The sequence below is a fragment of the Nonomuraea sp. NPDC023979 genome (genome assembly GCF_040639085.1).
GTDB lineage: Bacteria > Actinomycetota > Actinomycetes > Streptosporangiales > Streptosporangiaceae > Nonomuraea > Nonomuraea ceibae.
Genome location: NZ_JBEZZG010000002.1, coordinates 338,438 through 452,866, shown reverse-complemented (window position 1 = coordinate 452,866; position 114,429 = coordinate 338,438). Strand labels below are relative to the sequence as shown.

105 protein-coding genes and 1 pseudogene (2 of these 106 only partly in view) are annotated in these 114,429 nt (G+C 72.4%); 67 read left to right on the top strand and 39 right to left on the bottom strand.

Annotated elements, in window-relative coordinates; all coding sequences use genetic code 11:
* Positions 1–106, top strand: partial view of a hypothetical protein gene (locus AB0G11_RS05425; RefSeq protein ID WP_219499809.1) — the final stretch only. The gene continues 821 nt to the left of window position 1, outside the view; only the last 106 of its 927 coding nucleotides appear in the window; its start codon lies off the left edge, out of view; it ends in the stop codon at positions 104–106.
* On the opposite strand, the gene AB0G11_RS05420 is transcribed toward AB0G11_RS05425, so the two are convergent.
* Positions 103–534, bottom strand: coding sequence for a MarR family transcriptional regulator (locus AB0G11_RS05420; protein WP_219499807.1), 432 nt, complete (start codon positions 532–534; stop codon positions 103–105). The genes AB0G11_RS05425 and AB0G11_RS05420 overlap by 4 nt on opposite strands.
* A 90-nt stretch (positions 535–624) precedes the next feature.
* Here AB0G11_RS05420 and AB0G11_RS05415 point away from each other — a divergent pair, with 90 nt between their 5' ends.
* A complete protein-coding gene (locus AB0G11_RS05415) occupies positions 625–1,812 on the top strand; it encodes an MFS transporter (RefSeq protein WP_357584110.1) in 1,188 nt (395 codons plus the stop codon).
* Here AB0G11_RS05415 and AB0G11_RS05410 read toward each other — a convergent pair.
* The 5 genes from AB0G11_RS05410 to AB0G11_RS05390 form a co-directional block, all read right to left on the bottom strand.
* Complete coding sequence (locus AB0G11_RS05410; RefSeq protein ID WP_219499803.1) at positions 1,758–2,258, bottom strand: methylated-DNA--[protein]-cysteine S-methyltransferase; 501 nt, start codon at positions 2,256–2,258, stop codon at positions 1,758–1,760. The two genes, AB0G11_RS05415 and AB0G11_RS05410, sit on opposite strands and share 55 nt — an antisense overlap.
* Positions 2,255–3,643 (bottom strand): AlkA N-terminal domain-containing protein, encoded by a 1,389-nt coding sequence (locus tag AB0G11_RS05405; protein WP_357584109.1) that lies wholly within the window; start codon positions 3,641–3,643, stop codon positions 2,255–2,257. Before AB0G11_RS05405 ends, AB0G11_RS05410 begins: the two co-directional genes overlap by 4 nt.
* A gap of 140 nt (positions 3,644–3,783) precedes the next feature.
* The gene (locus AB0G11_RS05400; protein WP_049568418.1) at positions 3,784–4,725 is read right to left on the bottom strand and encodes an NYN domain-containing protein; all 942 of its coding nucleotides are present in this window, start codon (positions 4,723–4,725) and stop codon (positions 3,784–3,786) included.
* A 107-nt stretch (positions 4,726–4,832) separates the two neighbouring features.
* Complete coding sequence (locus AB0G11_RS05395; protein ID WP_219499799.1) at positions 4,833–5,033, bottom strand: acyl-CoA carboxylase subunit epsilon; 201 nt, start codon at positions 5,031–5,033, stop codon at positions 4,833–4,835.
* Positions 5,030–6,616 carry an acyl-CoA carboxylase subunit beta gene (locus tag AB0G11_RS05390; RefSeq protein ID WP_357584107.1) on the bottom strand — a complete coding sequence of 529 codons (1,587 nt, stop codon included), beginning with the start codon at positions 6,614–6,616 and terminating at the stop codon, positions 5,030–5,032. Before AB0G11_RS05390 ends, AB0G11_RS05395 begins: the two co-directional genes overlap by 4 nt.
* A gap of 36 nt (positions 6,617–6,652) precedes the next feature.
* Here AB0G11_RS05390 and AB0G11_RS05385 point away from each other — a divergent pair, with 36 nt between their 5' ends.
* The 3 genes from AB0G11_RS05385 to AB0G11_RS05375 all read left to right on the top strand — a co-directional run bounded on the left by AB0G11_RS05385 (position 6,653) and on the right by AB0G11_RS05375 (position 11,678).
* The gene (locus tag AB0G11_RS05385) at positions 6,653–7,423 is read left to right on the top strand and encodes an ABC transporter ATP-binding protein (protein ID WP_357584105.1); all 771 of its coding nucleotides are present in this window, start codon (positions 6,653–6,655) and stop codon (positions 7,421–7,423) included.
* The gene (locus AB0G11_RS05380) at positions 7,420–8,988 is read left to right on the top strand and encodes a hypothetical protein (protein WP_357584103.1); all 1,569 of its coding nucleotides are present in this window, start codon (positions 7,420–7,422) and stop codon (positions 8,986–8,988) included. Before AB0G11_RS05385 ends, AB0G11_RS05380 begins: the two co-directional genes overlap by 4 nt.
* 68 nt (positions 8,989–9,056) lie before the next feature.
* On the top strand, positions 9,057–11,678 hold the full coding sequence (locus AB0G11_RS05375) for a phosphoenolpyruvate carboxylase (protein ID WP_357584101.1): 2,622 nt from the start codon (positions 9,057–9,059) through the stop codon (positions 11,676–11,678).
* Here AB0G11_RS05375 and AB0G11_RS05370 read toward each other — a convergent pair.
* Together AB0G11_RS05370 and AB0G11_RS05365 are read right to left on the bottom strand one after the other, a co-directional pair.
* Positions 11,619–12,257: a lysoplasmalogenase gene (locus tag AB0G11_RS05370; RefSeq protein ID WP_357584099.1), complete on the bottom strand. Its 639-nt coding sequence runs from the start codon at positions 12,255–12,257 to the stop codon at positions 11,619–11,621. The two genes, AB0G11_RS05375 and AB0G11_RS05370, sit on opposite strands and share 60 nt — an antisense overlap.
* Positions 12,258–12,288: 31 nt before the next feature.
* Positions 12,289–12,753, bottom strand: coding sequence for a hypothetical protein (locus AB0G11_RS05365; protein WP_219499784.1), 465 nt, complete (start codon positions 12,751–12,753; stop codon positions 12,289–12,291).
* Positions 12,754–12,874: 121 nt separating this feature from the next.
* Between AB0G11_RS05365 and AB0G11_RS05360 the strand changes: the two genes are divergently transcribed.
* The gene (locus tag AB0G11_RS05360) at positions 12,875–14,776 is read left to right on the top strand and encodes an N-6 DNA methylase (RefSeq protein ID WP_357584097.1); all 1,902 of its coding nucleotides are present in this window, start codon (positions 12,875–12,877) and stop codon (positions 14,774–14,776) included.
* Here the strand turns inward: AB0G11_RS05360 and AB0G11_RS05355 are convergent, their stop codons facing one another.
* Genes AB0G11_RS05355 through AB0G11_RS05345 form a run of 3 tightly spaced genes read right to left on the bottom strand, consistent with a single transcriptional unit; the run spans position 14,777 to position 18,942 of the window.
* Positions 14,777–15,850: an epoxide hydrolase family protein gene (locus AB0G11_RS05355; protein WP_357584095.1), complete on the bottom strand. Its 1,074-nt coding sequence runs from the start codon at positions 15,848–15,850 to the stop codon at positions 14,777–14,779.
* A 60-nt stretch (positions 15,851–15,910) separates the two neighbouring features.
* Positions 15,911–16,744 (bottom strand): formate dehydrogenase accessory sulfurtransferase FdhD, encoded by an 834-nt coding sequence (gene fdhD / locus AB0G11_RS05350; protein ID WP_219499782.1) that lies wholly within the window; start codon positions 16,742–16,744, stop codon positions 15,911–15,913.
* Entirely contained in the window at positions 16,741–18,942 is a 2,202-nt protein-coding gene (locus AB0G11_RS05345; protein ID WP_219499781.1) for an FdhF/YdeP family oxidoreductase, read from the bottom strand. The genes fdhD and AB0G11_RS05345 overlap by 4 nt, the downstream gene beginning before the upstream one ends.
* Positions 18,943–18,996: 54 nt before the next feature.
* Between AB0G11_RS05345 and AB0G11_RS05340 the strand changes: the two genes are divergently transcribed.
* From AB0G11_RS05340 to AB0G11_RS05305, 8 genes are all read left to right on the top strand, one after another.
* Entirely contained in the window at positions 18,997–19,812 is an 816-nt protein-coding gene (locus tag AB0G11_RS05340; RefSeq protein WP_357584093.1) for a biotin--[acetyl-CoA-carboxylase] ligase, read from the top strand.
* Positions 19,813–19,845: 33 nt separating this feature from the next.
* Entirely contained in the window at positions 19,846–20,358 is a 513-nt protein-coding gene (locus AB0G11_RS05335) for a PH domain-containing protein (RefSeq protein ID WP_219499775.1), read from the top strand.
* Between the two features lie 55 nt (positions 20,359–20,413).
* A complete protein-coding gene (locus AB0G11_RS05330) occupies positions 20,414–21,499 on the top strand; it encodes an S-(hydroxymethyl)mycothiol dehydrogenase (RefSeq protein WP_219499773.1) in 1,086 nt (361 codons plus the stop codon).
* Positions 21,500–22,120 carry an MBL fold metallo-hydrolase gene (locus tag AB0G11_RS05325; RefSeq protein WP_219499771.1) on the top strand — a complete coding sequence of 207 codons (621 nt, stop codon included), beginning with the start codon at positions 21,500–21,502 and terminating at the stop codon, positions 22,118–22,120. It abuts the gene before it with no gap.
* Between the two features lie 90 nt (positions 22,121–22,210).
* The gene (locus tag AB0G11_RS05320) at positions 22,211–22,387 is read left to right on the top strand and encodes a (2Fe-2S)-binding protein (protein ID WP_082310492.1); all 177 of its coding nucleotides are present in this window, start codon (positions 22,211–22,213) and stop codon (positions 22,385–22,387) included.
* A 16-nt stretch (positions 22,388–22,403) separates the two neighbouring features.
* Positions 22,404–22,889: a bacterioferritin gene (bfr, locus tag AB0G11_RS05315; RefSeq protein ID WP_219499769.1), complete on the top strand. Its 486-nt coding sequence runs from the start codon at positions 22,404–22,406 to the stop codon at positions 22,887–22,889.
* Between the two features lie 234 nt (positions 22,890–23,123).
* Positions 23,124–23,792 (top strand): response regulator transcription factor, encoded by a 669-nt coding sequence (locus tag AB0G11_RS05310; protein ID WP_043620820.1) that lies wholly within the window; start codon positions 23,124–23,126, stop codon positions 23,790–23,792.
* Between the two features lie 2 nt (positions 23,793–23,794).
* Positions 23,795–25,072 carry an ATP-binding protein gene (locus tag AB0G11_RS05305; protein ID WP_219499767.1) on the top strand — a complete coding sequence of 426 codons (1,278 nt, stop codon included), beginning with the start codon at positions 23,795–23,797 and terminating at the stop codon, positions 25,070–25,072.
* Here the strand turns inward: AB0G11_RS05305 and AB0G11_RS05300 are convergent.
* Together AB0G11_RS05300 and AB0G11_RS05295 are read right to left on the bottom strand one after the other, a co-directional pair.
* Positions 25,056–25,541, bottom strand: a complete 486-nt coding sequence (locus tag AB0G11_RS05300; protein WP_357584091.1) for a GtrA family protein — start codon at positions 25,539–25,541, stop codon at positions 25,056–25,058. The genes AB0G11_RS05305 and AB0G11_RS05300 overlap by 17 nt on opposite strands.
* Positions 25,542–25,595: 54 nt before the next feature.
* Complete coding sequence (locus tag AB0G11_RS05295) at positions 25,596–26,942, bottom strand: helix-turn-helix domain-containing protein (RefSeq protein WP_357584089.1); 1,347 nt, start codon at positions 26,940–26,942, stop codon at positions 25,596–25,598.
* Between the two features lie 71 nt (positions 26,943–27,013).
* Between AB0G11_RS05295 and AB0G11_RS05290 the strand changes: the two genes are divergently transcribed.
* Genes AB0G11_RS05290 through purE form a run of 7 tightly spaced genes read left to right on the top strand, consistent with a single transcriptional unit; the run spans position 27,014 to position 34,912 of the window.
* Positions 27,014–28,000, top strand: coding sequence for a DUF917 domain-containing protein (locus tag AB0G11_RS05290; protein ID WP_219499763.1), 987 nt, complete (start codon positions 27,014–27,016; stop codon positions 27,998–28,000).
* Positions 27,997–29,331, top strand: coding sequence for a hydantoinase/oxoprolinase N-terminal domain-containing protein (locus AB0G11_RS05285; RefSeq protein ID WP_357584087.1), 1,335 nt, complete (start codon positions 27,997–27,999; stop codon positions 29,329–29,331). Before AB0G11_RS05290 ends, AB0G11_RS05285 begins: the two co-directional genes overlap by 4 nt.
* Positions 29,332–29,354: 23 nt before the next feature.
* Positions 29,355–30,662, top strand: a complete 1,308-nt coding sequence (locus tag AB0G11_RS05280) for a cytosine permease (RefSeq protein WP_357584085.1) — start codon at positions 29,355–29,357, stop codon at positions 30,660–30,662.
* Positions 30,663–30,674: 12 nt separating this feature from the next.
* The gene (locus AB0G11_RS05275) at positions 30,675–32,192 is read left to right on the top strand and encodes a hydantoinase/oxoprolinase family protein (RefSeq protein WP_357584083.1); all 1,518 of its coding nucleotides are present in this window, start codon (positions 30,675–30,677) and stop codon (positions 32,190–32,192) included.
* The gene (locus AB0G11_RS05270; RefSeq protein WP_219499750.1) at positions 32,185–33,258 is read left to right on the top strand and encodes a DUF917 domain-containing protein; all 1,074 of its coding nucleotides are present in this window, start codon (positions 32,185–32,187) and stop codon (positions 33,256–33,258) included. The genes AB0G11_RS05275 and AB0G11_RS05270 overlap by 8 nt, the downstream gene beginning before the upstream one ends.
* A complete protein-coding gene (locus AB0G11_RS05265) occupies positions 33,255–34,403 on the top strand; it encodes a 5-(carboxyamino)imidazole ribonucleotide synthase (RefSeq protein ID WP_219499748.1) in 1,149 nt (382 codons plus the stop codon). The genes AB0G11_RS05270 and AB0G11_RS05265 overlap by 4 nt, the downstream gene beginning before the upstream one ends.
* On the top strand, positions 34,400–34,912 hold the full coding sequence (purE, locus tag AB0G11_RS05260; RefSeq protein WP_357584081.1) for a 5-(carboxyamino)imidazole ribonucleotide mutase: 513 nt from the start codon (positions 34,400–34,402) through the stop codon (positions 34,910–34,912). Before AB0G11_RS05265 ends, purE begins: the two co-directional genes overlap by 4 nt.
* Positions 34,913–34,966: 54 nt before the next feature.
* Here purE and AB0G11_RS05255 read toward each other — a convergent pair whose 3' ends face one another.
* Positions 34,967–36,280 (bottom strand): UDP-glucose/GDP-mannose dehydrogenase family protein, encoded by a 1,314-nt coding sequence (locus AB0G11_RS05255; protein WP_219499744.1) that lies wholly within the window; start codon positions 36,278–36,280, stop codon positions 34,967–34,969.
* 126 nt (positions 36,281–36,406) lie between these two features.
* Between AB0G11_RS05255 and AB0G11_RS05250 the strand changes: the two genes are divergently transcribed.
* The 4 genes from AB0G11_RS05250 (at position 36,407) to AB0G11_RS05235 (ending at position 39,801) form a co-directional block, all read left to right on the top strand.
* Positions 36,407–37,570, top strand: a complete 1,164-nt coding sequence (locus tag AB0G11_RS05250) for an acyl-CoA dehydrogenase family protein (protein ID WP_219499742.1) — start codon at positions 36,407–36,409, stop codon at positions 37,568–37,570.
* A gap of 196 nt (positions 37,571–37,766) precedes the next feature.
* A complete protein-coding gene (locus tag AB0G11_RS05245; protein ID WP_357584079.1) occupies positions 37,767–38,312 on the top strand; it encodes a GNAT family N-acetyltransferase in 546 nt (181 codons plus the stop codon).
* A 237-nt stretch (positions 38,313–38,549) separates the two neighbouring features.
* On the top strand, positions 38,550–39,107 hold the full coding sequence (locus tag AB0G11_RS05240; RefSeq protein ID WP_308125587.1) for a hypothetical protein: 558 nt from the start codon (positions 38,550–38,552) through the stop codon (positions 39,105–39,107).
* A gap of 43 nt (positions 39,108–39,150) precedes the next feature.
* A complete protein-coding gene (locus AB0G11_RS05235; RefSeq protein WP_219499737.1) occupies positions 39,151–39,801 on the top strand; it encodes an HNH endonuclease family protein in 651 nt (216 codons plus the stop codon).
* Between the two features lie 115 nt (positions 39,802–39,916).
* On the opposite strand, the gene AB0G11_RS05230 is transcribed toward AB0G11_RS05235, so the two are convergent.
* The gene (locus AB0G11_RS05230; protein WP_308125586.1) at positions 39,917–40,582 is read right to left on the bottom strand and encodes an FCD domain-containing protein; all 666 of its coding nucleotides are present in this window, start codon (positions 40,580–40,582) and stop codon (positions 39,917–39,919) included.
* 67 nt (positions 40,583–40,649) lie between these two features.
* Between AB0G11_RS05230 and AB0G11_RS05225 the strand changes: the two genes are divergently transcribed.
* The 5 genes from AB0G11_RS05225 (at position 40,650) to AB0G11_RS05205 (ending at position 45,102) form a co-directional block, all read left to right on the top strand.
* Positions 40,650–41,510 (top strand): dioxygenase, encoded by an 861-nt coding sequence (locus AB0G11_RS05225; RefSeq protein ID WP_219499735.1) that lies wholly within the window; start codon positions 40,650–40,652, stop codon positions 41,508–41,510.
* Positions 41,507–42,361 (top strand): fumarylacetoacetate hydrolase family protein, encoded by an 855-nt coding sequence (locus tag AB0G11_RS05220; protein WP_219499733.1) that lies wholly within the window; start codon positions 41,507–41,509, stop codon positions 42,359–42,361. Before AB0G11_RS05225 ends, AB0G11_RS05220 begins: the two co-directional genes overlap by 4 nt.
* The gene (locus AB0G11_RS05215; RefSeq protein WP_219499731.1) at positions 42,358–43,950 is read left to right on the top strand and encodes an FAD-dependent monooxygenase; all 1,593 of its coding nucleotides are present in this window, start codon (positions 42,358–42,360) and stop codon (positions 43,948–43,950) included. Before AB0G11_RS05220 ends, AB0G11_RS05215 begins: the two co-directional genes overlap by 4 nt.
* 62 nt (positions 43,951–44,012) lie before the next feature.
* On the top strand, positions 44,013–44,174 hold the full coding sequence (locus AB0G11_RS05210) for a hypothetical protein (RefSeq protein ID WP_357584078.1): 162 nt from the start codon (positions 44,013–44,015) through the stop codon (positions 44,172–44,174).
* Positions 44,175–44,286: 112 nt separating this feature from the next.
* A complete protein-coding gene (locus tag AB0G11_RS05205) occupies positions 44,287–45,102 on the top strand; it encodes a hypothetical protein (RefSeq protein ID WP_219499727.1) in 816 nt (271 codons plus the stop codon).
* On the opposite strand, the gene AB0G11_RS05200 is transcribed toward AB0G11_RS05205, so the two are convergent.
* The 4 genes from AB0G11_RS05200 to AB0G11_RS05185 form a co-directional block, all read right to left on the bottom strand.
* Positions 45,092–45,820, bottom strand: coding sequence for a hypothetical protein (locus AB0G11_RS05200; protein WP_357584076.1), 729 nt, complete (start codon positions 45,818–45,820; stop codon positions 45,092–45,094). The two genes, AB0G11_RS05205 and AB0G11_RS05200, sit on opposite strands and share 11 nt — an antisense overlap.
* 93 nt (positions 45,821–45,913) lie before the next feature.
* The gene (locus tag AB0G11_RS05195; RefSeq protein ID WP_357584074.1) at positions 45,914–46,741 is read right to left on the bottom strand and encodes a GNAT family N-acetyltransferase; all 828 of its coding nucleotides are present in this window, start codon (positions 46,739–46,741) and stop codon (positions 45,914–45,916) included.
* 61 nt (positions 46,742–46,802) lie between these two features.
* Positions 46,803–47,150, bottom strand: a complete 348-nt coding sequence (locus tag AB0G11_RS05190; protein WP_219499721.1) for an STAS domain-containing protein — start codon at positions 47,148–47,150, stop codon at positions 46,803–46,805.
* A 34-nt stretch (positions 47,151–47,184) separates the two neighbouring features.
* Positions 47,185–48,627: an LCP family protein gene (locus tag AB0G11_RS05185; RefSeq protein ID WP_219499719.1), complete on the bottom strand. Its 1,443-nt coding sequence runs from the start codon at positions 48,625–48,627 to the stop codon at positions 47,185–47,187.
* Positions 48,628–48,709: 82 nt separating this feature from the next.
* Here AB0G11_RS05185 and AB0G11_RS05180 point away from each other — a divergent pair, with 82 nt between their 5' ends.
* The gene (locus AB0G11_RS05180; protein WP_357584326.1) at positions 48,710–49,726 is read left to right on the top strand and encodes a glycosyltransferase family 2 protein; all 1,017 of its coding nucleotides are present in this window, start codon (positions 48,710–48,712) and stop codon (positions 49,724–49,726) included.
* A 19-nt stretch (positions 49,727–49,745) separates the two neighbouring features.
* Here AB0G11_RS05180 and AB0G11_RS05175 read toward each other — a convergent pair whose 3' ends face one another.
* Positions 49,746–50,939, bottom strand: a complete 1,194-nt coding sequence (locus AB0G11_RS05175; protein WP_357584072.1) for a 2-C-methyl-D-erythritol 4-phosphate cytidylyltransferase — start codon at positions 50,937–50,939, stop codon at positions 49,746–49,748.
* 115 nt (positions 50,940–51,054) lie between these two features.
* On the opposite strand from AB0G11_RS05175, the gene AB0G11_RS05170 reads away from it, so the two are divergent.
* The 6 genes from AB0G11_RS05170 to AB0G11_RS05145 all read left to right on the top strand — a co-directional run bounded on the left by AB0G11_RS05170 (position 51,055) and on the right by AB0G11_RS05145 (position 56,804).
* Positions 51,055–52,488 carry a CDP-alcohol phosphatidyltransferase family protein gene (locus AB0G11_RS05170; protein ID WP_357584070.1) on the top strand — a complete coding sequence of 478 codons (1,434 nt, stop codon included), beginning with the start codon at positions 51,055–51,057 and terminating at the stop codon, positions 52,486–52,488.
* Entirely contained in the window at positions 52,485–53,108 is a 624-nt protein-coding gene (locus tag AB0G11_RS05165; protein WP_219499712.1) for a DUF5941 domain-containing protein, read from the top strand. The genes AB0G11_RS05170 and AB0G11_RS05165 overlap by 4 nt, the downstream gene beginning before the upstream one ends.
* Positions 53,109–53,184: 76 nt before the next feature.
* Complete coding sequence (locus AB0G11_RS05160; protein ID WP_219499710.1) at positions 53,185–53,919, top strand: phosphocholine cytidylyltransferase family protein; 735 nt, start codon at positions 53,185–53,187, stop codon at positions 53,917–53,919.
* 27 nt (positions 53,920–53,946) lie between these two features.
* The gene (locus AB0G11_RS05155; protein ID WP_219499958.1) at positions 53,947–54,987 is read left to right on the top strand and encodes an iron-containing alcohol dehydrogenase family protein; all 1,041 of its coding nucleotides are present in this window, start codon (positions 53,947–53,949) and stop codon (positions 54,985–54,987) included.
* Positions 54,965–55,732, top strand: coding sequence for a CDP-alcohol phosphatidyltransferase family protein (locus AB0G11_RS05150; protein WP_219499708.1), 768 nt, complete (start codon positions 54,965–54,967; stop codon positions 55,730–55,732). Before AB0G11_RS05155 ends, AB0G11_RS05150 begins: the two co-directional genes overlap by 23 nt.
* Positions 55,733–55,919: 187 nt before the next feature.
* On the top strand, positions 55,920–56,804 hold the full coding sequence (locus tag AB0G11_RS05145) for a glycosyltransferase (protein ID WP_219499706.1): 885 nt from the start codon (positions 55,920–55,922) through the stop codon (positions 56,802–56,804).
* A gap of 52 nt (positions 56,805–56,856) precedes the next feature.
* Here AB0G11_RS05145 and AB0G11_RS05140 read toward each other — a convergent pair whose 3' ends face one another.
* From AB0G11_RS05140 to AB0G11_RS05120, 5 genes are all read right to left on the bottom strand, one after another.
* Positions 56,857–57,540: an acetoacetate decarboxylase family protein gene (locus AB0G11_RS05140; protein WP_357584068.1), complete on the bottom strand. Its 684-nt coding sequence runs from the start codon at positions 57,538–57,540 to the stop codon at positions 56,857–56,859.
* Positions 57,541–57,592: 52 nt separating this feature from the next.
* The gene (locus tag AB0G11_RS05135; RefSeq protein ID WP_219499702.1) at positions 57,593–58,588 is read right to left on the bottom strand and encodes a glycosyltransferase; all 996 of its coding nucleotides are present in this window, start codon (positions 58,586–58,588) and stop codon (positions 57,593–57,595) included.
* Positions 58,589–58,644: 56 nt separating this feature from the next.
* The gene (locus tag AB0G11_RS05130; RefSeq protein ID WP_219499693.1) at positions 58,645–59,823 is read right to left on the bottom strand and encodes an acyltransferase family protein; all 1,179 of its coding nucleotides are present in this window, start codon (positions 59,821–59,823) and stop codon (positions 58,645–58,647) included.
* Between the two features lie 162 nt (positions 59,824–59,985).
* Positions 59,986–61,617 (bottom strand): LCP family protein, encoded by a 1,632-nt coding sequence (locus AB0G11_RS05125; RefSeq protein ID WP_219499691.1) that lies wholly within the window; start codon positions 61,615–61,617, stop codon positions 59,986–59,988.
* A gap of 157 nt (positions 61,618–61,774) precedes the next feature.
* Positions 61,775–63,154, bottom strand: coding sequence for a hypothetical protein (locus AB0G11_RS05120; RefSeq protein ID WP_357584324.1), 1,380 nt, complete (start codon positions 63,152–63,154; stop codon positions 61,775–61,777).
* A 99-nt stretch (positions 63,155–63,253) separates the two neighbouring features.
* On the opposite strand from AB0G11_RS05120, the gene AB0G11_RS05115 reads away from it, so the two are divergent.
* The 3 genes from AB0G11_RS05115 (at position 63,254) to AB0G11_RS05105 (ending at position 67,297) form a co-directional block, all read left to right on the top strand.
* Entirely contained in the window at positions 63,254–65,257 is a 2,004-nt protein-coding gene (locus AB0G11_RS05115) for a hypothetical protein (RefSeq protein WP_357584066.1), read from the top strand.
* An 83-nt stretch (positions 65,258–65,340) separates the two neighbouring features.
* Entirely contained in the window at positions 65,341–66,234 is an 894-nt protein-coding gene (locus AB0G11_RS05110) for a glycosyltransferase family 2 protein (RefSeq protein WP_308125584.1), read from the top strand.
* 1 nt (position 66,235) lies between these two features.
* Positions 66,236–67,297: a glycosyltransferase family 4 protein gene (locus AB0G11_RS05105; RefSeq protein WP_357584064.1), complete on the top strand. Its 1,062-nt coding sequence runs from the start codon at positions 66,236–66,238 to the stop codon at positions 67,295–67,297.
* On the opposite strand, the gene AB0G11_RS05100 is transcribed toward AB0G11_RS05105, so the two are convergent.
* The gene (locus AB0G11_RS05100) at positions 67,198–68,157 is read right to left on the bottom strand and encodes a lysylphosphatidylglycerol synthase transmembrane domain-containing protein (RefSeq protein WP_357584062.1); all 960 of its coding nucleotides are present in this window, start codon (positions 68,155–68,157) and stop codon (positions 67,198–67,200) included. The genes AB0G11_RS05105 and AB0G11_RS05100 overlap by 100 nt on opposite strands.
* Positions 68,158–68,316: 159 nt before the next feature.
* On the opposite strand from AB0G11_RS05100, the gene AB0G11_RS05095 reads away from it, so the two are divergent.
* The 7 genes from AB0G11_RS05095 (at position 68,317) to AB0G11_RS05065 (ending at position 78,334) form a co-directional block, all read left to right on the top strand.
* Positions 68,317–69,144, top strand: coding sequence for a class I SAM-dependent methyltransferase (locus AB0G11_RS05095; RefSeq protein ID WP_357584060.1), 828 nt, complete (start codon positions 68,317–68,319; stop codon positions 69,142–69,144).
* A 662-nt stretch (positions 69,145–69,806) separates the two neighbouring features.
* Positions 69,807–70,652, top strand: coding sequence for a lysylphosphatidylglycerol synthase domain-containing protein (locus AB0G11_RS05090; RefSeq protein ID WP_219499680.1), 846 nt, complete (start codon positions 69,807–69,809; stop codon positions 70,650–70,652).
* 94 nt (positions 70,653–70,746) lie between these two features.
* Positions 70,747–71,865 (top strand): glycosyltransferase family 1 protein, encoded by a 1,119-nt coding sequence (locus AB0G11_RS05085; RefSeq protein WP_246643764.1) that lies wholly within the window; start codon positions 70,747–70,749, stop codon positions 71,863–71,865.
* A 20-nt stretch (positions 71,866–71,885) separates the two neighbouring features.
* A complete protein-coding gene (locus AB0G11_RS05080) occupies positions 71,886–72,977 on the top strand; it encodes an NDP-sugar synthase (RefSeq protein WP_219499678.1) in 1,092 nt (363 codons plus the stop codon).
* 30 nt (positions 72,978–73,007) lie between these two features.
* Complete coding sequence (locus AB0G11_RS05075) at positions 73,008–73,904, top strand: DNA-3-methyladenine glycosylase 2 family protein (protein ID WP_357584059.1); 897 nt, start codon at positions 73,008–73,010, stop codon at positions 73,902–73,904.
* Between the two features lie 47 nt (positions 73,905–73,951).
* Entirely contained in the window at positions 73,952–76,510 is a 2,559-nt protein-coding gene (locus AB0G11_RS05070; RefSeq protein WP_357584057.1) for a bifunctional FO biosynthesis protein CofGH, read from the top strand.
* 150 nt (positions 76,511–76,660) lie between these two features.
* A complete protein-coding gene (locus AB0G11_RS05065; RefSeq protein ID WP_357584055.1) occupies positions 76,661–78,334 on the top strand; it encodes a substrate-binding domain-containing protein in 1,674 nt (557 codons plus the stop codon).
* A 62-nt stretch (positions 78,335–78,396) separates the two neighbouring features.
* Here AB0G11_RS05065 and AB0G11_RS05060 read toward each other — a convergent pair whose 3' ends face one another.
* The 3 genes and pseudogenes from AB0G11_RS05060 to cofD form a co-directional block, all read right to left on the bottom strand.
* Entirely contained in the window at positions 78,397–79,128 is a 732-nt protein-coding gene (locus AB0G11_RS05060; RefSeq protein WP_219499670.1) for a lytic polysaccharide monooxygenase, read from the bottom strand.
* 91 nt (positions 79,129–79,219) lie between these two features.
* Positions 79,220–80,473: pseudogene (locus AB0G11_RS05055) on the bottom strand (coenzyme F420-0:L-glutamate ligase); the annotation flags it as partial.
* A 170-nt stretch (positions 80,474–80,643) separates the two neighbouring features.
* Positions 80,644–81,582: a 2-phospho-L-lactate transferase gene (gene cofD / locus AB0G11_RS05050; RefSeq protein ID WP_357584053.1), complete on the bottom strand. Its 939-nt coding sequence runs from the start codon at positions 81,580–81,582 to the stop codon at positions 80,644–80,646.
* Between the two features lie 182 nt (positions 81,583–81,764).
* Here cofD and AB0G11_RS05045 point away from each other — a divergent pair, with 182 nt between their 5' ends.
* From AB0G11_RS05045 to AB0G11_RS05030, 4 genes are all read left to right on the top strand, one after another.
* Positions 81,765–83,696, top strand: coding sequence for a hypothetical protein (locus AB0G11_RS05045; protein ID WP_357584051.1), 1,932 nt, complete (start codon positions 81,765–81,767; stop codon positions 83,694–83,696).
* Positions 83,697–83,995: 299 nt separating this feature from the next.
* A complete protein-coding gene (locus AB0G11_RS05040; RefSeq protein ID WP_049564653.1) occupies positions 83,996–84,256 on the top strand; it encodes a WhiB family transcriptional regulator in 261 nt (86 codons plus the stop codon).
* Between the two features lie 108 nt (positions 84,257–84,364).
* Positions 84,365–87,235, top strand: a complete 2,871-nt coding sequence (locus tag AB0G11_RS05035; protein WP_357584049.1) for a glycosyltransferase — start codon at positions 84,365–84,367, stop codon at positions 87,233–87,235.
* Positions 87,232–88,536, top strand: a complete 1,305-nt coding sequence (locus tag AB0G11_RS05030; protein WP_219499652.1) for a DUF5719 family protein — start codon at positions 87,232–87,234, stop codon at positions 88,534–88,536. The genes AB0G11_RS05035 and AB0G11_RS05030 overlap by 4 nt, the downstream gene beginning before the upstream one ends.
* A 6-nt stretch (positions 88,537–88,542) precedes the next feature.
* Here the strand turns inward: AB0G11_RS05030 and AB0G11_RS05025 are convergent, their stop codons facing one another.
* Positions 88,543–88,980 (bottom strand): metallopeptidase family protein, encoded by a 438-nt coding sequence (locus AB0G11_RS05025; RefSeq protein ID WP_308125583.1) that lies wholly within the window; start codon positions 88,978–88,980, stop codon positions 88,543–88,545.
* Positions 88,981–89,115: 135 nt separating this feature from the next.
* Between AB0G11_RS05025 and AB0G11_RS05020 the strand changes: the two genes are divergently transcribed.
* The 5 genes from AB0G11_RS05020 to AB0G11_RS05000 all read left to right on the top strand — a co-directional run bounded on the left by AB0G11_RS05020 (position 89,116) and on the right by AB0G11_RS05000 (position 92,653).
* On the top strand, positions 89,116–89,484 hold the full coding sequence (locus AB0G11_RS05020; RefSeq protein ID WP_219499649.1) for a DUF3499 domain-containing protein: 369 nt from the start codon (positions 89,116–89,118) through the stop codon (positions 89,482–89,484).
* Between the two features lie 67 nt (positions 89,485–89,551).
* Entirely contained in the window at positions 89,552–90,313 is a 762-nt protein-coding gene (locus tag AB0G11_RS05015; protein WP_308125594.1) for an HAD-IIB family hydrolase, read from the top strand.
* Between the two features lie 92 nt (positions 90,314–90,405).
* A complete protein-coding gene (locus AB0G11_RS05010) occupies positions 90,406–90,573 on the top strand; it encodes a Trm112 family protein (RefSeq protein ID WP_219499647.1) in 168 nt (55 codons plus the stop codon).
* Positions 90,570–91,679 carry an SIS domain-containing protein gene (locus AB0G11_RS05005; protein ID WP_219499644.1) on the top strand — a complete coding sequence of 370 codons (1,110 nt, stop codon included), beginning with the start codon at positions 90,570–90,572 and terminating at the stop codon, positions 91,677–91,679. The genes AB0G11_RS05010 and AB0G11_RS05005 overlap by 4 nt, the downstream gene beginning before the upstream one ends.
* Positions 91,680–91,726: 47 nt before the next feature.
* Complete coding sequence (locus tag AB0G11_RS05000) at positions 91,727–92,653, top strand: cation diffusion facilitator family transporter (RefSeq protein WP_219499642.1); 927 nt, start codon at positions 91,727–91,729, stop codon at positions 92,651–92,653.
* A 6-nt stretch (positions 92,654–92,659) separates the two neighbouring features.
* Here AB0G11_RS05000 and AB0G11_RS04995 read toward each other — a convergent pair whose 3' ends face one another.
* Together AB0G11_RS04995 and AB0G11_RS04990 are read right to left on the bottom strand one after the other, a co-directional pair.
* Positions 92,660–93,133 (bottom strand): hypothetical protein, encoded by a 474-nt coding sequence (locus AB0G11_RS04995; RefSeq protein WP_357584047.1) that lies wholly within the window; start codon positions 93,131–93,133, stop codon positions 92,660–92,662.
* A gap of 5 nt (positions 93,134–93,138) precedes the next feature.
* Positions 93,139–93,489, bottom strand: a complete 351-nt coding sequence (locus tag AB0G11_RS04990) for a MerR family DNA-binding transcriptional regulator (protein ID WP_219499638.1) — start codon at positions 93,487–93,489, stop codon at positions 93,139–93,141.
* A 100-nt stretch (positions 93,490–93,589) separates the two neighbouring features.
* Between AB0G11_RS04990 and ahcY the strand changes: the two genes are divergently transcribed.
* Both ahcY and AB0G11_RS04980 read left to right on the top strand, forming a co-directional pair.
* The gene (gene ahcY / locus AB0G11_RS04985) at positions 93,590–95,017 is read left to right on the top strand and encodes an adenosylhomocysteinase (RefSeq protein WP_357584045.1); all 1,428 of its coding nucleotides are present in this window, start codon (positions 93,590–93,592) and stop codon (positions 95,015–95,017) included.
* Between the two features lie 62 nt (positions 95,018–95,079).
* A complete protein-coding gene (locus AB0G11_RS04980; RefSeq protein ID WP_357584043.1) occupies positions 95,080–96,315 on the top strand; it encodes an adenosylhomocysteinase in 1,236 nt (411 codons plus the stop codon).
* On the opposite strand, the gene AB0G11_RS04975 is transcribed toward AB0G11_RS04980, so the two are convergent.
* The gene (locus tag AB0G11_RS04975) at positions 96,312–96,962 is read right to left on the bottom strand and encodes a DUF305 domain-containing protein (RefSeq protein ID WP_357584041.1); all 651 of its coding nucleotides are present in this window, start codon (positions 96,960–96,962) and stop codon (positions 96,312–96,314) included. The genes AB0G11_RS04980 and AB0G11_RS04975 overlap by 4 nt on opposite strands.
* 163 nt (positions 96,963–97,125) lie before the next feature.
* On the opposite strand from AB0G11_RS04975, the gene AB0G11_RS04970 reads away from it, so the two are divergent.
* The gene (locus tag AB0G11_RS04970; RefSeq protein ID WP_357584039.1) at positions 97,126–98,520 is read left to right on the top strand and encodes a hypothetical protein; all 1,395 of its coding nucleotides are present in this window, start codon (positions 97,126–97,128) and stop codon (positions 98,518–98,520) included.
* 62 nt (positions 98,521–98,582) lie between these two features.
* The gene (locus tag AB0G11_RS04965) at positions 98,583–99,920 is read left to right on the top strand and encodes a hypothetical protein (protein WP_357584037.1); all 1,338 of its coding nucleotides are present in this window, start codon (positions 98,583–98,585) and stop codon (positions 99,918–99,920) included.
* A gap of 6 nt (positions 99,921–99,926) precedes the next feature.
* On the opposite strand, the gene AB0G11_RS04960 is transcribed toward AB0G11_RS04965, so the two are convergent.
* Complete coding sequence (locus AB0G11_RS04960; protein WP_357584035.1) at positions 99,927–100,847, bottom strand: RDD family protein; 921 nt, start codon at positions 100,845–100,847, stop codon at positions 99,927–99,929.
* A 51-nt stretch (positions 100,848–100,898) separates the two neighbouring features.
* On the opposite strand from AB0G11_RS04960, the gene AB0G11_RS04955 reads away from it, so the two are divergent.
* The gene (locus tag AB0G11_RS04955) at positions 100,899–101,891 is read left to right on the top strand and encodes a stage II sporulation protein M (protein WP_357584033.1); all 993 of its coding nucleotides are present in this window, start codon (positions 100,899–100,901) and stop codon (positions 101,889–101,891) included.
* A 7-nt stretch (positions 101,892–101,898) separates the two neighbouring features.
* Here AB0G11_RS04955 and AB0G11_RS04950 read toward each other — a convergent pair whose 3' ends face one another.
* The 5 genes from AB0G11_RS04950 to AB0G11_RS04930 are packed head-to-tail and all read right to left on the bottom strand — an operon-like array spanning position 101,899 to position 107,020.
* Positions 101,899–103,272 carry a DUF58 domain-containing protein gene (locus AB0G11_RS04950; RefSeq protein ID WP_219499625.1) on the bottom strand — a complete coding sequence of 458 codons (1,374 nt, stop codon included), beginning with the start codon at positions 103,270–103,272 and terminating at the stop codon, positions 101,899–101,901.
* Entirely contained in the window at positions 103,272–104,252 is a 981-nt protein-coding gene (locus AB0G11_RS04945; protein WP_357584031.1) for a MoxR family ATPase, read from the bottom strand. Before AB0G11_RS04945 ends, AB0G11_RS04950 begins: the two co-directional genes overlap by 1 nt.
* The gene (locus AB0G11_RS04940; RefSeq protein WP_357584029.1) at positions 104,242–105,393 is read right to left on the bottom strand and encodes a DUF4350 domain-containing protein; all 1,152 of its coding nucleotides are present in this window, start codon (positions 105,391–105,393) and stop codon (positions 104,242–104,244) included. The genes AB0G11_RS04945 and AB0G11_RS04940 overlap by 11 nt, the downstream gene beginning before the upstream one ends.
* The gene (locus AB0G11_RS04935) at positions 105,390–106,007 is read right to left on the bottom strand and encodes a DUF4129 domain-containing protein (protein WP_219499618.1); all 618 of its coding nucleotides are present in this window, start codon (positions 106,005–106,007) and stop codon (positions 105,390–105,392) included. Before AB0G11_RS04935 ends, AB0G11_RS04940 begins: the two co-directional genes overlap by 4 nt.
* Complete coding sequence (locus AB0G11_RS04930; protein ID WP_219499616.1) at positions 106,004–107,020, bottom strand: hypothetical protein; 1,017 nt, start codon at positions 107,018–107,020, stop codon at positions 106,004–106,006. Before AB0G11_RS04930 ends, AB0G11_RS04935 begins: the two co-directional genes overlap by 4 nt.
* A 439-nt stretch (positions 107,021–107,459) precedes the next feature.
* Between AB0G11_RS04930 and mtrA the strand changes: the two genes are divergently transcribed.
* The 6 genes from mtrA to AB0G11_RS04900 form a co-directional block, all read left to right on the top strand.
* Positions 107,460–108,137 carry an MtrAB system response regulator MtrA gene (mtrA, locus tag AB0G11_RS04925; protein ID WP_090763607.1) on the top strand — a complete coding sequence of 226 codons (678 nt, stop codon included), beginning with the start codon at positions 107,460–107,462 and terminating at the stop codon, positions 108,135–108,137.
* A 20-nt stretch (positions 108,138–108,157) separates the two neighbouring features.
* The gene (gene mtrB, locus AB0G11_RS04920) at positions 108,158–109,894 is read left to right on the top strand and encodes an MtrAB system histidine kinase MtrB (RefSeq protein WP_357584027.1); all 1,737 of its coding nucleotides are present in this window, start codon (positions 108,158–108,160) and stop codon (positions 109,892–109,894) included.
* Positions 109,881–111,635 (top strand): LpqB family beta-propeller domain-containing protein, encoded by a 1,755-nt coding sequence (locus AB0G11_RS04915; RefSeq protein WP_219499613.1) that lies wholly within the window; start codon positions 109,881–109,883, stop codon positions 111,633–111,635. The genes mtrB and AB0G11_RS04915 overlap by 14 nt, the downstream gene beginning before the upstream one ends.
* 40 nt (positions 111,636–111,675) lie before the next feature.
* Positions 111,676–112,404, top strand: a complete 729-nt coding sequence (locus AB0G11_RS04910) for a phosphoribosyltransferase family protein (protein ID WP_357584025.1) — start codon at positions 111,676–111,678, stop codon at positions 112,402–112,404.
* A gap of 624 nt (positions 112,405–113,028) precedes the next feature.
* On the top strand, positions 113,029–113,688 hold the full coding sequence (gene raiA / locus AB0G11_RS04905) for a ribosome-associated translation inhibitor RaiA (RefSeq protein ID WP_219499608.1): 660 nt from the start codon (positions 113,029–113,031) through the stop codon (positions 113,686–113,688).
* Positions 113,689–113,859: 171 nt separating this feature from the next.
* Positions 113,860–114,429 carry the 5' portion of a response regulator transcription factor gene (locus tag AB0G11_RS04900; RefSeq protein WP_219499605.1) on the top strand. 129 nt of this gene lie beyond the right edge of the window, so the window shows 570 of its 699 coding nt (coding positions 1–570); it begins with the start codon at positions 113,860–113,862; its stop codon lies off the right edge, out of view.

The following is a 114,429-nucleotide window of genomic DNA, read 5'->3' as shown; positions in this document are numbered from 1 at the left end:
GCCGGTCGAGGTGAGCGGCGGCGTGGCGGTCCAGTTCGACCCGATCGAGGTGTCGGCGAGCAGGGACGTGCCGGTCGGCGAGGTGCAGAGCAACGTCAGGCCCTAGGCGATGACGGCGGCGAGCGGCGCCAGCTCGGGCTGCTCGGCCGCCTCGGCCAGCACCTCCTTGAGCACGGTGTCGTGGGTGGGCCCGGCCGTGGCCAGCAGGTCGCGGCCGGCCTGGGTGACCTCGGTGTAGATGCCCCGGCGGTCGTCCTCGCACAGGTAGCGCGACAGCAGGCCCCGGTTCTCCAGGCGGGTCACCAGGCGGGTGGTGGCGCTCTGGCTGAGCACGACGGCGCGGGCGAGCTGCTGCATGCGCATGTGCCAGCCGTCCTGGCGGGCGAGCACGTCGAGCACCGTGTACTCGCTCACGCTCAGCCCGTGCTCCTTCTGCAGCGCCTTCTCCAGCCGGTCCTCGATCTTGGCGTGCAGCGCGGCCAGGGTGCGCCAGCCCTGGGCGCGTGCCTCCACGGCGTCGTCGGCGATGGGCATGTGACACCCTCCTCAGCATTCTTGTATGGTCAGTTAGTCGGCGTGTGCAAATAATGCCTACGCTCACTAACGTCGTCTGAGGAGAATTCTATGCCTCTCGCCCTGTTCGCCCTCGCGATCAGCGCCTTCGGCATCGGCACCACCGAGTTCATCATCAACGGCCTGCTCCCCGAGCTGGCCGGAGACTTCGGCGTGACGATCCCGGCCGCCGGGCTGCTCGTGTCCGGTTACGCGCTGGGCGTGGCCGTGGGCGGGCCGCCGCTGACCATGCTCGGCGGCCGGTTGTCACGCAAGACCATGCTGCTGGCGCTGATGGTGCTGTTCATCGCCGGCAACCTGCTGTCCGCGCTCGCGCCCTCGTACGGGACGCTCATGGTGGGCCGGTTCCTGGCGGCCTTCGCCCACGGCGCGTACTTCGGGGTCGGGTCCGTGGTGGCCGCCGACCTGGTCGCGCCGCGCAAGCGGGCCAGCGCGATCGCGCTGATGTTCACCGGGCTCACGCTGGCCAACGTGCTCGGGGTGCCGCTAGGCACCTGGATCGGGCAGGCGTTCGGCTGGCGGGCCACGTTCTGGGTCGTGGTCGTGATCGGCGTCGTCGGGCTGGCCGGGGTGCTCGCCCTGGTGCCCGCCCAGCCGAGGCCCACCGGTGGAGTGCTCAGGGAGCTGGCGACCTTCCGCAAGGGCGGAGTGTGGCTGGCGCTGGCGATGACCGTGTTCGGGTTCGCGCCGGTGTTCGCGGTGATCACGTTCATCTCGCCGATCATGACCGGGGTGGGCGGGTTCTCCCCGGGCGCCGTGCCGATCGTGATGGCGCTGTTCGGCGTCGGCCTGGTGATCGGCAACCTCATCGGCGGGCGGCTCGCCGACCGGGCCGTCATGCCCAGCATCTACGGCTCGGTGGCGCTGCTCACGCTGCTGGCCGTGGTCGTGGCGCTGGTGGCGGGTCACCAGGTCGCCTTCGTCGTGGCGATCACGCTGTTCGGCGTGGCGGCCTTCGCCACCGTGCCGCCGCTGCAGACGCGCGTCCTGGACGCGGCGGCGGGCGCGCCGACGCTGGCCTCGGCGGCCAACATCGGCGCGTTCAACCTGGGCAACGCGATCGGCTCGTTCGCGGCCGGGCTCACGATCGACGCCGGTCTCGGCTACACCGCCCCCGCCTGGACCGCGGCGGGGCTCGGTGTCGTGGGGCTCGTCGTGGCCGCGCTGGCCGGGCTGCAGGCGCGTCAGCGGGCGGCGGACTCGTGGGCGAGCAGCCACTCCTTGACGGGCACCCCGTAGTAGTAGCCGCCGAACCCGCCCGTCGACGGCAGCACCCGGTGGCACGGCACGAACGGCGCGATCAGGTTCTGCGCGCACGCCCCGCCCGCCGCGCGGGCCGCCGTCCGCGGCAGCCCGGCCCGCTCGGCCAGCTCCGCGTACGACACCGTGGTGCCCGCCTTGACCTCGCGCAGCGCCCGGTGCAGCTCCTTGCGCCGGGGCGAGCCCGGCTGCTCGACCGGGACGTCGTCCAGCGCGTCGAGGTCGCCGGCGAAGTAGGCGCGCACGGCCTGGGAGATCGGTCCCAGGTCGTCGACCACGTCCAGGCCCTCCGCCTGGAGCTCGGGCTTGAGCCGGACGAACATCTCCTTGGGGTCGGCGGTGAAGCCGGCGGCGACCACGACGCCGTCGCGGGCCAGCACGGACAGCTCGCCGGTCGGAGTGGGCAGGATCTGAGCGTTGATCATGAGTGACTCCAGAGGTGCAGGGCGGCGTAGGCCCGCCAGGGCCGCCACCGTTCGAGATGGTCCTTGGGGATGCCGAGGGCGGCCATGCGCTTGTCGAGCACGAGGTCGCCGGTCGGCCACGCGTCGGGGTCGCGCAGCGCCCGCAGCGCGACGTAGCTGGCGGTCCACGGGCCGATGCCGGGCACGGCGAGCAGTTCCTTGACCGTCTCGGCCGGCTCCTGGCCGCCGTCGAGGTCGATCAGGCCGTCGTCCACGCGGGCGGCGAGCTCGGCCAGCGTGGTGATGCGCCGCCCGGTCAGCCCGAGCCCGGTCAGATCGGCGTCGCGCAGCTCGGCCGGGCCGGGGAAGAGGCGGCCGTCCCCCGCGCGGGCGACGATCCGGCCGAGCAGGGTACGGGCGCCCGCCACGGAGATCTGCTGGCCCACGACCGCGCGCACGGCCAGCTCGAACCCGTCGAACGCGCCCGGCACCCGCAGCCCCGGCCGCGCCGCGACGAGCGGGGCCAGCGACGTCTGGCCGAGCGCCCCGGCGATGGCGTCGGGGTCGGCGTCGAGGTCGAGCAGCCGCCGGCACCGCGCCACCAGCCTGGCGAGCTGCCGGGTGTCGTCCACGGCCACGTCGAGGGCGAAGTGGCCGTCCTCCGGGGTGAGCGTGACCGTGCCCCCGGGCACGTTGCGCGTGTAGGAGGCGGCGTCGGCCACCTCCAGGCCGGGGATCGCCCGGGAGGCCAGGAACGCGAACACCCCGTCCACGTCGTACGGCTCGCGCCGGTGCAGCCGCAGCCGGAGCGAGGCGTCCTTCGGCACGCCCCGGCCCGCCGCCGTGGCGCGCAGCTCGCTCGGCGTGAACCCGTACGTCTCCCGCATCGTCGCGTTGAACTGGCGGACGCTGCCGAACCCGGCGGCGAACGCCACCTCGGTCACCGGCAGCGCCGTCTCGGTGAGCAGCTGCTTGGCCAGCAGCAGCCGCTTGGTCCTGGCGACCGCCAGCGGCCCGGCGCCGAGCTCGGCGACGAACAGCCGGTGCAGGTGCCGCTCGGTGATGTGCAGCCGCCTGGCCAGCCCGGCCACGCCGTCCTCGTCGGCGGCCCCGTCGTCGATCAGCCGCAGAGCCCGCCCGATCAGGTCGCCCCGCAGGTCCCAGCCGGGGTCGCCGGGCGACAGCTCCGGCCGGCACCGCTTGCACGGCCGGAACCCCGCCGCCTCGGCGGACGCGGCGTGCCGGTAGAACCGCACGTTCCGCGACGCGGGCGTGCGGGCCGGGCAGATCGGCCGGCAGTAGACGCCGGTCGTCTTCACCGCCGTGTAGAACCGTCCGTCGAACCGGGCGTCCCTGGCGGAGACGGCCCGGTAGCAGGAGTCGAAGTCGAGCTCTGGTGCTGACATGCCTCCGAGGCTATGCGCTGGTCACAGGTGTCGACTGGCGGAAATCAGACGTTACCGTGAACGCCCAGGTCAGCGCCGGGGCGCGGCATCGCCACGCTGTGGGAGAGCCGCACGCCGGAGCCGCCCGAGGCGCTCCTCGGTCACTTGGACGAGACGCCGACCCCCAGATCGAACTCGCGGTAGACGCGCGCCCAGAAGCCGTCGCGCAGCCACACGCGCGCCTCCGGGTAGGGCCGCAGCGAGTGGCCGAGCTCCTTCTCCGCCTCGATGAGCAGCTCGGTGTCGATCACCGTCGGCAGGATGGGGCCGGGGAGCAGGTCGCGGATGTTGTCGCGGCCCCGGGTGAGGATCCACTTCTGCGCCACGTGCTCGCCCACGTCCTCCACGCGCGGGCGGCTGGGCCCGAGCTTGGCCACCTGGCCGGGTTTGACGTGCGGCTTGACCGGCGCGCGGCCGGCGAACACCTGGGCGGGGGAGGGCGCGGCCGCCGGCGGGGTGACCGCGACGGGCTGGGGAGCACGGCTGAAAAAGGGCCTCAGGAAATCAGCGCTGATCACTTCCACGGTGTCGGACTCCCAGACCAGGCGCTCGGCCTGGTTGGTCCCATAAGGCGGCTCGACCCCCCATAGGTGGATCCGCACCCCGTACGCCTGGGCGGCCTCCACCGCGGGCACCATGTCCTCGTCGCCGGCCAGCAGGATGGTGTCGGTCACCGCGTGGTGCCTGGCCAGCGCCTCCAGGTCGCTCCTGATCTGCGCGTCGACGCCTTTCTGCTGGCCACGGGCGTTCAGGTTGCCAAGCCGCACCTTGACCCAGGGGAGCTGGGCGATGACCCGCTGGTCGACCGTGGGAACCCGGTCGCGGGCCGCGTCATACCAATAGATCCGCAGAAGCTCCCCGGAAATACGTTCCTCTGCATGTTTCTGTAGACTCTGGATGAGCTCATCGGCCGCCACTCGATATTCCTTGCGCTCCTTGGCGCCGAGCAGCACTTCACCTGCGGCAGCGTAGAGATAACCGACATCCACAAGGACGGCGTACTTGGCTGCCACAGGATGCGGCATGAGGTCTGGGATGGCCATGATGTCCTCCAGGCCGCGGCGTTAGTTGATCGGCTGACTATATACGCCTACTTTCTCTAGATAGTCCCAACTCCCGGAGAACTTGACACCCGATTCCCGGGATCTATCTAGGGTTGGGCGCTCATCCGCCAAGCCGACTTCCCCGGCGCCGGGGGGTTACGCATGCTTCTCGCGGGGTTGCGCCAGGATTGTGCTGCGGGGGTCACGGAGGGTGCCGGCCGGGCGTGGCGGGTGGCGAGGACGGCCACGAGCGCGGCGATCTCCTCGGGCGTGGCGTCGCCGCGCACGACGCGCAGGTGGCCGCTCACAGCGGGATGTTCCCGTGCTTCTTGGGCGGCAGGCTGGCGCGCTTGTTGCGCAGCGCCCGCAGCGCCCTGACGATGTGCGCCCGCGTCTCCGACGGCCGGATGACGGCGTCCACGTAGCCGCGCTCGGCGGCGATGTACGGGTTGGCCAGCGTGTCCTCGTACTCGGTGACCCGCCGGGCCCGCTCGGCGTCGGCGTCGTCGGAGGCGGCCAGCTCGCGCCGGTAGAGGATGTTGACGGCGCCCTGCGCGCCCATGACCGCGATCTGCGCGGTGGGCCAGGCCAGATTGACGTCGGCGCCCAGGTGCTTGGACCCCATGACGTCGTACGCGCCGCCGTAGGCCTTGCGGGTGATGACGGTGACCAGGGGGACGGTGGCCTCGGCGTAGGCGAACAGGAGCTTGGCGCCGCGGCGGATGATTCCGTTCCATTCCTGATCGGTTCCGGGGAGGAAACCCGGTACATCAACAAAAGTCAGGATCGGAATATTGAAAGCATCACATGTTCGAATAAATCGTGCAGCCTTCTCGGATGCGTTGATATCCAGGCATCCGGCGAAATGCATGGGCTGGTTGGCCACCACGCCCACCGGCCGCCCGTCGACGCGCCCGTACCCGACCACCACGTTCGGCGCGAACAGCTCGTGGACCTCCAGGAACTCCCCGTCGTCCAGCACGTGCTCGACGACCCGGCGCATGTCGTACGGCTGGTTCGCCGAGTCGGGGATGATGACGTCCAGCTCCGGATCGGGGTCCAGATCCTCGGCCGCCTCGAAGCCCGGCGCCTCGTCGAGGTTGTTGGAGGGCAGGTAGGACAGCAGCGCCCTGACGTAATCGAGCGCGTCGTGCTCGTCCGCCGCCTGGTAGTGGGCCACGCCCGACTTGGTGTTGTGCGCGTGGGCGCCGCCGAGCTCCTCGAACGTGACCTCCTCCCCCGTGACCGTCTTGATGACGTCCGGCCCGGTGATGAACATGTGCGAGGTCTGGTCCACCATGACCACGAAGTCCGTCAGCGCGGGGGAGTAGACGTGGCCCCCGGCCGCGGCGCCCATGATGAGCGAGATCTGCGGGATCACCCCGGAGGCGTGCACGTTGCGCTTGAAGATCTCCGCGTAGAGGCCGAGCGCGACGACGCCCTCCTGGATGCGCGCGCCGCCGCCCTCGTTGATGCCGATGATCGGGCAGCCGATCTTGAGCGCCAGGTCCAGCACCTTGACGATCTTCTCGCCGTACACCTCGCCGAGCGAGCCGCCGAACACGGTCACGTCCTGCGAGAAGACGCACACCTGCCGCCCGTCGATCGTGCCGTGCCCGGTGATGACGCCGTCGCCGTAGGGCCGGCGCTTCTCCAGGCCGAACATCGTCGAGCGGTGCCTGGCGAACTCGTCGAACTCCACGAACGAGCCCTCGTCCAGCAGTGCCAGCACCCGTTCGCGGGCCGTCATCTTGCCCTTGGCGTGCTGCTTGTCGACCGCTGCCGCGGACCCGGCGTGCACGGCCTCGTCCAGCCGTCGCTCCAGGTCGGCGATCTTCCCAGCGGTGGTGTGAATATCCGGCATGTCTGGCAAGGGTTCGGCAGCTGTCATGCGCGCAAGATTAATCCCTGCTCATAGAGTGGATCCATGTCGGACGCGGTACGCACCACGGCCCTGTTCAAGCGCTACGGCCCTCAGGTGGCGGTGGCCGGGGTCGACCTGGTCGTCCCCGCCGGCAGCTTCGCCGGGCTCGTCGGGCCCAACGGCGCGGGCAAGACGACGACGCTCAGCATGATCACCGGGCTGCTCCGCCCCGACGGCGGCGAGGCGCACGTCGACGGCCACCACGTGTGGCGCGACCCGCTCCAGGTCAAGGCCCGCATCGGCGTGCTCCCCGAGGGGCTGCGGCTGTTCGAGCGGCTGTCCGGCCGCGAGCTGCTCCTCTACAACGGCCGCCTGCGCGGCATCCCCAAGGCCGAGGTCGAGCGCCGCGCCAACGAGCTCCTCCAGGTGATGGACCTGACCACCGCCGCGGGCAAGCTCGTCGTCGACTACTCCACCGGCATGCGCAAGAAGATCGGCCTGGCCGCCGCGCTGCTGCACAACCCGTCGGTGCTCTTCCTGGACGAGCCGTTCGAGGGCGTCGACCCGGTCAGCGCCAACACGCTCACCGAGGTGCTGCGCCGCTTCACCGCCTCCGGCTCCACCGTCATCTTCTCCAGCCACGTGATGGACCTGGTCGAGCGGCTGTGCGACTGGGTGTCGGTGATGAGCGGCGGCCACATCGTCGCCCAGGGCCCGATCGGCGACGTGCGCGCCGGGCGCAGCCTCAACCAGGCGTTCCTCGACCTGGTCGGCGGGCCGCAGGCGGCCGCGGGCGAGGGCCTGGGCTGGCTCGGCTCAGGAGAGCGCCGGTGAGCCTCACCCGCACCGTCGCGCTGTTCGCCGGGCTCAAGCTGCGCCTCATTACCGGCAACCTGCGCGGCGACACCGCCCGCCAGGTCGGCTTCGCGTTCACGCTCATCCTCGCCCTGGGCACCGCGGCGGGCGGCTTCGCCCTGGTCAGCCTGCTGCGGCTGGCCCCTCCTGACGTCGCGGTCGCGGTCGTCACGCTGCTCTTCACCGCGCTGCTCTTCGGCTGGATGGTCGTGCCGCTGCTGGCGTTCGGGCTGGACGACACGCTCGACCCGGCGCGGCTGTCGCTGTTCCCGCTGCGCACCCGTGAGCTGGCCGTGGGCATGTTCACCGCCTCGGCGACCGGCGTGTGGCCGGCCGCCACGCTGATCGTGACCGCCGGGGCGCTGGTGGGGCTGGCCGGCGGCGTCGGCGGGGTGCTCGTCGGCCTGCTCGCGGTGCTCGCCCACTTCGCGCTCTGCCTGGTCGCCTCCCGGCTGGTCACCACCGCGCTGTCGGGCGCGCTGCGCTCCCGGCGCGGCCGTGACGCGCTCGCCGTCGCCGCCATCGCCGTCGTCCTGCTCTTCCAGCTCCCCAACCTGCTGATGAACCGCGGCTTCGGCGACCCGCAGGGGATGCTCCTCGACATGGCGGGCGCGCTGCGGTGGACCCCGTCGGGGCTGGCCGCCCACGCCATCGCCGGCGGCGGGCTCGCCGGGCTCGCCGAGGTGGCCGTCCTGGCCGCCCTGACCGTGGCCGCCGGCTGGCTGTGGATCAAGGCGCTGGGCCGCGCGCTCGTCACCGCCGACTCCTCGACCCAGGCCGCCTCGGTGCGCCGCGACAGCGGGCTCGCCGACCGGTTCCTGCCCGACGGGCCGCTCGCCGCCGTCGTGACCAAGGAGCTGAAGTACGTCCGCCGCGACCCGCGCTACCGCATCCTCTGGTTCGCCGCCGTCGCGGTCGTCCTGGTGATGGCGTTCTCCTTCACCGGCCAGGGCATGAGCGGCCCCACGCTGCCCATCGGCATGACCGCGTTCTGCGGCATGATGATCGCCGTCCAGCTCGGCAACGCCTACGGGATCGACGGCCGCTCGCTGTGGATGAACACGGTGGCCTTCGGCGCGCAACGCCAGTTCGACCTCGACCTGGCGGGCCGTCACCTGGCCAACGCGCTGATAGCGGTCCCGGTGCTGGCGCTCGTCGCCGTCGCCTCCGCGCTGTTCGCCGGGGAGCCGGGGACGATCGGCTGGGCGCTGGCGGCAGGCACCGGCGTGCTCGGCGTCGGGTTCGGCGTCGGCTCGGTGACCAGCGTGCTCATCCCCTACACGGTGCCCGAGCGGATGAACGCCTTCACCGGCGCCGCGCCCGGGCAGGGCGGCCAGGCGTTCGGCTGCGCCCTGCTCGCCTTCGCCGGCGTGGGCCTGCTGTCGGCGCCGTTCGCCGTCGCCGTCGCGTTCGCCGGCCCGTGGGTGCTCGCCTTCGCCCCGCCGTACGGGCTCGCGATCGAGACGCTCGGCCGCCGCCTCGGCGCCAAGATCGGGTTCGCCCGGATGCCCGAGCTGCTGGCCGCCGTGTCCCGTCCCACGTGAGCAGTGGTCTAGTCCATTAAGTGAGACCGGTCTGCGCGTGTTCAGAGCGACTCGATAACCTTCGAAGCATGATTGACCAGGGGCTTGAGCACCGCAGCGCCGCCGTGACCGAGATGCCGGACGAGCTGCGCCGCGATGTGCGGCTGCTCGGAAAGCTGCTCGGCCAGGTGATCGCCGAGCAGGGCGGCGAGGACCTGCTGGCCGACGTCGAACGCCTGCGCAAGGCCGTCATCGCCGCCCGCCGCGGCGAGGTGTCCGGCGACGAGATCGCCGCCATGGCGGCCGGATGGGAGATCGACCGCGCGGTCCAGGTCGCCCGCGCCTTCACCTGCTATTTCCACCTGGCCAACCTGGCCGAGGAGCACTACCGCATCCGCATCCTGCGCCAGCGCGACACCGAGGACGCGGTGCAGCGCGAATCGCTGGCCCAGGCCGTGGCCGAGCTCGGCCGCGACCGGGTCGCCGAGCTGGTCGAGGGCCTGGAACTGCATCCTGTCCTGACCGCTCACCCGACCGAGGCGCGCCGCCGCGCCGTCGTCACCGCCATCCAGCGCGTCAGCGGCCAGCTCACCGAGTACAACGCGCCCGGCCGCGGCGCCTCCGAGCGCGCGGAGCTGGAGCGCCGCCTGCTGGAGGAGATCGACCTGCTGTGGCGCACCGCCCAGCTCCGCAACACCAAGCTCGACCCGCTCGACGAGGTGCGCACCGCGATGGCCGCCTTCGACGAGACCCTGTTCCGCATGGTGCCGCAGGTCTACCGCTCGCTCGACGCCGCGCTGAGCGACGCCACCGGCACCGAGCCGCCGCTGGCCAGGCCCTTCATCCGCTACGGGAGCTGGATCGGCGGCGACCGCGACGGCAACCCGAACGTCACCTCCAAGGTCACCCGCGACACCATCCAGATCCAGTCGGAGCACGTGCTCAACGCGCTGGAGACGGCCTGCACCCGCATCGCGCGCACGCTGACCGCCTCCGCCCAGTTCGCCCCGGCCTCGGCCGGCTTGCGCGCCGGGCTGGCCGCCGCCGTCGACGCGCACCCCGAGCTCGTCTCCGAGCTGGCGACCCGGTCGCCGTCGGAGCCGCACCGGCAGTGGCTGCTGTTCGTCGCCGCGCGCATCGCCGCGACCCGCCGCCGTGACCTGGACCTGGCCTACCGCACCCCCGACGAGCTGCTGGCCGACCTCCGGCTGGCGCAGGAGTCGCTGGCCGAGCACGCCGTACGGCAGGCGTACGGGGAGTTGCAGCATCTGATCTGGCAGGTCGAGACGTTCGGCTTCCACCTGGCCGAGCTGGAGGTGCGCCAGCACTCCCAGGTGCACGCGGCCGCGCTGGAGGAGCTGCGCGCGGGCGGCGAGCTGTCGGAGCGCACCGAGGAGGTGCTGGCCACGATCCGGGTCATCGCCTGGATCCAGGAGCGGTTCGGCGTCACGGCGTGCTCGCGCTACGTCGTGTCGTTCACCCGCTCGGCCGACGACATCGCCGCCGTGCACGAGCTCGCCTCCTACGCGCTGGGCGGGCGGTCCGTGGTGCTGGACGTGGTGCCGCTGTTCGAGTCGGGCCAGGACCTGGCCAACTCGCCTGCCGTGCTGGCGGGCATGCTGGAGATCCCGCAGGTCCAGGAGCGGCTGGCGGCCACCGGGCGGCGCATGGAGATCATGCTCGGCTACTCCGACTCGGCCAAGGAGCTCGGCCCGGCCGCCGCGACCCTGCGCCTGTACGAGGCGCAGGAGCAGCTCACCGCGTGGGCGGCGGCCAACGACGTCAAGCTGCGCATGTTCCACGGAAGGGGCGGCGCGCTCGGCCGGGGCGGCGGCCCCGCCAACCGGGCGGTGCTGGCCCAGGCGCCGGGTTCGGTCGCGGGCCGGTTCAAGGTGACGGAGCAGGGCGAGGTCATCTTCGCCCGCTACGGCCACATCGCGATCGCCCGCCGCCACATGGAGCAGGTCGCCAACGCCGTCATCATGGCCTCCTCGCCGTCGGTCGGCTCGCGCACCGCCGCCGCGGCCGACCGGTTCCGGCCGCTCGCCGAGCGGGTCGCCACGGCCTCCGAGCAGGCCTACCGCGCGCTCACCGAGGCGCCGGGCTTCCCCGAGTGGTTCGCGCTGGTCAGCCCGCTGGAGGAGATCGGCTCGCTGCGGCTCGGCTCGCGCCCGGCCCGCCGGGGGCTGGGCGCCCCGCGCTCGCTCGACGACCTGCGGGCCATCCCGTGGGTGTTCGCCTGGGCGCAGACGCGGGTCAACCTGCCCGGCTGGTACGGGCTCGGCACCGGCCTGGCCGCGGCCGACTCCCTGTCCGACCTCCAGGCCGCCTACGCCGAATGGCCGCTGTTCAACGCGATGCTGGACAACGCCGAGATGTCGCTGGCCAAGACCGACAGGTCCATCGCCGCCCGCTACCTGGCCCTGGGCGGGCGCAAGGACTTCGCCGACCAGGTCCTGGAGGAGTACGACCGGACCAGGGAGCTGGTGCTGAAGGTCACCGGCCACACCCGGCTGCTGGAGAACCGCAAGGTGCTCTCCCGGGCCGTGCAGCTCCGCGACCCGTACGTGGACGCCCTGTCGCACCTGCAGTTGCGGGCGCTGACGGCGCTGCGCACCGGCAACCCGACCGACCGCGAGCGCGAGCGGCTGTCAACGCTGCTGCTGCTCTCGGTCAACGGCGTCGCCGCCGGGCTGCAGAACACGGGCTGATCCCAGCACGCCCAGCACGATGAGGAGCTGGCCCAGGATGTAGGTGGTCATCAGCACGGTGCTCCGGCCGGGAAAGCCCATCCCGGCCACGCCGAGCCCGACGAGGAAGTCGGAGAACGCGAACAGCGCCCCACCGAGCCCGGCGACGAGGCCGAGCCCGCCGGCGAAGGCCGCCATCGTCATCAGGGCCAGCCCGTAGCCGAGCACGGGCGCGGCCAGGGCGCCCAGCGGCTCCCACAGCACCATCGCGGCGGCCACCCACACCAGCAGGTAGGCCGCCGCTCCCCAGCGCGGGCGCGACCCCTCGCGGACGAACACCACGATGTAGCAGATCTGCATCACCAGGAACGACGTCATCCCGGCGATGAAGGCGGCCTGCCCCTCGATGAGCAGGGCCACGTCGCCGGCCGCGGCGAACAGCAGCCCGACGGCAAGCAGCCGGCGTCCCGGCGCCCGCCGGATGACGTACGCGGCCAGCACCGGGCAGAGCAGCGGCTTGGTCGCCCACTCCAGCCATTCGATCCCCAGGGCCACGGAGAACACGTTGGCCACGGCCAGCCCGCCGAAGATAATGAGCACGCCTCACCTTAGCGCCCGGCGCAACGCCTGGTCAGGCGGCGATCGGGGCGGGCGGCTCGAAGGCCACGGCGTCGCGCACCGCGGCGTACAGGCGCCAGTTGAGCGATCCCCGGCGGGACACCACGGTGACCCCGACCCCCTGCGTGAGCAGCCAGACCGCCAGCTCGGTGAAGAACCCGTCGCCCGAGCCGATCACCACCCGGTCGAAGCGCTGCCCGAGGCGGTCCACGTACGCGGTCTCGACGAGGGCCCGGTCGGCGCCGTCGGGGCCGGATCTGACGAGCAGTTGCACGCCGCGGAACGCGATCCCGGCCTGGACCAGCGCCTTGTGGTTGACCGCCACGATGAACTGGTCCATCGGCCCGATCGGCACGATCGACCGGTACAGCGCCATCACGGCGGCGACCTCGGCGGTGGTCGGCAGGCTCGTCGCGGTCAGGTTCTCTATGTCCAGCAGGTGCACCGCCCTGCCTCGACACCACGTGGTGGGCTTCACGGCATCTGGCCCTTCCGTTACGTATGTCCAGTGAAGCATGTGTTGATGGAATCGACCAGCATTGGTTCTGTCGTTGTGTGACATGGGTAGGTTTTTGCCACGTCGTCGTTGAGGAGAGCTTGTGGACAGGGACGTCCAGGTGACCGCGGCGGACATCGCCAGGCTGGGCGACGTCGGCCGCGCCGCCGTGAGCAACTGGCGCCGCCGCCACGACGACTTCCCGCAGCCCGTCGGCGGCACCACCGCCAGCCCCACCTTCTCCCTGAAGGAGATCAAGGACTGGCTGCGCGCCCACACCGAGGCCAGGCCGCTGCCCAGGCGCGAGTGGTTCTGGCAGGAGCTGCGCGCCGGCGTCGCCGAGGACGAGCTGCCCGCCCTGATCGCCGACCTCGGCTCGTTCCTGCTGCGCGCCCGCCGGGGCGAGGCCCGCCCCGGGAACGACGCCCAGCGCGGGCTGGCCGAGCTCGCCGCCGTGACCGGCCCCGAGGAGACCTTCCAGTTCCTGTACGAGCGCTACGCCGAGTCGCAGCGCGCCAGCCTCACGCCCAAACCGGTCGCCGATCTGATCGCGGCGCTCCTGCCCGCCTCCGCCCGCCGCGTCCTCGATCCGGCCTGCGGCTGGGGCATGCTGCTGCGCGCCGTGCGCGAGCGGTCCGCCGGGCAGCTTCTCGGCCAGGACCTGAGCGAGGCAACGGCCCGCCTGACGGCGATCTCGCTGGCCTTCGGCCCCGGCGACGCCGACATCCGGGCGGGCGACTCGCTGCGGGCCGACGCGTTCCCCGGCGCCGCCGTCGACGCCGTCGTCTGCAACCCGCCCTTCAACGACCGCAACTGGGGCTACGAGGAGCTCACCGCCGACGCCCGCTGGGAGTACGGCCTGCCGCCGCGCACCGAGCCCGAGCTCGCCTGGGTCCAGCACGCGCTGGCCCACCTGGTGCCGGGCGGGTTCGCGGTGCTGCTCATGCCGCCCGCGGCGGCCGGTCGCCGGTCGGGCCGGCGCATCAGGGCGCAGCTCCTGCGCCGGGGCGCGCTCCGCGCGGTGATCGCCCTGCCCGTGGGCAGCGTGCCGAACATGTCCGTCGGCCTCACGCTCTGGGTGCTGTGCCGGCCCGGCGGATCGGCGCCGCCCGGGGCCGTCCTGATGGTCGACACCTCCGCCCGGCAGGGCGACTTCGCCGCGACGGCGCTGGCCGCCTGGGAACGCTTCCGCCACGGCGACGGCGGCGACGAGCCCGGCGTGAGCCGCGCCGTGCCCGTCATCGACCTGCTCAACGACGAGGTCGACCTGCTGCCCGGCCGCTACCTGCCCGCCACGCCGTCCGGCCTGTCGCCGGAGCGGATCGTGCGCAGCCGCGACCGCCTGCACGAGACGCTCGCCGACACGCTCGCGCTGCTTCCCGGCATCGAGCCGGCCCCCTCAGGCCGCGACCGCCCGCTCGTCCCGGTGGCCGAGCTCGAACGCCGCAACCTGCTCACCGTCCACCAGCAGGCCCCCGCCCGCCCCGGCGAGACCCCCGCCGTCCCCGCCGAGGCCCCCGTCCTCACGGCCGAGGACGTCGTACGCCGCCGCGCCGCCACCGGGCCGCCCGGCTCGGTGCGCAAGGAGCTCCGCACCCGCCCCGGCGACGTGCTCGTGCCGCAGGTCGTCAGGACGCCGGTGGCGGTCGTGGTCTCCGGCGGCGGCGACGTCATCGGCACCCAGCTCCACCTGCTGCGCCCCGACCCGGAGCGGCTGGACCCGCACTTCCTGGCCGGGTTCCTCACCGCCCAGGGCAACCTGCGCCACTACGCCTCGATGTCCTCGACCCACCGGGTGGACGTCCGGCGCGCCGAGATCCCGCTGCTCCCCATCGAGGAGCAGCGGGCGTACGGCAGGGCGTTCCGGCACCTGCAGACGCTGACCGCGTCGCTCAGGCAGCTCGCCGAGCACGGCGCCGACCTCGTGCAGGACACCCTCGACGGGCTGACCGGCGGCCTGGTGCTGCTGTCGGCCGACGACCCGGCCTGGCGCGAGCCGGACTGATCACAGGGCCTCGAAGAAGGCCCGGATGTCGTCCGTCAGGGCCTCGGTCGCGGTGTGAGCCGTGTAGTGGCCGTGCGCGGGGGCGGGCAGCGTCTTCCAGGAGACGATGTTCGCGTGGTCGCGCTCGGCGAAGCGCCGGATCGACTTGAAGTCGCCCTCGGCCATGGCCAGGCCGAGCGGCACGGTGGTGGGCTCCGTGACGGGCTCCATGCGGGCGTTCTCCCAGTACAGGCGCAGGGCGGAGGCCGCGGTGCCGGTGAACCAGTGGATGGCGGCGTTCGTCAGCACGAAGTCGTCGTCCAGGTCCTCGTCGAAGAGCTGGGCGAGCCAGCCGACCAGGCCGGCGGGGGAGTCGGTGACGGCGTGGGCCAGCGTCTGCGGCTGCTGAGACTGCAGGACGTTGAAGGCGCCCTTCTCCTTCCAGAACCAGTCGAGGACGGCCAGCCCGGCCTGGTCCTCCTCCGACAGGTCGGCGAACTCGGCGGGGTCGCCGGAGGGGAAGGAGAAGACCTGCGTGACGTGCACGCCGACGACGTGCTCCGGGTCGACGCGGCCGACCTCGGGGGAGATCATCGAGCCGGCGTCGTTGCCGGCCGCGCCGTAGCGGGTGTAGCCGAGGCGGGCCATCAGCTCGGCCCAGGCGGCGGCGATGCGCCGGTTGTTCCAGCCGAGCTCCTTGGTCGGGCCGGAGAAGCCGTAGCCGGGCAGCGACGGGATGACCAGGTGGAAGTGACGCGACAGCGGCTCGACGGCGTCGAGGTACTCGGCGATCGAGCCCGGCCAGCCGTGGGTGAGGATCAGCGGCAGCGCGTCGGGGTTGCCGGAGCGCACGTGCAGGAAGTGGATGTCCTGGCCGTCGATCTCGGTGACGTACTGGGGGAGGGCGTTGAGCCTGGCCTCGACGGCGCGCCAGTCGAAGCCGTCGCGCCAGCGGGTGACCAGGCGCCGGACGCGCTCGACGGCGACGCCCTGCTCGGCGCCGGGGATCTCGTCGGCGAAGCGGGTCAGCCGCAGCCGGGCGGCCAGGTCGTCGAGGTCGGCCTGGGGGATCTCGACGCGGTAGGGGTGGATCACGGCGACCTCCGATGAGCTGGAACGGTGCGTTCTGTTCCAACTATAGCAGAACGGAACAGTTCATTCCACTCTGTTGGCGTCCGCGTAGACGTTGCACCGCTCGCCGCGCAGGAACCCGACCAGCGTCATGCCGAACTCCCTGGCCAGGTCCACCGCCAGCGACGAGGGCGCCGACACCGCGCACACCGCAGGCAGGCCCGCCGCCAGGGCCTTCTGCATGATCTCGTAGCTGGCCCGGCCGCTCACCATGAGGACGTGGCCGGACAGCGGCAGCCGCCCGTTCATCGCCGCCCAGCCCACCAGCTTGTCCACCGCGTTGTGCCGGCCCACGTCCTCGCGCACCACGACCGTCTCGCCCTCGGCGGTGAACAGCCCGGCCGCGTGCAGGCCGCCCGTCTTGCCGAACACCCCCTGCCCGGCCCGCAACGCGCCCGGCAACCCGTACAGGACCTCGGGGGTGAGCCGCAGGTCGCCGGGCGGGAGCGGGCGGCAACGGCCGCGCAGCGCGTCGAGGCTCGCCGAGCCGCACACGCCGCACGCGCTGGAGGTGAGGAAGTGGCGCTCCAGCGCGGGCAGCTCGGGCATCGGGCCGCGCAGCCGCACGGTGACCGTGTTGTAGCGGGCCTCGGGCGGCAGGTCCTCGTCGGTGCAGTAGGCGATCGAGGCGATGCCGTCGTCGTGCGCCAGCCCCTCGCCGTGCAGGAACCCGGCGGCCAGCTCGAAGTCGTGGCCCGGCGTGCGCATGGTGATGGCGATCGTCCGGCGCACGCCCCCCGCGGCCGTCAGGCGGATCTCCAGCGGCTCCTCGGTCGCCAGGTCGTCGCGCCGCTCCACCGCCGAGCCGCCCGTCAGCTCGCGCACGCGCACCCGCCTGCTCGGGCCCGGCCGGGTCACAGCGGCCGCACCGTGACGAGCGCGTTGTAGTCGGGGATGCGGGCCTGCGGGGAGCGCCGCGCCTCGTCCAGCAGCACGTTGCCCTCCGGCCAGTGGACCTGGAGGTTGCCCGGCATCAGCGGCGCCCGCAGCACCTTGCCCCGGTAGGCGCGCTCGCCCGAGCGCAGCTCGACGGGGGCGCCGTCGGGCAGGCCGAGCCGGTCGGCGTCGTACTCGCTCATCAGCACAGCTTCGCGCATCGCGCCGTTGAAGCCGTCGAGGCGCTCGTGGACCATGCTGTTGAACTGCTTGCCGCGCCGCGTCGCCACCATGAACGCGCCGTCGGGGCGCTCCAGCGCGGGCGGCTCGACGGGGGAGAAGCGGGCCAGGCCGTCGGGCGTGGGGAAGCGGCCGCCGGGGCACAGGTGGGCGCCGCCGTACTGGACGCTGTCGCCGAAGCGCTTGAGGCCGGCGATGCCCTCGTAGAACGGGACGGCCCGCTCGATCTCGGCGCGGATCTGCGGGGTGCCGGTGAAGCGCACGTTCGCCGCGATGCCGGGCCGGGTGCGGGCGGCCAGCTCGGTGAAGATCTTCCACTCCGGCCACGCCTCGCCGATCCGCGGCCCCTCCACCTCCGGCGAGAAGATGATCCGCCGCTCGGTCGAGGTCTCGGTCACGCCGCCGGTCATCTCGTAGCGGGTCTGCGCGGGCAGCAGCAGCACGTCGCCCTCGGCGGGCACCAGCATCTGCGACGACAGCACGATGTCGACGTGCACCCGCAGCTTGAGCCGCGCCAGGGCCTCCCGGCAGTAGGCGGGGTCGGGCAGCACCTCCAGGAAGTTGCCGCCGGAGGAGACGAGTGCGTCGAGCTCGCCCGCGTGGGCCGCGTCGATCATGTCGGTCGCGGTCAGCCCCGGCGTGGCGGGCACCTCGAACCCCCACATGCCGGTGAACTTCGCGGCGTTGGCCTCGGTGATCGGCAGCCCGCCCGGCAGCCCGGTCGCGTACGCCCCCATCTCAGCCCCGCCCTGCACCCCGCTGTGGCCGCGGATCGGCATCAGCCCGCACCCCTCACGCCCGACGAACCCGCGCGCCAGCGCCAGGTTGACGATCGCGCGCACGTTGTCCTCGCCGTAGGAGTGCTGCGTGATGCCCATCGACCACACCAGCACCGCCGACCTGGCCTCGGCCAGCAGCTCAGCCATGCGCCGCATGTCGGCGCGGGTCGAGCCGGACAGCGCCTCCAGCGTCTCCCACGACTGCCCGGCCACCGCCTCGCGCACGGCCTCGAACCCGGTGGTGTGCCGCGCCACGAACTCCTCGTCCACCGCGCCGGCCTCGATCAGATGCTTGAGCACCCCGTTGAGGAACCCGATGTCGCCGCCCACGTTCACGCCGAAGAAGTCATCGGTGATCTTCGTCCCGAACACCGCCGACTCGGCGTTGGACGGCACCCAGTAGCGTTCCATCCCCGGCTCGCGGTAGGCGTTGACCATCGCGATCCGGGTGCCGGCCTTCTTGGCGTGGTAGAGGTACTTCATCGCCACCGGCTGGTTGTTCGACGGGTTGGAGCCGATGAAGACGATCAGGTCGGAGCCGATCCAGTCCGTGTAGGAGCAGGTCGTGGCCGCCGCCCCGATCGCCTCCTTGAGCGCCACGGTCGAGGGCGAGTGGCAGATGCGGGCGGCGTTGTCGATGTTGTTGGTGCCCAGCGCCCGCACCGCCTTCTGGGCCGCGTAGTAGTTCTCGTTCGGCATGCCGCGGCTGGTCAGATAGGCGCCGAAGCGGGTGTCGCGCAGCCCGCCTGCGGCCACGCGCAGCGCCTCGTCCCAGGAGACGCGGGTGAAGCCGGGCTCGCCGGCGCGCCGCAGCATCGGGTAGGGGAGCCGGCCCAGCTCGCGCAGCTCGGCGCTCTTCCTGCCGCTGAGCCCCGAGACGTCGCGCAGGAGCGACACGTCCAGCGCGGGCATCGTGTTGAGCGGCAGCAGCCGCAGCCTGATGTTGCACAGGTGGATCTCCGGCATGGTCCAGTCGCGCATGCCCTTGGTGCCCAGGGCGCAGCCGTCGCAGGTGCCCTGGTTGAGGATCCGCCACGCGTAGCGCCGGTTGCCCTTGACCGCCCGGAACGCCTTGACCAGCTCAAGGTAGTTGTTCGGCTTGCGCAGCCCCAGCCCGAACGGCCGCCACGAGGCCCAGTTGCGCGGATCCAGTCTCCTCATGTCCCCATCTTCTCCCCGGCACGGCCATGCCCCCGACCACGGCAAGATGGACGGGTGTCTCGTTACTCCGACCTCGACCGGCCGCCGCTCTCCGAGCAGGCGCTCAACCGAGCCCTGCTGCGGCCCGGCTCCCTGTGGACCGGCGTCACCGTCGTCGACAGCACCGGCTCCACCAACGCCGACCTGGCCAGGGCCGCCCGGGATGGCGCCGAGGAGGGGCGGGTGCTGGTCGCCGAGGAGCAGACCGCCGGGCGGGGCAGGCTCGGCCGCGCCTGGGGCGCCCCGGCCCGCGCGGGGCTGACCTTCTCCATCCTGCTCAGGCCCACCGTGCCGGTCGCCGCCTTCGGCTGGCTGCCGCTGCTGTTCGGGGTGGCCGCCGCGTCGGCGGTGCGCCGCCTGGCCGAGGTCGACGTACGCCTGAAGTGGCCCAACGACCTGCTCATCGGCGAGCGCAAGCTGGCCGGGGTGCTCGCCGAGCGGTCCGGTGACGCCGTCGTCATCGGCATGGGCCTGAACGTGCTGCTCACGCGGGACGAGCTGCCCGTGGAGACGGGCACGTCGCTGGTCGTCGAGGAGGCCGCCTGCCTCGACCGCGACCCGCTGCTGCGGGCGACGCTCCGGGAGATCGACGTCCACTACCGCGAGTGGACCGAGGCGGGCGGCGACGCCGACGCGTGCGGGCTGCGCGCCGCCTACCAGGCGTCCTGCGCGACGATCGGCCGCCGCGTGCGCGTCGAGCTGCCCGGCGGCGGCGCGCTCACCGGCCTGGCCACCGGCGTCGACACCGCCGGGCAGCTCCAGGTCGACACCGGCGCCGAGACCGCCGCGGCGAGCGCCGGCGACGTCGTGCACGTTCGGCCCGCGGCATAGCCGCCGGGGGCGGGGTGGTGGCAGCATGTCCGCATGACCATCCCCGACCATCACCTGACACAGGGTGAGCGGCGCGTGCGGTCCTTCCACCCTCACTGGAAGCGGCTGATCGTGCCTTTCGTCGCGCTCGTGCTCATCGCCGCGGCCACGGGCGCGGCGCTGTACTTCATCCCGGGCACCTGGGAGTACGCCTTCCACGCCCGCGTCGCGGTCGGCGTCATCGCCCTCCTCCTGCTGGTGATCTGGTCGTTCGTGCCCTACCTGCAGTGGAAGAACACCGGTTACGTGCTCACCACGCACCGCTTCTCGATCAGCACCGGCGTGCTGAACAAGTCGACGGACGAGATCCCCATGGCCAAGGTCAACACGGTCAGCTCCGACCAGACGTTCGCCGAGCGGCTGCTCGGCTGCGGCACGCTGGTCGTCGAGTCGGCCGGCGACCGGGGCCAGATCGTGCTGCGCGACATCCCACGCATCCAGGACGTCCGCATGGATCTGTTCCGCCTGGTGGAGGACGCTTCCGACGGCGAGGTCGACGAGCGCTAGCCTCCTGGGCGCGCATCCCTTGCGGAGATCATCCTCCTGACACAAGATGGCTGGCATGCCGTACGAAGTGCAGGGCGTCATCGCCACAGGCAAGGGCCGGGAAGTGGCCATCGAAACGGTGCTGGTGCCGGACCCGGGGCCCGGCGAGGCGGTGGTGAACGTGCAGGCGTGCGGCGTCTGCCACACCGACCTCCACTACCGGGAGGGCGGCATCAGCGACGACTTCCCGTTCCTGCTGGGCCACGAGGCGGCGGGCGTGGTCGAGGCCGTCGGCGAGGGCGTCACCGGGCTGGAGCCGGGCGACTTCGTGATCCTCAACTGGCGTGCCGTGTGCGGCCAGTGCCGGGCGTGCCTGCGCGGCAGGCCGTGGTACTGCTTCAACACGCACAACGCCGCGCAGAAGATGACGCTCACCGACGGCACCGAGCTGTCCCCCGCGCTGGGCATCGGCGCGTTCCTGGAGAAGACGCTGGTGGCCGCCGGGCAGTGCACCAAGGTCTCCGCCGAGGCGCCCGCGTCGGTGGCCGGGCTGCTGGGCTGCGGCGTGATGGCCGGCATCGGCGCGGCGATCAACACCGGCGGCGTGACCCGCGGCGACAGCGTGGCCGTGATCGGCTGCGGCGGGGTCGGCGACGCGGCCGTGCTCGGCGCCTCGCTGGCCGGCGCCGCCAAGATCATCGCGGTGGACGTGGACGACCGCAAGCTGGAGTGGGCGCGCGGCTTCGGCGCCACCGACACGGTCAACTCGCGCGAGAGCGACCCGGTCGAGGCGATCCGCGACCTGACCGGCGGGTTCGGCGCCGACGTGGTGATCGAGGCGGTCGGCCGCCCCGAGACCTACAAGCAGGCGTTCTACGCCCGCGACCTGGCCGGCACCGTGGTGCTCGTCGGCGTGCCGACGCCGGAGATGACGCTGGAGCTGCCGCTGCTCGACGTGTTCGGCCGGGGCGGGGCGCTGAAGTCCTCCTGGTACGGCGACTGCCTGCCGAGCCGCGACTTCCCGATGCTCATCGACCTGTTCCTGCAGCACCGGCTGCCGCTCGACAGGTTCGTCACCGAGACCATCGGCCTCGACCAGGTCGAGGAGGCGTTCGCCAAGATGCACCGCGGCGACGTGCTGCGCTCGGTGGTGATCCTCTAGATGCTCGACAGGGTCATCACCTCAGGCACGTTCTCGCTCGACGGCGGCACCTGGGACGTCGACAACAACGTCTGGCTGGTCGGCGACGCCCGCGAGGTCGTCGTCATCGACGCCGCCCACGACGCCAGGGCCATCGCCGACCGGGTCGGCGACCGCACGGTCCGGGCCATCGTCTGCACCCACGCGCACAACGACCACGTCAACGCCGCCAAGGAGCTGAGCGACCTCACCGGCGCGCCGATCCGGCTGCACCCGGCCGACCAGGTCCTGTGGTCGCAGGTCTACGGGGACGAGGTCACGTACACGCCGCTGGGCGACGGCGAGAAGATCGAGGCCGGCGGGATCGCGCTGCAGGTCCTTCACACGCCGGGGCACGCGCCCGGCGCGGTCTGCCTGTACGCGCCCGAGCTGTGCGTGCTGTTCAGCGGCGACACGCTGTTCAAGGGAGGGCCGGGGGCGACCGGGCGCTCGCACTCGTCGTTCGGCACGATCATCGAGTCGATCCGCGACCGCCTGCTGACTCTGCCGCCCGAGACCGTCGTCCACACCGGGCACGGCGACTCCACCTCGATCGGCGCCGAGGCCCCTCACCTGGAGGAATGGATCACGCGGGGCCACTGAGGTGTGGCTTACCTAACATAGGCAAGCCTTACCGCGGTGGGCTATCTTAGGTGTGCCTTACCTATCCCACCCCTGAGAGGCTCCCCGCGGATGTACGTGTGTGTTTGTCGTGCTGTGACCGAAAACGAGGTCCACGACTGCATCGCCGCGGGTGCGCGGAGTGCGAAACAGGTTCGCGACACCACGGGCGCCGGGGGCGACTGTGCCTCTTGCGTACGGAAGATCTGTGCGATCCTGAAGCGGTCTGAGGAACTGACCACCGCATAGCACAAGGGGCCCGTTCATGCAGGGCGACAAGCAGATCATCGAGCTGCTCAACGAGCAGCTCACGGCGGAGCTCACGGCGATCAACCAGTATTTCCTGCACGCCAAGATGCAGGAGAACTGGGGATACACCAAGCTCGCCGAGCACACCCGCGAAGAGTCGATCGACGAGATGCGCCACGCCGAGCGCCTCACCGACCGCATCCTCTTCCTCGAAGGACTGCCCAACTACCAGCGGCTCGGCACCCTGCACATCGGGCAGACCGTCCGCGAGCAGTTGCAGGCGGACCTGGAGGTCGAGCTCTCGGTGGTGCAGCGGCTGCGGCCGGCCATCCAGCTCATGCGCGAGAAGGGCGACATCACCTCGGCGCGGATCTTCGAGGACATCCTCGCCGACGAGGAGCAGCACATCGACTACCTCGAAACCGAGCTCGGCCTGATGCAGACCCTGGGCGACCAGCTCTACCTGGCCCGCTACGCCGAGCCGCCGTCCGTCGACGACTGAGCCCGCCGCGTCCGATCGCCCGCCGCGCCGACGGCGGGCGCGCGCGTTTCTGGTGCCAACTTTCGCCGCGGGGAACCACGGGGGCGTAACCCTTTTACCCACGGCAATCGCGGTAATTTAATCATGACTAACCGATATTTAGCCGCGTTTGCCCAGGTCAATGGATAGGTCAACGACGAGTCAAACCGCGCGCTGTGCCCGGGAAACGATCGCTTAAGGTCCTACGATCGCTCCATGACCTGCGTACTTCTCGCCGAGGATGACACCTCGATTTCCGAGCCGCTCGCGCGCGCCCTGCGCCGCGAGGGCTATCAGGTTGAGGTGAGCCCCGACGGCCCGCAGGCCCTGGAGAGGGCTCTGTCGGGGGGCATCGACCTCATCGTTCTCGACCTTGGCCTGCCCGAGATGGACGGCCTGGAGGTGGCCCGGCGGATCCGTGCCGAAGGGCACGGCACCCCGGTGCTGATCCTCACCGCCCGCGTCGACGAGGTCGACACCGTCGTCGGCCTCGACGCCGGCGCCGACGACTACGTCACCAAGCCGTTCCGGCTCGCCGAGCTGCTCGCCCGGGTGCGGGCGCTGCTGCGCCGCGGCACCTCCGAGACCCCGGTCGTGCAGGGCGTCCGCATCGACGCCGACTCCCGCCGCGCCTGGATGGGCGAGAAGGAGCTGCACCTGACCACGAAGGAGTTCGACCTGCTCAGGGTTCTGGTCCGCGACGCCGGAAAGGTGGTGACGCGCGAGCAGATCATGCGCGAGGTATGGGACACCAACTGGTGGGGCTCCACCAAGACACTCGACATGCACATCTCGTGGCTGCGCCGCAAGCTCGGCGACGACGCGGCCAAGCCCCGCTACATCACCACCGTCCGGGGAGTCGGCTTCCGCTTCGAACGCGAGTAGGCATGCGCCGACGCCTGCTCACCTCAACCCTGGTGGTGGCGGTCATCGCCGTCCTGCTGCTAGGGGTTCCCCTCGGCATCGTGGTCAGCCGGCTGATCGTCGACGACGCGGCCCAGCAGCTCAGGTCGGAGGCGACCCGTCTGGTCGGGGAGGTCGAATACGCCCGTATCCAAGAGACCCCGCTCGACCCCAAGCAGCTGGAGCAGAAATACCCCGACCGCTACATCCAGATATTCGAGCGCGGAAACCCGCCCAAGGCCACGGTCGTCGGCTCGCAGCCGTCGTCCGGGGAGCAGATGACCGAGGACGCGGAGTCCGACAGCGGCATCTTCGTCCGGGTGAGCCGCGACCGGGCCCAGGTCGAGCAGGACGTCTACGCCCGCCTGCTGCTGATCGTGGCGCTGGCCGTCGCGGCTCTCGCCGTGGCCGTGGGCCTGGCCATCGTGCAGTCACGCCGCCTCACGCTGCCGCTGCAGGACCTGGCCAAGATCGCCGAACGGCTCGGCTCGGGTGACGCCCGGCCGAGCAAGCACCGCTACGGCATCCCCGAGCTCGACCAGGTGGCCCAGGTGCTCGACCGCAGTGCCACGCGCATCTCCGACCTGCTCACCCGCGAACGCGAGTTCGCCACCGACGCCTCCCACCAGCTCCGCACCCCCCTCACCGGCCTCACCATGCGCCTGGAGGAGATCGTCGCCGCCTCCGACCAGCCCGAGGTGGTGCGCGAGGAGGGTGAGGCCGCCATCGTGCAGGCCGAGCGCCTCACGGCGGTCATCGACGAGCTGCTGGCAGCCGCGCGCCGCCAGCGGCACGCCCAGGCCGAGCCGATCTCCATCGACGAGGTGCTCATCCAGCAGGTGACCGAGTGGCAGCCGGTCTTCCGCGGCGTGGGCCGCACGCTCGTCCTCGCCGGCTCGCGCGACCTCAAGGCGCTGGCCACGACCGGCGGCTTCGGCCAGGTCATCGCGACCCTGCTGGAGAACTCCCTGCGCCACGGCGGCGGCACCGTCACCGTCACCACGACCAGTGGTGACAGCTCCGTGGTGGTCGAGGTGGCCGACGAGGGCCCGGGCATCTCCGACGAGATCGCACCCAAGATCTTCGAGCGCAACGTGAGCGGCGGCGGGGGCACCGGCCTCGGCCTGACGCTCGCCCGCGCGCTGGCCGCCGCCGACGGCGGCCGGCTGGAGCTGGTGCGGCGTCGCCCGGCGGCCTTCGCCGTCTTCCTGCGGCTGGCCGAGGACAACGGCCGCAACCGCGTCGTCAGCGGTCCTGCCTGACCCCCGTGTCGGGCAGCTCCGCCGGGATCGGCTCGGTCGCCTCCAGGAACACCCACTTCTTGTACGACCAGTAGCGGAACAGCGTGCCCAGGCCGACGCCGATGATGTTGGCGATGTTGGCGCTGACCGGGTCGTCCAGGTGCAGCGTGTAGGTGGTGAAGCCGATCACCAGCACGCCGAACAGCAGCGCGATGCCGTTGAGCAGGAAGAACAGGAAGTATTCGCGCCCCAGCCCGCTCTGCTCGCGGTGGCGGAACGTCCAGAACCGGTTGCCCAGGTAGGCGAACGAGGTGGAGATCGCCGTGGCGAACACCTTGGACGTCATCGGCCCGAGGTCGATCGCCAGCAGGAACAGGTTGTACATGCCCGTGTCGATCACGAAGGCGGCGGCACCGACGGTGCCGAACTTGGTCAGCTCATGGACCAGGGCGGCGAAACGCTGGTACAGGCCTTTGGCGAACTGCAGCACGCTCCTGCTCGCCCTTCCTTTTCGGCAGGCATGACGACTTCAGCGTACCGGTTGTCACAACGCCGGACGCGCCGCCCGGCAGGCGAGCTGGAGCGCCAACCTTTGCTGGGGATCGTCCAGGTCCGCGTGGAGCAGGGCTTCTATGCGGCGGATGTTGCGGCTCACGGCGTTTCGGTGCATGTGCAATTCCTCGGCGGCGCGGGCCGGGGAGCCGTGATGGTCCAGGTAGGCGCGCAGGATGCCGATCAGGTGGGCCGGGCGGTCGCCCTTGAGGTCGAGGATGGGCTGCAGCAGCTCCCTGACGGCCTGGTGGGCGGCGTCGGAGGCGTACCACTCCTCCAGCATGCGGTCCAGCCCGGCCAGGTCGTACACGGCGAGCGGGGCCGGGCTGCGCCTGAGCGCCGTGCGCGCCTCGGCGGCCGAGGTGCGCAGGCCGAGCAGGCCCCGGTGCGCGGTGCTCACGCCGCAGCGCAGCTCGGCGCCCGCCGGGCGGACCCGCTCCAGCAGGCGGGCCGCGTCGCGGGCGGCCTCGCGCAGGCCGGCCCGGCCCTGGTCGCGGGGGAGCGAGCGGACGACGACCAGCGCGTCACCGGCCAGCGCGCCGTTCCACTCCGGGCCGACGATCTCGCGGGCCGCCCGGACCGCCCTGGCCGCCACCGCGTCGAGCAGGGCGTAGCGTTGCGGGCCCTCCTCCATCACCGGTTCGAGGCGCAGCACCACGTGCCAGTCGTCGACCGGCAGCCCCAGCGCGCGGGCGCGCGGGGCCAGCTCCTGGGCCTGCTTCTCCGGCGCGACCAGCAGCTCGGTGAGCAGCTGCGCCCGCGACCTGCCCGCCGGCTCGTCGGCCGGTCCGGCGGCGGCCGCCAGCTCGGCGAAGCGCGCCACGACCTCCACCGCCGTGCCCAGGTGGCCGCCGGGGGCGTCGGCGCCCTCCTCGGGGAGCGGGACGCCGAGGGCCCCGGTCGCCGCCTCGGCGATGCGCTCCGGGGTGCCGCCCGCCCGCAGGACGGCGCGTACGGCGGCGACGGTCCTGGCCAGGGCGTCGGAGGCGTCGCCCGCGACGGCGCGCTCCAGGCCGACGACCAGCGCGGCCAGGTCGCCTCCGGCGGCGTACACCCCGATCCCGCTCCGCTCGGCCAGCGTGGCGGCGCTGCGGCCGGCCTCCGCGAGGTCCGGCCCGGTGAGCACCAGCGCTGCGGCGCGGGCGGCGGCGGCGTCGCGCAGCGCGACGTCGAGGCGGTAGGAGCCCGCCGCGCGGGAGGCAGCGGCGGTGAGGACGGCGATCGACCCGGCGGGCAGGCGGGCCACCTCGCGCAGGTCCTCCACGAGCCGCACCCCGGAGAAGGGACCGGCCGGGACAGGCCCGGCCAACCTCTGCAAATCCTCCAGTATGTGTGCCACCCGCACACGATAGCCCCATAAAGGTGCCCCCAGCACACCACTGCTGACCTGCGATTTCGTACCGTGAACAGGTGGACATCGGAACCGGGCTGCTGCCCGCGTTCGCCAGAGGGTGCGCCGTGCTCGGCTCGGGCGGCGGCGGCCCCGTCGCGATCGCGCGCGCGGCGGCCATGCAGGCGCTGGAGGACCACGGCCCCGTCGCCGTCGTGCGGCCCGGCGACCTCGCCCCGGACACGCTCGTCATGCCCGTCGGCACGGCCGGCTCCTCGGCGGTGATGTCGGAGCGGATCTGCGGCGTCAACGAGCCCGTCCACCTGCGGGCCAAGGTCGAGGAGCTGTTCGGCGCGCCCGTCGGCGCCGTCATGGCCAGCGAGATCGGCGGCGCCAACGGCTGCCTGGCCGTCGCCTGGGCCGCCGTCACCGGGCTGCCGCTGGTCGACGCCGACGGCATGAGCCGCGCCTTCCCCGGCATGGACCAGACGGTCATGGAGCTGCACGGCGTCCCGCCCACGCCCGCCGTGGTGTGCGACGAGCGCGGGCGCACCCTCGTCATCGAGAACGTGACAGGCCGCTGGCTGGAACGGCTGGTCAGGGCCTCGCTGGAGGCGTTCGGCGGCCAGGTCGCCACCAGCGAGTACATCCTGCGCGGCGGCCAGGTCGCCGCCTGCACGGCCGTCGGCTCCGTCACCCGCGCGCTGCGGCTCGGGACCTCCCTCCCCGAGCCGCTCATCACCGGCAAGGTGGCGGAGACGTCCGGGACCATCCTCATCGAGGGCCTGGGCCGCGACCTGGGCCGGCTCGCCAGGATCGAGGCGGGCAGCGAGTTCCACGCGGTCATCGAGGACGGCGCGCCGCTGGCCCTGGTCCCCGACGTGATCGCGCTGCTCGACACCCGCACCGAGGAGGTGCTGCGGGTCGAGCAGATCCGCTACGGCCTGCGCGTCAGCGTCGTCACCGTTCCCTGCGACCCGATCTGGCACACCCCCGCCGGTCTGCGCCTCGCGGGCCCCGCGGCCTTCGGCCTGGCGGGGCTGACCGGCGAGGGGAGGCCGTCATGAGCCCCGGGGTCGAGCGGCGGCAGGTCGGCATGGTGCGGGCCGGGGTGGACGTCGGGCCGACCAACACCGACGCCGCCCTGCTCGACGACGCCGGGCGCGTGCTCGCCACCGTCAAGGTCGCCTCCGTCCCCGACGACCCGGTGGCCTGTGTACGCGCCGCGCTCGGGGCGCTGCCGCCGCACGAGTCCGCCCAGGTCGCGGTGGGCCTGCGCGGCGCGGCCACCGCCGTGACCCGGCGGCGCGGCCTGCGCCGGGTGGCGGTGCTGCGCATCAGCGGCGAGTCCGGCCGCGCCGTACGCCCCCTGTCGGGCTGGCCGGAGGACCTGCGCGCGGCCGTCAGCGCCGGGACGGCCACCGTCGCCGGAGGCGGCGGCCTGGACCGCGAGGACTGGACCCCGCTGGACCGCGACGCCGTGGCCCGCTTCGCCGCCTCGGCGGCGGGCGCCGCCGAGGCCGTCGCCGTCACCGGCCTGTTCTCCCCGCTGGACGGCCGCCAGGAGCGGGAGGCCGCCGAGATCATCCGGGCCGAGGCCGGCGACCTGCCGATCTCGCTCTCCGCCGAGCTCGGCTCGATCGGCCTGCTGGAACGCGAGAACGCCACCGTGCTGGACGCCGCCCTCTCGGGCTTCGCCGGAGCCGTCGCCGAAGGGCTGGCCGAGACGCTGTCGGGCCTGTGCCCCGGCGCGGCGGTGTTCGTGACGCGCGGCGACGGCACGCTGATGAGCCTGGAGCACCTGGCCAGGCATCCCGGGCTGAGCCTGGGCAGCGGCCCCGCCAGCGTGCTGCGCGGCGCGGGCGTGCTCGCCGGCCTGCACGACGCCGTGGTCGCCGACGTGGGCGCGGCCCGCGTCCGCGTCGGCGTGCTGGCCGGCGGCTTCCCCGAGGAGGCGGTGCGCGGGGCCGGGATCGGCGGCGTGCCCGTGGGCCTGCGCATCCCCGGCCTGATCCGGGTGCCGCGCCCGATCGACCCCGCCGAGCTGGCCGAGGCCGTCGACCGGCTGCAGCCCGGCCCGGCGCGGCTCCCGCTCGTCGTGGTCGGCGGCGGCGCGCACGCCGTCCCCGGCGGCCTGCACCCCGCGCACGGGCTGTGCGCCGGCGCCATCGGCGCGGCCGTCAGCCCCGTCGGCGGCCAGTACGAACGGATCGTCCGGCTGCCCGGCGCCGCCGCGCGTGAGGCCGTCGCCGAGGAGGCCAGGGCCGCCGCCGTGCGCGCCGGGGCCGACCCGCGCGACGTGGCGCTGGTCGAGGTGGACGAGACCCCGCTCGACTACCTGCCCGGCTCCTTCGTCAGGCTCCGCGCCCGCGCGGCCGGCCGCCCCTCGCATCTGTGAACCCCCCTGAGAAAGGCGAGCACGTGACCACCGACTCCGACTATCCCCTTGAGCGGGTGCCGCAGAGCGCGCGGTACCCGTGGTTCAACGTGGCCGTGCAGCGGTTCGGCCAGCTCTCCGACCTGACGCAGTTCCTGCTCGGCGCGACCCTCGGCGCCGGCCTGTCGTTCTGGGGGGCGTTCTGGGCGTTCACCCTCGGGTCGGTCATCCTGGAGGTCGTCTGCATCTTCGTCGGCATCGCCGGCATGCGCGAGGGCCTGTCGACGTCCATGCTGGCCCGGTGGACCGGCTTCGGCCGCTACGGGTCCACGCTGATCGGAATCGTCATCACGCTGAGCCTGTTCGGCTGGTTCGGCGTGCAGACCGCGGTGTTCGCGGCCGGGCTGCACTCGATCATGTCGTGGCTGCCGCTGTGGGCGTGGTCGCTGATCGCCGGGATCGGCGTGACGCTGCTGGTCATCCGCGGGTTCAAGGCCATGGGGATGACCGCGTTCATCACCGTGCCGGCGTTCCTCGGACTGGCCGGGTGGGCGATGTGGGTGGAGATCTCCCGCCACGACCTGGGCACGCTGGTGGCCTCGCCGCCGTTCGGCGAGCCCATCAGCATCGCCACCGGCGCCACCATCGTGGCCGGCTCGTACATCGTCGGCGCCGTCACCACGCCCGACATGACCAGGTTCAACCGCAACACCGGCGACGTGGTCAAGCAGACGCTCGTCGGCATCTCGCTCGGCGAGTACGTGCTCGGCCTCGCGGGCGTGCTGCTGGCCTACGCGGTCAAGACGTCGGACGTGATCGCGATCATCACGGCGTCGTCCGGCGTGGTCGGCGTCATCGTGCTCATCTCCGCCACCGTCAAGATCAACAACTGGAACCTGTACTCCTCCACGCTCGGCCTGCTCAACGCCGTCGAGACCACGACCGGCGTGCGGCTGAACCGGGTCACGGTCACGATCGGCGTCGGCGTCCTCGGCAGCGTGCTCGCCGCCCTCGGCATCCTGGAGCGGTTCACCGACTTCCTGCTGATCCTCGGCGTCGTCACGCCGCCGATCGCCGGGATCATGGTCGCCGAGTACTTCGTGGTGCGCCGCTGGCGGCCGGTGCTCGACGCCTCACGCGCCGCCGGGCGGCTGCCCGACACCGAGCCCGCCTGGGTGCCCGCCACGCTCGTCATCTGGGCTGCCGCCGCCCTGTTCGGCTGGCTCAGCGAGCACTACCAGTGGATCGGCATCCCCGCGCTCAACTCCCTCCTGCTCGCCGGACTGGCCTACGTCGTCGCCGGCCGGCTCGGCCTGGTCCGCGCCAGCCGTGAACAGCCCGTCCTCGCCTAGAAAGTCCCGTACATGCGCATCGGCATCGACGTCGGCGGCACCAACACCGACGCCGCCCTCATCGGCGACGGCGGCCAGGTGCTCGCCACCGTCAAGTCCCCCACCACCGAAGACGTCACCGGCGGCGTCGCCGCGGCCATCGCCGGGCTCGGCGCCACCGAGGCGTCGGCCGTGATGATCGGCACCACCCACTTCGTCAACGCCCTCGTCGAGGCCGCCCGGCTGGAGCCCGTCGCCGCCGTCCGGCTCGGCCTGCCCGCCACGGCCGCGCTCCCGCCCCTGGTCGACTGGCCCGACCGGCTGCGCGAGGCCGTCGAGGGCGCCGTCTACCTGTGCCACGGCGGCCACGAGTACGACGGCACGCCCATCTCCGCCCTCGACCCCGGCGAGCTCCGGCGGGTCGCCGCCGACATCCGGGCCCGCGGCCTGCGCACGGTCGCGATCTCCTCGGTGTTCTCCCCGGTCAGCGCCGACTCCGAGCGCCAGGCCGCCGACATCCTGGCCGCCGAGCTGGGCCCCGAGGTCCACCTGTCGCTGTCCCACGAGATCGGCAGGGTCGGCCTGCTGGCCAGGGAGAACGCCACCATCGTGAACGCCGCCCTGCGCCCGCTCGCCGGCCGTACGGTCGCGGCGTTCGCCGAGGCGCTGGCGGTGGCGGGCATCCGGGCGCCGCTGTTCCTGTCGCAGAACGACGGCACGCTCATGGACGTGGACCACGCCCGCCGCTACCCGGTGGCCACCTTCGCCTCCGGGCCGACGAACTCCATGCGCGGAGCCGCGTACCTCTCGGGGCTGACCGACTGCGCGGTCGTCGACATCGGCGGCACCACCACGGACGTCGGCATCCTGAACGGCGGCTTCCCGCGCGAGGCCGCGGGCGAGGCGCTGGTCGCCGAGGTGCGCACCAACTTCCGCATCCCGGACGTGCTGTCCATCGGCATCGGCGGCGGCTCGATCGTCGCCGCCGACGGCAGCGTGGGCCCGCGCAGCGTCGGCTACCGGCTCACCGCCGAGGCGCTGGTGTTCGGCGGCGGCACGCTGACCGCGACCGACCTGGCCGTGGCCGCCGGGCAGGCCGTCGTCGGCGACCCCGCCCGCGTCACCGGCGTGGACCACGAACGCCCGCTGAAGATCATCGCCGAGCGCGTCGCCGAAGCGGTGGACCGCATGCGCACCAGCGCCGCCCCGCTGCCCGTCGTCCTCGTGGGCGGCGGCAGCATCCTCGTCGGCGAGCTGCCCGGCTTCGCCGACGTGCGCCGCCCCGACCACTACGAGGTGGCCAACGCCGTCGGCGCGGCCATCGCCCAGGTCGGCGGCGAGGTCGACCGGGTGTTCTCGGGCCCGCGCGAGAGCGTGCTGGCCGAGGCCAAGAACGAGGCGGTCGCGCGGGCCGAGCGCGCCGGGGCACGCGCGGGCAGCGTGCGGATCGTGGACGTGGAAGAGCTGCCGCTCGCCTACCTGCCGGGTGACGCCACCCGGGTCAGGATCAAGGCCGTCGGCGACCTGGACCTGGAGAAGATCGATGCGTGAGATCGGGATCGACCGGCTCGACGACCTGGCGCGCGGCGCCGGCATCCTCGGCACCGGCGGCGGCGGCGACCCGTACGTGGGCAAGCTGCTGGCCCGCGAGGCCATCCGCAGGCACGGCCCGGTGACCGTGTACGACATCGACGAGGTGCCCGCCGACGCCACCGTCGTCGCCGTGTCCGGGATGGGCGCGCCGACCGTGCTGCTGGAGAAGCTGCCCGCCGGCACCGAGGAGCTGACCGCGCTGCGCGCACTCGAAGCCGTGCTCGGCCGCCCCGCCACGCACATCGTGCCCATCGAGATCGGCGGCGTGAACTCGATGATCCCCATCGCGGCCGCCGCCCAGGCCGGGCTGCCGCTCGTCGACGGTGACGCGATGGGCCGGGCCTTCCCCGAGGCCCAGATGGTGCTGCCCACCCTCATGGGCGTGCCCAACACGCCGATGGCCGTCGCCGACGACAAGGGCAACACGCTCGTCGTCGACACCGTGTCCAACCAGTGGGCCGAACGCATCACCCGGGCCGCCTGCGTGCAGATGGGCTGCCAGGTCTCCTGCGCCGACACCGTGCTGCGCGGCGACCAGCTCCGCGACGGCCTGGTCCCCGCCACGCTGACGCTCGCCGAGAACCTCGGCAAGGCCGTGCGGCGGGCCCGCGCCGCCAACGCCGACCCGGTGCGCGCCGCCCTGGACGTGCTCGGCGGCGTCAAGCTGTTCACCGGCAAGGTCGTCGACGTCGAACGCCGCACCACCGGCGGCTTCGCCCGGGGCAACGCCCGACTGGAGGGCACGGGCACGCTGGAGCTCAGCTTCCAGAACGAGCACCTGCTCGCCCGCCGCGACGGCGAGATCGTGGCGACCACCCCGGACCTGATCTGCGTCCTCGACACCGACTCCGGCGAGCCCGTCACGACCGAGGCCATGCGCTACGGGCTGCGCGTCACCGTCATCGCCGCGCCGTGCGACCCGCGCTGGGCCTCGCCCGCCGGGCTGGAGCTCGCGGGGCCCCGCTACTTCGGCTACGACTGCGACTACCTGCCCCTTCGGGGTAGGTATGCTCAAGTCACGTGAACGCATACAGTCCCATCGGCCCCGTGGTCGGCATCGTCGGCGCGGGACAGCTCGCCAGGATGACCCAGCAGGCCGCCATCGCGCTCGGGGTGGAGCTCCGGGTGCTGGCCAACGCCCCCGGAGAGAGCGCCGCCCGGGTCATCGTCGACACCCGCATCGGCGACTACCGTGACCTGGCCGACCTGCGGGAGTTCGGCAAGGGCTGCGACGCGATCACGTTCGACCACGAGCACGTGCCCACCGAGCACATCCGGGCGCTGGCCGCCGGCGGCCTCCAGGTCCACCCCGGCGCCGACGCGCTCGTCCACGCCCAGGACAAGGCCGTCATGCGCGAGCGGCTGACCGCCATCGGCGCGCCCTGCCCGGCGTGGGCCCGCGTGTCCGACGCCGCCGAGGCCGTCGCGTTCGCCCAGGAGCACGGGTGGCCGTTCGTGCTCAAGGCGATCCGGGGCGGCTACGACGGGCGCGGTGTGTGGGTGTGCCGCACCGAGGCCGACGTGACCGAGGCGTTCGCGGCCGGGGTGCCGCTGATGGCCGAGGCGTTCGTCCCGTTCGAGCGGGAGCTGGCCGTGCTCGTCGCCCGCTCCCCGCACGGGCAGGGCGTCAGCTACCCGGTCGTCGAGACCGTGCAGCAGGACGGCATCTGCGTCGAGGTGCTCGCCCCCGCCCCCGGGCTCGACCCGGAGGAGGCCGCCCAGGCGCAGCGGGTCGCGCTCAACATCGCCCACGAGCTCGGCGTGACCGGGCTGCTGGCCGTCGAGATGTTCCAGACGGCCGGCGGGCTGGTGGTCAACGAGCTGGCCATGCGGCCGCACAACAGCGGCCACTGGACCATCGAGGGCGCCCGCACGTCGCAGTTCGAGCAGCACCTGCGGGCGGTGCTCGACCTGCCGCTCGGCTCGCCGTCGATGACCGCGCCCGTGGTCGTGATGGCCAACCTGCTCGGCGGCGACGACCCCGACCTGTTCAAGCGGTACGAGCACGTCATGGCGCACGACCCCGGCGTGAAGGTGCACTTCTACGGCAAGGAAGTGCGTCCCGGGCGCAAGATCGGGCACGTCACGGTGACGGGCGACGACCTCGACTCCTGCCGCGCCCGCGCCCGCCACGCCGCCGTCCACCTCACCACCGGGGAGTACGCATGATCGGCATCGTCATGGGAAGCGACTCCGACTGGCCGGTGATGAAGCTGGCCGCGGAGGCCGTCGCCGAGTTCGGGGTGCCGTTCGAGGCCGACGTCGTGTCGGCCCACCGGATGCCTGCCGAGATGATCGACTACGGCACGCAGGCGGCGTCCCGCGGCATCCAGGTGATCATCGCCGGGGCCGGCGGGGCCGCCCACCTGCCCGGCATGCTCGCCTCCGTGACGCCGCTGCCCGTCATCGGGGTGCCGGTGCCGCTGAAGTACCTCGACGGGATGGACTCGCTGCTGTCCATCGTGCAGATGCCCGCCGGGGTGCCCGTCGCCACCGTGGCGGTCGGCGGCGCGCGCAACGCCGGGCTGCTGGCCGTACGCATCCTGGCCGCCTCCGACGCGGGGCTGCGGGAGCGGATGGTGACCTTCCAGGAGACGCTGAAGGAGCAGGCGCACGCCAAGGGCGCGCGGCTGCGCGCCGAGGCGGCGTCGCTCGCCGGGACGCGGCCGCTCTCGTAGGGGCCGCGTCACACCACGTACCCGGCGCGCTGCGTGAGTGGCGCGCCGGAGGTCTCAGGGGCGGCCGAGAGCCCGGTAGTGCCAGCCCGCCGAGCGCCACGCCTCGGCGTTGAGCGCGTTGCGCCCGTCGACGATCCTGCGCGTGGCCACGACCGAGCCGAGCTCCTCCGGGTCGAGGGCCACGAACTCGTCCCACTCGGTCAGCAGCAGCACGACGTGCGCCCCGCGCACCGCCTCCACCGCCGACGCGCCGTAGTTGAGCTCCGGGTGCGCCTTGCGCGCGTTGTCCAGCGCGATCGGGTCGTAGACCGTGACCTGGCCGCCCTGGTGCCCGATCGTCACGGCGACGTCCAGCGCCGGTGAGTCGCGGATGTCGTCGGAGTTCGGCTTGAAGGCCGCGCCGAGCACGCCCACCGTGCAGCCCCGGAACGAGCCGCCGGCCAGCTCCCTGGCCAGGTCCACCATCCGCGCCCGGCGGCGCATGTTGATCGCGTCGACCTCGCGCAGGAACGTCAGCGCCTGGTCCGCGCCCAGCTCGCCGGCCCGCGCCATGAACGCCCTGATGTCCTTGGGCAGGCAGCCGCCGCCGAAGCCGAGCCCCGGGTTGAGGTAGCGCCCGCCGATGCGGTCGTCGTACGACAGGGCCAGCGAGAGCTGCTGCACGTCGGCGTGGGCGGCCTCGCACACCTCGGCCATCGCGTTGATGAAGGAGATCTTGGTGGCCAGGAAGGAGTTGGCCGCCGTCTTGACGAGCTCGGCCGTGGGGAAGTCGGTGACGACCATCGGCACCTCGCCCAGCGGCTCGTACACCTCGCGCAGCATCTTCTCGGCCCGCTCGCTGCGTACGCCGATCACGATCCGGTCGGGGTGGAGCGTGTCCTGGACAGCGAAGCCCTCGCGCAGGAACTCGGGGTTCCACGCCAGCTCGGCCTGGGTCCCGGCCGGGGCCAGCAGGGCGAGCTTGTCGGCCAGCCGACCCGCGGTGCCCACCGGCACGGTCGACTTGCCGACCACCAGGCACTCACGGTCGAGGTAGGGGGCCAGCGACTCGATCGCGGCGTCCGTGTAGGACACGTCGGCGGCGTACTCGCCGCGTTTCTGCGGGGTGCCGACGCACACGAAGTGCACGTCGCCGAAAGCGCCCACCTCCTCGTAGGAGGTGGTGAACCGAAGCCGGCCGGATTCGAGCCCCCGGCGCAGCACCGGCTCCAGGCCGGGCTCGTGGATCGGGAGCTCACCGTTGTTGAGACGGCGGATCTTGTCGGCGTCGATGTCGAGGCCGAGGACGTCGTATCCGAGATCAGCCATGCAGGCCGCATGGGTGATGCCCAGGTAACCGGTCCCGATCACCGTGAGGCGATATGGCACGAGTGAACTCCTTTCGATCGCCGTGGCATGCTACCGGCTCTTGGCTACCCCCTTCGTGCCACCTGGGCATACCCCGCAAACCGTACCGACTGGTAACAAGATGCTCGGACGTCCTAGTATCTCTGTATGGACTTTCCTCTGTACGCGCCCGCCGAAGAGCACGACATGCTCAGGGACACGGTCAGGGCCCTCGCCGACGAGAAGATCGCCCCGCGTGCCGCCGAGGCGGACGAGAACGAGGAGTTCCCCTGGGACGTCTACAAGGCCCTGGTCGCCGCCGACCTGCACGCCGTCCACGTACCTGAGTCCTACGGCGGAGCCGGGGCCGACGCCCTCGCCGCGGTCATCGTCATCGAGGAGGTCGCCCGCGCGTGCGCCTCCTCCTCGCTGATCCCCGCCGTCAACAAGCTCGGCACCGTCCCGCTGCTGCTGTCGGCGTCGGAGGAGCTGAAGTCCGCCTACCTCCGCCCCGTCGCCACCGGCGAGGCGATGTTCTCGTACGCGCTCTCCGAGCCGGAAGCCGGATCCGACGCCGCCGCCATGAAGACCCGCGCCGTCAAGGACGGTGACCACTACGTCCTCAACGGCACCAAGATGTGGATCACCAACGCCGGCGTGTCCGAGTACTACACCGTCATGGCCGTGACCGACCCGTCCGCCGGGGCGCGCGGAATCTCCGCCTTCGTCGTGGAAAAGTCCGACGAAGGCGTCTCCTTCGGCCCCAAGGAGCGCAAGCTCGGCATCAAGGCGTCACCCACCCGCCAGGTCATCCTCGAGAACGTCCGCATCCCCGAATCCCGCATGATCGGCGAGCCCGGAACCGGCTTCAAGACCGCCCTGGCCACGCTCGACCACACGCGCGTCACCATCGCCGCCCAGGCGCTCGGCATCGCCCAGGGAGCCCTCGACTACGCCGTGGGGTACGTCAAGGAGCGCAAGCAGTTCGGCCGGCCCGTGGCCGACTTCCAGGGGCTGCAGTTCATGCTGGCCGACATGGCGATGAAGCTGGAGGCCGCCCGGCAGCTCACCTACCACGCGGCCGCCAAGTCCGAGCTCGCCATGCACGGCAAGCCGCAGAAGGACCTCACGTTCCTGTCCAGCGCCGCCAAGTGCGCGGCCTCGGACGCCGCCATGGAGATCACCACCGACGCGGTGCAGATGCTGGGCGGGTACGGGTACACGAAGGACTTCCCGGTGGAACGCATGATGCGCGACGCCAAGATCACCCAGATCTACGAGGGGACCAACCAGATCCAGCGCATGGTCATGGCCAGGCAGCTGCTCAAGTAGGCGCCCAAAGGCATGGCCTTCGCCGGCGAGGCGCTTCGCGCCGTCGAGCTCATTGGGGGGCACAGCCCCCCAAACCCCCAGCATAAAGCGCTTCGCCGCGTCGATAAGCAGGGGCCGGACTGGGTGTGTCGCCCGTTCTCGATCCCCTGGTAAGGGCGCCTTCTGGGCCTGGTCGGTGCTGGTTTAGGTTGGGCGGGTGGGGACTTATGGGGAGCTGCCGGCTGAGCTGGTGACCGAGCGGTTGCGGTTGCGGGCCTGGGTGCCGTCGGATGCCGAGGGCTACCACGGGTTGTGGCTGGAGCGGGATCCCCGGGTGCCGTCGGCGCGGCGGGTCGACGACGAGGGGCGGCCGACGGTCGAGGACCTTCGCGGCCGGCTCGTGGAGGACCCGCGGGGGGCGGAACCCGGGCTCGGGCTGTTCCCTGTCGAGCTGCGGGACACCGGGGAGTTCATCGGGTACTGCGGGCTGATCGTCGGCCAGGCGTCCTTCGACGAACCCGAGATCGCGTACGAGCTGGCGCGGCGGGCGCACGGTCATGGGTACGCGACGGAAGCCGCCCGCGCGGTCCTGGAGGCCGCGGTCCGGACGGGGCGGCGACGGCTCTGGGCGACCGTGCGGGAGTGGAACGCGCCCTCGTTCCGCGTCCTTGAGAAGCTCGGGTTCCACCCCAGTGGCCGCGTCACCGAGGACGCCGAGCACGGCGACTCGATCTGGATGACGCGCGTACTCGACCCGAGGTAGCGGCGCGAGCGTCTCCAGAAGCCCTATCGGCGGCCCGCCACGCGGACGGCCAGGCCCAGAGCTCGGCTCCGGTCGCGCCCGGACTGAACGGGAGCGCCCGGGGCGACATGACAGATGTCATGTCGAGGCGTGACATCCCCATGCGGTCACCTGCGGTTCCGGCACTACTGACACCTGTGCGGCTCCTCCAGAGTGGTCCTCATGGATACCCCCACTCCGTACCGACGGAGCTCACCCGTGAACGGCGCCCCGAAGTGGATCTCCTGGCTGTTGCGGCGCTGGCCGACGGCGCTGGCGCTGGCGGCGACAGCGCTGACGTTCGGCGGGTCGTCGTCCGGCGACGGCGTCGCCGGTCTCGCCCACGCCCTCATGCTCCTCCCGCTGCTCTACCTGGTGGTGGCCAAGCTGCGACGGCGCGCGGCGACCTGGCCCGGGCTGGGGATCGGCATCGTCGGCGTCGTCGGGCTGCGGGCGCTGGACGTGATCCAGCCCGCGGCCGTCATCACCGCGATCGCGCTGGTCGTGCTGGTGTGGGGCGCGGTGGACGGGCAGCTCCGGCGCGACGGGACGTTCCGCGTCCAGGCGCTGGGCATGCTGGTGTTCGGCGGGCTGGCGCTGGCCGGGCTCGCGGTCGACCCGGATCTGGGCCGCTACCTCGTGGCCGCCGGCTGGTTCTTCCACGGGGTCTGGGACTTCGTCCACCTGAAGATGGACAAGGTCGTGGCCCGCTCGTTCGCCGAGTGGTGCGGGGTGGTGGACGTGGCCATCGCGGCCCAGCTCGTCCTGATGTTGTGACCGGGCGGAATAGCGCCGCCCCAAGCGGGGGATGCCACGGGGCATGGGTCGAACCTTGATCATCCTGCGGCGGGCGGCGTGCGTCGCCACGCTCGCCCTCCTGTTCCTCCCGGCCGTCGCCGCCCTCCCGGCGTCGGCCGAGCCCCGTAAGCGCTCGACCGCCGAGGCGTCGGCCCGGCGGATGCTGGCCCAGCTCAAGGTCGCCCGGCCGTTATCCATCCGCGGCTACAGCCGCAAGCGGTTCCAGCCCCGGTGGGCCCACCACAAGGGCACGTGCAGCGTACGGGAGACGGTCCTGGCCCGTGACGGGCGCCGCGTCCGCCGCAACGCCGCCTGCCACCCCGTCAAGGGCCGCTGGTACAGCCCGTACGACGGCAAGTGGCTCAAGAGCGAGAAGTACGTGGACGTCGACCACGTCGTGCCGCTCTCCTACGCCTGGCGCTCCGGGGCCAAGCGGTGGAGCCAGGCCAAGCGCCGCGCCTTCGCCAACGACCTGCGCCGCCCCGAACTGCTCACGGTCAGCCACTCCTCCAACATCGCCAAGGGCGGCCAGGGCCCGCAGAGCTGGCGCCCGCCGCGGCGTGCGTACTGGTGCCGGTACGCGACCTCGTGGATCACCGTGAAGCGGCACTACCGGCTCTTCGTGACCCGCAACGAGCGCACGGCCCTGCTCAACATGCTCCGCACCTGCTGAGGCGCACGAAGATACAGAAGTACAGTTCTCAGAACTGTACTTCTGTGTGTGAGAGGGGCGGGCTCCGGCTTCACGGATGAGCTCGGCGGGCCCGCCGGGCCTACGACGCGGCGGGTCAGGGGCCGCGGTGGCGGGTTACGGCGGCGGCGGTGCGGTCGACGTCGCCGGCCGCGATCGCCTCGACCAGCTCGGCGTGGATCTCGGCCCGTTCGTCCAGGTAGCCGTCGGGGTGGGTGGCCCCGGCTCCGGTGGACAGGTCGGCGATGCACCGCGTCATGCTCTGGTAGACGGCCTTGGCCAGCGGGTTCGGGCTGATCTGGGCGATGCGCTCGTGCAGGGCCCAGTTGGCGCGCAGGAAGCGTTCGGCGTCGCCTGTCGACTTCCTGAGCCGCGCCACGAGCCGGCGCAGCGCCGTGACGTCGGCGGACGTGCGGTGGCGGGCGGCGTCGGCGGCGATCAGGGGCTCCAGCGACTCGCGTACGGCGATCGCGTCGGCCACGGTGGTGGGCTCGCGGCGGACGGTGAGCAGGGTGTGCCGGAGCCGGACGACGGGGTTGGGTTCGGCGACGAACAGGCCGCCGCCGCGGCCGGGGCGGATGTGGACGCTGCCTCGGTCGCTGAGGAGGCGCACCGCCTCGCTGATGGTGGCGCGGCCGAACCCGGAGCGGTCGCGGAACTCCTCCATGGTGCCGATCAGGTCACCGGGCCCGAGACCCCGTTCGGTGATCATGGCTTCGATGTCGGCGGCGAGGGCTTCGGCCCGCGTCAATGGGGAAACCACCGGACAAAAGTAGCAGATCGCGCTACGCTCCAGCGTTGACAAACCTTCGAAAGGTACGGGTGTTTTGATGCCGAGCGATCCGTTACTCCAGCAGGTGCTGAACGGCGTCGACGGGACCGACGATCGGGTCAACGAGATCGTCTCGTCGCTGATCTCCCACCTGCACGCCTTCGTCGCCGAGGTGCGCCCCACCGAGCGGGAGTGGCTCGCCGGGCTGGACTTCCTGGCCGAGACCGGGCAGCGGTGGTGCGGGCCGCACCGCAACGAGTTCATCCTGCTGTCGGACATGCTGGGCCTGACCACCGCCGTCGACGACGTGAACCACGCCGGCCCCGAGGGCATGACGCCCTCCTCGGTGCAGGGCCCGTTCCACTCGCCGGCCCCGGCGCGCGAGCTCGGCGACTGGATCGCCACCGGCCCGGAGCGCGAGCGCGGCACCCCGGCCGTGGTGCACGGCCGGGTGCTCGGCACCGACGGCACGCCCGTGCCGGGCGCGCTCGTGGACGTCTGGCAGGCCGATGACGCCGGCCTGTACGACAGCCAGGACGAGGAGCAGGAGCTGGGCAACCTGCGCGCCCTGCTGACTGCCGGCCCCGACGGCGGCTACTGGTTCCGCACGATCCGGCCCAGCAGCTACCCGGTGCCGGTCGACGGCACCGCGGGCCGGCTGCTCCGGGCGATCGGACGGCACCCGATGCGCCCCGCGCACGTGCACCTCCAGGTGTCGGCGCCCGGCTACCGGACGCTGACCACGCACGTGTTCCTGGCGGGCGACCCGTACCTCGACTCCGACGCCGCCTACGCGGTCAAGCCCGAGCTGGTCCGTGAGCCGGTGCGGCGGGAGGGCCCGGACGAGCGGTGGGGGATGGACACGCCGTTCGAGGAGCTGGAGTTCGACGTGCGGCTGGTGCGCGAGGAGGCGCGGTGAAACTCGTTGGAGTGATCATCAACGGGCGGCCGTGGGTGGCCCGCCTGGACGGCGACCTGGACAAGGGCCTCGACGGCGCCGAGGTGCGGCCGATCGCCGAGGTGGACGCGTTCTGGGCCGACACCGCGCGCTCGCTCGCCGCCGAGCCCGGCGCGCCCGTGGCCGCTGGTGAGGTGGAGCTCGTCCCGCCGGTGCCTGCCGGCGCCCGGGTCATCTGCGTCGGGCTGAACTACCGGGCCCACGCCGCCGAGGGCGCGTTCGCCGTACCGGAGCATCCGACGCTGTTCGGGCGCTGGACCGCGTCGCTGAGCGTCGGCGGGGTGCCCGCGCCGGTGCCCGCCGACGAGGCCGGGCTCGACTGGGAGGGCGAGATCGCCGCGTACGTCGGCGCGCCCCTGCGCGAGGCCGACGCCGACACCGCGCGGGCCGCGGTCCTCGGCTACTCGGCCTTCAACGACCTCACCGCCCGGCGCGCCCAGAAGCTGACCACGCAGTGGACGCTCGGCAAGAACGGCGACCGCACCGGCCCGCTCGGCCCGCTGGTCACCGCCGACGAGGTCGGCGACCTGCGTGACGGGCTGCGGCTGCGCACCCGCGTCAACGGCACGCTGGTGCAGGACGGCAACACCAAGGACATGATCTTCGAGGTGGGCGAGGTGCTGTCGCTGATCAGCCGCACCCTCACCCTCCACCCCGGCGACGTGCTCGCGACCGGCACCCCCGAGGGCGTCGGTTACGTACGCACGCCGCCCTGGCTGCTCGGCCCCGGCGACGTCGTCGAGGTCGACGTCGAGCGCCTGGGGGTCCTGCGCACGCCCATCGTCGGCTCCTCAGCGAAGGACACCCCGTGACGGAAACCGAGGTCGTCATCGCGGGCGGCGGGCTCGTCGGCCTGACGCTCGCCCACGAGCTGGGCTCGCGCGGCATCGGCTGCGTGCTCGTGGAGCCGCGTACGGAGGCCGGGAACGGCTCGCCGCGCTGCAAGCAGATCAACCCGAGGTCGATGGAGATCTTCCGCAGGCTCGGCGTGGCGGCGGACATCCGGGACAACGCGCGGCTGCCGTTCGGCTGGGCGGACTCGGCGGTGTTCTGCGCCAGCCTGACCGGGCACCGCATCGAGCGCTTCGACGGCATCTTCGGCCTGACGGACGTGCGGCGCGACGAGTTGGCCGAGCCGGCCCAGTGGTGCGGGCAGAACCGGGTGGAGGAGGCGCTGCGCGCCACCCTGGCCCGCCGTCCCACGGTCGAGGCCCGCTGGGGCCGCAGCGTGACCCGGGTCGAGCAGGACGCGGGCGGCGTCACCGCCGAGACCGTCGACGAGCACGGCCGCCGCGAGCTGGTCCGGGGCCGCTACCTGGTCGGCGCCGACGGCGGGCGCGGCGTCGTCCGGGGCGAGCTGGGCATCCGGCTGTCCGGCGAGACCCACGCCGTGCGCAACGTGCAGGCGGTCTTCCACGCGCCGGGGCTGACCGAGGCGCACCCGCACGGTCCCGCCGTGCAGTACTGGGTGGTCAATCCCGAGGTCAGCGGCCTGATGGGCCCGCTCGACACCGAGGGCGCCTGGTGGGCGATCATCATCGGCGCCCCGGAGGACCCGGACCCGGCGTGGGTGGAGCGGGCGCTGCACACGATGATCGGCCGCGAGCATCCCGTGGACGTGCGCCTTCTCGACCCGTGGACGGCCCGCATGCTGGTGGCCGACCGCTACCGGGAGGGCCGCTGCTTCCTGGCCGGTGACGCCGCCCACCTCAACCCGCCGTGGGGCGGCTTCGGCGCCAACACCGGCATCGGCGACGCCGTCGACCTCGGCTGGAAGCTGGCCGCCGAGCTGCGCGGCTGGGCCGGAGCCGGGCTGCTCGACAGCTACGAGGCCGAGCGCCGCCCGATGGCCGAGCGCACGATCGCCGAGGCCGCCGCGAACATGCGCGTCCTCACCGGCGAGCTGGCCAGGCCCGGCCTCGACGACGACTCCGACGAGGGCGCGCAGGCCAGGCTCAAGGCCGCTGAGCTCATCAGGCAGACCAAGGCCAACGAGACGTACACGCTCGGTTTCGTGCTCGGCGCCCGCTACGCGGGCTCGCCGCTGATCGCCGCCGACGACGGGCCCGCCCCCGTGTCGAGCACGTCCGTCTACCGCCCGTCCGGCGCGCCAGGCTCGCGGCTGCCGCACTTCTGGCAGGCCCGCGACCGGTCGCTGTACGACGCGCTCGGTCCCGGTTTCACGCTGCTGGAGATCGCCACCGACCCCGCGGACGCCGCCTGGGAGGAGGCCGCCGCCGCGCGCGGCATCCCCTTCACCCGCCACCACCTGCACCGCCCCGACCTCCTGGAGCTGTACGGCGCCCGCTATGTCCTGGTTCGGCCGGATCACCACATCGCCTGGCGCGGAGACGCCCCTCCCGACCCCGGAACCCTCCTGGATCACGCCCGAGGTTCCTGAGAGAGGTTAGATCGTCTTCGCCCGGGATAAAGGAACGCCCGACAACCGGCATGGAGGTGTGCATGAGGAGCAGACGCAACGCGGTGGCGGCCGCCGCTCTGGCCGCCGTCGTCGGCCTGACCGGGGCGTGCGGCAACGGTGACGGGGACGGCGACGACGATCCGGACATCGTCAACACTCAGGTCCCGGACGACGGCAACGATCAGGAGGGCGACGGCGACTGAGCGTCCCATGACCGCGGGAATCGCCGGAGTGGGGGTTCGGGACGTCGGGCCCGGCTGTTAGGGTCGGTCCCCTTCCCCCATGAACGAGTAAAGATTCCTGCATCGGAGGGTCATGAGGACTGTAGGAAAGGCCGCCGTCGTGGTCTCCGCCCTGGCCACGGCGGTGGCGCTCGCCCCCGTGGCGCAGGCCCAGGCCGCGCCCGCGTTCGTCGCCTACCACGGCGCGACGCCGAGCCAGCAGACGGCGAACTTCACCAAGCTGCGCGACCAGGGCTACCACCCGGTGACGGTGAACGTCTCCGAGGGTCCCCGCTACGCGGCCGTGTGGCAGAAGGGCTCGTCGCCGGGCTGGCTGATGTACCAGGGGATGTCGGCGAGCGGCCTCCAGTCGCGCTTCGACGCGGCGCTGGCGAAGGGCTACCAGCCCATCTCGATCTCCGGCACCGGTTCGGGGAGCGACGCGGTGTTCGCCGCCGTCTTCGAGAAGAGGAGCGGCAAGTTCTTCGCCAGGCACGGGCTGGACGACGCGCAGTTCGCCGCCGCCAACCGCAAGGCCGCCGACGACGGCTACGTGCTGTCGTCCGTCGACGTGTACGGCACCGACGGCGACCGGCGTTACGTGGCGGTGTGGACGGTCAACCCGGGCGGGAGCTGGTACTTCAGCTACGGCAAGTCGGCCGCGGCGCACCGGGCCGAGTTCGACAAGCGGGTCGGCGCGGGCTACAGGCCGACCAGCGTGGCCGTGGGCCCCGACGGCACCTACGCCGCAGCGTGGCGCAAGGACGGGCTGAAGTCGTGGGCCCACTACATCGGGATGACCGCCTCCGGCTATCAGTCGCGCTTCGACCAGCTGAACGCCAAGGGCCTCTACCCCGTCCAGGTCAACGCCGAGAACGGCGTCTACACGGCCGTCTGGGTCAAGAACTGACCAGCCGCACGTCGCCGGTCGAGCTCCTGGCCACGATGGTGTGCCGGGAGCCGCCGGCGTCCTTGAGCTCGGACCGGACCCGGCCGTGGGTGCTGCTGACGGTCACGGCGTAGTCGCCGCGCGGCACGGTCGCCGTCACCCGCCCGTGCTGTGACCTGACGTCCAGCCCGGCGGGCCGCTCGGCGAACGTCAGGTTGATCGTGCCCGTGGTGGTGCGCGCCTCGACGGCCGCCGAGCGCAGGCGGGTGCCGGCGATCACCTCGTGGTCGCCGCGCAGCTTCAGCCGTCCCGAGGCGTCGTAGACCCTGATCGGCCCCGAGGTGGACACGTCGACGTCCTGCGGCAGGTCGCGCAGGATGACGCCGTCGTCGCCGCCCCGGACGACCAGCCGCACGCCGGGGGGCACCCGTACGTGATAGCGGGCGCCGCAGTCGCCGAACACCACCGTGCAGTCGACGTCGAGGCGCAGGGTGCCGTCGGCGAGCCGCCAGGAGTTGTTGCCGTCGTCGGCGGCCTTGCCGCGCAGCCACCGGTCGACCTGGACGCCGGGGCCGGCGGCCGGCAGGACGCGCAGGCCGCCGATCGGCGACTCGATCGTGAGCGTGGTCCCGGAGTGGGGGAAGGCGCGTGCGGAGTGGACCTCGTCCGCGTCCAGGCTCACGCCGCAGCCCGTCAGACCGGTGAGCACGAGCGCCGCCGCTGCCGTGATTCGCTTCATGGCTCGATCGTGGCGTGGCCGCCCTGGCGGGGAGATCGGCCTTTCGGCCGATGGCCGTCGGTCAAAGAGCCGAAAGTGCCGGGGGAGAGGCGGTCAGGCCCTCCAGTAGTAGCGGTGGAGGCGGCCGACCTCGGCGTAGCCGGCCCGGAGGAAGGCGGCGGCCGTCGGGGTGTTGGCCACGTCGGTGGCGGCGACGACGCGCTCGACGCCGGCCTCGGCGAGCGTGCGGGTGCCGTGGGCGAGCAGGTCGTCGACGTAGCCGTGGCCCCGGTGCTCGGGCACGACGCCGATGTAGGCGATGGAGTGGTCGTCCGGCGCCACCAGCCCCACGGGCGAGTCGCCGGCGTAGCCGATTACGAACCAGCCGGGCTTGGCCTTGCGGCTCATCAGGTCGTCGTACATCCACCGGGCCTCGTGCTCGGCGCCCGAGGTGGCCAGCTCGACCCGGGTGTCATGGTCGAGCGAGCCTTCGGAGATGCGGATCAGCACGTCGAGCACCTCGGCTTCGCCGAGGTCGCGCGCGGGGCGGTAGCGCAGCCTGCCGGGCTCCTCGGGCAGGTCGCTGCCGGCCCGCCATTCGAGCATCAGCCGCTCGACCTCCAGCGCGAACCCGGCCCCGAGCAGCGCCTCGTGCTCGACGGCCCGGTCGACGACGGGGGTGAGGCCGGGCGGCAGCGCGATGTCGTGAATGATCTTGGTGAGCTTGAGCGTCGCCAGCCCGCGCCGCAGCAGCCGGGAGGCCACCTCCGGGTCGGGGCCCGGCTCGAACTGCCAGGTGATCACCGGCTCGGCGCCGGGGAACGGCGCCCAGAACGCCAGCCGTGCGCGCCCGTCCACGAAGCACCACTCCGGCCTGGTCCTGCCCTCCTCGAAAGCGGACACGAGCTGGGAACGAGCAGGCTCGGGGAAATCGTCGAACAAGTGCCGGCCTCCACACCGCGGGAACGATGCGGACATCGTCTCGCACCGGCGCGTCACGCCGTCACGCGGCGGTGGTCAACGCCGCCTGCGCCTCTTCCCGGGACGGGCTCGTCTCGAAGTGCCGGTCCAGGTTGGTGATCGTGAGCAGGTGGCTGATCATCCCGGGGGCCAGCACCAGGATCATCCGCCCGCGCGTGCGCCGTACGTGGTTGTGCGTGGCCACCAGCACCCCGAGCCCCACCGAGTCACAGAACGGGACCGAGGTCAGATCGATGACGAGCTTGACCGGCTCGGAGCCGGACAGGGCCTGTTCGAGCTCGGCCCGCACCCGTGGAGCGCCGTAGACGTCGAGGTCACCGGCGATGTGCAGAACAGTGCAGGGTTCCTCCCGCCAACTCCTGACCACCATGGGGCTAGCGTGCCCCAATTAGAGGTTGTTATTACTATTTCTTGCATATGTTCTGAGTAGCGGTCTCCGTGACAGGGGTGGCACTCGGCTTCGCCGAAGGCTTGGCCGTGGACTTGGGCTTGGCCACCTTGAGCTGATCGCGCCCCAGGATGACCTCGATGCCCTTGATGTCCACCTGGCGCAGCTCCGCCCCCGGGATCGCCGCCGCGACCGTGCGCGCCGCCTCCGCCTGATCCGCGCCGTGGCGCACGACCGTCTTCTCGTGGTCCTTGCGCGTCGTGTTGCCCGCCGTGTCGGGGACCTTGAAGCCGTACGCGATCAGCGCCGTCCGGGTGCGCGCGCCGATGCCGGAGATCAGCGTGCCGTTGAGCACCTTGAGCGAGATCTGCTGCGGCGGGACCGACGCCTTCGCCGACGGCTTGGCGGACGGCTTGGCCGACGGCGTCGGCTCGCCGGGGTCACGGTCGGCCTCGATGCTGCGGAACAGGTCGCGAGCCGCCGCCTTGTCCCACAGCACCGCCGACTCCCCGGTGGGCGTCTTGAAGTCGACGTCGTCCAGCGGCACGTCCACGAACTGCACGTTGTCCAGCTTGACGTCACGCAGCTGGGTGGCCAGCCCCAGCAGGCCGTCGTCCGGGTCGACCTTGATGGTGCCGAGCGTGGTGTTGACGAACGTGGCCAGCTTGGCCGGGTTGGCCAGCGTGCCCGCGCTCAGCGCCCGGTCGAGCAGCGCCGAGATGACCTGCTGCTGGCGGTCGATGCGGTCGAGGTCGGAGCGGGCGGTGGCCCGGGTGCGCGCGTAGCCGAGCGCCTGCGCGCCCTTGAGCTCGTGGGTGCCCGCCGCCAGGTTGAGGCCCGTCTTCGGGTCGTTGATCGGCACCGGCGTGCACACGGTCACGCCGCCGAGCGAGTCGACCACGTCCACGAAGCCGAGCACGTTGACCTCGATGTAGCGGTGGATCTCCAGGCCGGTGGCCTGCCGCACGGTCTGCAGCGCGAGCTTGGGGCCGCCGAACTGGTAGGCCGAGTTGATCTTGTGTTCGCCCTTGCCGGGAATCGTCGTCCAGGTGTCGCGCGGCAGGCTCACCACCGTGACCTTGCTGTGGTCCTCCGACAGGTGGATGAGCATCATCGTGTCGGTGCGCTGGCCGGACTCGCGGCCCAGCTTGAGCTCGTTCTGCTTCTTGCGGGTCAGGTCGTCGCGCTTGTCGACGCCGACCAGCAGGATGTTCTCGGCCCCGCGCGGCGCGGTCTGCGTGACGCCCGCGTCGACCGAGCCGATCGTGCGCGGCGTCGCCCACACCACCCCGGTGCCGACCAGCACTCCCGTCGACAGCAGCCCGGCGATGATCGCGTTGCGCCGCCGCGCTCTGGCGCTCTTGCGCGGCCTGCGCGGGCGGCCGGGGGCGAGCCTGACGCCGCCGTAGGCGTCGCCGCCCACGTGCACACCGGCGTCCTCCTCGCTCGGGTCGCGCATTGCCGTCCCCCTCTGTGGCGCACGGAGGATCGGGCCATCGATTGCCCTCCTCCCCTGCCCGTACAGTAGCGTGAGCCCCGCCATGAAGCAGTTCCCCGACTCGCCGCACGCGCCAGCGGAGACGCGTGGCTGGCCGCCCATCTCCGTCGTCATGCCGGTCCTCAACGAGGAACGGCACCTACGCGAAGCCGTCCACCAGGTGCTCGCCCAGCACTACCCGGGTGAGATCGAGGTCGTCCTCGCCGTAGGCCCCTCCCACGACCGGACCCAGGAGGTCGCCGACGCCATCGCCGCGTCCGACCGCCGGGTCACCGTCGTGCCCAACCCCACAGGCCGCACCCCCAACGCGCTCAACGCCGCCATCGGAGCCTCGCGCAACGGCATCATCGCCAGAGTCGACGGGCACGCCATGCTGCCCCCCGACTACCTGCGTGTCGCCGTCGAGACGCTGGCCGAGACGGGCGCCGACAACGTCGGCGGCGTCATGGCCGCCGAGGGCGTCAGCCCGTTCGAGCAGGCGGTCGCCTGCGCCATGACCTCCAAGATCGGTGTCGGTGCCGCCGCCTTCCACGTGGGCGGCACCGCGGGTCCCGCCGACACCGTCTACCTGGGAGTCTTCCGGCGCAGCGCGCTCGACCGGGTCGGCGGCTACGACGAGCACTTCCAGCGGGCCCAGGACTGGGAGATGAACCACCGCATCCGCCAGACCGGCGGCCTGGTGTGGTTCCAGCCGCGGATGCGCGTCTCCTACCGGCCCAGGCCCAACGTCAAGGCGCTGGCCAAGCAGTACTTCCACTACGGCCGATGGCGCCGGGTCGTCGCCCGCACCCACGAGGGCACGATCAACCTGCGCTACCTGGCGCCCCCGGCCGCCGTGCTGGCGATGCTGCTCGGGCTCGTCGTCTCGCCGTTCTTCCCGCTCGGGCTCGTCATCCCGGGCGGCTACGTGCTGGCGATCGTGGCCGGGTCGGTGCTGACCGGCAGCGGGCTGCCCGCGGCGGCCAAGCTCAGGCTCCCGATCGTCTACGCGACCATGCACGTGTCGTGGGGCTGGGGTTTCCTCACCAGCCCACGCAAACTGGCCCGCCCGCCCCGCTGACCACCGCCGCCCGCCCCGCTCAGGGGCGGGCGCCCGACACCAGCGCGTCGAGCAGCGCGCCCTCGTCCTGGGAGCTCACGCAGGCGACCCGGACCCCGGCCCACTCCGCGGCCAGCGACCTGGCCAGCTCGGCGGTGGCCGCGCGCACCGGCGCGTGCAGGGGCCCCGCGCCCGGGGCGGTCCGCAGCACCAGCCGGCCGCCGCTCTCGCGCAGCGCCGGATATGCGGCCCGCGCCACGTTCCACGGACCCAGGTAGGCGGCGGCCTCGTCGCCGTCGCGCGCCGGCACGCCCAGATGCACGACGGCGTCCACGGCCGCCACGTCCGCCAGCGCCTTGGCGACCGACTCGGGGTCGGCGACCCGTACCTCCTCGCGCGGGAAGGACCGCACCCGCGCGCCGTACTCGGCCGCCAGCGGGAGATCGCCGCCGAAGACCACCACCGACAGCCCCACCAGGCCGTCGCGGCGGCCCGGCACGGCCGCGGGCGGCGCCGACGGCGCCAGCAGCCGCTCGGCGATGGCCAGGTCGATCGGGTGGGTGACCTTCATGTTCCGCTCGCTGCCCGCCACCAGGAAGATCGGCACGTCCGGCAGGTAGCGCAGCACCACGCCGCAGTCGTCGGTCGCCAGCCGGTCGCCGAAGCCCGGGTCGGCGAACGCCAGCTCGTACGCCTTCCTGATGACCGACAGGCGGAAACCCTGGGGCGTCTGCGCCCGCCGCAGCCGCGAGCGGTCCAGCACGTCGCCGACCACCTCGCCGCCGTCGCCAGGCGCGGCCACGAGCACCGTGTCGGAGCTCGGGATGACCACCTCCACGGCCTCGCGCGTCTCCAAGGCCCTGACACAGTCGGTGATGATCCGGGGCTCCAGCAGCGGGCGCACGGCGTCGTGCAGGAGCACGTTGCACTCCTGGGTCCCCAGTGCCTGGAGTGCCCGCCAGGTGCTCTCGGTGCGGCTCGCCCCGCCGTCGACGACCTGGGTCACCTTGCCGAACCCGGCGCGCCGCACCAGCTCGCGCACCTGACCGCCGAACCCGGGCGTCATCAGCACCACGACCTCGTCGACCTCGGCCGACGCGTCGAACACCGCGATCGTGTGCTCCAGGATCGTCCGCCCGGCGAGCTCGATGAGCTGTTTGGGCGTGTCGCGCCCCACTCGCTGTCCGACGCCGCCCGCCAGCACCACCGCGACAGTGCGCAGCCGAGAATTCATACTTCGAGGGTAACGGTCCTGTTCCGTGATATCACGTTGCGCGATCGCTACGCTGAGTCCACGCACTCCCTCTGAGAACGGGAGGACCTGCGCTTTGCCCGACTCACTGACCCGAGTGAGCACCACCACCTCCGTGGTGCTGCTCGCCACGACACCGGCGTGCAGGCTCTCCTGCGACGGCGGCACCCTGCTCGACCGGCTGCACGACCAGCTCGCCACGCTTCCCGTGCGCGAGGTCCAGGTCGTCACCGCCGGCGGCGGGCTCGGCGCCGACCTGCGAGGCGTGGCGAAGATCGCCCGCGTCTCGTCCGGCGCCTTCGCCGTCGTGCCCGCCGACCTCGTCGCCCACACCGAGTCGCTGGCCCTGCTGCTGGAGCATCCCGCGCGCGACACCCGCGCGCTCGTCTCCCACGGCGCGGCCGGCGGCCCCATGCGGCCTCCCGTACGGATGGAGGGCGGCCGCATCGTGGCCGCCGGCAGCTCCTTCCACACGGTCCCCGAGGCCAACGCCACGTTCGCCGGCGTGCTCCAGGCGGGCGAGGCCGACCTGGCCACGCTCGCCGACCTGGCCGAGGAGCTGGCCGAGCTGGCCGACGCCGGCCGGCTCGGCCCCGTCACCCCCGTGGAGGCCGTCGACCTGCTGCTCGTCGGCCTCGTCCGGTCGGGCGTCGCCGTGCGCGCGGCCACGCTCGGCGAGCTGCACTGCGACCGCGTCACCGGCCAAGGCTCCGCCGACGCCGCCGTCCAGCGGCTGGCCGAGGTGGACGAGGCCAAGGTCAGGCTCGACACCTCGGTCAAGGGCGACGACGGCTTCTTCACCACGTTCTTCGTCTCGTCGTGGACCCGCCACCTGATCAAGCCGGCCGCCGCCGCCAAGCTCACCCCCAACGCCGTCACCGGCATCTCGGTCGGCCTGGCGGTGCTGGCGGCGATCTGGTTCTCGGCGGGCTCGCCGGGCGGGCGGCTGGCCGGGGCGGTGCTGGTCTACCTGTCGTTCGCGCTCGACTGCCTCGACGGGCAGCTGGCCCGCTACACGCGCGGCTTCACGCCGCTCGGCGCGTGGGCCGACGGGATGGCCGACCGGCTCAAGGAGTACGTCGTCTACGTCGGCCTGGCCCTCGGCTACGTCGCCGCCCAGCCGTTCCCGAGCGGCAACCCCGGCGGGATCTGGTTCCTCGCCGTGGGGGCGATGATCCTGCAGGCGGTACGGCACGCCATCCACTACTCCTACGCCGGGGCGGTGGCCGACGCCCGCCGGGTCGGCGCGCTGTGGGCCAGACCGGTGCGCTCGCTGCTGGAGCCCGCCGACGCGGGCCGCAGGCGCGAGCCACGGCAGGGCGTGCTCAAGATGGCCAAGCGGATGGAACGCGAGAGCGTCGTCCACTGGCTCCGGAAGATGATCGTGCTGCCGATCGGCGAGCGGATGGCGCTCATCGCCGTCACCGCGGCGCTGTTCGACGCCCGGGTGACGTTCGTGGCGCTGATCGGCTGGGGGAGCGTCGCGGCGCTCTACCAGCTGGCCGGCCGGATGGTGAGGTCGGCGGAATGATCGCGGTGCACATGACCCCGGTGCCGGGCAGCAAGGTCGTCACCTACCGGGACGACGGGCCCCTCTCGCGCGGCATGGGCCTGCTCGTGGCCGGGCAGCTCCCGCCGCTGCCGCCGCTGATCGCCGGGGCGTTCGTCACCGGCGTGCTGCTGCTCATCGGCGTGGCGGCCTCCGACGGGCTCGCGGTGTTCGCGCCCGCCGTGACGCTGCTGCTGGCCGGGCCGGGCAGCTCCCACCCGCACGACGGCAGGCTCGACTGGCTCGCGCCGCCCATCCTGCGGGCCATCGAATACTCCTTCATCGCCGCCTGCGGGTTCTCCCACGGGGTGCCGCCGGTGCTGATCTTCCTGCTGCTCGGCGCCATCGCCTTCCACCACTACGACCTGGTCTACCGGCTGCGGCAGCACGTCTACCCGCCGCCGTGGCTGTCGAGCCTGGGGCTGGGCTGGGAGGGCCGCACGCTGCTGATCGGGCTGGCCGCGCTGGCCGGGTGGGTGCCCGCCGGGTTCGCGCTGCTCGCGCTCTATCTGTGGGGGGCGTTCGGGTGGGAGAGTCTCACGTGCTGGCTCGCCGCACCGCGATCCGGGGTGGAAGCCGCGGATGCGGGAACGCAAGACTAACGGCGGATTACCCGCACAGGGCCTAAAGCCAACTAACCTTTGGGCCTAGTAGTCATGCTCGACTGAGGAGTGCACGTTGCTGGGAATGGTGCTGGCCGCTGGAGCCGGACGTCGCCTGCGGCCGTACACCGACACGCTGCCGAAGGCGCTCGTGCCGGTCGACGGTGAGACCACGATCATGGACATCTCGCTGCGCAACCTCGCCGAGGTGGGGCTGCGCGAGGTCGTGGTCGTCATCGGTTACGCCGCGCAGGCCGTCCACGATCGCAAGCGTGAGCTGGAGGAGCGCCACGGCGTCGAGCTCACCCTCGTGCACAACGACAAGGCCGAGGAGTGGAACAACGCCTACTCCCTGTGGTGCGCCCGCGATTACTTCAAGCAGGGCGCGCTGCTGGTCAACGGCGACACCGTGCACCCCGTCTCGGTGGAGAAGACGCTGCTGGCCGCGCCGGAGACCAGCGAGATCCTGCTGGCCGTCGACGACGTCAAGAAGCTCGCCGACGAGGAGATGAAGGTGACGCTCTCCCCGGAGGGCTCGCTGCGCCGCATCACCAAGCTGATGGACCCGTCCGACGCCTACGGCGAGTACATCGGCGCCACCCTGATCCGCCCGGGCGCCGCCGCCAAGCTGGCCGACGCGCTCCAGGCCACCTTCGAGCGCGACCCGCAGCTCTACTATGAGGACGGCTACCAGGAGATGGTCGAGCGGGGCGAGCAGATCCACGTCGCCCCGATCGGCGAGGTCGACTGGGTCGAGGTGGACAACCACGACGACCTGGCCAAGGCCCGCACCATAGCCACCCGCTACTGAGGGGGCCGGATGCCGCTTCTCGCGAGGATGCTGCCCGCGCCGCTGACCATGGACGTCCGGCGCGGTGCGGTGGCGCAGCTCGGCGCGCTGCTCGCCGACAGCCGGGTGGCCACCTCCGGCCGGGTCGCGGTCGCCGTCGGCCCCGGCCAGGGCGACCACATCGAAAGCCTGATAGCGCCGACGCTGGACGAGGCCGAGGTGTTCCGCGTCTCCGACGGGAGCGTCGACGCCGCTGTCTCGCTCGGCGCCGACCTGCGCAAGGGCGCCTACGAGGTGGTCGTGGGCGTCGGCGGCGGCAAGACCATCGACACGACGAAGTACGCCGCCTCGCTGGCCGGCATCCCGATGGTCGCCGTCGCCACCAACCTGTCCCACGACGGCATCTGCTCGCCGACGGCGTCGCTGCTGTACGAGGGCGGCAAGGGCACGTTCGGCGTGCCGATGCCGCTGGCGATCCTGGTCGACCTGGACTTCGTCCACAGCGCGCCGAAGTCGCTGGTGCGGGCGGGCGTGGGTGACGTGGTGAGCAACCTGTCGGCGATCGAGGACTGGCAGCTCGGCAACGTCGAGCGGGGCGAGCCGCTCGACGGGCTGGCCTGCTCGATGGCGCGCACGGCCGCCGAGGCGCTGATCGGGCGGACGGACTCCATCGAGTCGGACGCGTTCCTGACCGTTCTGGCCGAATCGCTGATTCTGTCGGGCATGTCGATGGTGGTCGCGGGCTCATCTCGGCCCGCGAGCGGTGGAGACCATGAAATCATGCATGCCGTGGACCAGCTCTTCCCCGGCACCTCCAACCACGGCGAGCTCGCCGGGATCGGCACGGCCTTCTGCTATTTCCTGCGGGAGGACGAGGCGCGGCTCCGGCAGGTCACCGAGTGCCTGCGCCGGCACGAGCTGCCGGTCTCGCCCGGCGACATCGGGCTGACCAACGAGCAGTTCGTCCAGGCCGTGGTGCTGGCCCCGGCCACCCGCCCCGGCCGTTACACGATCCTGGAGCACCTGCGCCTGCCCGAGTCCGAGATTCGCGATCGAGTGGAGGACTATGTCCGGGCCTTCGGTAGCTGAGCTGCGGCGGGTCGCTCAGCCCGCGGGCCATCTGGAGCGCCGCAACGGCGAGCACTGGGCCGGCGTGCTCTACATGCGTCGGCTGTCGATCTACGCCACCTGGGCGCTGAGCAAGACGCCGGTCACGCCCAACCAGCTCACCTGGGTGATGACGGTGGCCGGGGTCGTGGCGGGCGTGGTGCTGGCCCTGCCCGGGCTGTGGGCGGCCGTGTTCGCCGCCCTGCTCGTGCAGGTCTACCTGCTGCTCGACTGCTCCGACGGCGAGCTGGCCCGCTGGACCGGCAAGACCTCGCTGGCGGGCGTCTACCTCGACCGGGTGGGCGCCTACTTCACCGAGGCCGCGCTGCTGGCGGGGCTGGGCTGGCGGGCGTCGCAGGTGCTGCCCGACTGGTACACGGTGATGGGGTTCGCGGCCGCGCTGGGCGCGATCCTCATCAAGGCCGAGACCGATCTGGTGGAGGTGGCGCGGGCCAAGGGCGGGCTGCCTGCGGCGAGCGACGCCTCCGGCACGCAGTTCCGCTCGGGGCTGCTGGGGCTGGGCCGCAGGGTGCTGGCGGCCACGAAGTTCCACCGGATCGTGCAGCCGATCGAGCTGTCGCTGCTCGCGCTGGCCACCGCGGTGGTCGACGTGGTGACCGGCGACCTGACCGCCACCCGGGTGCTCGTCGTGGCCTGTGTGGTGGCGGCCGCGCTCCAGACCGTGCTGCATCTGATCAGCATCATGGCGTCGAGGCGGCTGGCGTGATCACATCCCGGAACCGGCAAGGCTCCCCGTCCGTCGTATTGATCAGACGTCCGCGGTTCGGTGGGGGTTCACTACCGGTTCCGATACGCTTAGCTCCACCAATATCAGGAAATAGGCAGACCAGCAGACTCGGTGATCATGAAAGAATGCTCCGCTCGTGCTCTCAACGCGTCAGGACGATGATTCGTTGAAGATCTCGTGCGTCATCCTCACCATGGGCAACCGGGTCGCGGAGCTGAACCGGGCGGTCGAGTCCGCGCTCAACCAGGTCGACGGCGACGTCGAGGTGGTGATCGTGGGCAACGGCGCCGACGTGCCCGAGGTGTCGGCGACGCCACCCGTTGGCTCGTCCGCGACCGTGAAAACGATCCGGCTCGACCAGAACACCGGCATCCCGGCAGGCCGTAACCGCGGCGTCGAGGAGTGCTCCGGCGACGTGGTGCTGTTCCTCGACGACGACGGCTGGTACGCCAGCCAGAAAGTCGTGGCGCACGTGCGCGACCGCTTCGCCACCGAGCCCGACCTGGCCGTGATCTCCTTCCGGGTGATGGACCCGGACGGCGGCATCGGCCAGCGCCGGCACGTGCCCAGGCTGCGGGCCGGCGACCCCGAGCGGTCCTCGCCGGTCACCACGTTCCTGGGCGGCGCCTCGGCGATCAGGCGCTCGGCCTTCCTCCAGGTGGGCGGGCTGCCCGAGCGCTTCTTCTACGCGCACGAGGAGACCGACCTGGCCTGGCGGCTGCTCGGCGAGGGCTACCGGATCGAGTACGACGCCGACACGGTCATGTATCACCCGCAGGTGCCGCCGACGCGCCACGCCGACTTCTACCGGCTCAACGCGCGCAACCGGGTGTGGCTGGCCCGGCGCAACCTGCCGTGGCCGCTGGCGGTCCTCTACCTGCTCGACTGGATCGTGCTGACGCTGATCCGCGAGCGGCGCTCGACGGTGGCGCTCAAAGCGTGGTTCACCGGCTTCTTCGAGGGGCTGCGCACCTCGGCGGGCGAGCGCCGGCCGATGGCCTGGCGCACCGCCTGGCGCATGGTCAAGCTCGGCCGCCCGCCGATCGTCTGACGCCCAGGCCCGCCCACGGGTCTGACGCCCAGCCTGCCGGTCGGCCGTGCGGTCACGGCAGGGTTTGGGCGTCGTCCAGGCTGACCATGGCGTGCGCGGCCGTCGCGGTCAGCAGCGGGCGCCTGGGCAGCCCCAGCTCGCTGAGCTCCTTGGCGATGGGGTGGTTGCCGAGCCGGATGAGCGCCCCGCCCGGCCTGACCCGCACGCCCCGCGCCCGGAACCGCCACGGCACCCGCCGGGTGACGCCGTCGCGGTGCGTGAAGGCGTCCAGCGCGAGACCGGGGCCTGCCACCGGGACCCCCGGCCGCACCAGCAGGTCCAGCACCAGCCTGCCGTCCTTGCGCAGGATGCAGCGCTTGTAGGGAGAGGACAGGCGCAGGTCGATGTCGGCCAGCTCCTTCGGGAAGCCCCACAGCGCCCGCCCGGCCTCCAGCGTGAAGCGCCCGTCGACCGGCAGCCAGTGCACGAACAGCCCCGCCCGCCCGGTGTCGGGCCGCCGGATCACGAACGCCATGCCGAACTCGTGGTAGGCGTCGAGATCCCCGTCGCGGTAGTCGGCGAACAGCAGCACGCACACGGCCTTGCCGGGCAGGACCTCGGCCGCGTCCAGCCCGGAGTACGCGATCACCGCCCGGGCCGCGTCGGCCCGCACGGCGTAGGCGGCGGCGCACACCGCCACGTCGCGGATCCGGACAGGCATGCCCACCGTCCGGCCCTGGATCAGATGCGATGCCATGCTCCCCAGTCAATCAACAGCCGGCTGTCGGCACCATTCGGCGTACGCGTTTCTAGACGGCGGGGGAGGGCTTCTCCCCGGAGGCGGCGGCCAGCGGGCGGGAGCGCACGGCCACGCCCGCCCAGCCCTCCATCCGGGCCACGAACGCGGTGGCGTGGTCGGGCCAGTGGTGGCGGGCCAGCGCCCGCGCGTGCCCGGCCGCGCCGAGGGCCAGCCGCCGCACCGGGTCCTCCTTGAGGTCGAGGACGGCGTCCAGGACGGCCTCCACGTCCAGCGGTACGACGAAGCCGCACCCGGTCTCCTCGACCGGCCCGGCCCCCGGCGAGGTCGTGATGACGGGCAGCCCGCGGCCCATGTAGTCGAGGATCTTCGTCGGCGTCACACCGGGCCCCGCGGACAGAGACAGCCCCGCCAGGGCGCCCTCGGCCATCCGCAGCGCGTGGCGGTTGGGCACGTACCCGAACCAGTCGAGCAGGCCGACCCGTTGCGCGTCGCGTAGCAGCGGCCGCACGCCCGGGGCGGCGGCGCCGATCAGGTCCAGCCGGATGCCGTGCGGGACGAGCCGCTCGGCCAGCGCGACGAGCTCGCTGACGCCGCGGTCGGCCGACAGCAGGCCGAGGTGCACCACCCTGGTGTCGCCGGGAGGGGGAGGGCTGGGCGACACCAGGGTGGCTTCGGGCACCACGGCGGAGGTGACGACGTGGTGCCGGCGGCCGGCCCGCGCGAGCCGCGCGCCGGAGACCTCCTCGCGCACGTCCCAGACGACGGGCGGGCGGCGGTACGGCAGCGCGCGCAGCAGCCGCTGCTCGTGGACGATCAGCAGGTCCGCGCCCCTGACGCCGCGCCTGAGCGCGGCGCGCGCCCGGCCGTAGGCGGCGTGGCGTGCCACGTCGAGCGCGGTGAGCCCGGCGGCCGGCGTCACGTTGTAGTACGTGAACGGCGCGACGTAGGTCACCTCGTGGCCCGCGTCGAGCAGCGCCCGGATCTGCCGGTGCATGATCCGGGCGTCCTCGGGATGGTGGACGGTCGTGGCAACGCATACCCGCATGCGTCGATGCTCAATGCCTACCAGGGCATTGGCGTAAATGCGGGTGAAACGGTCGCTTAACTCCTGGACCTGGATGGGCGGCGGTAGAGCCAGGTGAGGCGCGGCTCCAGCACCCACTTGAAGACCGTGCGGGTCTCCGGCAGGCAGAGCACGATCGCCAGCGCGAAGCAGCTGAAGCTGATCGCCAGCACGCCCAGCGGCCCGTGCAGCCACGGGAACTCCAGCCAGCCCATCTCCTTGGCGATGAGCACCGGGATGCCGTGGAGCAGGTAGCAGTAGAGGGTGCGGGTGCCGAGGTCGGTGAACCAGGTCTCGCGGCGCGGCACCAGCGCCAGCACCGCCAGGCACAGCGCCAGCGCGCACAGCAGCAGCCCGGTGCGCACCCCGAGGCCCATGTACCAGGACAGGTCCATCTTCTCGTAGCTGTTCTTGTAGTAGAACGGCGCGAGCGGCGCCTTCGGCGCGATGTAGATGGCCACGGCGGCGGCAGCGGCGATCACGAACCCGGACAGGATCTTGATCCAGCGGCGGTTGAGCAGCTCGAAGTGCTCCGGCTGCATGACGAGCCCGATGACGAAGAACGGCATCAGGCCGAAGAACCGGTCCATGCTGAAGTCGCCCGAGATCTCCGAGAACCCGGCGAACAGGTAGATGGCGATCGCCACCGGCACGGGATACTTCATCCGCTTCCACACCGGTGTGGACAGCCGCCAGAACAGCAGCGCCAGCAGGTACCAGTTGAGCCAGGCCGGATCGATGATCGTCAGGCTCCACTTCTGGCCCAGCGCGAAGCGCAGCGCGGCATAGCCGACCTCGACGATCACGTACGGCACCAGGAAGGTGTCGACGAGCTTGTTCGTCTTCGCGTTGGAGTTCCAGAAGTTTCTGGACAGGTAGCCGCTGATGACCACGAACAGCGGCATGTGGAAGGTGTAGATGAAGATGTACGCGGCGCGGGCCGAGTCGGCGCTGAGCGTCGGCACCAGGGAGTGGCCGATGGGCACCAGCGCGATCAAAATGAACTTGACGTTGTCCAGATAGGGATCGCGCTTGCGCTTGGGCTGCTCTTCGGGAGCGGGCTCCTCGGCGACCTCCCGGAGACTCTGCGGCGGCTCGCCGCGAGGGTCGGTCCGCTCACTCCAGAAGGCCTCCTCCGGCAGCGGCCATCGGGCGCCTGTGTTGGCGGGCCCGTCGTTCGCGGCCGTGACCGGGGGAGAGTGCTTGGTGTCAGACACAGGGGAGTCGCTCAGCTTCGCTCGGGGCCGGGGAACACGACAGACGACACGCGTGACGCGCCTTCACGGCGCGGGCGAGCCCAGTCGCCGACCCGAACCACGATATCCCGGTCCGGACGGTCCTGTCCTCCGGCGAGCCGGGTACACAGGCAACTTGGAGGGTCACACGCAGACGTTCTTCTGCTCCGATGCCTTGATCGTGGAGTTCTCCACGCTCTCGGAAAGCTTGGTCACCTTGACCGCCTTGAAGTCGGCCCCCACGATCAGCTGGACGACCGGGGCCCGCTTGGCCGTGGGCGTCGCCGCGCCGGTGGTCTGGGTCCCGGTGTAGGGCTCGGTGGTGGTCGCCCTGACCTTGCCCGCCTTGGCCTGGGGCGCGGGCGTGAGCTCGTCCGCGAGCGCGTCGGCGTAGTCGGCTCCGGTGGCCGCCGTCTTCGGGTAGTGCACCTCGGTCTTGGCCAGGCTCTGGCCGTCGGGCGACTGGTAGTTGCCGAGCTGGACGACCTTGAAGCCCTGCTTGGTGAGCTGGTCGGCGACCTCGCGGGCCTTGCCGGGCGTGGTGGTGCCGTTGAGCACCTGGACCTGCACCTGCTCGGGCTTGAGCGCGAGCTTGGGCTTGGCGCTGGCCGTCGGCTTGGGCTCGGCCTCCTCGATCTGCGTGTCGTTGATGATCGACTGGAACAGCTCGTTGGCGTCGGGCTGCTTCCACACCACGCGGTTCTCGTCCTCGGGGTCGGGGATCCACGGGATCGTGGTGAACTTGACGTCCTTGGCGGTCAGCTCCCTGGCGCTCATCGCGATGTCGATGAGCTTCTGCGGGTTGTTGGCCAGCTCGGGGTCCATCGTGACCGACTTGGCCGCCGCCGTGACGAACGAGGTGAGCTTGCCCGGGTCGGTGAGCAGGTCACCGCTCGTGGCCTTGGCGACGACCTTGCTGAGGAAGATCTGCTGGCGCTTGATGCGCTGGATGTCGCTGTTGTCGCCGTACTTGCGCAGCCGTACGTAACCCAGCGCTTGCTCGCCCATGAGCAGGCTCTTGCCGGGCGGCAGCTTCAGCTTGGAGTCCTTGTCGTCGACGCCGGACTTGAGGCAGATCTCGATGCCCCCCAGCGCGTCGACGATGTTCTTGAACCCGCTGAAGTCGACCTCGACGAAGTGGTTGATGCGGATGCCGGTGAGGGTCTCCAGCGTGGCGATCGTGCAGGCGATGCCGCCGGAGTTGTAAGCGGAGTTGATCATCGCCCGCTGGGGCGGCATCTCCTGCTTGGTCGTCTCGTTCTTGCACTTGGGAATCGTCACCATCGAGTCGCGCGGGAAGCTGATCAACCGCGCGGCGTCCCGGTTGGGGGAGATGTGCATGACGATGATGGTGTCGGTGCGCTTGCCGCCGGCATCGGCGGTGCGGGCCAGCTCCTGGCCGTATCGGGCGTTGCCCTCGCCGGCGCGGGTGTCGGAGCCGACGAGCAGGACGTTCAGCGCGCCGGTGTCGCGGGGGCGCTCGGTGAGGATGTCGTCCTTGACGGCCTTCTGGTTGATGCTGCCGAAGGCGTCGCGGTAGACGGTGTAGCCGGTCAGGGAGCCGGCCACCATGACCGTGGTGGCGGCGATGCTCACCCAGGCGAGCATCCGCATCTTGTTGCCGCCGTTGCCGCGCCCCCTGCCCCGGTGGCCGCGCGGCGGATCCTCGGGCGGCGGCGGTGGGGCCGCCGCGGCCTGCCTGCGGGCCATGCGGCTTCCGGGCTGCGTCGAGGCGACCCTGCGGTCCTGCACGGACGCGCTCCTGTAGTCACTCATGCGCCCCCTAGCCTCGTCCTGGCTTGGTCGTACTGCGCCACGAGACTAGGTCACGTTCGGCGTGCCCGGGGCCATGACCGCGCGAAACGGCCGTGACACGGGCGTGATGTTTACCGGCCAAAGCATACTCAGAGGTGGACATTTCGGGGAATATTCTTTAGGAACTCTGAGGATTCCTACAGGTTAGCGCCGCCGCCAAACAGGCGAGCGGCACGACCGGCAACACGTAGCGATAGTCGAACTCCGCCACGGCCGGCGGTGTGACCAACAACACAACCGCCGCCGCCCAGGGGGCCAGCCAAGGCGCCGGGCGCGTCGCGGCGCGCGTCCCCGACCACCTCCTGCGCGCCGCCACGGCGGGCGGGACCAGCAGGATCACCAGCAGCGCGGTGCCGGGCAGCCGGGCCACGTCCTGGTAGGCGCGCATCCAGCCCGCGTACGGCTCGGCGACCCGGGTGCCGATCTCGCCCCGCTCGTAACGCCGGGCGAGCTCCGCGCCGTGCCGCGCCGGATAGCGGCCGGGCGGAGGCGGCGAGACCGACGGGAACTGATAGTAGCCGTAGATCTCCTGGTCGGGGTAGACCGGGCGGCCCCACACGAACGAGCGGCCCAGCTCCGACAGCACCGAGCCCGCGTAGTCGAGCGGCTGCGAGCGGACGGCCAGGAGCGCGAACCTGCCCGCCAGCGCGTCCGTCTCCCGCGCGAACGTGATGCCAGGCAGCCTGACCAGCGGCGCGTCCTTGGCCCAGATGTACTCCTGCGACGGCGGCCGCTGCTCCGGCGGCCGGGGATCGCACAGCACCCGCAGGTCCGGCGGCGGGTCCATCCGCTCGCAGTCGGCGAACGACATCGTCCGGGCATAGAGGAAGACGCCGTTCGCCCCCACGATGCCGACCCGCTGGTAGGTGGCGTAGAACCAGGCCCCGTACGCCACGACCGGCACCAGCGCCGCCGCCAGCATCACCACGGCCGGGCGGACCTGCCGCCGCAGCAGGAACCAGCCCGCCAGCAGCGCGATCAGCGGCAGCCCGACGGTCCTGGTCAGCGTGGCCGCGGCCAGCAGCAGGCCGATCGTGACCACCTTCGGCCGGTCGGCCAGCGCCAGCACGACCGCGAGCACGACGAGGAACATGAACAGCGTGTCGGAGACCAGCAGGTGCTCCAGCTCCACCTGGTAGGCGTCGAGCAGCACCGGCGCCGAGGCCAGCACCGCCGCCCACCGCCGCACCCGCCGCGCCGCCGCCCAGTAGACCAGCGCGCCCGTCGCCAATCCCAGCAGGTGCTGCACCGCGACCACCGCGCCGAAGGAGTGGAACGGCTCCAGCAGCTTGACGAACATCGAGTAACCGGCGGGACGCACCAGGTCCGGGCGCGGATGGAAGACGGTGACGATGTAGGTGTAGGAGTCGGGGAACCACAGCGCCGGGCGGAAGCCCAGCATCGTGACCACCCTGAGCAGCGCCCCGGCGGCCAGCACCACCAGGAACCACCGGTGACGCCGCACGAACCGACCCGCCACCCGCACGACCTCCCGCATGTCCGGCACGCCGGTACGCTACCGGGCTTCCACCTGCGGGGCGTCATCGTGATGCCGTCGACGTGATGCCGTCGTGATGTTGGATACGCTCGCTGGTCGATGGAACTCGCCCGGACGCGCGCCCCGGCGGCGGGCCGGGTGCTCGCCGTGGTCACCGTGCTGCCCGCGCTCGCCGTGGCCGGGTGGCTGCTGGCCGGGCTGGGGCTGCTCCTCGCTGACGGCTTCCGGCCGCTGCCCGCGTTCCTGATCGGGCTGCCGGGCGCGGCTGTGCTGTGCTGGGCGGGCGCGCGGCGGGCCGCTCCGCTCACCGCCACCGCCGGGCAGACGGCCACCGTGCTCGCCGTGGCGCTCGGGTCCGGGGTGTTCAACGCCGTCCTGCACAGCGAGCAGCTGCTCGTCCGGCGCGACCCGGCCACCTACGCGCAGTACGCCGTGTGGCTGGCCCGGCACGGCTCGCTGCCCATCGACCCGCGGGCGGAGGCGTTCGGCGGGCCGGACCCGGCGCTGGTGTTCGACAGCATCGGCTTCTACCGGGGCGACGGGGCGGTGGTGCCGCAGTTCATGCCGGGGCCGCCGCTGCTGTACGCGCTGGGGGAGTGGCTGGGCGGCATGCTGCTGACGCCCGCCGTGCTGGGGGCGCTGGCGGTGCTCGTGGTCGGCGGGCTGGCCGCGCGCCTGGTCGGCGGCTGGTGGGCGCCCGTGGCGGCGCTCGCGTTCGCGGTCAGCATGCCGGTGCTCTACACGTCGCGGGCCACGTTCAGCGAGATCCCGTCGGTGATCCTGCTGTTCGGCGGGCTGGCGCTGGTGCACGACGCGCTGGAGCGGGAGCGGCGGGCGCTCGCGGCGCTGGCCGGGCTGGTGTTCGGGCTGAGCGTGCTGGTCCGGGTCGACGGGCTGCGCGACGTGCTGCCCGCGCTCGCGTTCGCCGGGCTGCTCATCGCGCTGCGGCGGCTCCCCGGCCGCACCGGACGGCTCGCCCGCGGCTCGGGGGCGGGGCTGCCGCTGCTCGCCGGGCTGCTGGCCGGGGCCGGGGCCGGGCTGCTCGCCGCCTACGTGCTGTCCCGCCCCTATCTGGACTACCTGTCGCGCTCGGTCGAGCCGCTGCTGCTGATCTGCGGCGCCGTGCTGTTGCTGACCGCCGCCGGGACGGCCGCCGCGCCCGCCCTGGCCCGGGTACGGCTGCCGCGCCGGCTGCCGGAGGCCGGGGCCGCGCTGGTCGTGCTCGTCATGGCGGGCCTGGCCGTACGCCCCTGGGTGCAGACCGTGCGCCGCGAGCCCGACAACGTCGACGACCGGCGGACCTTCGTCTTCATCGAGCAGATCCAGAAGGCCAACGGCCTGCCGCCCGACGGCTCCCGCCTCTACTTCGAGAACTCGCTGCACTGGGTGGGGTGGTACATCGGCGTCCCGGCGGTCGTGCTGGCCACGCTGGCCGCGGCGGTGCTGCTGCGCCGGCTGCTGCGCGGCAGGGAGACCGCCTGGCTGCTGCCGCTGGCGGTGATCGGCTGGACGACCCTGACGACGCTGCTGCGGCCGGAGATCACCCCCGACCACCCGTGGGCGGCCCGCCGCCTGGTGCCCGTGGTGATCCCCGGCCTGGTCCTGCTGGCCGTGTGGGGTGCCCGATGGCTGGCCCGGCGCTTCCCCCGACGCTTCCCCCGGCGGTGGGCCGCCCCGGTGCTCGCGCTGCTGGTGCTCGCGCCGCCGGTCTTCACGTCGATCGGCACCGCGTTCACCCCGGTCGAGCGCGGCGAGGCGGCGGCGGTGGCGCGGATGTGCGCGCGCATCCCCGACGACGCCTCGGTGGTGATCGTGGAGCGGGTCACCGGCGACCGGTTCACCCAGGTCGTACGCGGCATGTGCGGGGTGCCCGCCGCCAAGGCGGACGAGGCGTCCGAGGACGACGTGCGCCGCGTGCTCGCCCGGGTGCGCGCGGCCGGCCGCACCCCCGTCGTGCTGGCCGCCGAATCCGGCCAGGTCGCGCCCTACGGCACGCCCGAGCAGGTCATGGCCCTGGTGACGCGGCAGGACGAGCGCTCGCTGACCAGCCGCCCGGACGGCACCTGGTCGCTCCGCGTCAACGTCTGGATGGCGATCCCTTGACCTGATGTGGACCCGCGTTTCTGCGGGGCAGAGTACCCTCGACGCACGTGAGCACGCCTGAGACCCCCCAGAGTGGAAACGCCGTGGAAGAAGCGCCATACGTCACGATCGTCCTGCCCTGCTACAACGAGCAGGACCACGTCATCGACGAGGTCGAGCGCATCACCAAGGCCATGGACTCCAGCGGCTACACCTATGAGCTCGTCGCCGTCGACGACTGCTCGACCGACGAGACGCTGGCCAGGCTGCGTGAGGCCGCGCCCGGCTACCCGCACCTGCGCATCCGCGCCTTCCACCGCAACGGCGGCTCCGGCACCGTGCGGCGGATCGGCACGCAGGAGGCCAGGGGCGAGATCGTCGTCTGGACCGACGCCGACATGACCTACCCCAACGAGCGCATCCCCGAGCTGGTGCAGCTCCTGGAGAAGGACCAGACGATCGACCAGGTGGTCGGCGCGCGCACCAGCGAGGAAGGCTCGCACAAGCTGCTGCGCGTCCCGGCCAAATGGGTGATCCGCAAGGTGGCCGAGATGCTCGCCGGGCAGAAGATCCCCGACCTCAACTCCGGGCTGCGCGCCTTCCGCAAGTCGGTGGCCAGGCCCTACCTGCGGCTGCTGCCGCCCGGGTTCTCCTGCGTCACGACGATCACGCTGTCGTTCCTGATGAACCAGCACGACGTCCACTACGTGCCGATCGACTACGCCAAGCGGGCGGGCAAGTCGAAGTTCAGCTTCGTGTCCGACGCCTACCGCTACATCCTCCAGGTGCTGCGGATGATCATGTACTTCAACCCGCTCAAGGTGCTCATGCCGCCCGCGCTGTGGCTGGTCGGCATCGGCATCGCCAAGGGCGTGTGGGACATGATCGACACCCCCTTCTACCTGCCGTCCAACACGGTGATGATCTTCCTGTCCGGCCTGCTCATCGGCTCGGTGGCACTGCTGGCCGACCTGATCGTGCGGTCGCGGGGCGACTAGCGTGCGCATCGCGATCGTCGGCCCCACCTACCCGTACAAGGGCGGCGGGGCGCAGCACACCACCGAGCTGGCCCACCGGCTCGCGGCGCTCGGCCACGACGTGGTCATCGAGTCGTGGCGGGCGCAGTACCCGTCGTTCCTCTACCCGGGGCAGCAGACGATCTCCGCCCCCGAGGGCGTCCCGTACCCGAACACCCGGCGTGACCTCGACTGGCGGCGGCCGGACGGGTGGGTCGCCGCCGGGCGGCGGCTCCGCTCGGCCGACCTGGTGATCCTCGCCGTGCTCAGCCCGGTGCAGGTCCCCGCCTACCTCGGGATCCTGTACGGCATCCGCCGCAAGGCCCGGACCGTCGCGCTCTGCCACAACGTGCTGCCGCACGAGCGCAAGCCGTACGACCAGCCGCTGATGAAGGCGCTGCTCAAGCGGGTCGACGGGGTGCTGACGCACTCCGAGGAGCAGGCGGGGCTGGCCCGCGGGCTCACCGGCGGCCCGGTGCGCGTGGCCGCGCTGCCGCCGCACCTGCCCTCCACCCACGCCGGACGTTCCGAGGAGGTGCACCGGCGGCTGCTGTTCTTCGGCATCGTCCGCCCGTACAAGGGGCTCGACCTGCTGCTGCGCGCGCTGCCCGAGGGGATCGGGCTGACCGTCGCCGGGGAGTTCTGGGGCGGGCTCGACGAGACCCGGGCGCTGATCGACGAGCTGGGCCTGGCCGACCGGGTCGACCTGCGGCCCGGTTACGTGGCCGCCGACGACGTGCCGAAGCTGTTCGCCGAGGCGGACGCGCTCGTGCTGCCCTACCGCAACGCGACGGCCAGCCAGAACGTGTGGCTCGGGCACGAGCACGGCGTGCCCGTGATCGCCACCCGGGTCGGCGCGCTGGCCGACCACGTGACCGACGGCGTCGACGGGCTGCTGGTCGAGCCGGGCGACGTCGGGGCGCTGCGGGCGGCGATCGAGCGCTTCTACGCCTCCGGCGAGCCCGAGAGGTTGCGGTCGGGGGTCAAGGCCGTCGACCCGGCGCCGTTCTGGTCGGCGTACACCTCGACGCTCCTCGACGCCTGACGGCCCAGCAGGAACGCCAGCCCGGCCGCCGTCGCGTCGGCCAGCGTGAACGCCAGCCGCGACACCACGGCCACCGCGAGCGCCGCGCCGGTGCCGATGATCGGCTGCAGCACGAGCACCAGCGCGCCCTCGCGCACCCCGACCCCGGCCGGCACCACGAACGTGAGCAGCCCGGTCGCCCAGGCGAACGCGTAGGCGCCGGTCGCGATCACGTAGAGGTCCCACCGGCCCGCGAGCAGCCAGGTGTGAAGCCCGTACACCAGCCAGCCCAGCGTGGTCCACGCCACCGCGACCAGCACCGTGCGACCGGGCAGCACGCTGTCGAGCGTGTCGCGGCGCGCCACCCGCAACGCCAGGTTGAGCCCCCACGTCAGCACCTTCGGGTGCAGGCACACGATGATGACCGGCACGAGCAGCAGCAGATACCACGCCTGGCGCACCGCCTCCTGCGACGCCAGCGTGGCCGCCGCGATCGCCAGGCCCACCCCCAGGTTGATCACCAGCGCCAGCGAGATGCACGCGAACGTCCGGCGCGGCGGGCTCCCGTGGTCACGGCCGAGCTCCATCATCGCCGCGTACGCCCACACCGCGCCCGGGATGTACTTGCCGAGCTGCCCGACGAACATGATCCGCCCCGCCACCCGCACCGGCAGCGGCGACCCCAGCCCGGCCAGCACCTGCCGCCAGGCCAGCAGCATGCAGAACTGCCCGGCCAGCACCGCGCCGAACGCCCCCGCCACCGCCCACGGCGAGATCCCCGCCACGGCGTCACGGGTCGCGTCCCAGTTGCTCGCCAGGCCGTAGCCGAGAAAGCCGAGTGCGACCAGGGCCAGCACAACGCGCAGCAGTCGGCGGATCACCCGCCCAAGGCTACTTCAGCAACGGTGCCCGAGATAGGCCCACGAACGCCGTGACCAGCACGTCCTCGAAGCGCCCCGGCCGGCGATTCCCCGGCGGGCCGCCGTACCGAAGCCCCGTTCGACGGCCGGGGGCGGCGAGCGCGGGTACTGTTGGGCGGCGTGGGAAAGCAACGGGTCGCGCAGCTGGAATACTCCGAGTTCCAGTCCGCGATGCTCGACGAGGCGAAGCGCAGGCGCAAGGCCGCGAAGATCATCGCGGTGCTTGAGCACTTCCACGGACCGCTCGGCGGGCTGACCGTGGGCGACGTGGGCTGCTCGGCCGGGTTCATCGCCGACGAACTCGCCGCAGCCGGGGCCGGGCACACGCTCGGCATCGACATCGACGTGCCGGGGCTGCGCAAGGCCGCCGACCGGTTCGGCGAACGGGTCGCCTTCGTGTGCGGCGACGGCACCGCGCTGCCGTTCCCCGACGGGTCACTCGACGTGCTCGTGTTCAACCACATCTACGAACACGTGGTCGACCCCGACGCCGTGGTCGCCGAGATGCACCGGGTGCTCTCCGACGACGGCGTCCTCTACCTGGGGCTGGGCAACCGGCTCGGCATCATGGAGCCGCACTACAAGCTGCCGTTCCTGTCCTACCTGCCGCCCGCGCTCGCCGACCGCTACGTGCGCGCCTTCGGGAAGGCCGACCACTACTACGAGCGCTTCCGCACCCGGCGCGGGCTGCGCCGCATGCTGCGCGCCTTCCACGTGTGGGACTACACGTTCCCGGTGCTGGCCACGCCTGGCCGCTTCGCCGGAGGTGAGCTGTTCCCCGGCGCCCTGGGGCGGCTCGCCCAGACCGTGCTGGCCCGTACGCCCCGGGCGGCGCTGCGGCTGCTGCTGCCGCTCGTGCCCACCTACCTCTGGGTCGCCACCAAGCGCCCCCGCCCCCCGGCCGGCGCCCCCCTTCCGCAGCCCCCGGAGCGGATCCCCCCACTGTGACCCGCCCCAACGACCCCACCCCCGCTCCCCGGCCCGTCCCCCCCACCACGGGCGCCCCTTGGGGAGAGGACATCCCCTCCGGTGACGCACGGCCCCTCACGGATGCGAAACCTCACGGGGACACGACGCCACCTGCGGGCACCCGCCCCCTCGGGGAAGCGCGGCTCCGCGCCGACGTGGGACCCAGCGGGGAGGCGGAGCCCCCTGCGGGCACCCGCCACCTTGGTGGGGGCGCGGTTTTCGCGGAGGGCCGTCCTCACGGGGAGGGGAAGCCCCGCCCCGAGGAGGAGCCCTCCCGGCCCCTGGGAGAGGCGGCACCGTCCTCGGACGAGCACCCCCTTGAGGAGGGGGAGCCCTCCGGGGGTGCCCCGTCCCTTGGAGAGGGCGCGCCCTCCCCGGAGGGGCGCCGCGTGGGGAAGGGGCGGCCGTCCGGCGAGGGGCGGTCCCGTTGGGAGGGGGAGCCCTCTGCGGGCGCCCGCCCCCAAGGAGAGGCGCGGCCTCGCGCCGAGGCGGGACCTGGCGGAGAGGCGGAGCCCTCCGGGACTGCCCCGTCCACAGGGGAGGGCGCGCCCTCCCCGGAGGGCCAGTCCCGTTGGGAGGGGGAGCCCTCTGGGGAGGGGTCAGGGCGTCCGGGCCGGAAGGGGCGGGGGCTCAAGAGGGCGGTGCGGCTGGGGTTCCTGGGGGTGGCGCTCGGGTTCGGCGGGTGGGCCGTGGCGTCGCAGTGGGATGCCGTGGCGGCAGGGTTCGCCGCACTGAGCTGGCCGATGCTGGGCGGGGCGCTGGTGGCCGTGGTGGGCGCGCTCGTGGGGGCGATGCTGACGTGGCGGACGCTGCTGGCCGACCTGGGGTCGAGGCTGCCGCTGCGCCCGGCGGCGAAGGTGTTCTTCGTGGGCCAGCTGGGCAAGTACATCCCCGGCGCGGTGTGGCCGATGCTGGCGCAGATGGAGATGGGCCGCGACCTGGGGGTGCCGAGGGCGCGCAGCGCGGCGGCGTTCTTCCTGATGATGCCGATCCAGCTGGCGACGGGCCTGCTGGTGACGCTGGTGACGCTCGGATGGGACCGGTTCGGGTGGCTGCTGCTCCTGGTGCCGGTGCTGCTGGTGCTGCTGGAGCCCCGGGTGATCAACGGGGTGATCGGGTTCGGGCTGCGGAGGTTGCGGCGGGAGCCGTTGGAGCGGCCGTTGACCCGGCGGGGGATGCTGACGGCGCTGGGCTGGGCGGTGGCGGGGTGGACCTGCTACGGGGTGCACCTGTATTTCATCACTCCGGATGTCGGCCTGGTGTTCGCCGTCGGGGCTTTCGCGTTGTCGTGGTGCCTGGGCATCATGACGTTCGTGGTGCCGGCGGGGGCGGGGGTGCGGGAGGCCGCGATGGTGGTGGCGCTGGCTCCGGTGATGGACAGCGGGCGGGCGATCGCGGTGGCGCTGTGCTCGCGGGTGGTGATCGTTCTGGGCGATCTGATCTGTGCCGGGCTGGCGGGAATCGCTGCACGGCGGGACTCAGTGTGATTTGGGCCACGATTTAGGGGACGCTGGTCATAAGCTGAACGAAGAGGGGGACGTGGAGTCCCGACGTTGATCTTGAGGGGAGAAGATCTACGTAATGCCTCGAGTGCTCGTCGACGCGGCGGCGGTCCCGGCCGACCGCGGCGCGCTGATCAGGTACGTGGACGGTCTGGTGTCGGCTCTCGACCGGGCGGGAGCCGATCTTGCGGTGGTCTGTCAGCGGGCCGACGCCGAACGCTACACCCGGCTCGCGCCTTCTGCCCGGATCATCCCGGGCCCGGTCTCCATCACCAACAGGGCCGCGCGGCTCGCGTGGGAGCAGACGGGCCTGCCGCTGCTGGCCCGCCAGGCGGGGGCCGAGGTGATCCACGCTCCTTATTACTCGATACCGCTCCGGTCGGGCCTGCGGACGGTCGTCACGGTGCACGACGTCTCCTGGTTCACCGAGCCCGACCAGCACAGCGCGGTGAAGGCGTCGTTCTTCCGGTCGGCGACGCGCACCGCCGTGCGGCACGCCAACCGGGTGATCGTGCCGTCGAAGGCGACGCGGGACGAGCTGGTGCGGGTGCTGGCCGCCGACCCGACCCGCATCGACGTCGCCTACCACGGGGTCGACCAGGAGCTGTTCCATCCTCCGACGGAGGCGGAGGTGCGGCGGGCGGCCAGCCGGTTCGGCCTGCACGGCCAGTCGTACGTGGCGTTCCTGGGGGCGCTCGACCCGCGCAAGAACGTGCCGAACCTGGTGCGGGGCTTCGCCGCCGCGGTGGCGGGCCTGGCGGATCCGCCGGCGCTGGTGCTGGGCGGCGGCGTGCACGAGGACGACGTCGACGCCGCCTGCCGGGAGGTGGAGGCCACGGTCAAGGTGGTACGGCCGGGCTTCCTGCGGGCGCCTGACCTGCCGGGATTCCTCGGCGGGGCGCTCGTGGTGGCGTTCCCGTCCAGCAGTGAGGGGTTCGGGCTGCCGGTGCTGGAGGCGATGGCCTGCGGCGCGCCGGTGCTGACCACCCAGCGCACCTCGCTGCCCGAGGTCGGCGGCGACGCGGTCGCCTACACTGAGCCGGACGCCGACAGCATCGCCTCCGCGCTGGCCCAGCTCCTGGCCGCGCCGGAGCGGCGAGCGCAGCTTCGGGAGGCGGGTCTGGCCAGGGCCAGGGAGTTCACCTGGGAGGCCTCCGCGGAGGCGCACCTCAGCTCTTATCAACGCGCAGTCGAATAGTTGGGTACCCTCGCACAGTTATGGAGAGCTCTTTGCCGGATCTAGAGGCGATCCTCCTGGTCGGGGGACAGGGCACGCGCCTGCGTCCGCTCACGCTGGGCACGCCGAAGCCGCTGCTGCCGACCGCCGGAGTGCCGTTCCTGGCCCACCAGCTGGCGCGGGCGCGCTCGTTCGGGGTGCGCCGGATCGTCTTCGCGACCTCGTACAAGGCGTCGATGTTCGAGCCGGTGTTCGGCGACGGGTCGGCCCTGGGGCTCTCGCTGGAGTACATGACGGAGGAGACGCCGCTGGGCACGGGCGGCGCGATCCGCAACGCCGCCGAGGCGCTGTCGTCGCCGCCCGACGCGCCGGTGCTCATCCTCAACGGCGACATCCTGTCCGGCCATGACATCGGTGACCAGGTGCGGGCGCATCTGGCGCGGGAGGCGGCCGTGACGCTCCACCTGACCGAGGTGGAGGATCCGACGAGGTTCGGCTGCGTGCCCACGGACGGCGACGGGCGGGTGACCGCGTTCCTGGAGAAGACTCCCAACCCGGTCACCAACCGGATCAACGCGGGCTGTTACGTGTTCACCCGGTCGGTGATCGACCAGATCCCGCGTGACGAGGTGGTGTCCGTCGAGCGCGAGACGTTCCCGGGGCTCATCGAGTCGGGGCGGCTCGTGCTGGGCTACGCCGACCGCACGTACTGGCTCGACGTGGGCACGCCGAGCGCGTACGTGCAGGGGTCGCGTGACCTGGTGCTCGGCAGGCTGGCGTCGCCGGCGCTGCCGGGGCCGGCGGGCGAGTGGCTGGCGCTCGACGGCGCGCTGGTGTCGCCGGAGGCGAAGGTGCAGGGCGGCACCGCGGTCGGCGCCCGCACGGTGGTCGAGGCGGGCGCGACGGTCGTCGGGTCGGTGCTGGCCGACGACTGCGTGGTCGAGGCGGGCGCGATCGTGACCGACTCGGTGCTGGGGCAGGGCGCCCGCGTGTGCGCCGGCACGGTGGTGCGTGACGCCGTCATCGGCGACGGGGCCGTGGTGGGGCCGGGCAACGAGCTGCAGGCCGGGGTGCGCATCTGGCCGGGCATCGAGCTGCCGGAGCGCGCGGTCCGCTATTCGAGTGACGTCTGACCTGCTCGTTCCGTGCCGCAGACTGGATGGGTGAGGGAGCGTAGCTGGGCGCCCGCCGGGCCGCTCGACGTGGGCCTGGCGTTGGCGGCGCACAAGCGCGGCGGGGGCGACCCGGCCTGGTGCCGGACCCCCGACGGGGCCGTGTGGCGCACCTCCCGCACCCCTGACGGGCCGGCCACGCTGCGGGTGACGGTGGCCGGGGGTCAGGTGCACGGGCGGGCGTGGGGGCCGGGCGCGGAGTGGGCGCTGGAGTCGCTGCCCGCGCTCGTGGGCGCCGACGACGACCTGTCGGGTTTCACCGCGCGGCATCCGGTCCTGGTCGAGGCCATGCGCGCGCACGCGGGCGTGCGCATCGGCCGTACGGGCCGCGTCATGGAGGCGCTGGTCCCGGCGGTGCTGGAGCAGAAGGTCGTCGGCCAGGAGGCGTGGCGCGCCTGGCGCTACCTGCTGCGCCACTTCGGCGAGCCCGCCCCGGGCCCCGCGCCCGACGGGATGCGGGTGGCGCCCGAGCCGCAGGTGTGGCGCGAGATCCCGTCCTGGCACTGGCACCGGGCCGGGGCCGAGGCGGTGCGCGCCCGCACGATCGCCACCGCCGCCTGGCACTCCGCCAAGCTGGAGGCCGCCGCGACCAGCGAGGAGCTCGACCGGCTGCTGCGCGCGCTGCCGGGCATCGGCGTGTGGACCTCCGCCGAGGTGCGCCAGCGGGTGTTCGGCGACCCGGACGCCGTCAGCGTGGGCGACTTCCACCTGGCCAAGATCGTGGGCTACGCGCTGACCGGGGAGAAGACGGACGACCCGGGCATGCTGCGGCTGCTGGAGCCCTACCGGGGCCACCGGCACCGGGCGGCGATGCTCATCACGCTCACCGGCCGCCGCCCGCCGGCCCGCGGCCCGAGGATGGCCGCGCGCGACTATCGGTCCTTCTAGAAGCCCTGGGTGCGGTACGAGAACTCAGCGCGTCGTAGTGTGCCGCTATGAGTCTTGTCAGTGATTCCGCGTTCCGCCGCGCGCTCGCCCGTGCCCGTGACGGCAAGGCGCTCGACGCCGCCGAGGCCACCGTGCTGCTGCAGGCACGCGGCGACCACCTGGACACCCTGCTCGACCACGCCGCCCGCGTACGGGACGCGGGGCTCGCCGCCGCCGGCCGCCCGGGGGTGATCACGTACAGCAGGAAGGTGTTCATCCCGCTGACCAGACTGTGCCGGGACCGGTGCGGCTACTGCACGTTCGCCACCGCGCCGCACAAGCTGGAGGCGCCGTTCCTCAGCCCGGACGAGGTGCTGGAGATCGCCCGGCAGGGCGCGGCGATGGGCTGCAAGGAGGCGTTGTTCACGCTCGGCGACCGGCCGGAGGACCGGTGGCACCAGGCGCGCGAGTGGCTCGACGCGCACGGCTACGACGACACGCTGTCGTACGTGCGCGCGATGGCGGTGCGGGTGCTGGAGGAGACCGGGCTGCTGCCGCACCTGAACCCGGGTGTGCTGAGCTGGCGTGACCTGCAGCGGCTCAAGCCGGTGGCGCCGTCGATGGGCATGATGCTGGAGACGACCTCGCGGCGGCTGTTCGAGGAGAAGGGGCAGCCGCACTACGGCTCGCCCGACAAGGACCCGGCGGTGCGGCTGCGGGTGCTGGAGGACGCCGGGCGCAGCAACGTGCCGTTCACCACCGGCATCCTGATCGGCATCGGCGAGACCGTCGAGGACCGGGCCGAGTCGCTGTTCGCGATCCGGAAGGTGGCGCGCGAGTACGGCGGCGTCCAGGAGGTCATCGTGCAGAACTTCCGCGCCAAGCCGGACACGGCGATGCGCGGGCTGCCGGACGCCGACCTGGAGGAGCTGGCCGCGACCATCGCGGTCGCCCGGCTCGTGCTGGGCCCGCGGGCGCGGGTGCAGGCGCCCCCGAACCTGGTCGACGCCGAGTACGCGCTGATGATCCGCGCGGGCATCGACGACTGGGGCGGCGTGTCGCCGCTCACCCCCGACCACGTCAACCCCGAGCGCCCCTGGCCGCAGATCGACGAGCTGGCCGCCCGGACCGCCGAGGCGGGGTTCCGGCTGCGCGAGCGGCTGACGGTCTACCCGGAGTACGTCAGGGCCGGGGAGCCGTGGCTGGACCCCCGCGTCATGGCGCACGTGGCCGCGCTGGCCGACCCGGAGACCGGCCTGGCCAGGCAGGACGCGGTGCCGCAAGGGCTGCCGTGGCAGGAGCCCGACGGCGGGTTCGCCCCCACGGGCCGGGTGGACCTGCACGTCGAGGTGGACACCACGGGCCGGACCGGCGACCGGCGCGACGACTTCGACCACGTCTACGGCGACTGGGAGGCGCTGCGTGAGCGGCTGCCGGCCGCCTCCGGGCGCGGCGCCGTGCCGGGCGACGTCAGGGAGGCGCTGCGGGCCGCCGAGCGCGACCCGGCGGGGCTGACCGACGAGCAGGCGGTGGCGCTGCTGTCGGCCGACGGCGACGCGCTGGAGGAGCTGGCCGGGATCGCCGACGAGCTGCGCCGCCAGGCCGTGGGCGACGACGTGACGTACGTGGTCAACCGCAACATCAACTTCACGAACGTGTGCTACACCGGCTGCCGGTTCTGCGCGTTCGCCCAGCGCCGCACCGACGCCGACGCCTACACGCTGAGCCTGGAGCAGGTCGCCGACCGGGCCGAGGAAGGCTGGCTGGCCGGGGCCACCGAGGTGTGCATGCAGGGCGGCATCCACCCCGACCTGCCCGGCACCGCGTACTTCGACCTGGCCAGGGCGGTCAAGGAGCGCACGCCCGGCATGCACGTGCACGCGTTCTCCCCGATGGAGGTCATCAACGGCGCAAGCCGGACGAACCTCTCCATCGAGGACTGGCTGCACGCCGCCAAGGAGGCCGGGGTCGACTCCCTGCCCGGGACGGCCGCCGAGATCCTCGACGACGACGTGCGCTGGGTGCTGACCAAGGGCAAGCTGCCCGCCAAGGAGTGGATCGAGGTCATCACCACCGCGCACCGCGTCGGCATCCCGACGACCTCGACCATGATGTACGGGCACGTGGACGACCACCTGCACTGGGTCAGGCACATCAAGCTGATCAGGCGGCTGCAGGAGGAGACCGGCGGGTTCTCCGAGTTCGTGCTGCTGCCGTTCGTGCACACCAGCGCGCCGATCTACCTGGCCGGGGTCGCCAGGCCCGGCCCGACCGCCCGCGAGAACCGGGCCGTGCACGCCCTGGCCAGGATTCTGCTGCACGGCGCCATCGCCAACATCCAGTGCTCGTGGGTCAAGCTCCAGGACGACCTGTGCCGCCAGGTGCTCCAGGGCGGCGTGAACGACCTCGGCGGCACCCTCATGGAGGAGACGATCAGCCGGATGGCCGGCTCGGAGAACGGCTCGTACAAGACCATCAGCGAGCTGCGCGCGATGGCGGAGGTCACCGGCAGGCCGGTCCGGCAGCGCACCACCGAGTACGGCGTGCCGAGCGCGGAGCGGCTGGCCGCCTCGGCCGCCAGCGACGGCGTGTGCCAGAGCGTCAGGCGGGTCCTGCCGCTGGCCTAGATATAACAAGTTCTATCGCCTCTTGCGCCGGTCGTGGGAGGCGCTGGGACAATCGACACCCCCCTTCAAGTGAGGTGCACCGTGCGGTTAGGGCGACACCGCGCCGCGCTGTCTCCCAGGCAGAGACGGAGGAAGGCGCTCCAACGCGGCATGCTGGCCGGCCTGGCGGCCGTGGCCGTGCTGGCCGGCGGGATCGTCCTGGTGTCCGGCGGCACGGGCGCGCTGTGCACCGCGCGAGAGCCTGTTCTGGTCGACGTGGCGGCGGCGGTGGACGTGGCGCCCGCCGTGATGGAGGCGGCGGGGCGGTTCAACGGCACGCGGGCGAGCGTGGGCGGGCGCTGCGTGCTCGTCCAGGTGACCGAGCAGCCGCCCGCCACCGTGCTGCGCACGCTGATCGGCGACCGGGCGGGCGTGCTGCGCGAGCGGCCCGACGGCTGGATCACCGACTCGTCGGCGTGGATCCGGCTGGCCCGCAAGCAGGGCGCGCGGTCGCTGCCGGCGGGCGAGCGGGTGGTGGCGACCTCGCCGCTGGTGTTCGCCACCCGGTCATCGCTGGCCGAGCGCTTCGCGGTGGGCAACACGGAGATGAACTGGCGGATGGTGTTCCCGCCGACGCTGCGCGGCCGGCTGACGCCGACCGAGGAGGAGCCCGACGTCGTACGGGTGCCGGACCCGTCGCTGGCCGGGGCCGGGATCGCCACGGTGGCGGCGGCCCGCGACGTCGTCGGCGCCGGGCCGGAGGCCGACAAGGCGCTGACGGCGTTCGTGCGGTGGGCCCAGGCCGGGTCCGCGCCCGACTACCGCAGCATGCTGGAGGCCGTCGACGACCGCACGTTCTGGAAGCGGCCGGTCGTCATCGTGCCGGAGCAGTCGGTGCGCGAGCACACCGGCCGGGGCCCGTCGGCCGATCCGGTCGTCGCCCTGCACCCGCGCGAGGGCACGATCACGCTCGACTACCCGTACGTGGTGACCGCGACCGACCCGGCCGTCGCGGAGGCGTCCGCCGCCTTCGCCGCTTGGCTGGGCGAGCCGCAGGCGCAGGAGATCGTCCGCCGGGCCGGGTTCCGCTCCGGCGACGGCTCGCAGGGGCCGCTCGCGCCCGGCCCGGACGCCACGCCCCGGGTGCGGCCCTCGGTGTCGCCGGAGGACATCGACGAGGCGCTGCTGGCCTGGAGCAGGCTGGCCCCGCCGACGAACATCCTGGTGCTCAGCGACACCTCCAAGCACATGGCCGAGCCCCTGGGCGACACCACCCGCGTCGAGGTGGCGCTGGCCGCCGCCAGGACCGGCCTGGCGCTCTTCCCGAACTCGACGCACATGGGCCTGTGGGAGTTCGCCGACCGGCTCGGCGGCAGCGAGGACCACCGGGAGCTGGTGAGCCTGGGGCCGATCGACCGGCCAGAGAGCGGCCAGGTCGTCAGGCGCAGCCGGCTGAACGAGCTCACCGGCACGATCACCGCCCACCCCAAGCGCGGCAGCTCGCTGTACGAGGCGATCCTGGACGGCTTCCGCAAGGTGGGCACGGCGTACCGGGAGGACATGAACAACACGCTGCTGGTGATCACCGCGGGCAGGGACGACGGCGGCGGGGTCTCCCAGGCGGAGCTGCTGGCCGAGCTGCGCGAGGAGTGGGACGCGGACCGGCCGGTGCAGATCGTCGTCATCGCCTTCGGCAAGGACGTCGACCGCGCCGGGCTGACGGCCGTCACCTCGGCCACCAACGGCTCCCTGCACGTGGCCCAGGAGCCGGGCGAGATCATCGACGTGTTCCTCGCCGCCCTGGCCCGGCGCCTGTGTCACCCGACCTGCCGGCCGGGGGCGTGACGAACCCGGGCATGGAGAAGGGGGCGCCCAGGTGGGCGGGCGCCCCCTTCGGTCATTTCAGGTCAGACCCTGCCCCATAGGGCGGGGACGTTGGGCGGCTCCCAGCCGTTGATCGCGGTGTGCGGCTGGAGGCAGCGGTAGGTGGCGCCGCCGTAGGTGACCGTCGAGCCCGCGGTGTACGCGGTGCCCGCGGTCCAGGTGCCGCCCGGGGGGTTGGTGGGCGTGTCGGTCGGCGTCGGGGTCGGGGTCGGGGTGGGCGTGGGCGTCGGGGTGCCGGGGCCGCCGCCGCCGACCTGGAGGTCGATGCAGGCGTAGAAGGCCATGGCGGTGTCGGCGATGTTCCAGATGGCCAGCACCTTCTGCCGGCCGGGGAACTGGCTCAGGTTCACAGTGTGTGACACCGATGCCGGGGGTCGCTTGCCGCCGTCGTTGAAGACGGCCACCCGGGTGCCGCCGACGTAGTACTCCCACGTGCTGGTGGCGTGCTGGACGGTGAGCCGCCAGTTGAAGTTGACGCTGGTGCCCACCGAGGTGACGGGCCACGGCTTGCTCTCATCGCTGAGCTGGGCGAACCGCCCGACTCCGCCGTGGCAGTTGCGCTGGCCCTTGGGGCCTTCGACGCTCTGCGGCTCGTAAATGATGTCGCCGCAGTTGGCGACGCGCCCCTGGGCGCAGTGGGCCTGGCGGCTGGGCGGCGAGTTGACGTACCCGTGGGCCAGGGCCGGTGAGGTGTTGAAGACCACCGTGGCGACCGCAATCGCCACGACGGAGAGTAACGTGAGCAACCTCTTCATCTAGTGGCTCCTCTACTTGGGGGGATGGCCCAAATGTAAAGGAAAGTTTCCTAACGGTAAACCGTTACGTGACTGTGGCTCGAAATATCAGTCAGCGGGACACGATGAAGTCCAGCGCGTCACGCGGCGCCCGGTCCCGCGGTGGCGCAGCGGCATGGCCCACCGCCACACAGCCCATCGGGTCCCACTCCTCCGGCAGGTCCAGCACCTCCCGCACCACAGGGCGGCAGAACATCGTCGACGACACCCACGCCGACCCCAGCCCCTCCACCGCGAGCTGGACCAGGAAGTTCTCCACGCCCGCGCCCATCGCCACCACGAACATCTCCCGCTCCGCAGCGTTGCGCCGCTCGTCGCGGTAGGTGTGCGAGCCCTCCATCACCAGGCACGGCACCACCAGATAAGGCGCGTTGCGCAACACGTCACCCCGCCTGACCCGCTTGGCGATCGACTGCTCGGAGAAACCGTCGCCGCGCAGATCCTCGATCCACGCCTCCCGCATCGCGTCCACCAGCCGCAGCCGCGTCTGCGCCGACTCCACCAGCACGAACCGCCACGGCGTCGTGTGATGCGGCGCCGGCGCCGCGATCCCCGCAGCCACCGCCCGCCGCACCGCATCCGGATCCACCGGCCGGTCGCCGAACTCCCGGATCGTCCGGCGCGCGAACACCACGTCCCGCGACCCGTACCGGAACAGGTCCTCGTCCGCCGGACGCACCAGCGGACGCACCCCCGGCCCGTCCTCCTCCGTCACCAGATGCCCCAGCCCCCGCACGATCGCCACCGGAACGCCGTCCAGCTTGCCCTTGACCAGCTCCGCGGCGGCCGCGATCTCGTCCACCAGCGCTGTCACCGTCGCACTCAGCGGATTGCCGTACGCGTCCCGCGAACCCCGGAAGTCGGCCGTCGTCACCACGCCCGCGGACCCGATCGCCACGTCCGTCAGCCCCTGCCGCCACGGCCTGCCGAACGTGTCGGACACGATCACCCCGACCCGGCCGCCCAGCCCCGCCCGGATCCGCCGCGCCGACGCGTCCGGATCCTCCGGCAGCAGCAGCACCGTCCCCGGGTCGGTGTTGGACGCGTCCACCCCGGCGGCGGCCATCACGAAACCGTGGCGCGTCTGGGCGATCACCGTGTCGCCGCGCCTGGCGACGACCCGGTCCGTCTCGTCCTCGATCGCCTTCGCCCGGTCCGGCGCCTCCCTGACCCGCCCCTCGGCCTTGCTCACGATCTTGGACGTGACGACGACGATGTCCCCGTCGCGCACCCCGGGGACGAGCGCCGCGAGGTCGTCCCCCGGCCGCACCTCTCCGATCCCCACCACCGGCACCACCTCGACCCGCTCACCCGCGGTCCCCTCCCAAGAGGAAGGCGCATTCTCTGCGGCGGGTGCGGGGGAGGTGCCCTGCGCTTCCTCTCCCGGGGAAAGCGCACCCCGTGCGGCGGGGGAGGGCGTACCGGACGGGTGGGCGCCTGCCGGTGCGGGGGTTGCCTGGGGCTGCGTGGGGTGGGTCATGAGGTGAGCTCCTGGGCGAGGTCGAGGGCGGCGCGGGCGAGGGCGGCCGTGGCCGCGGGGTCGGACATGAGCAGGGGCCGGGCCTCGACGCGTACGCCGTCGAGGGCGACGCCGGCGTCCTCCGGCGCGACCAGCCAGCCGTCGAGCAGGTCGGACCCGTACAGGGAGAGGACCGCCTGGGCGCTGGTCTCGACGCCGATGGCGGTCAGGCAGGCGTCGGCCATGCCGCGCACGGGGGCGCCGCCGATGATGGGGGAGACGCCCACGACGGTCTTGGGGAGCAGGGCGTCGCGGATGCCCGGCACCTGGAGGATGGTGCCGATGCTGACGACGGGGTTGGACGGCGGCAGGATGACCACGTCGGCGTCGGCGATCGCCTCGAGGACGCCGGGGGCGGGCTTGGCCGACTCGACGCCGACGAGGGCGATCGACTCGGCGGGGACGGAGGCGCGCAGGCGCACCCACCATTCCTGGAAGTGGACGGCGCGCCGGCCGCGCTCGTCGTCGATGACCACGTGGGTCTCGCACCGGTCGTCGGTCATGGGCAGCAGCCGTACGCCGGGCTGCCAGCGGGCGCACAGCGCCTCGGTGATCTGGGAGAGCGGGTAGCCGGCTTCGAGCATCTGGGAGCGCACGATGTGGGTGGCGAAGTCGCGGTCGCCCAGCCCGAACCATTGGGGTTCGACCCCGTAGGCGGCCAGCTCCTCCTTGACGACGTGGGTCTCGTCGGCGCGCCCCCAGCCTTGTTGCTCGTCGATGCCGCCGCCGAGGGTGTACATGACGGTGTCGAGGTCGGGGCAGACGCGCAGGCCGAAAAGGGTGATGTCGTCGCCGGTGTTGCCGATGACGGTGATCTGGTCGGCGGGCGCGGTCGCGCGGAGTCCGCGCAGGAAGCGGGCGCCGCCGATGCCGCCGGCGAGGGTCACGATGTGCATGCGGAACAGTCTTCCACCCCCCGTCCCGGGACCGTTTTTCCCCTTTTCTTGACGGCCCGCAAAACCCTGATATGCGGGGAAAAGAGCGACTATTGAGATCTGCGAGCTTCCTGGGACTCCCGCCGGACAAGTCGGTGATGTGGCAAACTCCCTTCGGGCTAAAGGGTCCGATGGGGGTACTTGTGAGCAACTTTGACGTCGCCAGGCTGAAGGAGCCGGCCGCCTGGATCATGCTGGCCGCCGGCGGCCTGGACATCCTGCTGACCATCGGCCGGATTCTGATCGGCTCGACCAGCGCGGACTTCACCGAGCGCGCCTACATGCACTTCTCCGGCCTGACCAGCCCGGTGATCACCGCGCTGCTGCTCGGCGCGGTGCTGCTGCTGACCAAGGTCGGCCCGCCGTCGGCCAAGGCCAAGCCCGTCGCGTACATCGCGGCCGGGGCGCTGGCCGCGGCGGCCGTGTTCGGCGCGCTGTCGCTGCTGCTCGGCCTGTTCGCGGGCAACACCGCGCGTTCGACCGTGGAGTTCCTGCTGACGGGCGTGCCGATGCTGGCGCTGACGGCCCTCGCGCTGGTGTACCTGCTGCCGCAGGTCATGCCGGAGCGCCGCCCGGCGGCCCCGTACGGTCAGGGCTTCCCCCAGCAGGGGTACGGCCAGCAGGGCCAGTTCCCGCAGGGCCAGTTCCAGCAGCCCGGTTACGCCCAGCAGGGCTTCCCGCAGCAGGGTTACGCCCAGCAGCCTCCGTCGCAGGGCGGCCAGGAGTACGGCCAGCCGGACTACGGCCAGCAGCCCGCCCCCCAGCAGGCCCAGGCGGACTACGCGCAGCCCCAGCAGGGGATGCCGCAGCCCGGCCAGCAGCCCACCCCGCAGTCCAACCAGCAGCCCAACCAGCAGCCCGCGCCCCAGGCCGCCCCGCAGCAGGGTTACGGTCAGCAGCCGCCGAGCTACGGCGGCCAGCCGGAGCAGCCCCCGTACCAGCAGCAGTCCTACAGCCCGCAGCCGCCGTCCGGCGCGCAGGAGCAGCCGCAGCAGGACGCCTACCAGCCGCCGGTCCAGCAGCCCCAGCCCCAGCAGGCCGCCCAGCAGTATCCCCAGCCCCGGGCGGCCCTGCCCGCGGCCCCGTCCGACCAGCAGCAGGACTCCGGCGGCTACGGCCCGCCCGCCCAGGACCCGTACAGCCCCCAGTACGCCCAGGACGCGCCCCCGTACGCCCAGGAGGCCCCGCAGTACGGCCAGGACCAGCACTACAGCCAGGACCCCTACGCCGCGCAGGCGCAGGAGGCCCCGCAGTACAACCAGGACCCGTACAGCCCGCCCGCCCAGGACCAGCAGTACGCCACCCCGGCCGCGGACCCGTACGCCCAGCCCGCCCAGGAGCAGTACGCCCCGCCCCCCACCGAGGCGTTCCCCCCGGCGCAGAACCCGTACGCCCCGCAGCAGCCCGCGCACGCGGCCTACACGCCGTCGGAGACGATGCCGGACTCGGGCTACCAGCCCCCGTCGGAGTATCAGCCGGCCCCGTACGTCCCGGCCGACAGCCAGCCGAACGTGCACAACCAGCCCAACCCGTACGCCCCGTCGTACCCGTCGGGCGAGACCGCGCCCAGCGTGCCGTACCCGGACCAGCAGCAGCCCTACTACGACCGCCAGTCGGCGTTCGACCAGCAGGGCCAGCAGCCCCAGCAGAGCCCGGGCCAGCAGCACGGCCAGGGCGGCCAGCCGTTCACCGGCTATTCGGGCCACGAGTTCGGGGCGCCGCAGCACGAGCCGGACCCGCCGGTGGACCCGCGCTCGCAGCAGCTCCTGGACGCCTACCAGCAGGCCGACTCCTACCAGTCGGGCGTGGGCACCGCGCCTGACCTGCGCGTCCCGGAGTACGGCCAGCCGCAGCGGCACGACGACGTGTTCGGTCACCCGCAGCAGCCGCAGGCCGCCTACGAGCCGCAGCAGGGCCAGTATCAGCAGCCCGGCTGGGGCCAGCAGCCGGCGGATTCGACGATCCGCCTGGACCAGCAGGCGATCCGCGGTGACGCGCTGGGGGACCAGCCGCGCCAGGGTGACGACCCGATCGACCCGACCGCCATATACACCCCGAATGAGCCACGCAGGTAAGGAACCGGCAAACGACGGCTAGAGAAGAGGTGGCCCGGAGGGCGGGGCTCATCCCGCCCTGATACGGTTCCGACCGCTGACAGCGTTGAACACGCCCGGCGCAAACCGGGCGCGAACATCTGATGCCAGGCACGACCGGGGCGAGAGCTGGTCTTCCCCCGGATACCGGCATGCCGCTTGACGCCACGTACGGCACACGCGTGTAATTACAACCATGTTGTTACGCCTTCCCGTGGGTGGGTACAAGGAAGGCGTTCCATGGGGGGCTCCATTGCGGGCGGGCGGCAGGGAGGTGTGCAGTGACCGATCTGGTCATCGCACAGGATCAGCTTGACGCTGAAGAACTCGGCTGGCAGGAGCGCGCACTCTGCGCGCAGACGGATCCAGAGGCGTTCTTCCCGGAAAAGGGCGGCTCCACCCGAGAGGCCAAGAAGGTGTGCCGATCGTGCGAAGTGCGTGCGGAGTGCCTGGAATACGCACTCGAGCACGACGAGCGCTTCGGCATCTGGGGTGGGCTGTCCGAGCGGGAGCGCAGACGGATCAAGCGCCAGGCCGTTTAGGGATAGATGTGGAAAGGGTCACGCGGTCACCCGTGTGACCCTTTTCCGTATCCGTGGGCGGTGCGACCGGTAAGGTGGCGGCGTTTGATCACCGCCCAATGGAGCCGCATGTCCCGTCCCTTCGTCACCGTGATCGTCGTCGCACACGACGGCGGGCGCTGGCTCGGGGAGACCTTGAAGGCCCTGGCGAGCCAGAGCTACCGCCCGGACCGGGTGGTGGGCGCCGACAACGGCAGCCGCGACGGCTCGGCCGACCTGCTCACGCAGGCGCTCGGCTCCGCCAACGTGCTCAGGCTGCCCCGTTCGGCGAGCTTCGGCGACGCCGTGGCCGAGGTGCTCGGCAAGCTGCCCCCGGGCGTCGACGGCGAGTGGCTGTGGCTGCTGCACGACGACTGCGCCCCCGACCGCCGCGCCCTGGAGGCGCTGCTGCGCGCCGCCGACGAGGACCGCAAGGCGGCGGTGCTCGGCCCGAAGCTGCGTGACTGGCTGGACCGGCGGCTGCTGCTGGAGATCGGCGTGACCGTCGGCCGCACCGGCCGCCGCGACACCGGGCTGGAGGCCCGCGAGTTCGACCAGGGCCAGCACGACGGCACCCGCGAGGTCATGGCGGTGTCCACCGCCGGCATGCTGATCAGGCGCGACGTGTGGGAGGCGACCGGCGGGCTGGACCCGTTCCTGCCGATCTTCCGCGACGACCTCGACCTGTGCTGGCGGGTGCGCAACGCCGGGCACCGGGTGCTGGCCGTCACCGAGGCCGTGGCCTGGCACGCCGAGGCGTCGGCCCGCCGCAGACGGCGCATGACGGTCAGCGGCGACCATCCGCGCAGGCTCGACCGGCGCAACGGCATCTTCGTCGTGATGGCGAACCTGCCGTTCCTGGCGATGCTGTGGGCGCTGCTGCGCAACGTGGCGGGCTCGCTGACGCGCACGGTGCTGTTCGTGCTGGGCAAGCAGCCGGCGAACGCCCTGGACGAGCTGGTCGCGCTCGGCTCGGTCCTGGCGCACCCGGTGCGGCTGGCCAAGGCCCGGCGGGCCAGGCGCGAAGGCCGCAAGAAGGGCTACAAACGCATCAGCCGCCTGCTCACGCCGCGCGGCGCGGGCCTGCGCCGCCTCACCGACATGGTGCAGAGCTTCCTGGCGGGCGAGGGGCCGGTCGACTCGGCGGGCCGCCACCACCACGCCGCCCCGGAGGAGGAGGTGATCGCGCCCGCGCCGGCGCCGCAGGGCAACCCGGTCAAGCGCTTCCTCGGCCGGCCCGGCGTGCTGCTGGTGTTCGGGCTCACGCTGGTCGCGCTGGTGGCCGAGCGGTCCCTGCTGGGGGCCGGACGGCTCGGCGGCGGCGCGCTCGTGCCGGTGACCGGCGGCGCGGGCGACCTGTGGGCGTTCTACACGGGGGGCTTCCACGACCTCGGGCCCGGCTCGGCCGACTGGGCGCCGCCGTACGTGGCGGTGCTCGCGGCGCTGTCCACGCTCGCCTTCGGGCAGACCTCGACGGCCGTGTCGGTGCTGCTGCTCGGCTCGGTGCCGCTGGCGGGTGCCTCGGCCTACCTGGCGTCGCGGCGGCTGGTGCCGGACGCCACCGAGTCGGGCGTCGGCGTCCGCGTGTGGGTGGCCGCCACGTACGCGCTGCTGCCGGTCGCGACCGGCGCGGTCGCGTCGGGACGGCTGGGCACGGCGGCGGTGCTGGTGCTGCTGCCGGCCTGCGCGGTGCTCGCCGCCCACCTGCTCGGTCCGGACGCTCGCCGATCGCGCCGGGCGGCGTGGGGGTTCGGGCTCGTGCTGGCGGTGGGCGCGGCGTTCGTGCCGCTGCTGCTGCCGATGGCCCTGGTGCTCGGCGTGCTCGCCGTGGTGCTCTTCCGCACGGTACGGCCCGGCGTCCTCGTGCCGGTGGCCATCGCGCTGGGCGTGCCGGTGGCGCTGCTGCTGCCCTGGCTGGGCGGGCTGGTGCTGGACCCGGGCAGGTTCCTGCTGGAGGCCGGGCTGCACGACCCGGCCCTGGTGAGCCCGGCGCTCGGCGCCCGCGACCTGCTGACGCTCAGCCCCGGCGGGCCCGGCCTGCCGCCGTTCTGGGTGACGGGCGGGCTGCTGGCGGTGGCGCTGGGCGCGCTGTTCGTCCACCGCGCCCGCGCCGGGCGGCGGGCCAAGCCGGACCCCCGGGCCGAACGCGGCCGGATCGTCGTGCTGTCCGGCTGGGGGATCGCGCTGTTCGCGCTGGTGATCGCCCTGGTCGCGGGCCGGGTCGGCGTGGCGGGCGCACCCGCGTGGCCGGGCGTGCCGCTGGCCGTCGCCGGGGCCGCGCTGATCGTGCTCGCCGCGCTCAGCGCCCCCCGCCTGGACGCCGCCCGCGCCCGGGGCGGCCCGCGCAGGATCGCCGCCTGGCTGGTGGCGGCGGTGGCGTTCAGCACGCCGCTGCTGGCCGCCGGGCACTGGATCGTCCAGGGCGTACGCGGGCCGCTCGACGGCGACGCACGCGACCCGCTGCCCGCCCTGGCCGTCATGAACTCCCGCCACGGCGAGCGCACCCTGCTCATCCGGGGCGCCGAGTTCACCGTGCTGCGCGGGCGCACCCCGCTGATCGGCGAGGCGGAGCTGCCCGTCGCCTCCCCCGAGCGCGCCAAGGTGGCGGCCGCGGCGCAGGGCCTCGCGGGCGGGCGCGGCGGTAACGACGCCGAGGTCCTGGCCCAGCACGGCGTGGCGATGGTGGCGGTGGCGCCGCCGGTCGGGCCCGAGCTCGCCAGGACGCTCGACTCGCAGCCCTCGCTCCAGCGCATGAGCCTGTCCGACAGCGGCGGCCTGTGGCGGATCGCCGAACCCCTCACGCCGGTCCCCGCCCGGCCCGCGCACTTCATGCACACGCCCTGGCTGTGGCTCCAGGGCGCGCTGGTGCTGGTCGCGGTCGTGATGGCCGCGCCCGGCCGGCGCGAGCCCGCCGAGGAAGCCGCCCGGACCCCCGACCCGGCCCTGGCGGGCGTCTCATGACGGCGATCCTGCGCCACCGGTTCGCGCCGCTCGCCGCCGTCCTGGCCGCCCTCCTGGCCCTGTACGGGATCGCGTACGTGACCGAGCCCGCCCCGGCCGGACGCGCGGCGGCCAAGCCCGAGCGGGTGGGCGTCGAGTCGGCGACCGCGGTCTGCCCCGGCGTCAAGGGCGCCGACGTGGCGGTCTACCTGCCCGGGACGATGTCACGCGAGACCATGAAGGACGCCGAGCCGTACACCGTGACCGGGCCCGGCGGCCTGGAGGCGGGCTTCGTCACCCGCGCGCTCTCGGGCGCCCGGCGCGGGCTGGCCGGGGTGCGGTGCGCCGAGCCGGCCGCCGAGACCTGGCTGGTCGGGCCGGGCCCGGCCAACGCCGAGGTCACGCTGCACCTGACGAACGCCGCCAAGACGCCCGCCATGGCCGACGTCCAGGTGTGGGCGGCCGAAGGGCTGGTGTCCGGCGAGGCGGGCCTCGGCCTGGAGGTCGCGCCCGGCAAGAGCCGGAAGATCGACCTGCGCGACCTGGCGCCGTCCGCCGACGTGATGGCGGTCAGCGTGACCTCCCTGGTGGGCCGGGTGGCCGTGGCCGCGAGCGCCGCGCCGGAGACGGGCGGCGCCGACTGGCTGCCGGCCGCCGCCGCGCCCGCCACGAAAATCGTCGTGCCCGGCATCCCCGGCGGAGGCGGCAGGCGGGAGCTGCTGGTCGCGGCGCCGGGCGAGGCCGACGCGACCGTGCGCATCACCGCCGTGACCGAGGGCTCCCGCTACGCGATGAAGGGCCGCGAGAGCGTCGACGTGCCCGCGGGCGGGGTGCTGGCGATCGACGTCACCACCGGCATCGGCGGCGAGTCGGCCGGGCTGGTGCTCGACTCGACCGCCCCCGTCGTCGCCGGAGTGGTGATCACCGGGACCGGCGGGCGGCAGGACGTCGCCTACACCGCCGGGACGCCGCCGCTCGACCTGGGCAGCGCCGTCGCGGCCAACGGCACGGGCTCGCGGCTGCTGCTGACCGCGCCGGGCGCGGCCGGCCGGGTGCGGGTGCAGATCGTGCCGGCCCGCGGCGAGCCGGGCAGCCCCGCCGAGGTGGAGGTCCCCGCCGGGCGCACCACGAGCGTGCCGCTGAAGGCCAAGGGCGCGTTCGGCGTCGTCGTGACCCCGGTCTCCGGGCAGGTCTACGGCGGCCGGGTCATCGAGGAACGGCAGCGCGCCGGCCTGCTCCTCACCGCCCAGCCGCTGGCCCAGGCCCGGACGTGGACGATGCTGCCGCCCCTCGCCGACACCCCGCTCGCCGTGCTGCCCTGACCGGGCTCAGCGCTCGTCGTAGCCCGGGTCGACCGTCTCGGGCGACAGCCCGAGCAGCGTCGCCACCTGCTCGACCACGGTGTCGTGCACCAGCGCGCCGAGCGTCTCGCGGTCGCGGGCCCGCGCCTCCAGCGGACGCCGGTAGACCACCACCGAGGCAGGGTCCTGGCCCTTGGCCGTGTCGGCCCGGCCGAACGGGATCGGACCGCCGCCGAACCCCGGCCCGTCGCTCAGCTCGCTCAGCGGCGGCACGTCCTCCACCGCGAACTCCACCGCCGCGAGCTGCCTGCCCCACTTGGGCCGCAACCGGTCGACGGCGTCGAGCACCAGGTCGTCGAAGCGTTCGGAACGGGCCCGGGACATGGGCACGTACGAGGGCGCGAGCGGCCCGCGCAGACCACGACCGTGCCGGTCACGACGCCTGGGACCGCGCTTGAGAGTCACACGGCAAGTCTAAAGGCAGGCCCCATCGGGGCATGTGGGTGGAAAGGCTGCGACAGGTGTCCGAATTGTGGCGACACGCTCGTTAAGAGCGCTCAGGTAGTGGCGCCTCGCACTCTTACCAGATACGGTCCCTCCGTGAGCCCCGTCCGCCGCTGTTCCCGCACTGCTTGCAGTCAGCCTGCCGTCTTCACGCTCACGTACGTATACGCCGACTCGACCGCTGTACTAGGCCCTCTGGCGACGTACGCCGAGCCACACTGTTATGACCTGTGCGCCGAACACGCCGAGCGGCTGACCGCCCCCCGAGGCTGGGAGGTCGTGCGGCTGCCGACCGACGGCGCTTCCCCCAGCTCCGACGACCTCGAAGCGCTGGCCAACGCGGTGCGCGAGGCGGCCAGGCCCAGCGCCGCGCGCGGCGTCGAGCCGGTCGGCGACGCCGTCGAGGTCGGCCGGCGGGGCCACCTCCGCATCCTGCGCTCCACCCAGCCCAACCGCGATCGCTGACGCGCCGCCTGCCGTCGCGCCGGGTACAGTCGAGGCACCTGTCCGCGGCCGATTCGTAGGAGCTCCGATTAATCGCAAGTTCTCCCTGGTCGCCTTCGACCTGGACGACACGCTGGCGGTGTCCAAGTCCCGCATCGACGACCGCATGGCGGGGCTGCTGGCCCGGCTGCTCGACCTGGTCGACGTGTGCGTGATCTCGGGCGGGCAGTATTCCCAGTTCCAGGCGCAGGTGCTGCGCCACCTGCCGATCGACGACGCCCAGCGCGCCAGGCTGCACCTGATGCCGACCTGCGGCACGCGCTACTACCGCTGGCAGAACTCCGACTGGCACCTCGTCTACGCCGAGGACTTCACCGCTCCCCAGAAGGCGGAGATCATCGAGGCGCTCACCCGCAGCGCCAAGGAGCTGGGCCTGTGGGCCGATGACCCCTGGGGGGAGATCATCGAGGACCGCGGCAGCCAGATCACCTTCTCCGCGCTCGGCCAGCAGGCCCCGCCCGCCGCCAAGTACGCCTGGGACCCCGACGGCGCCAAGCGCCGCCTGCTGTGCGCGCACGTGTCGGAGCGGCTGCCCGGCCTGGAGGTGCGCAGCGGCGGCTCGACCTCCGTCGACATCACCCACAAGGGCGTCGACAAAGCCTACGGCATCGGCCGGCTCCTCGACGCCCTCGGGCTGACGATCGACGACGTGCTGTTCGTCGGCGACCGGCTCGACGAGGGCGGCAACGACTACCCGGTCAAGGCGATGGGCGTGGAGTGCGTGGCGGTCGAGGGCTGGGAGCAGACGGCGGCGTTCGTCGAGGACTATCTCGGCATCGAGACTCGATGAACCGGCGGCCGAAAGGCCGCGCAATCCACCGGACCAGTGGTGCCGTGATGTTACGGTCGGTTTTGGCGATGGCGAGCGAGATAGGTGGACGAGTGAAGATCGACGACTGGCTGCTGGAGATCCTGGCCTGCCCGGCGTGCAAGTCACCGTTGCGTGTCGAGAGCGACTCCGAAGAGCTCGACTGCACCGGCTGCGGCCTGATCTATCCGGTCCGGGATGACATCCCCGTGCTGCTCGTCGACGAGGCCAGGAAGCCGTGACCTGGGAGCCGGAGCGGCTCGACGACCAGCGGCACCTGAGCGAAGGCGACCCGGGCGGCATGCTGCTCGCGGTGGCCGCCTCGGCGGCGCAGGTGCGCACGGGGCTCCGGTGCGCCGTCGAGTCCGGCGTCGACCGGCTGGCCGGTGACCTCAGGCCGCGCGCGGTCGTGGTCACGGGCATGGGCAGCTCCGCGCTCGCGGGCGACATGCTGGCCGCGGTCTGCGGCAACAGCGCCCCCCTGCCCGTCGTGACGCTGCGCTCCTACCAGCTGCCCGGCTGGGTGGGGGCCACCGACCTGGTGGTCGCGATCTCCTGGTCGGGCGAGACGGAGGAGACGCTCTCGGTGGCCGCCGAGGCGGTGCGCCGGGGCTGCGCGCTGCTGGCGCTGGGCGCGCCGGGGTCGCCGCTGGAGGCGCTGGCCACGCAGGCGGGCGCCGTCTACGTGCCGCTGCCGGTGGCCGGGCGCGACCGGGCCGACCTGTGGCTGGTGACGATCCCGCTGGTCGTGGCCGCCGCCGCGCTGGGGCTGGCGCGGGCCGACGAGGGGCTGTACGAGCGGGTGGCGGAGATGCTGGAGGGCATCTCGCACCGGTGCCGGCCGTCGAGCGAGTCGTTCATCAACCCGGGCAAGTCGCTGGCCCTCGACCTGGCCGAGAGCGTGCCGGTGATCTGGGGCTCGTCGCGGCCGACCGCCGTGGCCGCCTACCGGCTGGCCTGCCGGCTCAACACCGACGCCGGTTATCCGGCGATCTCCGGTGAGCTGCCGGAGGCCGCGCACAACCAGGTGGCCGTCCTCGACGGGCCGCTGGCCGGGCGCGACATCTTCTCCGACGACGACACCGGCCGTACGGTCCGGCTGGTCGTGCTGCGCGACACCGAGGAGCACCCTCGGGTGGCCGAGACGCGGGAGGCGGTGCTGCGGCTCGCACAGGACCGGGGCGTGCCGGTGAGCGAGCTGGCCGCCGAGGGCGCGCACCCGCTGGAGCGGATGGCCTCGCTGGTCGGGCTGGCCGATTACGCGGCCACGTACCTGGCGCTCGGTTATGGAATCGATCCGACTACTGTTGCACCCATTGCCGAGCTGAAGTCCAGGATCACCCAATAGGATCCCGGTTCGGGCATCAGTAGTGATCGTATGACTGGAGAAGACCGGTGAGTGCTAGCGGCGGTACGAAAGCGATTGTTGCGGCGTTGGCCGCGAACCTCTCCATCGCGGTGGCGAAGTTCGTGGCCGCAGCGGTCACCGGTTCGTCCTCGATGCTGGCCGAGGGCATCCACTCGGTGGCCGACTCGGGCAACCAGGCGTTGCTGCTGCTGGGCGGCAAGCGGGCGCAGCGGGAGAGGGACCAGAAGCACCCGTTCGGCTACGGGCGTGAGCGCTATTTCTACGCGTTCGTGGTGGCCGTGGTGCTGTTCGCGATCGGCGCGCTGTTCTCGCTGTACGAGGGCTGGCACAAGCTGTCCGATCCGCACGCGTCGGTGGAGTCGCCGCAGTGGGCGTTCGGGGTGCTGATCTTCGCGATCATCGCCGAGGCGTTCTCGTTCCGCACCGCGATCAAGGAGTCCAACGCGGTGCGCGGCAACCAGTCGTGGGTCGCGTTCATCCGCCGGTCCAAGTCGCCGGAGCTGCCGGTCATCGTGCTGGAGGATCTCGGCGCGCTGCTCGGCCTGATCTTCGCGCTGTTCGGCGTCTCCATGGCGGTCATCACCGGCGACGTCTGGTGGGACGCCGTCGGCACGCTGATGATCGGTGTGCTGCTCGCCGTCATCTCGGTCGTGCTGGCCATCGAGACCAAGTCGCTGCTGGTCGGCGAGGGCGCCGCGCCGGAGGTGGAGACCCAGATCCGGGCCGCCCTGGACGCCACGCCCCAGGTCGACCGCGTGATCCACATGCGGACGCTGCACATCGGCCCGGAGGAGCTGCTGGTGGCCGCGAAGATCGCGGTCACCCACAACGACACGGCGGCCGAGGTCGCCGCGGGCATCGACGAGGCCGAGCGGCGCATCCGTGAGGCCGTGCCGATCGCCCGGGTCATCTACCTGGAGCCCGACCTGGACCGGTCGCCGAGCAACGCCTGACCGGGCTCACTCGTGGCCGGTGCGGCAGGACGTGCCGGCGTCGGACATGTCGAACAGGCAGCGGCCCTTCTTGTCCAGCGTGACGACCTTCTTCACGCTCCGGAACTGCTTGAGCGTCACGTCGATCGTGCGCAGGATGCGCGCGTCGCCGCCGACGCCGTTGCCCCAGACGGTCCGGCAGAAGCGGAGGGTCGCCGTACCCCTCTTGATCGTGAGAGAGAAGTCGGCGCCGCAGTCGGAGCCGCCGCGGATCTGCTTGCCCAGCTCGGAGCGGAGGCCGCGGCGGTGCTCGGCGGCGGTCGGGCCCTTGATGAGCTGCTCGACGGCGAACCGGGCGACGCCCGAGTGGGGCGCGACCCGCTTGACCGCGACGACCTTGCCGGGGAAGCCGTGCCCCGTGGAGAAGTAGACCTTGACGGTGGTGCCGGGCGCCTGCACCGGCGACAACGCGAGCACGGTGGCCATCAGGAGCTCTTTCATGTCCTCTATGACGTCCGCCCGGAGCCCGGGGTTCGCAGCAGCCGCAGGGCCTTCTCCTTCTCGAAGTCCAGCGCCCGGCGCGGCACCTGGATGCGGCCGATCCGTACGCCGAGGTCGCGGACGGCGGCGGCGACGGCGGGCTCGCTGAGCGCGCGCAGGGCGAAGGCCAGCTCGGCGGGGGAGACGTCGAAGCGTTTCTCCAGCTCCACGCCCTGGGCGACGGCGGCGAGCTCCTCGGGGCCGAAGCGGCGGTGCGCGCCCTGCTCGCGCACGGGAGGCAGCAGGCCGAGCGCCTCCCGGTAGCGGAGCATCCTGGGAGACATGCCGAGCCGTCTCGCGGCTTCCGTGATGCGCATCCTTACATTCTTACGTCAGGTTAGCTCTCTGTGAGATGCGATCGGGGCGGGGAGACGCCTAAACTCGTCGCGACAACATTGTGATGCGAGGGGAACCCCGATGGACTTCAAGGTCGCCGACCTTTCACTTGCCGACTTCGGCCGCAAGGAGATCCGGCTCGCCGAGCACGAGATGCCCGGCCTCATGGCGATCCGCAAGGAATACTCGGCCTCCCAGCCCCTTCGCGGCGCGAAGATCATGGGCTCGCTGCACATGACGATCCAGACCGCCGTCCTCATCGAGACCCTGGTCGCGCTCGGCGCCGAGGTCCGCTGGGTGAGCTGCAACATCTTCTCCACCCAGGACCACGCCGCCGCGGCCGTCGTCGTCGGCCCCGACGGCACGCCCGAGGACCCCAAGGGCGTCCCGGTCTTCGCCTGGAAGGGCGAGACGCTGGAGGAGTACTGGTGGTGCACCGAGCAGGCGCTCACCTGGCCCGGCGGTGACACGCCCAACATGATCCTCGACGACGGCGGCGACGCCACGCTCCTCGTCCACAAGGGCGCCGAGTACGAGAAGGCCGGCGCCGTTCCCCCCGCCACCGCCGACGACCCGGAGGAGTGGCACGTCATCATCGACCTGCTCACCCGCACGGTCGGCGACGACAAGCGCTGGACGAAGATCGCCGAGAGCATCAAGGGCGTCACCGAGGAGACCACCACCGGCGTGCACCGCCTGTACGAGATGCACAAGAACGGCCAGCTGCTGTTCCCGGCGATCAACGTCAACGACTCGGTCACCAAGTCCAAGTTCGACAACAAGTACGGCTGCCGCCACTCGGTCATCGACGGCCTCAACCGCGCCACCGACGTGCTCATCGGCGGCAAGGTCGCGGTGGTCTGCGGCTACGGCGACGTCGGCAAGGGCTGCGCCGACGCGCTGCGCGGCCAGGGCGCCCGCGTCATCGTCACCGAGATCGACCCGATCTGCGCCCTCCAGGCGGCGATGGACGGCTTCCAGGTCACCACGCTGGAGGAGGTCGTCGGCATCGCCGACATCTTCGTCACCACCACCGGCAACTTCAACATCATCCGGGCCGACCACATGGCCCAGATGAAGCACCAGGCCATCGTGTCCAACATCGGCCACTTCGACAACGAGATCGACATGGCCGGCCTGGCCAAGACCCCCGGCATCGAGAAGCGCAACATCAAGCCGCAGGTCGACGAGTGGGTGTTCGCCGACGGCCACTCGATCATCGTGCTGGCCGAGGGCCGCCTGATGAACCTGGGCTGTGCTACCGGCCACCCGTCGTTCGTCATGTCCAACTCCTTCACCAACCAGGTGATCGCGCAGATCGAGCTGTTCACCAAGACGGCCGAATACCCGATCGGCGTCTACACGCTGCCCAAGCACCTCGACGAGAAGGTGGCCCGGCTGCACCTCGACGCGCTGGGCGTCAAGCTCACCGAGCTGACCAAGGAGCAGGCCGCCTACATCGGCGTCCACGTGGAGGGCCCGTACAAGAGCGACCACTACCGCTACTGACAGCAAGCCCCGGAGGAGCCGGTGCGCGGTGCGCGCCGGCTCCTCCGTCGTAAGGAGAGTCGATGGACCTGGGGGAGAGCGGGGAGCGGCAGATCAGCTGGGCTGCCCGGGCGATGCCGGTGCTGACCGCCATCGGGGAGCGGTTCGCGGCCGAGCGGCCGCTCGCCGGGCTGCGGATCGCGGCCTGCCTGCACGTCACCGCCGAGACGGCGGTGCTGATGGGGGCGCTCAAGGCGGGCGGGGCCGAGATCGCGCTGGCCGCCTCCAACCCGCTGTCGACGCAGGACGACGTGGCCGAGGCGCTGCGCTCCTACGGCGTGGCCGTGCACGCGCGGGCGGGCGTCGACCGCGCCGCCTACTACCGGCACATCCACCGGGCCCTCGACCTCGCCCCCGACCTGGTGCTCGACGACGGCTGCGACCTGGTCAACATCCTGCACACCGAGCGGACCGACCTGCTCGACGGGGTGAGCGGCGGCTGCGAGGAGACCACCACCGGGATCATCAGGCTCCGGCAGATGGCCGCCGAGCAGGCGTTGCGGTTCCCGGTCGTGGCGGTGAACGACACCCGCACCAAGCGCATGTTCGACAACCGGTACGGCACCGGGCAGTCGACGCTCGACGGGATCATGCGGGCCACCAACACCATGCTGGCCGGGCGCACGGTCGTGGTGGCCGGGTTCGGCTACTGCGGGCGCGGCGTGGCGGAGCGGGCCAAGGGGCTCGGCGCGCGGGTGATCGTGACGGAGATCGACGCGGTCAAGGCCCTCGACGCCACCCTCCAGGGGTACGAGGTGCGCCCGATGGAGCAGGCGGCCGTGACGGGCGACCTGTTCATCACCGTGACGGGCAACCGCGACGTGATCCGGGCCGAGCACCTGGCGGCGATGAAGGACGGCGCGATCCTGGCCAACGCCGGGCACTTCGACGTGGAGATCGACGTGCGGGCGCTGGACGAGCTGGCCGAGGAGGTGCACCGGGCGGTGCGCCCCAACACCGACGAGTACGTGCTGCCCGGCGGGCGCAGGCTGCTGCTGCTGGCCGAGGGCCGGCTGGTCAACCTGACCGCCGCCGAGGGGCATCCGGCCGCCGTGATGGACATGTCGTTCTCCGCGCAGGCCCTGGCCGTCGCCTGGCTCGCCCGGGAGCGGGCCGGGCTCGCGCCGGGCGTGTACGACGTGCCGGAGGACATCGACCAGGAGGTGGCGCGGCTCAAGCTGGCGGCGGCCGGGATCGCCATCGACGAGCTGACCGGTGAGCAGGAGACCTACCTGCACTCCTGGCGCTCGGGCTCCTAGCCGGCCTGCATCTCCCGCATCCGGCCGATCTCGGCCGTCTGGGTGACGGCGACGTCGTTGGCCAGCTCCTCGATCCTGATGTGCGAGCCGCCGGTCAGCACGCGCTCGGACATCTGGATCGCGCCCTGGTGGTGGGCGATCATCAGCCGCAGGAACAGGGCGTCGAACTCCTTGCCGGTGGCCGCCTTGAGCTGGTCGAGCTGCTCGGGCGTGGCCATGCCGGGCATGCCCGCGTGGGCCGCGTGGTGGTCGGGGACGCGCTGGCCCTGCTCCTGGAGCCAGGTGCGCATCCACTGGATCTCCGGGCCCTGGGTGTCGGCGATGCGCGAGGCCAGGCTCTTGAGTTTGGCCGACTCCGCCCGGCTGGGGGCCAGGACCGCCATGTCGAGCGCCTGCTGGTGGTGGACGATCATGTCCTGGACGTAGGTGACGTCGGGGGCGTTCGCGCTCGGCGCGGGGACGGCGGTGGCGGCCTCGGAGGGGGAGAGGGTCCTGGCCTCCTCGCCGGGACGGCCCGGCGCGATCACGGGGGCGGTGGAGTCAGCCCGGGGCGGCTGCGGCTCGTCGCCGGAGGTGCAGCCCGACAGGGCGATCCCCGACAGGACGATCAGCGTGCCCGTGGCGACGACGTTGAGCGCGGCGCGCACCCAGCCTCCTGACTGATTTCGGTCGGAACTGCGGATTCTAGATCGTAAGAATGATCGTTATAAGAGGGCAAACCGGCATATCTTTTGACATCTTGCGCGCTGGTCGGCGCGGCCGTCACGGGTGACGATTTCATTCATTTATGTCCCCTTTATAGGAGGATAGGTGTTGGCATCCCGACGAGCCCTCACGCTGGTGGGAGCGGTGATCGCGTTGGCGATGGCCGGCCTTCCCGCGCAGGCGGCTGACATCCCGGCTCCCGGCGAGATCGTCATGAGCCCCAACATCGCGCACGTCACGAACGTGCCCAAGCCCGAAGCCCTGGCCGACATCAACACCGACATGGCCTTCCAGGGCGACTTCGCCTACGTCGGCAACTACTACGGCTTCTCCATCTACGACATCCGCAAGCCGAAGCGGACCTCGCTGGTCAGCTCCGTGGTCTGCCCCGGCGGCCAGATGGACGTGTCGGTCCACGGCAACCTGCTCTTCGGCTCCGTCGACTCCTCGCGCAGCGACGACTCCTGCAGCAGCACGGGTCAGAGCGCCTCGATCAAGGAGTCGTGGGAGGGCGTCCGGATCTTCGACATCAGCGACAAGGCCAACCCGCGCTACATCAAGTCGGTCGAGACCAACTGCGGCTCCCACACGCACACGCTGGTGCCCGACCGCCGGGGCCGCAACGTCTACATCTACGTCTCCTCCTACAGCCCGAACGCGAACTTCCCCGACTGCCAGCCGCCGCACGACCTGATCTCGATCATCAAGGTGCCGCTGCGCGACCCGGCCGCCGCGTCGGTCATCTCGGCGCCGAACCTGTTCCCCGACGGCGGCTTCCCCGGCGTGCCCGGCCAGTACCCCGACGGCAAGTCCGCCACCACCGGCTGCCACGACATCACCGCCTACCCGGAGAAGGGCATCGCCGCCGGAGCCTGCATGGGCGAGGGCATCCTGATGGACATCCGCGACCCCGAACGCCCCCGCGTGACCGCCACCGTCAGGGACGAGACGAACTTCGCCTTCTGGCACTCGGCCACGTTCAACAACAGCGGCACCAAGGTCGTCTTCACCGACGAGCTCGGCGGCGGCTCCCGCGCCACCTGCAACCCGGAGATCGGCCCGACCCGCGGCGCCAACGCCTACTACGACATCGTCCGAGGCCAGCTCGTGTTCAAGAGCTACTTCAAGATCGCCAGGCACCAGGACGCGACCGAGAACTGCGTGGCGCACAACGGCTCGCTGATCCCGGTCAAGGGCAAGGACATCATGGTCCAGGCCTGGTACCAGGGCGGCATCTCGGTGGTCGACTTCACCGACTCGGCCAACCCGCAGGAGATCGCCTTCTTCGAGCGCGGGCCTGACAACACCGCGCCGCCGCTGTCCGGCGGGTTCTGGTCGGCGTACTACTACAACGGCTACATCTACGGCTCCGACTTCAACCTGGGCCTCGACGTGCTCAAGATCAACGACCCGCGGACCAACCGGGCGAACGGCGTACGGTTCGACGACCTGAACGCGCAGACGCAGGAGTCGTACCGGGAGCGGGGGCACCACCACTAGCCCTGACATTTCCTGACATAGTGGGGGACCTCTCGATCATCGTGCACCTGGGAGGTCCCTCCGTGACGTCCAGACCCGTCCGCGCCCTGGCGCTGGCAGGAGCGGCGCTGATCCTGACGTCGTCCCCGGTCCACGCGGCCGACGACGTCCGGACCAGCGCCAACGTCGAACACGTGGCCAACGTGCCCAAACAGGCCCCGTTCGCGTCGCGGCAGGCGAAGCAGAGCGACCTCGCCTTCCAGGGTCACTACGCCTACCAGGGCAACTACCACGGCTTCACCGTCTACGACATCGCGAACCCGGCCAAGCCGAAGGTCGTCAGCCGGGTCTCCTGCTACGGCGCCCAGGGCGACATCACGGTCAAGGACGACCTGCTCTTCCTGTCGGTGGACGAATCGGTCGCCGGCGACTCGTGCCGCACCACCGGCGCCTCGGCCACCGAGAAGGGCGCCTGGGAAGGCATCCGCATCTTCGACATCAGCTCCAAGAAGCGGCCGAAGTACATCAAGTCCATCGAGACCGCCTGCGGCTCCCACACCCACACGCTGGTGCCGGGAAAGTCCAAGGACACCGTCTACCTGTACGTCTCCTCCTACGGGCCCGGCGACATCTTCCCCGACTGCAAGCCGCCCCACGACCGGATCTCCATCGTCAAGGTGCCGCTCAAGAAGCCCAAGACCGCCAGGATCGTGGCCAGGCCGGTGCTGTTCCCCGGCGGCGGCAACGAGCGCGGCGACGGCGCCACCACCAGCGGCTGCCACGACATCACCGTCTACCCGTCCAGGAACCTGGCCGCCGGGGCCTGCATGGGCGACGGCGTGCTGATGGACATCTCCGACCGCGAACACCCGAAGGTCACCGCCCGGGTCACCGACGCGAACTTCGCCTTCTGGCACTCGGCCACGTTCAACAACAGCGGCACCAAGGTCGTCTTCACCGACGAGCTCGGCGGCGGCTCGACGGCCACCTGCCTCAAGAGCACCGGGCCGGAGCGCGGGGCCAACGCCGTCTACGACATCACCGGCGGCAAGCTCGTCCACCGCAGCTACTACAAGATCCCGCGCGAGCAGGGCAGGTCCGAGAACTGCGTCGCCCACAACGGCTCGCTCGTCCCCGTCAAGGGCCGGGACATCATGGTCCAGGGCTGGTACCAGGGCGGCGTGTCCGTCTGGGACTTCACCGACTCGGCCCGGCCGCAGGAGATCGGCTACTTCGACCGGGGCCCCTTCAAGCCGCGCGACATGGCGGGCTCCTGGTCGGCGTACTACTACAACGGGCACGTCTACAGCAGCGACATCCAGCTCGGCCTGGACGTGCTGCGCATCCGCGACCCGCGCACCGACCCGGCCGCCGGGGTCCGGCTCACGTCGCTCAACGCCCAGACGCAGTACGCCTACTGAGCGTGCCTATTGGGGCGGGACGAACCCGCCCGGGGTGCTCCCGGACGGCTCTCCGGCGCCCGCTGGGGGTGGGTAGGACGCGGGCGGGCCCGTCGGAGGGGCCGGGGGCCCGGCGGGCGGGAACGGCGCGTACGGGGCCGTACCGGGCTGCCATGCCGGGACCGGCGGGCTCTGGGGGCCGAGACGCTGGGCGAGCCGGGCCTGGTCGCGGCGGCGGCGCTCGGCCAGGACGGCGCTGAGGTAGGCGTGCGGCGGGACGCCCGCCGGCGCCGCCGGTGAGACGTACGCGGCCGTCTGGGTCGCGATCCGCACCCCCATCTCGTGCTGCACCTGCGGCGACAGCTCGTGCCAGCGCATCAGGTACTGCCGGGCGGCGGCGGCCACCTCCACGGGGAGCTGCGACAGCTCCAGGGAGGCCGCCCACGCGGCCAGCGGCGGCGGCATGACGATGGCCTGGCTCGCGTCACGCGGCCCGCGCTCGGAGATCACGATGGTGCCCGCGAACAGGTCGCCCAGCCGCTTGCCCCGCTGCGAGATCAGCGAGGTGATCAGCGCCGGGGCGCCGGAGAACATCCAGAACTCCATCACGCCCGCCAGCCCGCGGAACAGCGCCTGCCGGAACCGCTCGGGGCTGCCGTCGTCGCTCACCACGCGCAGCCCGAGCGCCAGCTTGCCCAGGCTGCGGCCCCGGCTGACGGTCTCGAAGATCACCGGATAGCCGACCAGGACCAGCACCAGCATCGCGATCGCCACGGCGCCGAACATCGCCGGGTCGGAGACGATCGCGAACGCCTCCAGCAGCACGAACGCGACGACCAGCACGGTGACCTGGACGAGCATGTCGATGAGCAGCGCCAGGAACCGCGAGGGCATCTGCGCCACCCGCACTTCGAGGACGACGGCGTCACCGGTCACAACCTCCGACATATGTGGAGCCTAACGGCAATGGGCAGCCGACAGACCAGCCACAATGGTCGGGTGGACATCGACGCCTTCGTCACCGCGCACCGCCCGGTCTGGGAGCGGCTCGATCAGCTGATCAAGCGCCGCTCCTCGCTGACAGGGGCGGAGGTCGACGAACTGGTGGACCTCTACCAGCGGGTGTCGACCCACCTGTCGATCGTCCGCTCGTCCACGCCCGACGCGATGCTGGCCGGGCGGCTGTCGGCGCTGGTGGCGCGGGCGCGCTCGGCCGTCACGGGCACCCGCACCCCGGCCTGGCGGGAGCTGGTCCGCTTCTTCACCGTGTCGTTCCCGGTGGTCGCCTACCGGACGCGCTGGTGGTGGCTGGGCACGTCGCTGGCGTTCCTGGCGGTCTCGTGGGTGATCGGCGCCTGGGTGGCGGCCAACCCCGACGTGCAGGCCGCGATCGCCTCCCCGGAGGAGATCACGCAGCTCGTCGAGCACGACTTCGCCGACTACTACTCGGAGCACCCGGCCGCGTCGTTCGCCAGCCGCGTGTGGATCAACAACGCGTGGGTGTCGCTCCAGGTCATCGTGTACGCGATCTTCCTCGGCATCCCGATCCCGCTGGTGCTGTTCCAGAACGCGGCCAACGTCGCGATCTCCGGCGGCCTCATGGCCTCGCGCGACAAGCTGGACATCTTCTTCGGCCTGATCACCCCGCACGGCCTGCTGGAGCTGACCGCGGTGTTCCTCGCGGCGGCGGCCGGCATGCGGCTGGGCTGGGCCGTCATCGACCCGGGCCACCGCAGGCGGGCCGAGGTCATGGCCGAGCAGGGCCGCGCCGTGATGGCGGTGGCGCTCGGCCTGGTGGCGGTGCTGTTCGTGTCGGGGCTGATCGAGGCGTTCGTCACCCCGTCCGGGCTGCCGACCGCCGCCCGCGTGGGCATCGGGGTGCTCGCCGAGCTCGTCTTCCTCGCGTACGTGATCTTCTTTGGCAGGCGGGCGGCCCGCGAGGGCGAGACGGGCGACCTCGAACGGGCCCCGGACGTGGCCCCGAGCGCCTGACCTCCTCCTACAGGCGTCCGGCGGCCTTCAGCGCGAGGTAGTGGTCGGCCAGGGCCGGGGCGATGTCGTCGGGCAGCGCGTCGACCACCTCGACGCCGTGGCGGCGCAGCCGGGCCGTGATGCGGCGCCGTTCGAGCAGGGCGCGCTCGGCCGCCGCCGCGTCGTACGCCTCCTCGGCGGTGCCGCGCCGGCCGGCCATGGCGGCGACCAGTGGGTCGGAGACGCCGGCCACCAGCACCAGGTGGCGCGAGGAGAGCTGCGGCAGCACCGGCATCAGCCCCTCGTCCAGCGCGGCAGAGTTGAGGTCGGTGAGCAGCACCACCAGGCAGCGGCGCTTGGCCCGCGCCAGGATCGCGGCCACCATGCCCTGCGAGTCGGCCTCGATGAGCTCGGCCTCGATCGGCGCCATCGCGTTGACCAGCGACGACAGCAGCTCGGTGCGGGACGCGCCGGTCACCCAGGAGCGCACCGCCCGGTCGTAGGCCAGGAAGTCCACCTGGTCACCGGCCCGGGCGGCGAGCGCGGCCAGGAGCAGCGCGGCGTCCATCGACCAGTCGAGGCGCGGCCAGCCGGGCACCGGGCGCGGGTCGGGCCGCGCCAGCAGGCCGCCGCCCTCGGTGGCGGCTCCGGCCAGCGGGATCGGCGCCTCGCCCACGCGGCCGGCAGAGGTGCGGCCGGTGTCGAGCACGATCAGCACGCGGCGGTCGCGTTCGGGACGCCAGGTGCGCACGACCACGTCGTGGCGGCGCGCGGTGGCCCGCCAGTCGATCGAGCGCACGTCGTCGCCCACCACGTACTCGCGCAGCGAGTCGAACTCGGTGCCCTGCCCGCGCACCAGCGCCGGGTGCCGGCCGTCGAGCTCGCGCAGCCTGGCCAGGCGCGACGGCAGGTGCTTGCGCGACAGGAACGGCGGCAGCACCCGCACCGACCAGGGCGAGCTGTGACTGGCCTGCCGGGCGGCCAGCCCGAGGGGGCCGAGCGAGCGCACGGTCACCGAGACCGACTCGCGGTCACCGCGCCTGGCCGGGTCGAGCGTCACGACGAGCCTGCGCCGCTCGCCCGGCGGCACGTCCAGCTTGAGCACGCGCGGCGTCGCCCCGGCGGAGGGCGGCCAGGCGTCACGCAGCACGCCGCGCACCCGCCTGCGGCCCGGGTTCTCCACGACCAGCTCGACCGTGGCCCGCGCGCCCAGCCGTACCAGCCGCTCGCCCGAACGGTGCAGGCGCAGCGGACGCACCGCGCCCGCCAGCGCCAGGTCCGCGACGATCGCGGCGGCCAGCAGCAGGCACACCCCGGCCACGGCGGGCCCCGGCGACGGCGCCAGCAGCACCGCCACGATCCCGAGCGCCGCGAGCAGGCCGGCGCGCCCCGTGAGAGCCATCAGCGCGGGACCGGCACCGACGCCAGGATGCCGTCGAGCAGGCCGTCGGCGGTCGCGCCCTCCAGCTCGGCCTCGGGCCGGAGCTGCACGCGGTGCCGCAGCGCGGGCCGGGCCAGCGCCTTGACGTCGTCGGGCGTCACGTACGCGCGCCCCGACAGCCACGCCCACGCCCGCGAGGCCGCCAGCAGCGCGGTCGCGCCACGAGGCGAGACGCCGAGCTGCAGCGACGGCGAATTACGGGTGGCGCGGGCCACGTCGACGATGTAGCCGAGCACCTCGGGCGCCACGTGCACGGCCGAGACCGCCTCGCGGCCCGCCGCCAGGTCGGCCGCCGTCGCCACCGGCTTGACGTGCGACAGGTCGCGCGGGTCGAAGCCGAGCGCGTGCCGCTCCAGCACCGCGATCTCCTGCTCGCGCGGCGGCAGCGGCACCGTCAGCTTCACCAGGAACCGGTCGAGCTGCGCCTCGGGAAGCTGGTAGGTGCCCTCGTACTCGACCGGGTTCTGCGTCGCGCACACCACGAACGGGTCGGGCAGCGGCCGGGCCGTGCCCTCCACGCTCACCTGGCGCTCCTCCATCGCCTCCAGCAGCGCCGCCTGCGTCTTGGGCGGCGTGCGGTTGATCTCGTCGGCGAGCAGCAGGTTCGTGAACACCGGCCCCTCGCGGAACTCGAACTCCGCCGTCTTCGTGTCGTAGATCAGCGAACCGGTCACGTCGCCCGGCATCAGGTCCGGCGTGAACTGCACCCGCTTGAAGTCCAGCGACAGCGCCGCAGACAGCGTGCGCACCATGAGCGTCTTGGCCACGCCCGGCACGCCTTCCAGCAGCACGTGCCCCCGGCACAGCAGCGCGATGACCATCCCGGTCACCACCGCGTCCTGCCCGACCACGGCCTTGGACACCTCGGCGCGCAGCGCCCCCAGCGCCTCCCTGGCCGAGTCCGCGGAACCGGTCACGCGGGCGGTCTCCTCAAAGTTCACGGACCTTCCTTTCGATGGAATCCAAGTATCCGGCCAGCGCGACCAGCTCCGCGTCGCCGGTGGGCGGCGGCCCGTACAGCGCGCCGCCGACCTCCCGCGCGTCCAGCCCGGTCCGTACGGCCAGCGCGGCGACGACCTCCTGCGGCCCGGCCCCCGAGGCCAGCCCGAGCCGGGGCGTCAGCCGGTCGATCGTGCCCGCACGCAGCGAGTCGGCGGCCCTGGCCCTGGCCCGCCTGGCGCGGTAGAGGCGCCCGCGGCCCTCGACCGTCTCCGACGCGCGCACCACCACGGGCAGCCGCTCGGTCACGACCGGGCCGAGCCGCCTGCCCCGCCAGAACGCCACCACCAGCACCGTGAGGCAGGCCATCAGCACGGCCCACGGGATGCTCGGCGGCATCAGGTCGTACACCGAGTCGCCCTCGGGCCCGGCCAGGTCGCCCGTGCCGGGGTCGTCCGGGGGGACCAGCCAGGTGACGGGCTTGCCGGTGGCGAGCAGGTTGAGCGCCAGGGCGGCGTTGCCGTCCTCGGCCAGGCGCTGGTTGGTCATGAACTCGCCGCTGCCGACGACCGTGGTGGTGCCGCTGCCGTTGGGGAAGCTGATCAGCGTCCAGCCGTCGCCCGCCGGGTAGCAGCCGGTGGTGCCGCGCGGGGCGGAGTAGGCGATGCCGCCGAGGTGGACGCTGCCCGCGGCCACGGCGGCCGGCAGCGAGCACTCGGGCTCGCGCGAGCGCTGCCTGGCCGCGCCGACCGGGTTCACGCCGGCCATCTCCGCCGCCCCGAACGGGTCGCCGACGATCAGGCGGTCGCCCCCGATGGCGGCGAGGTCGTCCGGGGACGTGCGCAGGCGGTCGGTGACGACCAGCGTGCGGTCGCCGCCCAGGGCTGCGGCGGCCTCGACGGAGTCGACCCGGTCGACGGTGACGCCGCGCCGGCGCAGCAGCTCGGCCAGGGCCTTGGAGCCCTGCAGCGACGTGTCGGCGGGGTCGAGCGGCCGGGCGGCCTCCTGCTCGGGGCCGAGCAGGACGGTGCCGGCGGCGACGAGCACGATGAGCGCCCCGAGCAGCGCGATCCAGCGCCCGCCGCGCCACCGGGCCTTCGCGGTGGGCGTGGTGGGGCGCGACTCCACCGCCTGCGCGGTCATGACAGGCCGCCCAGCGGCACCGGGCGGGCGGCGCGCAGCCGCTCGTCGAGGCTGGTCATCGTGTCGTAGGTCTCCCGGACGCCCGGGACGCCGCCGTAGGTGACGTCGTCGAAGGAACGCGCCGCCGCGGCCAGCTCGCCGGCGAAGGCGGGCATGGCCCGGCCGGCCTCGGCCGCGAGCTCGTCGGCCGTGCGGCCGGGCATGCCGTCGACCAGCGCCCGCTCCTCCAGGTCACGGGCGATGGCGCGCAGGCGCTCCTGGATGGCGGCGGTCCACTCGCCCTCGGCGGCCAGCCGCTCCGCGGCCGTGCGGTGCTCGGCGGCGGTGAGCGCCCGTTCGCCGAACAGCGCGCCGGGGGCCTGCGCGTTGCGCCTGCTGGTGCGGCGCAGGTGGTAGGCGACCAGCGCGGCCACCGCGACCAGGATCAGGCCGATCAGCACGGCCGCGATGACGCCGCCGGCCGAGCCGCCGCCCGCTGCCGCGTCCATCAGGTCGCCGACGAACTGCGTGAAGTAGCGGTAGAGCCGGTCGAGCAGCGGCTCGTCGGCGTACTGCGGATCGAGGAGCTCGCGCGCCGCCTCCCCGGCGGCCTCCTCCCGGCCGACCGGGCTCACGGCCTGGCGGAGTGGGACGGGTGCCAGAGGTCGTCGGCGGAGTCGTGCACCCAGCCCTGGCGCTGCTGCTCGATCGCGGCCGTCTGCAGCACGAGGTCGAACGCCTCGGCGCGCATCCGCCGGTCGGCGTAGAGCAGGCCGGCCACGCCCGCCTCGAACGGGTAGGTGATCATGGCGCCGACGGTGGCGCCGACGGCGATCAGCACGGCGGCGGCCACGACGGTCCACACCCCGCCGCCGCCGAGCATGCCGAGCACGGTGCCGACCAGGGTGAACGGGATGTTGAGCACCGTCGCCACCATGCCGACCACGAACGAGGTGAGCAGCAGGATGCCGAAGACTCGCCAGAAGTCGCCGGTCACCAGGCCCCACGAGCGCCGCATCGCCTCGACCGGGCCCCGGCCCTCCAGCACCACGGCGGCCGGCGCGAAGGCGAAGCGGGTGCGGAAGAACAGCGCGTAGCCGAGGTAGAGCAGGAGCAGCAGCAGGAAGAGCAGGATGAGGCCGCCGGCCGACTCGGGCGTGCCGCCGAAGCCGCCGGCGACGAGCGCCACGACCAGGAGCACGATCAGCGCCAGCGGCGCGAGCATGATCAGGGTCATCAGGCCGACCACGCCGAACAGGGCGGGCATCCGGCTCCTGGTCGCCTGCCAGGCCTCTCCGGCGGTCATCTTGCCGCCGAAGACGGCCCGGCCGAGGATGCGGGTGAGCACGCCGGTCAGCACGGTGACGACGATGAAGCTGACCAGGTAGGAGACGATCGTGCCGCCGTACTGGCCGACGAAGCCGCCGGTGATGTCGGCGGGGTCGGTCACCGACCGCGGGTCCTGGATGGCCGCGCCCATGCTCTCGAGCATGATCGCCTGGCCCACGGCCAGCGGCACCGAGCCCACCAGCGCGCCGATCGCCGACAGGCCGAGCACCGCCTTGGGGTTGGACCTGATCAGCTTGATCGTGCCGTCGTAGAGGTCGCCCAGGCGCAGCGGGCGCAGCGGGATGATGCCGGGGCGCATCGCCTGCGGGTGGGGCCCGTAAGGGGCGTAGGGCGCCTGACCGTAACCTTGGGGAGGCGGCGGGAACGGGGTGCCGGGAGGCGGAGGGATCTGTTGCTGTCCGGGGGCGGTCCACGGAGAAGCCGGAGGCGCGCCGTAGGGCGGGGGCTGCTCCGCGGCCCAGCCTCGGGGCGTCTCGGGAGTGGGACCGTGACCGTCTGACATATCCCAATCCTGGCATGCTGGGCGGGTCGGTGGTGTCGGGGCGTCGATTCGTGCCACGGATATCGCGCAGGGATGGCCGAAGGACGCTCCGTTACCGCAGACTGAGATTGCGGTCGCGGGGGCGAGCTTGAAACATCGCCTTAACCGGTGTCATGTCCCACACATGAGCCGACCAAGGGTAACCTTCAGCGATCGTGCTGATATGTCCCAGAATGCGTAGAACGAATGAGGGGCCATGAAAGGTCGCGTGCTGGTCGTCGACGACGATGCCGCTCTCGCCGAGATGCTGGGCATCGTGTTGCGCGGTGAGGGCTTCGAACCATCCTTTGTCAGCGACGGCGACAAGGCGCTGGACGCGTTCCGCGACACGCGCCCTGACCTCGTCCTGCTCGACCTGATGCTGCCCGGCGCCGACGGCATCGACGTCGCGCGCAGGATCAGGGCGGAGTCCGGGGTGCCGATCGTCATGCTCACCGCCAAGAGCGACACGATCGACGTCGTGCTCGGCCTGGAGTCCGGCGCCGACGACTACATCGTCAAGCCGTTCAAGCCGAAGGAACTGGTGGCCCGGGTCCGCGCGCGGCTGCGCCGCACCGACGAGCCGACGCCGGAGATCCTCCAGATCGGCGACATCACCATCGACGTGGCCGGCCACTCGGTCAAGCGCGGCGACGAGACCATCAACCTGACCCCGCTGGAGTTCGACCTGCTGGTCGCCCTGGCCCGCAAGCCGCGCCAGGTCTTCACCCGCGAGGTCCTGCTGGAGCAGGTCTGGGGCTACCGCCACGCCGCCGACACGCGGCTGGTCAACGTGCACGTGCAGCGGCTCCGGGCCAAGATCGAGAAGGACCCCGAGCACCCCGAGATCGTGGTGACGGTTCGCGGCGTCGGCTACAAAGCCGGCCCCGCCTGACCTGCCCTGACGCCCCCGCCATGCCCCCGACGACGACCAGGCGCACGCGCCGCCGGACACTCCGCCAGATCCTCGGCGGAGTCCGCCGGCGGGCCAGGCGTGCGGCGGGCAGGGCGCGGCGGATCTGGCGCCGCTCCCTGCAGCTCCAGGTCGTCACCAGCACGCTCGTCATCTCGGTGATCGTGGTGGTGGTGCTCGGCACGTTCCTGTCGGACCAGATCAACAACTCGGTGATCGAACGCCGCCAGCAGTCGGCCGCCAGCGACGCCTCGGCCGACCGGCTGCGCATCGCCGACGCGCTCAGCCGGCACGAGGACGACCAGTCCAAGCCCGCCGAAGCCGGCAAGACCGTGCCGCCCGACCCGCTCGACGAGGTGATGGACGCCATCATCGGCTCCGGCGGCGACGGCTCGAAGAAACGCTACGAGGTGCTGATCCTCAACGTCGCCGAGCCCGGCCAGTCACGCGCCTCCGGCAACGTCACGCCCGCCGACGTGCCCCCGGCGCTGCGCCAGAAGCTGCAGCGGCAGGTGGAGAAGTTCATCGACACTCCGCAGCGCTTCACCGACCGCATCCAGTTCGCCGGCGAGACCCAGCCCCGCCAGACGCTCGTCATCGGCGCCGTCATCAGCGCCTACGGCGGCTACGAGGTCTACCACTTCTTCCCGTTCACCGACGAAGAGCAGATGCTGTCCAACGTCCGGCTGGCCATCGTCGTGGTCGGCTTCGGGCTGGTGCTGCTGCTGGCCGCGATCGCGTACCTGGTCACCCGGCAGGTCGTCAGCCCGGTCCGGCTGGCCCGCCAGGCCGCCGAGCGGCTGGCCGCCGGCAAGCTCGACGAGCGGCTCAAGGTGCGCGGCGAGGACGACCTGGCCCGGCTGGCGACCTCGTTCAACGAGATGGCCGCCAACCTGGCGCTCAAGATCCACCAGCTTGAGGAGCTCTCACAGGTCCAGCGGCAGTTCGTCTCCGACGTCTCGCACGAGCTGCGCACCCCGCTGACCACCGTCCGGATGGCCGCCGACCTGCTGTACGACGCCCGCGAGGACTTCGAGCCGATGGCCTCGCGCTCGGCCGAGCTCATGCAGGCCCAGCTCGAACGCTTCGAGTCGATGCTCGCCGACCTGCTGGAGATCAGCCGCTACGACGCCGGCGCCGCCACCCTCGACCTCGACTCCGTCGACCTGCGCGACGTGGTGCTGCGCGCCATCGCCGACTCCGAGGCGCTCGCCGAACGCCACAGCACCCGCTTCGAGCTGCGGCTGCCCAACGAGCCGTGCATGGCCGAGATCGACAACCGCCGGGTCGAGCGCATCCTGCGCAACCTGCTGTTCAACGCCATCGAGCACGGAGAGGGCCGCGACATCGTCGTCACCGTCGGCGCCGACCGCGACGCGGTGGCCGTCGCCGTGCGCGACCACGGCATCGGGCTGAAGGGCGGCGAGGACACGCTGGTGTTCGACCGCTTCTGGCGGGCCGACCCGTCCCGGGCCAGGACCATCGGCGGCACCGGGCTCGGCCTGGCCATCTCCCGCGAGGACGCCACGCTGCACGGCGGCTGGCTCCAGGCATGGGGACAGCCGGGCGAGGGCTCGCAGTTCCGGCTCACGCTGCCGCGCCGCGCCGGGCTCGACCTCAAGGGCTCCCCGCTGCCGCTCGTGCCGCCCGAGATCGAGATGCGCCGCACCTGGCGGGGCCAGATGACCCCCGTGCTGCTGCCCGCGACCGGCGACGGGGGCGCGCATGGCGAGAGCTAACCGGCTGTGCGCCGCGGCCGCCGCCGCGGTGCTGGCCCTGTCGGGCTGCGCCGTCATCCCCGTGGGCGGGCCGTTCCCCATCGAGGAGGCGGGCAGTGGCGACTCCGTGACCGTGCCCTTCCAGCGCCTCGTCGCCGTCGAGCCCCAGCGCGGCTGGAGCGCCCAGCAGGTCGTCGAGGGCCTCCAGGCCGCCATGGCCGCCTATGCCGACGACCCCGGCATCCTGCCCAAGTACCTGACCGAGGAGGCCAGGCGGGTCTGGAAGGCCGACGGGCCCGTGACGGTGATCGACAACGGCTTCCGCTTCGACGACGTCGTCGAGAACAAGGAGAAGAAGGAGACCATCGTCACGATCCTCGGCACCAAGATCGCCCAGATCAACGAGGACGACACGTACGTGCCCGTCGACCCCGCCGACGACAACAAGGTCAGCCGGGCGATCACCCTGGTCAAGGACCGCAACGGCGACTACCGGGTCAACCTGCTGCCCCAGGGCCTCCTGCTCACCGACGCCGACGTGCGGCGCGCGTACCGGCCGACGAACCTCTACTACCTCAACGGCACCGCCGCCGGCACGCACGAGCCCGACCGGCTCGTGGCCGACCGCGTACGGCTGCGCATCAAGGCGACGGAGAGCTTCGCCGAGACCGTCGTCGAACGCGTCATCCAGGGCCCCACCAGCGCGTTGCAGGGCGCGGTCGGCAACGAGTTCCCCGCCGGGGCGCGGGTGCTGTCGATCAGGTCCAGCGAGGACCGCGTGATCATCAACCTGGCCGGCCCGTTCCGGCCCTCCGACACCTTCCGCGAGGGCCTGGAGGCCCAGCTCAGGGCCAGCCTCAGCGTCAACGGCCTGGCCAACGGCCGCAGCCTGGAGATCCAGGTCGAGGGCGAGCCGTTCTTCTCCACCGGGCCGCTCATCGTGCCCGCCAACCTGCCCGAGCGCTGGCTGGCGGTCGAGGACCGGCAGGTCTTCTACACCAGCAAGGGCGCCGTCCACCTGCTCGGCAACGACGGCGAGGGCCGCCCGCTCGCCGGGCCCGCCGGGCAGCCGGGGGAGACCTACTCCGGGTTCGCCGTGTCCAAGGACCGCGACCGCGTCGCCGCCCGCTCCACCGAGGGCGGCATCTGGGTCACCCGGCACGCCGCCGACGGCCGCTGGCAGCAGTCCATCCCCGGCGAGAAGCTGACCGACCCGTCCTGGCACCGCGACGGCTCCCTGTGGACGTACGACCAGCAGAGCGGCAGCGTGCTGCGCTCCTACCCGTCCGTCAGCCGCGGCCCCGAGCACGTCGCCGCCCCCGCACTCCAGGGGCTCGACGTCACCTCGCTGCGAATGTCGCGCGACGGCGTACGGGTCGCCGTGCTCGTCGGCAAGAAGCAGGTCCAGGTCGGCGCGCTGGCCGGCGGCGGGGCGGGCGCGATGCTGAGCAACTTCCAGACGCTCATCTCGGCCGAGGGCGAGGACGAGATCCGCGACATCGCCTGGAGCGACGGCGAGCACCTGCTCGTCCTCGTGCGCACCAAGGCCGGGCAGGTCGTCAAGGAGATCAACGTGGGTGACGGCGAGACCCTCCAGCTCCCCACGACCAGCAAGCCCCTCGAACACCTCGCCGCCCAGGGCGACGTCATCCTGGCCACCACCGAGGACGGCAACGAGATCCTGGAGTACGGGCGCGACAAGCAGACCTGGGCGCCCAAGCCCGCCACCGCCGTCGAGAAGCCGATCTTCGCCCTGGGCTGACCCCGGCCGGGTTGTCGGCACCGCCCGGCATCATGGCGGCGTGCTCGGTCCTGTGCTCGGTCCTGTGGTCGGCCCCTGGCTCGATCTCGTCCTGCCCCGTCCGTGCCTGGGGTGCGGCGCCGCCGGGGAGCGGCTGTGCGAGGGCTGCCTCGGCCGCCTGGCCGACCCCGCCCGCCGCACGCCCGACCCCGTCCCGGCCGGGCTGCCCGCCTGCTGGTCGGCGGGCCCGTACACGGGGGCGCTGCGCACGGCGCTCGTCGCCTGCAAGGAGCGCGGCGAGGCGTCCCTGGGTGCCGCCCTGGCGGACCTGCTGGCCTTCACCGCCCTCACCGCTCTTACCGCGTCGGGCGACGCGGCCGTCACGGTGGTGCCGGTGCCGAGCGCGCGGCGGGCGATCAAGGGGCGGGGGCACGACGTGGTCGGGGCGCTCGCCGCGCCCGTCGTGCGGCAGTTGCGGGCCCACGGAGTCGCCGCCACGCTGTGGCCGGGGCTCGGGCAGGTTCGGCGGGTGGCCGATCAGGCGGGCCTGAGCTCCACGGAGCGGGCCGCCAACCTCGCGGCCTCACTGGGTGTCCGGCGCGCCGCCGGGACGCCGCCAGCGGCCCCTGTGCTGCTCGTGGACGACATCGTCACCACCGGGGCCACCCTCGCCGAGGCCGCCAGGGCGCTGCGGGCCGCCGGGCTCCGGGTGCCGCTCGCCGTCACCGTCGGCGCGACACGCCGTTCTACCCGGCCTTACATGGCGACACGCCGAAGAGTTTCGGAATGACTACGATTACCGTCAGTAAAGAAAGATCCAAGCCTGCCGCCTGCCCCGGGGGCCACATGTCCGTAACCCTCCGCGCGAGGTAGGCAGCTCAGGAGCCCGATGTCCCAGACGCGCAAGGGCTGCCGGGAGCCCTAACCGGCCATCCGTCACGCCCGTAACACCGTACGAAAATCACAGAAAGTGATCCTTTGCCCGATCCTCCGGCTGACATTCGCCGCCGATCCGGATAGCGTCTGAACATGGCACCCGTTCGGGTCCGTGGTTGCGCAGAGCCGGGAGTCCCGGCTCTGCTAGCCGATGCCAGCCGCAGGCAAAACGGTCCACGTAAGGCGACTCTTTGTCGACCGATCACGGTGCGGCTTAGGGGTAAGTCCTGCCTCCCCGGGGGTCCAGATGTCCCCCGTCAGGAGAGAAGGGCAGTAGTGGCGACAGAGCTGCGAAATCCTCAGCAGGCGAATGTGGGGTCGAAGACCAGGTCGGCCGGGCGGGTGCCGCCCGAGTTCCCGGTGACGAGTCGGCGGAAGAGGGTAACGGTGACAGAGAGGCAGACAGAAGACCCCGCCCGGCAAGCACGTCGTCGTCGGGCGCTCTTTCTCAGTCGTTAGACCGAAGGGGGGCTGTTGCATGGACATCATCGTCAAGGGCCGGCACACAGGAGTGAGTGAGCGGTTCCGCGACCACGTGACGACCAAGCTGGCCAGGATCGAGCGTCTGGACAACAAACTCATCCGAGTCGATGTGGAGGTGTCGAAGGAGCGCAACCCGCGCCTCGCCGACCAGCGTGAGCGCGTCGAGCTCACCATTCACTCGCGAGGGCCCGCCATCCGCGCCGAGGCCTCCGCCGACGACCGATTCGCCGCCCTCGACCTCGCCATGGACAAGCTGGAAGGCCGCCTCCGGCGCCTCGCCGACCGGCGCAAGGTGCACCACGGCAACCACGCCCAGCCCTCCGTGGCGGAGATCACCGCGACGCTGCCCGACCTGCCCGCCCCACCGCGGCAGCAGCCTGCCGCCCCCGCGCAACCCGAGCCCGAGGAAGACCGGCTGCCCGACGACGAGCAGTACGACGACATCGTCCCCATCGAGATGGACGGCGACGGGCCGCTCATCGTGAGGGAGAAGTTCCACAAGGCGGAACCCATGACCATCGATCAGGCTCTGCTGGAGATGGAGCTGGTCGGCCACGACTTCTACCTGTTCCGTGACAAGGAGAGCGGCCAGCCGTGCGTCGTCTACAACCGGCGCGGCTACAACTACGGCGTGTTGCGGCTCGTAGAACCCTGATCGCGGGCCGAAAGATCTTCTCGACCACCCGAGGACCCGGGACCCGTGTCATCATGGCGGTCCGACGGCTCTGGCCCCCCGACGAGGAGGAGACGTGAGCGAGCTCAGTCAGGCGCAGGTGAGCGAGCGAAACGCGCGCACAGCGGTCGCGAGGCGGATCAGGGAGGCTTCGTGACGGAGTCCGGCGAGGCCCGCCCCGCAGACGGCGAGCCGATCCGCGTGCTGATCGTGGACGACCACGAGCTGATCCGGCGGAGCCTGGCCCTCGCGCTGGCCGCGGAGCCCGACATCGAGGTGGTCGGCGAAGCGAGCGACGGGCAGGAGGCGGTCGAACTGGCCGACCGTCTCATGCCCGACGTGGCGCTGATGGACGTCCGCATGCCCCGCCAGGACGGCATCGAGGCCACCAAGGGCATCAAGGCCTCGGTGCCGAGCACCCGCATCATCATGCTGACCGTCAGTGACGAGGAGGAGGACCTCTTCGAGGCCATCAAGGCCGGCGCGACGGGCTACCTGCTCAAGGACGTCCAGATCAACGACGTCCCGGCGGCGGTGCGTGGCGTGCACGAAGGACAGTCGTTAATCAACCCGGCGATGGCGGCCAAGCTCATCAGCGAGTTCGCGAACATGAGCCGCAAGGAGACCGAACGGCCGCCCCAGCTCCCGGTGCCCCGGCTGACCGAGCGTGAGATGGAAGTCCTGCGCCTGGTGGCCAAGGGCATGAACAACCGCGAGATCGCC

Coding starts and splice junctions, on each gene's coding strand:
- AB0G11_RS05420 (WP_219499807.1), bottom strand. CDS start 534: ATGCCCATCGCCGACGACGCCGTGGAGGCACGCGCCCAGGGCTGGCGC.
- AB0G11_RS05415 (WP_357584110.1), top strand. CDS start 625: ATGCCTCTCGCCCTGTTCGCCCTCGCGATCAGCGCCTTCGGCATCGGC.
- AB0G11_RS05410 (WP_219499803.1), bottom strand. CDS start 2,258: ATGATCAACGCTCAGATCCTGCCCACTCCGACCGGCGAGCTGTCCGTG.
- AB0G11_RS05405 (WP_357584109.1), bottom strand. CDS start 3,643: ATGTCAGCACCAGAGCTCGACTTCGACTCCTGCTACCGGGCCGTCTCC.
- AB0G11_RS05400 (WP_049568418.1), bottom strand. CDS start 4,725: ATGGCCATCCCAGACCTCATGCCGCATCCTGTGGCAGCCAAGTACGCC.
- AB0G11_RS05390 (WP_357584107.1), bottom strand. CDS start 6,616: ATGACAGCTGCCGAACCCTTGCCAGACATGCCGGATATTCACACCACC.
- AB0G11_RS05385 (WP_357584105.1), top strand. CDS start 6,653: ATGTCGGACGCGGTACGCACCACGGCCCTGTTCAAGCGCTACGGCCCT.
- AB0G11_RS05375 (WP_357584101.1), top strand. CDS start 9,057: ATGATTGACCAGGGGCTTGAGCACCGCAGCGCCGCCGTGACCGAGATG.
- AB0G11_RS05345 (WP_219499781.1), bottom strand. CDS start 18,942: ATGAGGAGACTGGATCCGCGCAACTGGGCCTCGTGGCGGCCGTTCGGG.
- AB0G11_RS05335 (WP_219499775.1), top strand. CDS start 19,846: ATGACCATCCCCGACCATCACCTGACACAGGGTGAGCGGCGCGTGCGG.
- AB0G11_RS05330 (WP_219499773.1), top strand. CDS start 20,414: ATGCCGTACGAAGTGCAGGGCGTCATCGCCACAGGCAAGGGCCGGGAA.
- AB0G11_RS05325 (WP_219499771.1), top strand. CDS start 21,500: ATGCTCGACAGGGTCATCACCTCAGGCACGTTCTCGCTCGACGGCGGC.
- AB0G11_RS05320 (WP_082310492.1), top strand. CDS start 22,211: ATGTACGTGTGTGTTTGTCGTGCTGTGACCGAAAACGAGGTCCACGAC.
- bfr (WP_219499769.1), top strand. CDS start 22,404: ATGCAGGGCGACAAGCAGATCATCGAGCTGCTCAACGAGCAGCTCACG.
- AB0G11_RS05310 (WP_043620820.1), top strand. CDS start 23,124: ATGACCTGCGTACTTCTCGCCGAGGATGACACCTCGATTTCCGAGCCG.
- AB0G11_RS05305 (WP_219499767.1), top strand. CDS start 23,795: ATGCGCCGACGCCTGCTCACCTCAACCCTGGTGGTGGCGGTCATCGCC.
- AB0G11_RS05285 (WP_357584087.1), top strand. CDS start 27,997: ATGAGCCCCGGGGTCGAGCGGCGGCAGGTCGGCATGGTGCGGGCCGGG.
- AB0G11_RS05275 (WP_357584083.1), top strand. CDS start 30,675: ATGCGCATCGGCATCGACGTCGGCGGCACCAACACCGACGCCGCCCTC.
- AB0G11_RS05270 (WP_219499750.1), top strand. CDS start 32,185: ATGCGTGAGATCGGGATCGACCGGCTCGACGACCTGGCGCGCGGCGCC.
- purE (WP_357584081.1), top strand. CDS start 34,400: ATGATCGGCATCGTCATGGGAAGCGACTCCGACTGGCCGGTGATGAAG.
- AB0G11_RS05250 (WP_219499742.1), top strand. CDS start 36,407: ATGGACTTTCCTCTGTACGCGCCCGCCGAAGAGCACGACATGCTCAGG.
- AB0G11_RS05235 (WP_219499737.1), top strand. CDS start 39,151: ATGGGTCGAACCTTGATCATCCTGCGGCGGGCGGCGTGCGTCGCCACG.
- AB0G11_RS05225 (WP_219499735.1), top strand. CDS start 40,650: ATGCCGAGCGATCCGTTACTCCAGCAGGTGCTGAACGGCGTCGACGGG.
- AB0G11_RS05210 (WP_357584078.1), top strand. CDS start 44,013: ATGAGGAGCAGACGCAACGCGGTGGCGGCCGCCGCTCTGGCCGCCGTC.
- AB0G11_RS05205 (WP_219499727.1), top strand. CDS start 44,287: ATGAGGACTGTAGGAAAGGCCGCCGTCGTGGTCTCCGCCCTGGCCACG.
- AB0G11_RS05200 (WP_357584076.1), bottom strand. CDS start 45,820: ATGAAGCGAATCACGGCAGCGGCGGCGCTCGTGCTCACCGGTCTGACG.
- AB0G11_RS05190 (WP_219499721.1), bottom strand. CDS start 47,150: ATGGTGGTCAGGAGTTGGCGGGAGGAACCCTGCACTGTTCTGCACATC.
- AB0G11_RS05185 (WP_219499719.1), bottom strand. CDS start 48,627: ATGCGCGACCCGAGCGAGGAGGACGCCGGTGTGCACGTGGGCGGCGAC.
- AB0G11_RS05180 (WP_357584326.1), top strand. CDS start 48,710: ATGAAGCAGTTCCCCGACTCGCCGCACGCGCCAGCGGAGACGCGTGGC.
- AB0G11_RS05175 (WP_357584072.1), bottom strand. CDS start 50,939: ATGAATTCTCGGCTGCGCACTGTCGCGGTGGTGCTGGCGGGCGGCGTC.
- AB0G11_RS05165 (WP_219499712.1), top strand. CDS start 52,485: ATGATCGCGGTGCACATGACCCCGGTGCCGGGCAGCAAGGTCGTCACC.
- AB0G11_RS05155 (WP_219499958.1), top strand. CDS start 53,947: ATGCTGCCCGCGCCGCTGACCATGGACGTCCGGCGCGGTGCGGTGGCG.
- AB0G11_RS05150 (WP_219499708.1), top strand. CDS start 54,965: ATGTCCGGGCCTTCGGTAGCTGAGCTGCGGCGGGTCGCTCAGCCCGCG.
- AB0G11_RS05140 (WP_357584068.1), bottom strand. CDS start 57,540: ATGGCATCGCATCTGATCCAGGGCCGGACGGTGGGCATGCCTGTCCGG.
- AB0G11_RS05135 (WP_219499702.1), bottom strand. CDS start 58,588: ATGCGGGTATGCGTTGCCACGACCGTCCACCATCCCGAGGACGCCCGG.
- AB0G11_RS05125 (WP_219499691.1), bottom strand. CDS start 61,617: ATGAGTGACTACAGGAGCGCGTCCGTGCAGGACCGCAGGGTCGCCTCG.
- AB0G11_RS05120 (WP_357584324.1), bottom strand. CDS start 63,154: ATGCGGGAGGTCGTGCGGGTGGCGGGTCGGTTCGTGCGGCGTCACCGG.
- AB0G11_RS05115 (WP_357584066.1), top strand. CDS start 63,254: ATGGAACTCGCCCGGACGCGCGCCCCGGCGGCGGGCCGGGTGCTCGCC.
- AB0G11_RS05085 (WP_246643764.1), top strand. CDS start 70,747: ATGCCTCGAGTGCTCGTCGACGCGGCGGCGGTCCCGGCCGACCGCGGC.
- AB0G11_RS05080 (WP_219499678.1), top strand. CDS start 71,886: ATGGAGAGCTCTTTGCCGGATCTAGAGGCGATCCTCCTGGTCGGGGGA.
- AB0G11_RS05070 (WP_357584057.1), top strand. CDS start 73,952: ATGAGTCTTGTCAGTGATTCCGCGTTCCGCCGCGCGCTCGCCCGTGCC.
- AB0G11_RS05065 (WP_357584055.1), top strand. CDS start 76,661: ATGCTGGCCGGCCTGGCGGCCGTGGCCGTGCTGGCCGGCGGGATCGTC.
- AB0G11_RS05060 (WP_219499670.1), bottom strand. CDS start 79,128: ATGAAGAGGTTGCTCACGTTACTCTCCGTCGTGGCGATTGCGGTCGCC.
- cofD (WP_357584053.1), bottom strand. CDS start 81,582: ATGCACATCGTGACCCTCGCCGGCGGCATCGGCGGCGCCCGCTTCCTG.
- AB0G11_RS05035 (WP_357584049.1), top strand. CDS start 84,365: ATGTCCCGTCCCTTCGTCACCGTGATCGTCGTCGCACACGACGGCGGG.
- AB0G11_RS05030 (WP_219499652.1), top strand. CDS start 87,232: ATGACGGCGATCCTGCGCCACCGGTTCGCGCCGCTCGCCGCCGTCCTG.
- AB0G11_RS04995 (WP_357584047.1), bottom strand. CDS start 93,133: ATGAAAGAGCTCCTGATGGCCACCGTGCTCGCGTTGTCGCCGGTGCAG.
- AB0G11_RS04990 (WP_219499638.1), bottom strand. CDS start 93,489: ATGCGCATCACGGAAGCCGCGAGACGGCTCGGCATGTCTCCCAGGATG.
- ahcY (WP_357584045.1), top strand. CDS start 93,590: ATGGACTTCAAGGTCGCCGACCTTTCACTTGCCGACTTCGGCCGCAAG.
- AB0G11_RS04980 (WP_357584043.1), top strand. CDS start 95,080: ATGGACCTGGGGGAGAGCGGGGAGCGGCAGATCAGCTGGGCTGCCCGG.
- AB0G11_RS04960 (WP_357584035.1), bottom strand. CDS start 100,847: ATGTCGGAGGTTGTGACCGGTGACGCCGTCGTCCTCGAAGTGCGGGTG.
- AB0G11_RS04950 (WP_219499625.1), bottom strand. CDS start 103,272: ATGGCTCTCACGGGGCGCGCCGGCCTGCTCGCGGCGCTCGGGATCGTG.
- AB0G11_RS04940 (WP_357584029.1), bottom strand. CDS start 105,393: ATGACCGCGCAGGCGGTGGAGTCGCGCCCCACCACGCCCACCGCGAAG.
- AB0G11_RS04930 (WP_219499616.1), bottom strand. CDS start 107,020: ATGCGCCCCGGCATCATCCCGCTGCGCCCGCTGCGCCTGGGCGACCTC.
- mtrA (WP_090763607.1), top strand. CDS start 107,460: ATGAAAGGTCGCGTGCTGGTCGTCGACGACGATGCCGCTCTCGCCGAG.
- mtrB (WP_357584027.1), top strand. CDS start 108,158: ATGCCCCCGACGACGACCAGGCGCACGCGCCGCCGGACACTCCGCCAG.
- AB0G11_RS04915 (WP_219499613.1), top strand. CDS start 109,881: ATGGCGAGAGCTAACCGGCTGTGCGCCGCGGCCGCCGCCGCGGTGCTG.
- raiA (WP_219499608.1), top strand. CDS start 113,029: ATGGACATCATCGTCAAGGGCCGGCACACAGGAGTGAGTGAGCGGTTC.